91 protein-coding genes and 3 pseudogenes (2 of these 94 running past the window's edge) are annotated in these 115343 nt (G+C 52.3%); 75 read left to right on the plus strand and 19 right to left on the minus strand.

What is annotated here, in order from left to right:
- From U9M73_RS03530 to U9M73_RS03545, 4 genes are all read right to left on the minus strand, one after another.
- Positions 1 to 893: the 5' portion of a hypothetical protein gene (locus U9M73_RS03530; RefSeq protein WP_323076298.1), read on the minus strand. The gene continues 181 nt to the left of window position 1, outside the view; the window shows 893 of its 1074 coding nt (coding positions 1-893); it begins with the start codon at positions 891 to 893; the stop codon falls past the left edge of the window.
- A 165-nt stretch (positions 894 to 1058) separates the two neighbouring features.
- Positions 1059 to 2018, minus strand: coding sequence for a YqhG family protein (locus U9M73_RS03535; RefSeq protein ID WP_009222858.1), 960 nt, complete (start codon positions 2016 to 2018; stop codon positions 1059 to 1061).
- A gap of 9 nt (positions 2019 to 2027) precedes the next feature.
- The gene (locus U9M73_RS03540) at positions 2028 to 3806 is read right to left on the minus strand and encodes a DEAD/DEAH box helicase (RefSeq protein WP_323076300.1); all 1779 of its coding nucleotides are present in this window, start codon (positions 3804 to 3806) and stop codon (positions 2028 to 2030) included.
- 216 nt (positions 3807 to 4022) lie between these two features.
- Complete coding sequence (locus tag U9M73_RS03545) at positions 4023 to 5069, minus strand: 2,3-butanediol dehydrogenase (RefSeq protein ID WP_323076302.1); 1047 nt, start codon at positions 5067 to 5069, stop codon at positions 4023 to 4025.
- A gap of 483 nt (positions 5070 to 5552) precedes the next feature.
- On the opposite strand from U9M73_RS03545, the gene U9M73_RS03550 reads away from it, so the two are divergent.
- Positions 5553 to 8138 carry an adenosylcobalamin-dependent ribonucleoside-diphosphate reductase gene (locus U9M73_RS03550; protein ID WP_036643702.1) on the plus strand — a complete coding sequence of 862 codons (2586 nt, stop codon included), beginning with the start codon at positions 5553 to 5555 and terminating at the stop codon, positions 8136 to 8138.
- A 606-nt stretch (positions 8139 to 8744) separates the two neighbouring features.
- Here U9M73_RS03550 and U9M73_RS03555 read toward each other — a convergent pair.
- The 3 genes from U9M73_RS03555 to U9M73_RS03565 form a co-directional block, all read right to left on the minus strand.
- On the minus strand, positions 8745 to 8888 hold the full coding sequence (locus U9M73_RS03555; RefSeq protein ID WP_323076303.1) for a hypothetical protein: 144 nt from the start codon (positions 8886 to 8888) through the stop codon (positions 8745 to 8747).
- 343 nt (positions 8889 to 9231) lie between these two features.
- A complete protein-coding gene (locus U9M73_RS03560) occupies positions 9232 to 10752 on the minus strand; it encodes a response regulator (RefSeq protein ID WP_323076304.1) in 1521 nt (506 codons plus the stop codon).
- Positions 10753 to 10756: 4 nt separating this feature from the next.
- Positions 10757 to 12532 carry a cache domain-containing sensor histidine kinase gene (locus tag U9M73_RS03565; RefSeq protein WP_323079053.1) on the minus strand — a complete coding sequence of 592 codons (1776 nt, stop codon included), beginning with the start codon at positions 12530 to 12532 and terminating at the stop codon, positions 10757 to 10759.
- Between the two features lie 279 nt (positions 12533 to 12811).
- Between U9M73_RS03565 and U9M73_RS03570 the strand changes: the two genes are divergently transcribed.
- The 12 genes from U9M73_RS03570 to U9M73_RS03620 all read left to right on the plus strand — a co-directional run bounded on the left by U9M73_RS03570 (position 12812) and on the right by U9M73_RS03620 (position 27315).
- A complete protein-coding gene (locus tag U9M73_RS03570; RefSeq protein WP_323076305.1) occupies positions 12812 to 14170 on the plus strand; it encodes an ABC transporter substrate-binding protein in 1359 nt (452 codons plus the stop codon).
- A gap of 82 nt (positions 14171 to 14252) precedes the next feature.
- Positions 14253 to 15164 carry a carbohydrate ABC transporter permease gene (locus U9M73_RS03575; RefSeq protein ID WP_323076306.1) on the plus strand — a complete coding sequence of 304 codons (912 nt, stop codon included), beginning with the start codon at positions 14253 to 14255 and terminating at the stop codon, positions 15162 to 15164.
- A gap of 450 nt (positions 15165 to 15614) precedes the next feature.
- Complete coding sequence (locus U9M73_RS03580; RefSeq protein ID WP_323076307.1) at positions 15615 to 16454, plus strand: carbohydrate ABC transporter permease; 840 nt, start codon at positions 15615 to 15617, stop codon at positions 16452 to 16454.
- A 55-nt stretch (positions 16455 to 16509) separates the two neighbouring features.
- Complete coding sequence (locus U9M73_RS03585; RefSeq protein ID WP_323076308.1) at positions 16510 to 19026, plus strand: glycoside hydrolase family 2 protein; 2517 nt, start codon at positions 16510 to 16512, stop codon at positions 19024 to 19026.
- A 54-nt stretch (positions 19027 to 19080) separates the two neighbouring features.
- Complete coding sequence (locus U9M73_RS03590) at positions 19081 to 19629, plus strand: cupin domain-containing protein (protein WP_323076309.1); 549 nt, start codon at positions 19081 to 19083, stop codon at positions 19627 to 19629.
- A 37-nt stretch (positions 19630 to 19666) separates the two neighbouring features.
- Positions 19667 to 20707, plus strand: a complete 1041-nt coding sequence (locus U9M73_RS03595; RefSeq protein WP_323076310.1) for an NAD(P)-dependent alcohol dehydrogenase — start codon at positions 19667 to 19669, stop codon at positions 20705 to 20707.
- Positions 20708 to 21056: 349 nt separating this feature from the next.
- Positions 21057 to 21359, plus strand: a complete 303-nt coding sequence (locus tag U9M73_RS22140; RefSeq protein WP_407673877.1) for a transposase — start codon at positions 21057 to 21059, stop codon at positions 21357 to 21359.
- Between the two features lie 215 nt (positions 21360 to 21574).
- Entirely contained in the window at positions 21575 to 22483 is a 909-nt protein-coding gene (locus U9M73_RS03600) for an ABC transporter permease (protein WP_323076311.1), read from the plus strand.
- A gap of 33 nt (positions 22484 to 22516) precedes the next feature.
- Positions 22517 to 23437 (plus strand): carbohydrate ABC transporter permease, encoded by a 921-nt coding sequence (locus U9M73_RS03605; RefSeq protein ID WP_260071309.1) that lies wholly within the window; start codon positions 22517 to 22519, stop codon positions 23435 to 23437.
- A 58-nt stretch (positions 23438 to 23495) separates the two neighbouring features.
- Positions 23496 to 25193: an extracellular solute-binding protein gene (locus U9M73_RS03610; RefSeq protein ID WP_323076315.1), complete on the plus strand. Its 1698-nt coding sequence runs from the start codon at positions 23496 to 23498 to the stop codon at positions 25191 to 25193.
- 36 nt (positions 25194 to 25229) lie between these two features.
- On the plus strand, positions 25230 to 26213 hold the full coding sequence (locus tag U9M73_RS03615; protein ID WP_323076316.1) for a Gfo/Idh/MocA family protein: 984 nt from the start codon (positions 25230 to 25232) through the stop codon (positions 26211 to 26213).
- Between the two features lie 19 nt (positions 26214 to 26232).
- Positions 26233 to 27315 (plus strand): Gfo/Idh/MocA family protein, encoded by a 1083-nt coding sequence (locus tag U9M73_RS03620; RefSeq protein ID WP_323076318.1) that lies wholly within the window; start codon positions 26233 to 26235, stop codon positions 27313 to 27315.
- A 100-nt stretch (positions 27316 to 27415) separates the two neighbouring features.
- On the opposite strand, the gene U9M73_RS03625 is transcribed toward U9M73_RS03620, so the two are convergent.
- The 4 genes from U9M73_RS03625 to U9M73_RS03640 all read right to left on the minus strand — a co-directional run bounded on the left by U9M73_RS03625 (position 27416) and on the right by U9M73_RS03640 (position 30084).
- On the minus strand, positions 27416 to 27760 hold the full coding sequence (locus U9M73_RS03625) for a DUF3221 domain-containing protein (protein WP_323076319.1): 345 nt from the start codon (positions 27758 to 27760) through the stop codon (positions 27416 to 27418).
- A gap of 108 nt (positions 27761 to 27868) precedes the next feature.
- The gene (locus tag U9M73_RS03630; protein ID WP_323076321.1) at positions 27869 to 28348 is read right to left on the minus strand and encodes an MFS transporter; all 480 of its coding nucleotides are present in this window, start codon (positions 28346 to 28348) and stop codon (positions 27869 to 27871) included.
- 238 nt (positions 28349 to 28586) lie between these two features.
- Entirely contained in the window at positions 28587 to 28763 is a 177-nt protein-coding gene (locus U9M73_RS03635) for a MerR family transcriptional regulator (protein WP_323076322.1), read from the minus strand.
- Positions 28764 to 28908: 145 nt separating this feature from the next.
- Positions 28909 to 30084, minus strand: coding sequence for an ROK family transcriptional regulator (locus U9M73_RS03640; protein WP_323076324.1), 1176 nt, complete (start codon positions 30082 to 30084; stop codon positions 28909 to 28911).
- 394 nt (positions 30085 to 30478) lie between these two features.
- Here U9M73_RS03640 and U9M73_RS03645 point away from each other — a divergent pair, with 394 nt between their 5' ends.
- The 6 genes from U9M73_RS03645 (at position 30479) to U9M73_RS03670 (ending at position 38821) form a co-directional block, all read left to right on the plus strand.
- Positions 30479 to 31456, plus strand: a complete 978-nt coding sequence (locus U9M73_RS03645; RefSeq protein WP_323076325.1) for an ROK family protein — start codon at positions 30479 to 30481, stop codon at positions 31454 to 31456.
- Between the two features lie 71 nt (positions 31457 to 31527).
- On the plus strand, positions 31528 to 32826 hold the full coding sequence (locus U9M73_RS03650) for an ABC transporter substrate-binding protein (RefSeq protein WP_323076326.1): 1299 nt from the start codon (positions 31528 to 31530) through the stop codon (positions 32824 to 32826).
- Between the two features lie 25 nt (positions 32827 to 32851).
- A complete protein-coding gene (locus tag U9M73_RS03655) occupies positions 32852 to 33724 on the plus strand; it encodes a carbohydrate ABC transporter permease (protein WP_323076327.1) in 873 nt (290 codons plus the stop codon).
- Positions 33725 to 33750: 26 nt separating this feature from the next.
- A complete protein-coding gene (locus tag U9M73_RS03660; protein WP_323076329.1) occupies positions 33751 to 34569 on the plus strand; it encodes a carbohydrate ABC transporter permease in 819 nt (272 codons plus the stop codon).
- A 23-nt stretch (positions 34570 to 34592) separates the two neighbouring features.
- Entirely contained in the window at positions 34593 to 37055 is a 2463-nt protein-coding gene (locus U9M73_RS03665) for a glycoside hydrolase family 38 N-terminal domain-containing protein (RefSeq protein WP_323076330.1), read from the plus strand.
- A 20-nt stretch (positions 37056 to 37075) separates the two neighbouring features.
- The gene (locus U9M73_RS03670; RefSeq protein ID WP_323076332.1) at positions 37076 to 38821 is read left to right on the plus strand and encodes a class I mannose-6-phosphate isomerase; all 1746 of its coding nucleotides are present in this window, start codon (positions 37076 to 37078) and stop codon (positions 38819 to 38821) included.
- Positions 38822 to 38847: 26 nt separating this feature from the next.
- Here the strand turns inward: U9M73_RS03670 and U9M73_RS03675 are convergent, their stop codons facing one another.
- Positions 38848 to 38973 carry a hypothetical protein gene (locus tag U9M73_RS03675; RefSeq protein WP_254899704.1) on the minus strand — a complete coding sequence of 42 codons (126 nt, stop codon included), beginning with the start codon at positions 38971 to 38973 and terminating at the stop codon, positions 38848 to 38850.
- 147 nt (positions 38974 to 39120) lie between these two features.
- On the opposite strand from U9M73_RS03675, the gene U9M73_RS03680 reads away from it, so the two are divergent.
- The 34 genes and pseudogenes from U9M73_RS03680 (at position 39121) to U9M73_RS03845 (ending at position 78258) form a co-directional block, all read left to right on the plus strand.
- Positions 39121 to 41106, plus strand: a complete 1986-nt coding sequence (locus U9M73_RS03680) for a hypothetical protein (protein ID WP_323076334.1) — start codon at positions 39121 to 39123, stop codon at positions 41104 to 41106.
- A 169-nt stretch (positions 41107 to 41275) separates the two neighbouring features.
- Entirely contained in the window at positions 41276 to 42244 is a 969-nt protein-coding gene (locus U9M73_RS03685) for an ABC transporter permease (protein WP_407673878.1), read from the plus strand.
- 18 nt (positions 42245 to 42262) lie between these two features.
- On the plus strand, positions 42263 to 43153 hold the full coding sequence (locus tag U9M73_RS03690; protein WP_323076335.1) for a carbohydrate ABC transporter permease: 891 nt from the start codon (positions 42263 to 42265) through the stop codon (positions 43151 to 43153).
- 118 nt (positions 43154 to 43271) lie between these two features.
- Positions 43272 to 44966, plus strand: coding sequence for a type 2 periplasmic-binding domain-containing protein (locus U9M73_RS03695; RefSeq protein WP_323076336.1), 1695 nt, complete (start codon positions 43272 to 43274; stop codon positions 44964 to 44966).
- Between the two features lie 70 nt (positions 44967 to 45036).
- Positions 45037 to 46956 (plus strand): cache domain-containing sensor histidine kinase, encoded by a 1920-nt coding sequence (locus tag U9M73_RS03700; RefSeq protein WP_323076337.1) that lies wholly within the window; start codon positions 45037 to 45039, stop codon positions 46954 to 46956.
- On the plus strand, positions 46931 to 48544 hold the full coding sequence (locus U9M73_RS03705) for a response regulator (protein ID WP_323076338.1): 1614 nt from the start codon (positions 46931 to 46933) through the stop codon (positions 48542 to 48544). The genes U9M73_RS03700 and U9M73_RS03705 overlap by 26 nt, the downstream gene beginning before the upstream one ends.
- A 200-nt stretch (positions 48545 to 48744) precedes the next feature.
- Complete coding sequence (locus U9M73_RS03710) at positions 48745 to 51024, plus strand: helix-turn-helix domain-containing protein (protein ID WP_260071298.1); 2280 nt, start codon at positions 48745 to 48747, stop codon at positions 51022 to 51024.
- A 267-nt stretch (positions 51025 to 51291) separates the two neighbouring features.
- Complete coding sequence (locus U9M73_RS03715; protein ID WP_323076341.1) at positions 51292 to 52254, plus strand: ABC transporter permease; 963 nt, start codon at positions 51292 to 51294, stop codon at positions 52252 to 52254.
- 15 nt (positions 52255 to 52269) lie between these two features.
- Entirely contained in the window at positions 52270 to 53169 is a 900-nt protein-coding gene (locus U9M73_RS03720) for a carbohydrate ABC transporter permease (RefSeq protein ID WP_323076342.1), read from the plus strand.
- A gap of 26 nt (positions 53170 to 53195) precedes the next feature.
- A complete protein-coding gene (locus U9M73_RS03725; protein WP_323076344.1) occupies positions 53196 to 54836 on the plus strand; it encodes a type 2 periplasmic-binding domain-containing protein in 1641 nt (546 codons plus the stop codon).
- A 25-nt stretch (positions 54837 to 54861) separates the two neighbouring features.
- Positions 54862 to 55917, plus strand: a complete 1056-nt coding sequence (locus U9M73_RS03730) for a glycoside hydrolase family 88/105 protein (RefSeq protein WP_323076346.1) — start codon at positions 54862 to 54864, stop codon at positions 55915 to 55917.
- A 78-nt stretch (positions 55918 to 55995) separates the two neighbouring features.
- A complete protein-coding gene (locus U9M73_RS03735) occupies positions 55996 to 56346 on the plus strand; it encodes a hypothetical protein (protein WP_323076347.1) in 351 nt (116 codons plus the stop codon).
- A gap of 158 nt (positions 56347 to 56504) precedes the next feature.
- Positions 56505 to 56720, plus strand: a pseudogene (locus tag U9M73_RS03740) (SDR family oxidoreductase); the annotation flags it as partial.
- A gap of 94 nt (positions 56721 to 56814) precedes the next feature.
- Positions 56815 to 56991, plus strand: a complete 177-nt coding sequence (locus U9M73_RS03745) for a hypothetical protein (RefSeq protein ID WP_323076348.1) — start codon at positions 56815 to 56817, stop codon at positions 56989 to 56991.
- A 172-nt stretch (positions 56992 to 57163) separates the two neighbouring features.
- Positions 57164 to 57649, plus strand: a complete 486-nt coding sequence (locus U9M73_RS03750) for a nitroreductase family protein (protein ID WP_260071293.1) — start codon at positions 57164 to 57166, stop codon at positions 57647 to 57649.
- A 232-nt stretch (positions 57650 to 57881) separates the two neighbouring features.
- Entirely contained in the window at positions 57882 to 60257 is a 2376-nt protein-coding gene (helD, locus tag U9M73_RS03755) for an RNA polymerase recycling motor HelD (RefSeq protein ID WP_323076351.1), read from the plus strand.
- Positions 60258 to 60438: 181 nt separating this feature from the next.
- Positions 60439 to 61446: a GPP34 family phosphoprotein gene (locus U9M73_RS03760; RefSeq protein ID WP_323076352.1), complete on the plus strand. Its 1008-nt coding sequence runs from the start codon at positions 60439 to 60441 to the stop codon at positions 61444 to 61446.
- Between the two features lie 15 nt (positions 61447 to 61461).
- Positions 61462 to 61725: a helix-turn-helix domain-containing protein gene (locus U9M73_RS03765; protein WP_323076353.1), complete on the plus strand. Its 264-nt coding sequence runs from the start codon at positions 61462 to 61464 to the stop codon at positions 61723 to 61725.
- A gap of 420 nt (positions 61726 to 62145) precedes the next feature.
- The gene (locus U9M73_RS03770; protein WP_260071289.1) at positions 62146 to 62691 is read left to right on the plus strand and encodes a GNAT family N-acetyltransferase; all 546 of its coding nucleotides are present in this window, start codon (positions 62146 to 62148) and stop codon (positions 62689 to 62691) included.
- Between the two features lie 115 nt (positions 62692 to 62806).
- Positions 62807 to 63358 carry a GNAT family N-acetyltransferase gene (locus tag U9M73_RS03775; RefSeq protein WP_323076355.1) on the plus strand — a complete coding sequence of 184 codons (552 nt, stop codon included), beginning with the start codon at positions 62807 to 62809 and terminating at the stop codon, positions 63356 to 63358.
- A complete protein-coding gene (locus tag U9M73_RS03780; RefSeq protein ID WP_260071287.1) occupies positions 63355 to 63897 on the plus strand; it encodes a histidine phosphatase family protein in 543 nt (180 codons plus the stop codon). Before U9M73_RS03775 ends, U9M73_RS03780 begins: the two co-directional genes overlap by 4 nt.
- A 179-nt stretch (positions 63898 to 64076) precedes the next feature.
- A pseudogene (locus tag U9M73_RS03785) lies at positions 64077 to 64244 on the plus strand (GNAT family N-acetyltransferase); the annotation flags it as partial.
- A gap of 162 nt (positions 64245 to 64406) precedes the next feature.
- Complete coding sequence (locus U9M73_RS03790) at positions 64407 to 65072, plus strand: ATP-binding protein (RefSeq protein WP_323079057.1); 666 nt, start codon at positions 64407 to 64409, stop codon at positions 65070 to 65072.
- Between the two features lie 50 nt (positions 65073 to 65122).
- Entirely contained in the window at positions 65123 to 66139 is a 1017-nt protein-coding gene (locus U9M73_RS03795) for an NAD-dependent epimerase/dehydratase family protein (protein WP_260071285.1), read from the plus strand.
- Complete coding sequence (locus U9M73_RS03800) at positions 66139 to 67215, plus strand: dihydrodipicolinate synthase family protein (protein ID WP_323076356.1); 1077 nt, start codon at positions 66139 to 66141, stop codon at positions 67213 to 67215. Before U9M73_RS03795 ends, U9M73_RS03800 begins: the two co-directional genes overlap by 1 nt.
- A gap of 70 nt (positions 67216 to 67285) precedes the next feature.
- Positions 67286 to 69355, plus strand: a complete 2070-nt coding sequence (locus U9M73_RS03805; protein ID WP_323076357.1) for an alginate lyase family protein — start codon at positions 67286 to 67288, stop codon at positions 69353 to 69355.
- A 138-nt stretch (positions 69356 to 69493) separates the two neighbouring features.
- The gene (locus tag U9M73_RS03810) at positions 69494 to 70876 is read left to right on the plus strand and encodes an ABC transporter substrate-binding protein (protein ID WP_260071282.1); all 1383 of its coding nucleotides are present in this window, start codon (positions 69494 to 69496) and stop codon (positions 70874 to 70876) included.
- A gap of 32 nt (positions 70877 to 70908) precedes the next feature.
- Entirely contained in the window at positions 70909 to 71886 is a 978-nt protein-coding gene (locus tag U9M73_RS03815) for a carbohydrate ABC transporter permease (RefSeq protein WP_407673879.1), read from the plus strand.
- Positions 71883 to 72698: a carbohydrate ABC transporter permease gene (locus tag U9M73_RS03820; RefSeq protein WP_260071280.1), complete on the plus strand. Its 816-nt coding sequence runs from the start codon at positions 71883 to 71885 to the stop codon at positions 72696 to 72698. Before U9M73_RS03815 ends, U9M73_RS03820 begins: the two co-directional genes overlap by 4 nt.
- A 49-nt stretch (positions 72699 to 72747) precedes the next feature.
- Complete coding sequence (locus U9M73_RS03825) at positions 72748 to 73740, plus strand: Gfo/Idh/MocA family protein (protein ID WP_260071279.1); 993 nt, start codon at positions 72748 to 72750, stop codon at positions 73738 to 73740.
- Positions 73730 to 74566, plus strand: a complete 837-nt coding sequence (locus tag U9M73_RS03830; RefSeq protein ID WP_323076358.1) for a sugar phosphate isomerase/epimerase family protein — start codon at positions 73730 to 73732, stop codon at positions 74564 to 74566. Before U9M73_RS03825 ends, U9M73_RS03830 begins: the two co-directional genes overlap by 11 nt.
- Complete coding sequence (locus tag U9M73_RS03835) at positions 74563 to 75885, plus strand: helix-turn-helix domain-containing protein (protein WP_323076359.1); 1323 nt, start codon at positions 74563 to 74565, stop codon at positions 75883 to 75885. Before U9M73_RS03830 ends, U9M73_RS03835 begins: the two co-directional genes overlap by 4 nt.
- Before the next feature lie 89 nt (positions 75886 to 75974).
- Positions 75975 to 77285 (plus strand): hypothetical protein, encoded by a 1311-nt coding sequence (locus tag U9M73_RS03840; RefSeq protein ID WP_323076362.1) that lies wholly within the window; start codon positions 75975 to 75977, stop codon positions 77283 to 77285.
- Positions 77269 to 78258, plus strand: coding sequence for a dihydrodipicolinate synthase family protein (locus U9M73_RS03845; RefSeq protein ID WP_323076363.1), 990 nt, complete (start codon positions 77269 to 77271; stop codon positions 78256 to 78258). The genes U9M73_RS03840 and U9M73_RS03845 overlap by 17 nt, the downstream gene beginning before the upstream one ends.
- Before the next feature lie 13 nt (positions 78259 to 78271).
- Here U9M73_RS03845 and U9M73_RS03850 read toward each other — a convergent pair whose 3' ends face one another.
- A complete protein-coding gene (locus tag U9M73_RS03850; protein WP_323076365.1) occupies positions 78272 to 80563 on the minus strand; it encodes an Ig-like domain-containing protein in 2292 nt (763 codons plus the stop codon).
- Between the two features lie 612 nt (positions 80564 to 81175).
- Between U9M73_RS03850 and U9M73_RS22145 the strand changes: the two are divergent.
- The 4 genes and pseudogenes from U9M73_RS22145 (at position 81176) to U9M73_RS03875 (ending at position 86771) form a co-directional block, all read left to right on the plus strand.
- Positions 81176 to 81765: pseudogene (locus U9M73_RS22145) on the plus strand (pyridoxamine 5'-phosphate oxidase family protein).
- A gap of 44 nt (positions 81766 to 81809) precedes the next feature.
- Entirely contained in the window at positions 81810 to 83378 is a 1569-nt protein-coding gene (locus U9M73_RS03865; protein WP_323076368.1) for an extracellular solute-binding protein, read from the plus strand.
- Positions 83379 to 83410: 32 nt separating this feature from the next.
- Positions 83411 to 85231 (plus strand): cache domain-containing sensor histidine kinase, encoded by a 1821-nt coding sequence (locus U9M73_RS03870; protein ID WP_323076369.1) that lies wholly within the window; start codon positions 83411 to 83413, stop codon positions 85229 to 85231.
- Positions 85176 to 86771: a response regulator transcription factor gene (locus tag U9M73_RS03875; RefSeq protein WP_323076370.1), complete on the plus strand. Its 1596-nt coding sequence runs from the start codon at positions 85176 to 85178 to the stop codon at positions 86769 to 86771. Before U9M73_RS03870 ends, U9M73_RS03875 begins: the two co-directional genes overlap by 56 nt.
- 540 nt (positions 86772 to 87311) lie before the next feature.
- Here the strand turns inward: U9M73_RS03875 and U9M73_RS03880 are convergent.
- Positions 87312 to 87641 carry a TIR domain-containing protein gene (locus U9M73_RS03880; RefSeq protein WP_009222869.1) on the minus strand — a complete coding sequence of 110 codons (330 nt, stop codon included), beginning with the start codon at positions 87639 to 87641 and terminating at the stop codon, positions 87312 to 87314.
- 325 nt (positions 87642 to 87966) lie between these two features.
- Between U9M73_RS03880 and U9M73_RS03885 the strand changes: the two genes are divergently transcribed.
- The 4 genes from U9M73_RS03885 (at position 87967) to U9M73_RS03900 (ending at position 96284) form a co-directional block, all read left to right on the plus strand.
- Positions 87967 to 88941 (plus strand): ABC transporter permease, encoded by a 975-nt coding sequence (locus U9M73_RS03885; RefSeq protein WP_323076371.1) that lies wholly within the window; start codon positions 87967 to 87969, stop codon positions 88939 to 88941.
- Between the two features lie 18 nt (positions 88942 to 88959).
- A complete protein-coding gene (locus tag U9M73_RS03890) occupies positions 88960 to 89874 on the plus strand; it encodes a carbohydrate ABC transporter permease (RefSeq protein ID WP_085170409.1) in 915 nt (304 codons plus the stop codon).
- Between the two features lie 107 nt (positions 89875 to 89981).
- Entirely contained in the window at positions 89982 to 91523 is a 1542-nt protein-coding gene (locus U9M73_RS03895; protein WP_009222872.1) for an extracellular solute-binding protein, read from the plus strand.
- Between the two features lie 30 nt (positions 91524 to 91553).
- Entirely contained in the window at positions 91554 to 96284 is a 4731-nt protein-coding gene (locus U9M73_RS03900) for an S-layer homology domain-containing protein (RefSeq protein WP_323076373.1), read from the plus strand.
- A 68-nt stretch (positions 96285 to 96352) separates the two neighbouring features.
- On the opposite strand, the gene U9M73_RS03905 is transcribed toward U9M73_RS03900, so the two are convergent.
- Positions 96353 to 97930, minus strand: coding sequence for an FAD-dependent oxidoreductase (locus tag U9M73_RS03905; RefSeq protein WP_260071409.1), 1578 nt, complete (start codon positions 97928 to 97930; stop codon positions 96353 to 96355).
- Positions 97931 to 98163: 233 nt separating this feature from the next.
- Here U9M73_RS03905 and U9M73_RS03910 point away from each other — a divergent pair, with 233 nt between their 5' ends.
- From U9M73_RS03910 to U9M73_RS03920, 3 genes are all read left to right on the plus strand, one after another.
- On the plus strand, positions 98164 to 99225 hold the full coding sequence (locus tag U9M73_RS03910) for a Gfo/Idh/MocA family protein (RefSeq protein ID WP_260071408.1): 1062 nt from the start codon (positions 98164 to 98166) through the stop codon (positions 99223 to 99225).
- On the plus strand, positions 99222 to 100064 hold the full coding sequence (locus U9M73_RS03915) for a Gfo/Idh/MocA family oxidoreductase (protein ID WP_323076374.1): 843 nt from the start codon (positions 99222 to 99224) through the stop codon (positions 100062 to 100064). Before U9M73_RS03910 ends, U9M73_RS03915 begins: the two co-directional genes overlap by 4 nt.
- 206 nt (positions 100065 to 100270) lie before the next feature.
- Entirely contained in the window at positions 100271 to 100816 is a 546-nt protein-coding gene (locus U9M73_RS03920; protein ID WP_009222878.1) for a GNAT family N-acetyltransferase, read from the plus strand.
- A gap of 84 nt (positions 100817 to 100900) precedes the next feature.
- Here the strand turns inward: U9M73_RS03920 and murI are convergent, their stop codons facing one another.
- Together murI and U9M73_RS03930 are read right to left on the minus strand one after the other, a co-directional pair.
- Positions 100901 to 101683 (minus strand): glutamate racemase, encoded by a 783-nt coding sequence (gene murI, locus U9M73_RS03925; protein ID WP_009222879.1) that lies wholly within the window; start codon positions 101681 to 101683, stop codon positions 100901 to 100903.
- Positions 101664 to 102398 carry an HD domain-containing protein gene (locus U9M73_RS03930; protein ID WP_009222880.1) on the minus strand — a complete coding sequence of 245 codons (735 nt, stop codon included), beginning with the start codon at positions 102396 to 102398 and terminating at the stop codon, positions 101664 to 101666. The genes murI and U9M73_RS03930 overlap by 20 nt, the downstream gene beginning before the upstream one ends.
- 183 nt (positions 102399 to 102581) lie before the next feature.
- On the opposite strand from U9M73_RS03930, the gene U9M73_RS03935 reads away from it, so the two are divergent.
- The gene (locus tag U9M73_RS03935) at positions 102582 to 103400 is read left to right on the plus strand and encodes a VOC family protein (RefSeq protein WP_323076375.1); all 819 of its coding nucleotides are present in this window, start codon (positions 102582 to 102584) and stop codon (positions 103398 to 103400) included.
- Positions 103401 to 103408: 8 nt separating this feature from the next.
- Positions 103409 to 104041, plus strand: coding sequence for a hypothetical protein (locus U9M73_RS03940; protein ID WP_323076376.1), 633 nt, complete (start codon positions 103409 to 103411; stop codon positions 104039 to 104041).
- Positions 104042 to 104051: 10 nt separating this feature from the next.
- Here U9M73_RS03940 and U9M73_RS03945 read toward each other — a convergent pair whose 3' ends face one another.
- Positions 104052 to 104762: a M50 family metallopeptidase gene (locus tag U9M73_RS03945; RefSeq protein WP_009222883.1), complete on the minus strand. Its 711-nt coding sequence runs from the start codon at positions 104760 to 104762 to the stop codon at positions 104052 to 104054.
- A 125-nt stretch (positions 104763 to 104887) separates the two neighbouring features.
- On the opposite strand from U9M73_RS03945, the gene U9M73_RS03950 reads away from it, so the two are divergent.
- From U9M73_RS03950 to U9M73_RS03970, 5 genes are all read left to right on the plus strand, one after another.
- Entirely contained in the window at positions 104888 to 106657 is a 1770-nt protein-coding gene (locus tag U9M73_RS03950) for a TerB N-terminal domain-containing protein (protein ID WP_323076377.1), read from the plus strand.
- 60 nt (positions 106658 to 106717) lie between these two features.
- Positions 106718 to 108064, plus strand: a complete 1347-nt coding sequence (locus tag U9M73_RS03955; protein WP_323076379.1) for an ATP-binding protein — start codon at positions 106718 to 106720, stop codon at positions 108062 to 108064.
- Positions 108061 to 110301 carry a DEAD/DEAH box helicase gene (locus U9M73_RS03960; protein ID WP_323076380.1) on the plus strand — a complete coding sequence of 747 codons (2241 nt, stop codon included), beginning with the start codon at positions 108061 to 108063 and terminating at the stop codon, positions 110299 to 110301. Before U9M73_RS03955 ends, U9M73_RS03960 begins: the two co-directional genes overlap by 4 nt.
- A 48-nt stretch (positions 110302 to 110349) precedes the next feature.
- Entirely contained in the window at positions 110350 to 110994 is a 645-nt protein-coding gene (locus tag U9M73_RS03965) for a pentapeptide repeat-containing protein (protein WP_323076382.1), read from the plus strand.
- Positions 110995 to 111074: 80 nt separating this feature from the next.
- Positions 111075 to 111524 (plus strand): PH domain-containing protein, encoded by a 450-nt coding sequence (locus U9M73_RS03970; RefSeq protein ID WP_009222888.1) that lies wholly within the window; start codon positions 111075 to 111077, stop codon positions 111522 to 111524.
- An 81-nt stretch (positions 111525 to 111605) separates the two neighbouring features.
- Here U9M73_RS03970 and U9M73_RS03975 read toward each other — a convergent pair whose 3' ends face one another.
- On the minus strand, positions 111606 to 112853 hold the full coding sequence (locus tag U9M73_RS03975; RefSeq protein WP_036643901.1) for an RICIN domain-containing protein: 1248 nt from the start codon (positions 112851 to 112853) through the stop codon (positions 111606 to 111608).
- Positions 112854 to 113066: 213 nt separating this feature from the next.
- Between U9M73_RS03975 and U9M73_RS03980 the strand changes: the two genes are divergently transcribed.
- From U9M73_RS03980 to U9M73_RS03995, 4 genes are all read left to right on the plus strand, one after another.
- The gene (locus tag U9M73_RS03980; RefSeq protein ID WP_009222890.1) at positions 113067 to 113573 is read left to right on the plus strand and encodes a GNAT family N-acetyltransferase; all 507 of its coding nucleotides are present in this window, start codon (positions 113067 to 113069) and stop codon (positions 113571 to 113573) included.
- Between the two features lie 77 nt (positions 113574 to 113650).
- Positions 113651 to 114187, plus strand: a complete 537-nt coding sequence (locus tag U9M73_RS03985) for an RDD family protein (protein WP_323076384.1) — start codon at positions 113651 to 113653, stop codon at positions 114185 to 114187.
- Positions 114174 to 114743 carry a GNAT family N-acetyltransferase gene (locus U9M73_RS03990; RefSeq protein WP_009222892.1) on the plus strand — a complete coding sequence of 190 codons (570 nt, stop codon included), beginning with the start codon at positions 114174 to 114176 and terminating at the stop codon, positions 114741 to 114743. The genes U9M73_RS03985 and U9M73_RS03990 overlap by 14 nt, the downstream gene beginning before the upstream one ends.
- 158 nt (positions 114744 to 114901) lie before the next feature.
- Positions 114902 to 115343, plus strand: partial view of an alpha/beta hydrolase gene (locus U9M73_RS03995; RefSeq protein WP_009222893.1) — the 5' portion only. 203 nt of this gene lie beyond the right edge of the window; only the first 442 of its 645 coding nucleotides appear in the window; the start codon lies at positions 114902 to 114904; its stop codon lies beyond the right edge, outside the window.

Raw genomic sequence — 115343 nt, forward strand, 5'->3', positions numbered from 1 at the left:
GGAAAGGAATAAGTGCGTCCGGCTCCGGAAGCCGCATAGACGAGCTTATGGCTCGCTGTTAATTTACCGATGAAGGCGTCAGGCTTCAGCGTCAAAGGCTTGGCCGTCATCCATCGCAGATTGTCGTAAGGATCGAAGCGGGATGACGTATAGACCATAGGGGCGGGCGATATGGAATCGCGGCTGCCGGCGGCCAGCCGCGGCGGCGCATAGCCGCCCGCCTGCTTGTCCCAGCTGCCCGTCGTTTCGGGCAGCCATTCGCCGTCGGCGGCATTGACGTAGCCGGGTTCACCGCCCTCCGGCAGGTGAACCCTCCACGCGGCCAATGCCGGGCCGGCGTAGAGCGGGACGGCGGTCACGCGTCCCGCAGCGGCTGCGCCGAGGCCGCTCTGCCGCAGCGCGGCCTCGAGCAGCGCTGGGTCGAATACGGAATAAGCGCCCATTCCGTATTCGACCAGCTTGTAATCTCCGCTCTCCGTCGCGGAGATGATGAGATAGCCGCGCGGCGCAGGCGCACCGCCGCCGCCGGCTAAGGTGACGAGCCAGCTGTGCGTGCCCGGTCCCAGCGGCTCGATGGTGGCGGCGGCGCCGGCCCAGGCTGTAAACGGCTCGGCCTGGGCCAGCTTGTCGATGGCCTCGGCGGCAAAGCGCCGCAGCGCCTCAGGCGCTGGCGCATCCGCCGTGGCCCGGGGCGCCGCCAGCGCAGCCGGCCCGGTCCACGCGCCGGCTGCGCTGCCTACGCCTTCGGCGGCCGCCGTACTCAGGCCGCCGGGGCCGCCCGCCAGCGGCAAACCTGCGCTGGCTGCGCTATATAAGATGCTGGCGCATAAGAGAATTTTGCAAGTGATCGATCGTTTTTTCAGGTTGGTTCGGAGATAACGCGGTTGTCGCATGACATCGCCTCCCTGGCAATTCGTATGGCACCTTGGCCTGTTGATTTCGATTGCTTGTCCATTGTACCGAAGCCGGTCCAAAAAGGATGTTGCAACCTGTCGCGCGGTTTGGCCGCCATCGGCTTCTATTTTTGCGGTCTTTTAGCGAGATCCGTCTATTTCTCGTCACCTCGGCGAACGCAGATGAAAGATGCCGCAGCCCAAGGCGGATACGACAATTCTCGGCTCGTATTGCCAGCGGATTTCCTCCCGTCTCGCTTCGTATTGCTCGGTTGCGCCTTGCGCCCGCTCGGGTTCGGGATCCTTGATCAGATCCTTGTAATAGGCGTCGATCAGCGCCAGCTCATCGCTCAGCCGTTCGCGGGCTTCCTGCGCCCAGGTGTCATCGTAGGCCTGGATCTGTTCGGTCAGACGCTGCTCGAGTGCCAAGCGACCGGCATCCAAGGACAGCCGGGTAGGCTCGATATGGATATTCTCCGGCAATCGGGGGACCAGCGGCTTGCCCACGATCCGGGACTGAAACGATTCATCGACCTCGCCCGACAGTAAGGATACGCCGTAAAAATGCAGCTCCTCCCGCTTCATATCGCAGCAGAACTCCACCTTAAAGCAGACGCCCAGCCACGGCTCGTAAGCGGCGGGCAGCAAGGCCGTCCGCTGCCGCTGCCCCGGCTCCTCGAACAAGTACACATAGCGGCCGCCTTTCCGCGCCGCCTCAAAGATCTGCTTGAGCCGCGAGCTGCCAAACGCCAGCTCCTCGCGTTGAATCCGGCCGGGGCCAAGCACCGGCAACGGCCGGACCGCCCCAAAATAACGTCCCAGCAAGGTGTCCTCCTGGGCGTTTTCCATCTGCTGCCCGGCGTCCGCCTGCTCCTGAGCGGCTTTCGCCTTCTCGACCGCTTGGTGCGCCTCCGGGTCAAAAATAAACGAAAACGACATCGTTTCTGGCTCCGCCCCGGTCCGATCGATGAACCCCCAATAATAAGGGCGGTTCGTCAAATCGCGGTCGGCGCGGGGAGAGAGCTTCACCGTGACGTGATGGGGCGATTTTTCGAGAAACTGGCATTCCGTCGCTTCCAAATAAGTCATCACAAAATCGCGAATCTGCTCTCGGGTCATGGACATAACCGCAACTCAACCTCCCAAGAGCTGCTGCAGACCGCCGTTGTTCCCACGTTCTTCGGCTTCCGCATCCAGCTCGGATTTAATCGTATCGAATTCGCGTCCCAGCGAGTCGACACGGCTGGCGATTTCCTCGTCGCTGCCGGATTCCAGAATGATTTGGTAGAGGCTTTTTTCCAGGGAATGCTGCTTCTCGAACCGTTCCAAAATCACATCCAGATGGCCGATGACCATTTCGAACATATTGATCTTCTCATGCAGCAAGTGAAGGATATGCTCTTCGATCGTGCCCTTGGTGGACAGGTTATATATATGGACGTCATTGGTTTGCCCCAAGCGGTGGACGCGGCCGATCCGCTGCTCTACGCGCATCGGGTTCCACGGCAAGTCGAAGTTGATCATCTGGTGGCAAAACTGCAGGTTGATCCCTTCGCCGCCGGCTTCGGTGGCGATCATGACCTGGGCGCGGCCGCGGAACAGGTCCATCATCCAGTCTTTCTTGCCGCGATTCATTCCGCCCCGATACGGCACCGCCGTCATACCGCGCTCGCGAAAATATTTCAGCAAATACTCCTGCGTCGCCCGATATTCGGTAAACACGATCACCTTGTCGTTCATTTCGCGGATCAGCTCCATCGCTTTCTCCGCTTTGCTGTTGGCTTTGATCTGGCGGATCAGATCGACGAGATCCCAAATCCGGTCGCGAATCGGGGAGTCCGGAGCCAGCTTCTTCGACAAGTTCACCAGCGTGACAAACACGGCGTCGCGGCTGCTGCACACCTCGCGCTGCAAGGTGACGAGGGACAGCATGCTGTTGAGGTCTCCGCCGTTGGCATGATATTGGTCTTTGACAAAGGAAGTTACCCCGTTGTACAGGTTCTTCTCCTCCGGGGATAACTCCACGTCGATGTTGCGTACGATCCGCTTGGTGAACTCCAGCTCACCGTCGCCGCGCCGGTTGCGGATCATCACCTTGGCCAGCTCATCCTTGAGCTGCTCCTCATTCTTCGGCAGCCGCTTATCGACGACGAAATTCGCAGCAAACTCGCTTTGCCCGCCCAGTTGACCCGGCTTCAGCAGCGTGATCAGGTTAAACAGCTCGCCGAGGTCGTTTTGCACCGGGGTGGCGGTGAGGAGCAGGCAATATTTTTTCCGCAGCTGCAGCATGAACTGATAATTCGACGTTTTCTTATTCTTCAGCTTATGGGCTTCGTCCACGATCACCAGGTCATATTCGTTGTTCAGCAAAATGTTCTTATGCGGGTCGCGCTTTGCCGTGTCCATGGATGCAACCACCACGTCGTTGTGCCAAGAATGCTCCTTCTTCTGGGCTACGGCCGGAATGCCGAACTTTTGGTTCAGCTCCCGTACCCATTGCAGCACCAAGGAGGCCGGCACCAAGATCAACGCTTTTTTCACTAATCCGCGCACGATATATTCCTTTAAAATTAAGCCCGCTTCGATCGTCTTCCCAAGCCCCACCTCGTCGGCTAAAATAGCCCGTCCGCGCATCTCGAACAGGACTTTGCGAGCGGTTTCGGTTTGATGGGGCAGCGGCGTGACGTTGTGCAGATGCTTTAGGCACTGCATCTCCTCAAAGCTTGTGACAAGCGAAGCGGATTCGGCCTCAAGGGCAAGGTTAAACAGCTTCCAATCGTCCCAGGGACCGCCCTTTTGATGCCGGGTCTCCAGTTCGTTGAACCAGCTCCGGTCGAAGTCGATGGGAATCGGGGCGTGCAAGTCTGGCGACGCGGCCGGGTGGGGGGAAAGGCCGGAGGGATGTGGATTCATAGTGTAAAACCTCCCTTTCGGTGCGTATTTGTCGGCTCGATTACGGAGAGAAAAGATCCGAATCTGGCAGATCTTGTGCTTAAATTGCAGACGTAGGTGTAGTATGGACGAAAAGGAAGGAGTTCATAACCTTGTAAGAGCAAGAGGGTGGTTTATCTCATTAAAAAAAAAGCCGGCCGGGGATCATCTCCCTGACCGGCGATTGCTTGATCTATTTTACTCCGCTTTCACCAAGATTTTGATTTGATTCCGCTCTTTGAGGAGTCCTTCAAAGCCTTCATCGATGGCTTGATCCAGCTTAATGCGCTTCGTCACCAGCTTGTCCGCCGAGAAGTAGCCTTGAGCCATCAAGCTGATCACCGCCGGGAAGACGTCGCGGTAGCCGATAATGCCGCTTACGGTACGTTCCTTCATGACGATGTTTTGCGGATGGAGGGAGGCTTCCTTCTCGAAAATGCTGACGATCATCGTTTCACCGCCGATTTTGGTGGATAGGATCGCCTGGGTTAGCACGGGAGAAACCCCTGTCACTTCATAGGCTACGTCCACACCGCCTTGCGTGCGCTTGTGAATTTCTTCGACGGCATCGTATTCTTTCGGATCGATGACGATGGCGCCGAGCTCGGCAGCCTTCTGCTTCCGTTCCTCAGACAGCTCGACCGCATAGATTTCCGAAGCCCCTGAAGCCTTCAGTGCTTCGATCACCAGCAGACCGATCGGTCCGGTGCCAAAGACAGCTGCTTTGTCGCCCACTTTAAATTTACTGGAGCGGACTGCATGAAGTGCTACAGCGGATGGCTCAACCAGGGCGCCTTGCTCGAAGGATACCGAATCCGGGATTTTATGTAGCATTTGTTCCGGTACGTTGGCATATTCGGAGAATCCGCCGCCTCCGCCCGCCAGGCCGAAGAAGCCCATTTTATCGCAAAGATTGTATTTCCCTTGCTTACAAGCCTCGCAGGTTCCGCAGGCATAGATCGGTTCAACCACGACGCGATCGCCGACGGCCACGCGGGTGACGCCTTCGCCAACTTCAACCACTTGTCCGGAAAATTCATGTCCCATGACGATCGGCGCTTTATCTCCGCTTAACGGGTGGGTTTCCAGAGGGATAAAAATCGGGCCGGCTACATATTCGTGCAGATCACTGCCGCAAATCCCGCACCATTCCACCTTGATTTTCGCTTTGCCCGGTTCCGCTTTTGGCTCCTCGATGTTCTCCAGTCTTAGGTCCTTGACGCCATGCCATCTTAAAGCTTTCACTTGAACTCATCTCCTCGTAAGTTATGAACCTCAATTTCTAGTTTACTCCTTTTTGGGGGCAGGATTCCCATTGATTTGTTAAAATTGTGTTAATTCAAATCTAATAAAACTTAGGAGATGCTTCCCTGGTTTCTTGGAAATGGTTACAAAGCGGTTTTATAGTTTTGAGCCTGAAAAATAGAGAGAATTGAAGGAAACAGGGGGTTGGGCGAGATGTATTCGGATTAAAGCCTGAAATTTCACCCTGAACTGCTATGACAACGAGATATTGTATAGTATAATGGTATTCGCACACAATATATTGTGATTCATACATATGATATTACCGTTTACAGGGTGTGTGCCGCGGTGATCAAGCGGGCGATTTCCGGCTTGATACAGCGTTTTTTTTCGTTTTTTTGCCTAATTTCGACTTTAGGAATCGAGGCGAATGACTGATTAATTAAAGGATACTCTGAATCAATTTTTAGGAGGGTGTTTTCTTTGAAAACTGTGCAAAAACAGCGCCTTGAGGGGCTAAGTGAGAAAATCTTCTTGGACCGGTACGCCTGGAAGGACGCGGATCCTAGCCACGCCAAAGTGGGCGATGTCGTACTCGTTCTGACGAAGGACGACCCAAAATTCCCGACGAAGGAAGTAGGGGAGGTTGTTGCCCGTGACGGCCGTAAGGTTACGGTGAAGACCCGCCGGGGCGATCTGGTGGAGACCGACGTCGAGAAGCTGACCCTCAATATCGAGAAAACGCCTGAAGAAATGTGGGACCGTCTGGCCAAAGCGATGGCTTCGGTTGAGGAAACGCCGGAGAAGCAGAAGGAATGGGAAGAGAAATTCCGTTATATTCTGGATGATTGGAAGCTTGTTCCGGGCGGACGGATTGCGGCTGGTGCCGGTGCCAGTGATGAGTTAACTTTGTTCAACTGTTATGTTATTCCTTCGCCGAAGGACAGCCGGGGCGGCATCATGGAGACGCTGTCCGAAATGACCGAGATCATGGCTCGCGGCGGCGGCGTAGGCATTAACTTGAGCTCCCTGCGTCCACGTCGTGCGATCGTTCGTGGCGTTAATGGCTCTTCCAGCGGTGCTGTATCTTGGGGCGGCTTGTTCAGCTACACAACCGGCCTGATCGAGCAAGGCGGCAGCCGTCGCGGTGCGCTGATGCTGATGATCAACGACTGGCATCCGGACGTGCTGGACTTCATCACTGTTAAACAGACGATGGGCCAAGTGACCAACGCGAACTTGTCGGTTTGCGTCAGCAATGCTTTTATGAAAGCTGTAAAAGAAGACCTCGATTGGGATCTGGTATTCCCGGATACAACTTACGAGGATTACAACGAGGTGTGGGACGGCGATCTCGATAAATGGAAAGCCGATGGACGTAAAGTGATCCACTACCGTACCGTCAAAGCGCGTGAGATCTGGCATACGATCATCGAATCGGCTTGGAAATCCGCTGAGCCGGGCGTGGTCTTCATGGAATACTACAACCAAATGTCCAACAGCTGGTACTTTAACCCGATCATCTGTACGAATCCGTGCGGTGAGCAAGGGCTGCCGGGCTGGGGCGTATGTAACCTGTCGGCGATGAACTTGTCCAAGTTCTACGATGAAGAGAAGCACGATGTGGCATGGGATGAACTGGCGACAACTACGCGTTATTCAGTTCGTTTCTTGGACAACGTCATCAACAAGACACCTTATCATTTTGAAGAAAACGAGAAGAACCAGAAGAAAGAGCGCCGCGTTGGCCTTGGAACGATGGGTCTGGCCGAGCTGATGATCAAGCTGAACATCCGTTACGGCAGCCCGGAATCGCTGGAATTCCTCGATAAATTGTATGGCTTTATTGCGAAGGAAGCTTACCTGGCCTCTGCAGATATCGCAGAAGAGAAAGGATCCTTCCCGGCATTTGAAGCAGATAAATTTTTGCAAAGCGGCTTTATGAAGAACATGACGGAAGTGTATCCAGAAGTTGGTGAAGCTGTCCGCACCAAAGGGATTCGCAATGTCACGATCATTACCCAAGCGCCAACTGGCAGCACAGGGACGATGGTTGGCACTTCGACTGGGATCGAACCGTACTTCGCCTTCAAATATTACCGTCAAAGCCGTCTCGGCTTCGACGAGCAATTCGTGCCGATCGCGCAGGAATGGATGGACGCGCATCCAGGCGAACCGCTGCCGGATTACTTCGTAACGGCGATGGATTTGTCGGCGGAAGATCATATCCGCGTACAAGCGGCGATTCAGCGTTGGGTGGACAGCTCGATCTCGAAAACGGCCAACTGCCCGTCCGACTTTACGGTTGAAGATACGAAACGGCTGTATGAGCTGGCCTTCGACCTTGGCTGCAAAGGCGTAACGATCTACCGCGATGGCAGCCGCGATGTGCAAGTTCTGCAAACGGAGAAGAAGGAAGAGAAGAAAGAGGAAGCATCTGCTCAACCTAGCGCAGCGGCAACTCCACAACCGGCAAATGCTTCGGTTCAAGCCAGCAGCCCAAAAACCGGCGAACAATACAAGAGACGCCCGCAAGTGCTGCATGGAGCAACGTATAAAATCAACACGCCGTTTGGCATGGCCTATATCACGATCAATGACATGAACGGGACTCCAGGTGAGATCTTCTTGAACGTAGGTAAAGCTGGTTCTGACGTGTTCGCGATGGCAGAAGCCCTTGGCCGCGTCTGCTCGCTGTTCCTGCGTTACGGCGACCATGGCGAGAAGGTTGAGTTGCTGATTAAGCATCTCAAAGGCATCGGCGGTACGGGAGCGATCGGTTTTGGTCCTAACCGCGTTGAATCGATCGCGGACGCCGTCGCCAAAGCGTTGGAGACGCACGTACAAAACGGACCTTACGGCGACCACGACCCAGCGCCGGTAGCCGCAACGGTTGCACAGGAGACAGCACACGTTCACGGCACGGCAGACGGCTCGCATGGCGGCTACAGCCACGGCAGCGCACCGGCCACCTCGCGCGACCTGTGCCCATCCTGCGGCTCCGCCTCGCTGATCAACATCGAGGGCTGCAAAACTTGCAGCAACTGCGGGTATAGCAAGTGCTCGTAAGAATTGAATAAACCTGCAATAGGGATGCTAGATGTGTGTTGTCAGAATCGTTGAGAACTTTTTTAGAAATGATGAGTGTAAATAATCATAATTAACGAGAAATGCATAAATATGCATTGAAATGAATGTTGGAGATTTCCCTTGTGATCATGGGAAAATAAAAAAGTCCGAAGCAAATACATACTGCTTCGGGCTTTTTGTTTAGCACGCCCAGCATGGGCGTCATCTCTAGGTTGAAAGTCCCGAGCGGGGGCTGGCGAGCGCCTACCGTTAGCCAAGGGCGAGGGTGTCACCGTGAGGTGGAATCTGAAGGAAGCCGGAGGCAAAAGCACGGGCCAAGGTACACGAACTGGATTTGAGGCAGGGTTAGTCGGATGAGTTGCCTAAACACGACGAAACCCAAAACCGCCAAGGGCTGATCCTGTAAACTCCAGTGATCGCGGGCGGAAAGGTGACGTTCTTATCTGGGGAGGCCTGCGGGAGGAAAAAACGCGAAGTCATTTCGTAAAGACGGGCTGCCGGATATCATTCTGGTGAACGATCCGAACATTCAAAAATACGTAACCGCTTATCCGGGAACGTTCCGCTGCGGATCGACGATAAGATTTACGGCGTTCCGTTCGACATCAGCGTAACGGGCGCCGGATCCTGGTACATTACGCCGGATAACAAAGGAAATTTCGTAGACAATCCGGCCATGACCGAGACGCTTCGCGTATACAAAGCGATCGCGGATTCCGGAATCGCCAAGCGGTGACGGCTCGGCCAATAGAGGTCAGGCGATTTACAGCGATTTCACAAGATGGTCTACCGAGGTTCCGGGTATTTCCATGGGAATGTACACGCAAGAGGCAAAGGATGCACTGAAGAACGAGCTGCCTAACATTTTGAACGGTGCGGATTTGACCCAAAGCTTGGCTAACATTCAGAAACACTTTGAACAGCAGGTTCAATAAAAACTAAGTAAGCGGGTGGTAATCTATGGGCAGTAAATGGAATAATATCGACTTTCCCATCCGTCGTGATCGACGGCAGGAAGTCCTTTTTTGCCATTAAAGTGTTCTAACCATCATATAAGAACATGAACATGATGCTAACGATGAAGCATCGGGCTGTTCAGCGCTTTATATTCCTTGGCGCTGACTCCGCATAATTTGCTGAAATAGGCGGAGAAATACTTGTAGTCCTTGTACCCTACCAATTCGGCGATTTCATAGTATTTCAAATCACTGTTTAGAATGAGTTCCTTCGCCTTTTCGATGCGAATGCGATTCACCCACTCTTTAAAGGAATAGCCGGTTTCACTTTTGAAGATTCTGCTCAAATAACCGGTGGAAATGTAAACGGCCTTGGCGACATCAGTCAGCTTGAGATCCTTGTTATAATTCTGGCTGATATAATCCAGTGCGGCTGCAAACAACACATTTTTATAATCCGTCTCCAGGTTTGGCTTGGCCAGGCTCAGCATCAGCTCAATCACTTCCTCGGGCGTTTCCGTTTCAGCAACAATTTCCGCCGTTTTACGGGCGCCGTTTTGCCTTTCCATCACCGCCTCCATCAGCACGATGATCCGGTTCACCGATTCCAGAAAGCACGACCGCGAGACGGCATTTTGACGCATAAACTCAGCGTATTCCTGGATGGCTTGTTCAATATGGGCAGCATTTCTGGACAATACCGCGGAGATGACCTTGCTCTCGCTATCCTGTATCTCACTTGGTCCGATGCTAGGAAATATATCTGTTGGCACAACCTCCGTATATTCCCACTCCGTGTTCCAGAAGCAGGCATCCAGCGCCCTATCCAGAAGCGCATAAGCGAAGGAGAGCTCCTCCAGCGACTCGATGCGGTTCATTAACACCATACTGTTGCCGAAAATATAAGGCTTGAGATTGGCGAGCATCTTGTCTTTAACCTCCTTCGAAATACCCTGCGCACCAACATTCAATACCGTTACGAGCTTGCCGTCTTCCGTGAAAAATACAAAGGGCTCGAGCTCCTGAAAAGCCTGCACAAAATGGTTGTACACCAGCCAATCGTCGTTCGCAACACAGCGGGCGAGCAGCATCGAATAGCAGGGGCCCGGCAGCGGCATATCCAGCTTTTCGGCCTTTTTCTGAAACGTGTTCAACGGAATTTCGTTTTTTAAAAATTTCGCAAACAAGGCAGATTTAATCAAATGCTGGTTTTCCTTATAGATCGTCTGCATCAGCGCCTGACGTCCATAGGCGGCATTTTCTTCCGAAATAGCGTCCTTTGCCCGGAGGGCCGCCTCCAATATTTTGCCGGAATCGGCATTTTTTAGGACGAAGGAGCTGACCTTCACTTCAATTGCGCGAGTAAAGTTCTCGGTATTGCCATACGCGGAGAGAATAATCACCTTCGTGCGCGGCAAATATTCATTTAATTTTCTCGCTAGCTCAATTCCGCTCATGATCGGCATCTGGATGTCTGCAAAAACGATATCAGGGGAGAGCTGAATGGCCAGCTTCAGGCCATCCTCTCCGTTAGCCGCCTCTCCGACAATTTCCATCCCATGCTTTTCCCACGGAATCGTATAGCGAATTCCCTGACGGATAAATGCCTCGTCGTCAACGAGCAGGATTTTTATCATTTCTTCAGCTCCTTTGTATTTCATTGTTGTCGTCCGAAAGCGAAATTTCACGGGCATCGGCCTCTTTATTCCTCAGCTTTTGCGTAATTTGGAAGACGCTGAATCCGTCACGCAAAAAACAACTAAGATGAAAGCCCTTTCCATTCTTCAGAGCAATCCGCTCCTTAATGTTCCGTAGAGCAAAGCCCCGCATGCCGCTGCCCTCTTCCTCCAGCAGGCGGTTAATTTCAGTGACGTCCACCGGTGTACCATTGTTCATGACCTCGTAAACAAGTGAATGTTCATTTTCGTAAATTTGAACCTTTACGATGCCATGGGTGCTGTTCTTCAGACCATGAAGAAGTGCGTTTTCGACCAGCGGCTGTAGCAGAAGGCGCAGGACGTAATAAGACTTCAAATGCTCCGGACAATCGATGTCGAACACGAACTGGTCGCCGTAGCGGATTCGTTGGATATGGATGTAGCAGCTTAGATGCTCCAGCTCTTCCGCCAGCGTCACCATGTCACTGTTGTTGGGGGAGAGCGTCATGCGCATCATTTTCGACATATTTGAAACCATCGAGCTAACATTTTTGGTATCGCCCATCTCCGACATCCAGTAGATCGTATCCAGCGTGTTATATAAAAAATGGGGATTGATCTGTGTTTGCAGGGCACTTAGCTGCGCTTGCTGTAATTTCAAATTCCCCATGTAGACTTCTTTATATAGAAAGTCCAGCCGCCGCGCCATACGGTTGAAATTGTTGGCCAGCACCGCGATTTCATCATTTCTCTTAACGTCGATGCGCACGGAGAAATCCTCATTGGAGATCGACTTCATGCGCTTGCCTAGCTTGACGAGCGGGGCCGTAATAATCTGGGAAAAAGTGAAGGACAATAGCAGCGTAAACAGGAGCACAAGCACCACCGTCAGCGATAAGCCCTTAAGAAGAGTTTCCTTAATAATGGTTAGAATATTCGGTTTTACAATGCTGTATAAAACGAATGGAGTTCGTTCTATTTTATGGGCGGATATGAAGTATTGCCCGTTGATCTGCGTATTGGCCGAGCTGGAAGCCAACTGGAGAAGATGCGGATAGGAAACGTCCCCCTTCAGATTGGCGTAGCTTTGGCCGGAGCTCGTATCCACAAGGAACTTGTTATTCTCATCAATGATAAAATAGGAGACCTCGTGGTTGATCCGGTCCGACATCAGGGTATCCATAAGCTGCTTCCGGCTCATGGCGATTTTGATAAAGCCGAGCTCCTCGGACAAATTGCTCGGATTCCTCAGCAATCGGGTTAGAGTAATATGGCTGTTGTATGCTTCTTCTGGCGTATCCTGCAGCCTGGAAACGTCGCGGTAATCCCAATAGGGTCTCGATTCCCCGGCTCGCGCAGCTTCCAGATCTTCCTTCGATATTTTTAACGAAATGCCTACATTAATAGAGGCTTGATCCCGCGAAAGGAGAGAAATGCCGCGAATTCCGTTGGAGAAACCGTAGGGCATAGACAGCAGGATGCTATTGGCGTTGCTGGTCAGCGCGAAATAGTTCTCATCATCCTTCGGCTTGCTCAAGAAGGCTCTCAGATTCGTTTCCATTAATGGGTAGGTCGTAAGATCCAGCGCATCGGTAAAAAACTGATCTGCGCTTTTGCCAATTCCATGGATATGGTTCGAAAAAAGCGCTTGCAAATCTTTTTTGGTGCTCTCATAAAAAATGCTGATTGCTACGGAATAAATCGTAAGAATCGGGATCATCACGAGGCAGATGAAGAACAGCATAAGCTTTTTACGCATAGTCACAGGGCGCACACTCCCCCTTGATGTTATGAATTTATTCTGTCATTGCGCCGGACAGGTGTCAATTGTCCTTTGCCAATTTAATGAGATGGTCATTTTTTGCGATAAATATCATATTTTAGGGATATCGTTCGCAACAAGGAAAGAGGTCGACCCCATTATTCTTTCGATGACGACAAAATACGAGGATAATGAAGACAAGAAAGCGGATACAAAATGCATCTCACGTCTTCTATAGTTAGGTTGTGAAATCAAATATACATTTGGAGGGGCAACATGAAAAAGAAAAAGATCATTCACATCATCTCATTTCTGGCAGCTCTCTCGCTAATCCTTTCTGCCTGTGGCGGCGGTGGAAGCGGCAATGGTGGAACTTCCTTCGGCAACTCCGGGGCAAGCGGGGCAAAGGGCGAACAGATTCAATTGACCTTCTCGCACTATTATTTGGAGGAGGAGCGTCCCACAAGCGCGGAAATGGACAGCTATATGACTCTGGTTGAAGAGTGGGAAGCAAAGAATCCGAATGTCAATCTGGTACAGTCGGTCATGTCGCAGGCGGATTATTCAACGAAAATCCAGGCGCAGGCCGCCGTCAACGAAATCCCGGACATCTTCTTCTTAAAAGGTTCTTGGGTAAGCAATTTTGCAAACAACGACCTGCTGATGCCGATCAACGACTACCTGGACCAATATGAGCACAAGGACAAGTTCCGCAAAGGTGTGTTTGATGCGGCTACGCGGGACGGCAAGATTTACGGGATTCCGAATCAGCTATCGATTACCTCGGTTGTTTTTTATAACGAACAAATGTGGAAAGAAATCGGCTATGACCGTTTTCCAGATAATTGGGAAGACATTTACAAGGCCGCTGAGAAATTTAATGAAAAGGGAATCTCCGCTATCGCACTGGGCAACAAGGACAAATGGCCGGCCGAATCCAGCATCCTTTCGACCATGGGCGACCGTTTCACAGGCACCGATTGGACGAATTCGATTATAGCCCGCGACGGCAGCGCGAAATTTACCGACTCTGAGTTTGTAAGCGCACTCGATCAGATGCAGAATATTGCCGCCAACAAAGTATTTAACCCTGATTTCAATATCATCTCCAATGCGCAGGCCGAGGAATATTACGCACAGGGCAAGGCGGCGGCTACCATTGACGGCCACTGGGCGGTTAGCTACCTACTGTCCAATGCCTCGGAGGAAGTGCTAAGCCAGACCAAGGTTGCGATCCTGCCGCCAGTGGATGGTGGAAAGGGCGATAACAACACGATCTCCGGCGGTGCTGGCTGGTATGTTGCGCTCAACAAAAATCTAGAAGGCGCGAAGCTCGAAGCAGCTATGGATTTTCTGTTCAGCACGGCGGGTTATGACTTTTCCAGAGTTTATGCCGAAAAATACGGGATGACCGGCCCAAGCCTGATTGAAGGCACCGATTTGACGCAGTTCCCGCAATTGACGCAGGATTTTGCCGCATTGACCGGCTCCCTGACGTTTACGCCGATCTACGACATGCTGATGGAAGGCTCCATTATCGAAAGCATGAATACAGGTCTGCAGGAAGTGCTGAACGGTACGAAAACAGGCCAGGAGCTGGCCGCACAGCTTCAGTCCGGGCAGGACAGCCTGTAACCGCCGCGATGGTTCAAGCTGCTGGCACCAATCGCGTGCCGGCAGCTTGCATCCATTCGTTAATTAAGGAGGAAGCAGCTACATGAACCAGGCAATTCGTCCGTCAAGGAAGGCTTTCATATTGTACATGCTGCCGGGCTTTATCCTGTACACCTTTATCGTATTTGTTCCGATCGTCCTGGCCTTTTATTACGGGTTCTTTGACTGGTCGGGCGGGACGAAGATGAATTACATCGGTTTGGATAATTTTATAGCGCTGGCTAAGGACGACGTTTTCATCCAATCTTTTGTCAACAACATCTATCTTACGGTGCTGTGCATTGTCGGACAAATCGGCTTCGCCTTCTTGTTCGCCATACTGTTGAACACAAGAGGCGTCAGATTCAAGGCCTTTCACAGAACGATGTCTTACTTTCCGTCGGTATTATCGGCGGTCGTGATCGGCTTTATTTGGACAATGCTCTATGACTACAACTATGGCTTGATCAATATTTTTCTTAAGCAAATCGGAAAAGCGGAATGGATTCAGCCCTGGCTGAACAACGAGAGTCTTGCGCTGACATTAGTTGCGATTCCATTGATTTGGCAATACATCGGATATTACATGATCATCATCCTCTCCGCTCTAGCTTCCATTGACCCGCAGGTGCTGGAAATGGCGGAGATCGACGGGGCGAACGGCTGGAAGAAGGCGATCCATATCACATTGCCTCTCGTAAAGAACACGCTGATTGTCTGCGTAACGCTCTGTATCGCGGGGACGATGAAGGTCTTCGACCACATCTATGTGATGACCGGCGGAGGGCCGGGGACTTCAAGCAACGTGATGGCGTTAAACGCCTATAAGACGTCCTTCCTCAGCTATAAGATGGGTTACGGCAGCGCGATGTCGATCGGCATCTTAATTCTGAGCCTGATATTTATCGCCGGAACGAGATGGCTGCTTCTGAGCTTTACGAAGGACAAGTCCAGCGGCAGGATGTCAAGCCGTTAACTCCAAACCCAGCCTAAAATCATGTCACTTACTAGATTTTAACAGGGGGTTCGTGAAGGACTATGGCAAAGGAGGCGTTAATCCTTGGCACTATTCACCTTCCTTCGAGGCGTGTAGAGTTGGCCGCTGTGCCGGGCACCGACAGCAACACTGAGCGCCTTGAATGCCGTCGAGGACCCGCTCGATCGCTTTGTCGAGATTCTTGAGAGATTCTTGAGCTGCTTCTGGATGCTGCGGATGGATTCGACAGAAGGTGCCGAGGAAGGGAACAGCCAGCGGATAAGAAGCTCAGACGCGTACCGGAGAAACAGATTTAAGGGGTAGATGCTACTGGAGGCAGAAGGATTTCCCTGAATGGACCCTACGTTCCATTGTCCAGAGGCATCCCCCGGGGGATGGAAATGAACCTAAAAGAGCTTTCAAAAGATACTATACGAGGAGGTGTGAGTGATGGGGGAGAGCAGTAAACGCCGTTTTTTGTTCGGTCTGGTTCCTAATCTGGTTTTGGCCGTTTTCTCCATGACCTGCATATTTCCGGCGATATGGCTATTCTATTCTTCGCTTAAAGGGAAGGCCGAGTTCTACGCCAATCCGATTTCATTGCCGCACAGCCCGAATTTTCTGCAATATATTGCGATTTTGACCAAAAGTAAAATCCTGCTGTGGATGGGCAACACCATCCGGAATAGCGTGCTGTCGCTGGCGATCATCCTGATTCTTGGCTTTATTATCGGTTACTTTCTTTCCCGCTTCCGGTTTAAAGGGAAAAATGCGCTTTACAACTACTACCTGCTCGGGATGCTAGTTCCGATTCATGCCTTAATGGTTCCGATGTACGTGCTGTTTACGAAAACCGGGATGGGCGATCAATGGTACACGCTGATTCTACCGTATGCGGCCTTCGGTTTGCCGATTTCGATTTTCCTGGTAGAGAGCTATGTGCGAAGCATTCCTATTGAAGTAGAGGAGGCTGCCAATATTGATGGCTGCAGCTTCCATCGCACTCTGTTTAGCATCGTGCTTCCGATGTGCCAGCCGATCCTTGTCACCGTCGGCATCATTCAATTTTTTATCGTATGGAATGAATTTACGTTTGCGTTGATCCTGATCAGCAAGGAAAACCTGATGACCGTGCCTGTCGGCATCACGCTGTTCAAAGGACAGTTCGTAACCGATTATCCGAAAATGATGGCCTCGATGCTAATCGCTATTTTTCCCGCTATGGCACTATATTTCGCGTTCTCCAAGCAGATCATCAAGGGTATGGTCGCCGGTTCGGTCAAGGGTTGATTCGCACCATTGAAACAGGAATGACAACAATTACGCATCAAGGATGGGGAGACTTATGAAAAGATTTGATTTAAACGACGCATGGCTTCTGCATGAGGCGCCGCTGCATTGGGGCAAAGACAGCCTGACGGCTGTAAAAGCTTTGAAGGAAGGCTGGTATCCTTGCTCGCTTCCAACTGATGTTCGCATTCCTCTGATCGAGAATGGCATAATTCAGGAGCCGCTTGAGTCCGATCATGCGCTCGCCAGCGAATGGATCGAACAGCGTTCCTGGTGGTACACCAAGGAATTCGACGGCACGGGTATCGATTTTGACAGTGACATTATTGAGCTTGTCATTGAAACGATCGACACCAACAGCGATATTTTCGTCAACGATCAATATGTTGGCAGCCATCGCAATGTGCATTATCCGTTCGTCCGCAACATCAAGGATGTTCTCACTCCCGGGAAAAACACGCTTACGGTGCGCGTCACTACCGGGCTGGAGGACGTTACCGACAACGATCTGTCGGAGCTCAACTGGGCGACCTGCCGTGAATACGATAACGGCGGCAAAGACCGCGGCGACTATCGCCGTTCCTACGTAAGACGTCCGCAATATACAGTGGGCTGGGACTGGGGGCCGCGCGTTGTCACCTGCGGGCTTGGCGGAAATGCATACCTGCGCTGCGAGAAAGAGATCGCGGTTCGCGAGGTGAAGCTCGTTACGGTCAGCGCTGACCAGACTGCCCGGCTTAAAGCCACGGTCAACATCGAAAACCTGGACATCATCGGGACGATAAACTGCGATCTGCAGATCGACATTTCCTATGACGGGCAATCCTGTGTGACGAAAAAGCTCGAGAACCTGCTTCTGACCTCCGGCACGAACTATTTTGATGTGGATCTAGAGGTGGAGAATGCCCGGCTGTGGTGGCCAGCGGGACATGGCGATCATCCGCTGTACGATGTGCGGGTATCTGCAGCGAGCGCGAACGCGAAGACCGAATATCCTGCATTCCAATTCGGCATCCGGACGGTCGAGCTGGATACGTCCATCCTGCGCGGCAAAGAGCGCAATTTCCGACTGATCGTCAACGGCGTTCCTATTTTCAGCAAAGGGGGCAACTGGGTTCCAGCTGATTTCATCCATGCGCGTGTTACCGACGAGAAGTATGAGACCTTGATCCGCGAGGCGGTGGAAGCGAATTTCAACATGCTGCGCGTCTGGGGCGGCGGGCTGTTCGAGCGGGATATTTTCTACGATTTGTGCGACCAGAACGGTCTGCTGGTGTGGCAGGATTTCATGATGGCCTGCTCCACTTATCCTGACCATAAACGGGAATTCCGCGACGAGATGCGGGCCGAGATGGACTATCAGACCAAGCGCCTGCGCAACCGGGCATCCATTGCCTTGTTCTGCGGAACCAACGAAGTCCACTGGATTTTTAACAAATATGACAATCCACGATGGCAGATCGAGTTCAAGCATGAGAAGCAGTACGGCTTATATATTGCGAATATTCTCGCCAAAGAGATCATGTACAACAACTGCTCCCATATTCCTTACTGGAACAGCTCACCGTACGGCGGGGCGCTTCCGAACGACGATACGGTCGGCGATGTCCATCGCTGGCATAACGCCTTCATGAGCCTTAATATGGACGAGCGCATCGAGCCGAAGGACTTCGATACGGTAAACTCCAAATTCGTGAGTGAATACGGCTTCGTCGGCCCTTGTTCTCTGGAGAGCACGAAGAAGTATTTGGGCGGGGAAGAGATCGACTTCGACAGCGAAGTGTGGCAAATGCATTGCAACGTGTTTGAGAAAGGGACCGTCGTCACGGGCATTGCTAAAAACTACCTTAACCGCACCGACAATTTATCCATCGAGGACTATCTGCTTTACGGCGGTATGGTGCACTCGCTCATGCTTGAGTATTCGCTGGAAGCGATCCGATTCAAGGAAAATTGCGGCGGCGCGCTGTTCTGGATGTACAACGATGCCTGGGGCGAAGTCGGCTGGACGATCATCGATTATTATCTGAGCCGCAAAATCCCGTATTATGGCGTAAAACGCGCTTTGGCCCATACGAAGCTGTCGATGCGCGTGGTGGACGGAAACGTCGTTGTTCAAGGGATGAACGATACGGCAGAGAAGGTGAGTTTCCAGGCGGAATACGGCTATATTTCGTTCGACGGAACAGTTCGGCAGACGAGAACGCTGGAGATTTCCCTTGAGCCGCATAGCCGGGTTTACTTGCTTACGGAGAAGCTGCCGGATCAGGACTACACCAGAGGCAGCATGATGCTGATTCCAGATTCGGATACCGTGAACTCCATATCCCTGCGGACAGGCGATATGAAGACGATGGTATTTGATCCATCGCCGGTTGAAATCGTGAGCGATGAGCAGATCGGACCGGATCGAAAAATTACGCTGACCAGCAAAGGGTATGCGCACGGTGTATATGTTGCGGGCGGTTATGACTGCTCCGACCTCTACTTCGATCTGCTGCCGGGTGAGGTGAAGACGATAACCGTCTATTCCGCAGGCAGCGAATCGCTTAAATTTGCTTCGGTCAGATAAACATTAGTAAATTGCTAATTTCTAAAACACTGAAGATAAGGAGGGGCGCCCGTTATGAAAAAATCAGTGTATCAGCATTTTAAGCCAATCATTCTGGATTATTACGACAAGGCCCATATCGTGCTGACCGAACAGGAGAAGGACAATCTGGAGATCGCCGACTTCGGGCTGGATCAATTCGAGCAGGTGGGGCTTTCCATCGTCACCCTGATCAATACCGACCGCTGCTGTGCAAAGGAAATGGTGCTTCTGCCGGGACAGACCTGTCCCGAGCACAGGCACCCGGCGATTCCCGAGCTGAATTATCCGGGCAAGGAAGAGACCTTCCGCTGCCGCTACGGCACGGTGTACCTGTATGTGGAAGGCGAGCCCAGCTTGAGTAGTCGCGGTATTCTGCCGGAGAGCGGCAAAGAGCATTACTCCGTATTCCATGAAATCGTACTGAACGAGGGCGAGCAATATACGATTTATCCGAATACGAAGCACTGGTTCCAGGCAGGCCCGGCAGGTGCGGTCGTATCTGAATTCAGCACCAGAAGCCTGGACGAATACGACATTTTTGCCGATCCCCGCATTGACCGGATTCCTCGCATCGAGGACTGATGAATTAAAATAATCACGCAAGATGGAGGCGTTTCTGTTGAACAATCGCGCAGCATTTATGACCGACCTGAAGCAAATGGATATCCGTGAAATTCCAGTGCCCGAGCCCAAAGAGAAGGAGGTGCTCGTCAAGCTTGAATACGTCGGCATCTGCGGATCGGACGTGCATTATTACGAGCATGGCAAAATCGGCGACTTTATTGTCAACGGCGATTTTATCCTCGGGCACGAGTGCGCGGGCACGGTCGTCGCTATCGGGAAGGGCGTCAAGCAGCTGCAGGTAGGAGACCGCGTAGCTCTGGAGCCGGGCGTGACCTGCGGACAATGCGAATTTTGCAAAAGCGGACGCTACAATCTGTGTCCCGATGTGGAATTTCTCGCTACCCCGCCTTATCATGGATGCTTTGAAAACTACATTGCATTCCCAGAGAACATGGCGTTCAAGCTTCCTAGTTCTATTACGACCAGAGAGGGCGCGCTCGTCGAGCCGCTTTCGGTTGGCATGCACGCTGCCAAACAGGGCGGCGTCACGCTCGGCAGCTCCGTGGTCATTCTTGGCGCAGGCTGTATCGGCCTGACGACATTGCTGGCCTCCAAAGCGTTTGGCGCTATCGACATTACTGTTGTGGACGTCATTCCAAAGCGGCTGGATAAAGCGCTGGAGCTTGGAGCAACGCGAGTCATCAATGCGGCCGAGATGGACGCGGTCAAGCTGATTTACGAGCTAACGGACGGTGAAGGCGTGGATATTGTCATGGAGACCGCAGGCGCGGTAAAAACGGTACAGCAGACCGCGTACATGGTCAAGCGGGGCGGGACAGTCGTGCTGGTCGGCATGGCGCCGCAGGATATCATTGAATACAACTTCGCCAAGCTGCTGGGCAAGGAGGCGGAGATCAAAACGGTGTTCCGCTACCGGAACATCTACCCCCAGGCGATCAAGGCGATGGACGAAGGGCTCATCGACGTGTCCGGCATTGTGACTCACGAATACAGCTTCGATGAAATTGCCGAGGCATTTGACGTCAACATCAACCGGAAAAACGACGTCGTAAAGATTATCATCAAAATCACTTAATCTAATAAGCTGGATGCAAGGGACTGTTCCAAAAGTAGTTATCCAATGAGAGTTTTCTTTATCAGGAACAGATGAATCGAGCAACACGATTTCAATTGTATGAAAAAAGCGTAAGTTCTAGGGCTAGATCAGCCCCGGAATTTGCGCTTTTTGCTTCATGGTGGCCCACTTGGGCATATTATCAATGGGCAAGTGAAGGCTGCCCGACCTGTAAGTGTACTTTTGGGCAGGTCGCGTAGCAGGGAACGCCGAATTCCTTGATTTTTAGCGGCGAATACAATGCCGAATATAGTAGCGAAGTATAATGCTACATAGAATCTGGACAGCAAAAAAGGAGTTTCTTAGTTGTATGGCAACAAGTAGAAGAAAGTTTACACCGGAGGAGAAAGCGCGAATCGTACTGGAAATTTTAAAGGAAGAAAAGTCGGTTGCGCAGCTCTCATCTGAGCATGGTATTCATGCAAATGTCCTCAACGGGTGGAAATCGGAAACTGTCCAGAATCTATCGCAATTGTTCGTGATTTATCATTACAGGAAAAAACCTAAGCTGACAAGCTTAGGCTTTTTTCTACATTTAAAACTTATTACATATATTGATTATGTCATATTGAATGTTACACAAAAATGGATATATAAACCAATTTATTCCTAGAAATTTACACATATTAAGCCTTAGAGGTGACTTTTACAAAAAATATCTTGGAATTTTTCTTATAGCATATTGAATATATTCATTTATATCGAATATTATTAACACATAGAAAAGAAAACGCTTGCAACTAAGGGGGGAGTCTATCGCAAAGTTAGCAGCTTAGGAGTACAAGTCACTAGAATCCATCCAACGAAGCTTTAGGAGGTGAACACAGCATGGGATCCAGTAAATTACGCAAAATTTGGTATTTCCGGCACATCTACTTGTTTTTACTTCCGGCGATCATTTGGTATCTCATTTTTGCCTATTATCCGATGTACGGCATTTTAATAGCGTTCAAAGATTTCAAATACAATCTGGGCATATTAGGGAGCCCGTGGGCTGGCTTTAAGTATTTCGAACAGTTCTTAAACGATTCCAGCTTTTACGATGTCCTCCGCAATACCTTGTCCATCAGCGCGCTCAAACTGATTTTCGGATTTCCAGCGCCGTTGATCCTGGCCTTGATGCTCAATGCGGTGATGCACCGGAGGCTCAAGAGAGTGTTCCAAACGATTTCTTATTTGCCGCACTTCGTTTCGTGGGTTGTTGTCGTGACTTTGCTGCAAAAAATCCTGTCCCCGAACGTTGGGCTGATTAATGACATCCGGTATCAAATGGGGTTGGAACCGATCTTCTTTATGGGTAAGCCGGAATTGTTCTATCCGTTGGTCGTCATATCCGACATCTGGAAAGGGGTCGGTTGGGGATCGATCATTTACTTGGCTGCGTTAACGAACATCGATCCGCATTTGTATGAGGCTGCGGAAATCGACGGGGCCGGAAGGTGGAGTAAGCTGTTTAAAATTACGCTTCCGAGCCTGACGCCAACGATCGCGATCCTGCTCATCTTCTCGCTCAGCGGCATTCTGAACGCAGGCTTTGACCAGATTTGGCTGATGCAAACCCCGGCTACTTTAAGCGTGTCGGAGATATTGGACACTTATGTACTTAAAACGGGACTCCAGCAAGGGCAATTAGCTTATTCCACTGCCATCGGTTTATTCAAATCAGCGATCTCACTTGGGCTCATTGTGCTTGTCAATTATATCTCCAGAAAAGTGAGCGAGGTATCGCTATGGTAATAAGCCAACGGCAAGCATGAGGAGGTTGTGCGCATGGGGGCAAAAAGGCTGACGTCGGCGGACCGAATCTATATGGTGCTTAACTATTCGGTGTTGTTTATATTTTGCGCCACGGCGCTGTATCCCTTTATCTATTTCCTGGCCCTTTCGTTTAATGACGGCTACGACGCGATGAAGGGCGGAATCTATTTTTTTCCTAGAGTCTTTACGTTAGAGAACTATGCAAAAGCGTTTACCAACCCATTGATCTTAAATTCGTTTTATATTTCGGTGACCCGAACCGTTATCGTTACGGTTGGCTCGGTATTGTTGACGGCTTTGCTGGCTTATGCGCTTTCGCGGAAAGGCTTGCCGGGCCGAAAGTATATCGTCTTCTTCTTTTTCTTTACCACTCTGTTCAGCGGGGGCTTGATCCCAACCTTTATCCTGTTCCGGCAAATCCACATTCTCAACACGTTTTGGGTATTGGTGCTGCCTTCCCTTTACAGCTTCTTTAACGCGATTATTATGAAAACCTTCTTTGACGGAATTCCCGAGGCTTTGTCAGAGTCGGCCCGGATCGATGGTGCCAGCGAGTTATCCGTATTCGCCAGAATCATCCTGCCGCTCTCGATGCCGGTGCTGGCGACCATTGCCTTGTTTGTTGGGGTAGGGGTGTGGAATGACTGGTTCACCGGGCAGTTTTTTATCCAAAATGAGAAATTACACCCTGCCGCGACATTCCTGAACAAAATGATCAGTGAAGCTTCCTTCCAGTCGATGACCTCGTCGTCGGGGAACAGCGGTTCTGCGATTCAGAACATGACCGAATCCCAGCTGGAGCTGCGGGGAGTGACTCCGGAAGCCTTGCGGATGACGTTCGTCATCATTATTACCACACCGATCATTTGTGTGTATCCATTTCTCCAGAAGTATTTCGTGAAAGGCGTATTGGTTGGTTCGCTTAAGGAGTAGTTGGTATAAAAGGCTAAGCCTTTTATATAAAAAATGTTCATTGAAAGGGGAGTAGCGTATGAGCAAAAACGGGTTGAGGAGCGGTTTTATCATCACACTGATCGCCTTACTGCTGACGGCATGCGCAGGGTCAGGCGGGAATAAGGAGGCTAGCACGGTTAACTCGGGTTCGAACGAACCGGGTAGCGTGAATGAGACGGGTGCCGAAGAATTTAAGCCTGTCACCTTAACGTACCTCAGCGCCTGGAATGGCGGCGGAGGCGCCTTCCCGCAAGATCAGGAGAATAATCCCGTAGCTCAAAAAATCCGGGAAAAAACCGGGGTCACTTTAAAACTAGAATCGATCACGACCAGCGAAGTAGAGAAACTGAACACCATCTTCGCTTCCGGCACAGTTCCGGATATCGTGAATGCCCCATTCTGGTCGACGACCGGGGGAGAAGGACAAGTTATCAAGAAGGCGGCCATGGAAGGCCAGATTCTGGACTTAACACCTTATCTGGATAAGTACCCGAATGTAAAAAGACTGGTGACAACCGGGATCGCCAAGGATTTTAACGAGTTCGATCTGAATAGCCCGGATTTTGAAGGAAAAACCTATCTCATTCCTACAGAAACTCCAGACGGAACCCCTGAGAGCATTCATAACTGGAACTATGGCCTTTATGCCCGGGGAGATATTCTGAAGGCGTTAAATGTCAAAGCCGAGGATATCGATACGCAAGAAGAACTGTATGATTTGCTGGTTAAAATCAGAGACGGCGGCTTTAAGGATATTGCCGGCAAACCGGTCATTCCGGCAGGTACGATGTGGAATGGCTGGGATTATGGCCAATTCCTTGCCGGTTGGTCAGACTACAACATTTCGGACTACCGTGAAGAAGGCGGTAAGCTGATCCATTGGACGCAATCCAAGGATCATGAAGAGCGGCTGTTCTACATGAGAAAGTTGTTAAACGAAGGTTTGTTTGACCTTGAAGCCTTCAGTAATACGAGCACAACCGCAAACGAAAAGCTGACGACAGGCAAGCTCGCTGTATTCGGAGCTCAACCGATGTTAGCGGAGTTGTCCAAGACGCTGTATAAGACGAATCCGGAAATGCAATATGAGCTGCTTGGACCGATGAAGAATAAGCGCGGAGAAATTCGGACGCAAGTCGAGAAACCCGGACGTTCCGGCTTCCCCGTCCTGTTCTTAAGCGCGAACATCAAAGATCCTGATGCGGCGTTGCGTTACATTGATTATGTGAACAGTGAGGAAGGACGTTTGCTTGCCTACTACGGCATTGAAGGCACGCACTACACGCTGGAAAACGGGATTCCGCAATGGATTCCGGATGTGAAGAAGCAATTTGATGAGAATCCGGATCTGAAGAGAGACGCAGGGCTGAATTTCCTTCCGGGACGATTCATTGGCGCTTTCTCTGATTCCGTCACTTGGCCAACGCCAGAGGATCAAAAAACGCAGTGGCAAAAGCTGGAGGAGAGCTTCTCGGCCAGAATGCCGATCAAAATCATCGACAAGGTCAGCGCCAGCTACCTCGCGAGAGAATGGCCAAAATATGAGGAATACGTCAATAAGACCAGCAGCTTGAACTTTGATGATGAATTTAAGAAAGCACTGTTTGCCTCGTCGGATGAAGAAGCCTTAAATATGCTGCATAAAGTTCAAGAGAAATTTAGAGATGCGGGCGTAGAGAAAATGGCAGAGTTTGTGGCGCAAAAAGCGGCAGAACGGGATGATGTAGGGTTCTAACCCCTACTCATCCTGAAGATGAAGGAGGGAACGAGGATGTTAAACGTGGCGATGTTAAGCAAATGGCATGTGCATGCAGAGGATTATGCCAGAAAGTTGCAAACCCATGGGAACGTGAAGATCACCGCGGTCTGGGACGAACAACCTGAACGCGGCAGAGAATGGGCGGCCCGATTAGACGCGGACTTTGAGGCGGATTTGGACACTCTTTTGCGGCGGGAAGATGTGGATGGCGTTGTGGTAGATGCTCCTACTAGCATGCACGCCGACGTCATGGTGGCTGCTGCTCAGGCCGGCAAGCATATTTTCACCGAGAAAGCGATGGCGCTGACTACGGAGGAATGCGATCGAATTTCGGCAGCGGTACGTGAGGCTGGCGTTAAGTTCTGCATCTCCTTCCCTGCCCGCACGAGACCGCAAGAATTGTTCGCGAAGCAGCTGATCGATGACCGGATCCTAGGGGATGTTACGCTTCTGCGTATTCGGAACGGCCATGACGGGGCTTTGAACAATTGGCTTCCGGAGTACTGGTATGATGAGAAGCAAGCCGGTGGCGGAGCGATGATGGATTTAGGCTGTCATCCGATGTATCTCGCCAACTGGTACTTAGGGAAGCCGAAACGGATCACCTCCATGTTCCATTACTTCACCCAGCGCGCCGTGGAAGATAATGCGCAATGCTCCATCGAGTTTGCCAACAATGCGGTTGCTCTGGTCGAAACTAGCCTAATCACCTATCGGACTCCTTCTGCGCTTGAAATTTACGGCACGGAAGGCACGTTGATCATCTCGGATTCGAACGTGAAAGTCATCTCGAAGAAGTTCGATTCCCCCTTCTCCGGATGGATTACGCCAACACAGCTCCCTGCAGCGCAGCCGCTTCCGATCATTCAATGGGCGGATGCCTTGCTTGAGGATAAGCCGATGCCGTTCGGACTGGAAGATGGAACGAAATTGACGGAGCTCCTGGAAGCAGCCTATATCGCCCACAGGGAAAACCGAACGGTGGAGTTCAAATAGCGCGGAGGAGGGGAAACGGATGAGAACGGTAAAGGTTGGGATCATCGGTTGCGGATTAATTGCGAATGACAAGCATATGCCGAGTTTAGCGAAGGTGGACAATGTACAGATGGTGGCCTTCTGCGACTTGATCCCGGAAAGAGCTGAGGCCGCCGCGCAAAAATTCGGTACGCCAGATGCCAAGGTGTTCACGAATTACAAGGATCTGCTGGCGATGGAAGAGATCGAGGTTGTACATGTGTTAACCCCCAACAGTTCTCATGCCTCGATCTCCATCGATGCGCTCGAAAGCGGCAAGCATGTCATGTGCGAGAAGCCCATGGCCGTCACCGGTCCCGAGGCGAAAGCGATGTACGAGGCTCACTTGCGAACCGGCAAGAAGCTTACCGTCGGTTACCAGAGCCGATCCAGCGCCAAGAGCCAACTGCTCAAAAAGATGATCCAAAATGGCGAGCTGGGAGACATCTATTTTGCCAAAGCGGTGGCTACCCGCAGAAGAGGCGTGCCGACCTGGGGCGTGTTCTTGGATAAAGAGAAGCAGGGAGGCGGTCCGATGATCGATATCGGAACCCATTCCCTGGATCTGATCCTCTGGTTGATGGATAACTACGAACCGGAAAGCGTCGTCGGCAGTGTGTTCTATAAGCTGAAATACACCGAAAATGCCGCAAACGAATGGGGCTCCTGGGATCCCAATGAGTTCGAAGTCGAAGACTCCGCGTTTGGCTACGTGAAATTTAAAAATGGGGCTACGGTAATTATTGAAACGAGCTGGGCCCTGAATATTGCAGACGGCGGAGGCAACCTGCTGTGCGGCACGAAGGGCGGGGCGGACTTTAATAACCGTAAACTGCGGATCAACGGCGAAAGAGACGGAAGCTTGTTCGTGAATGAAATCGACGTGGACCCAAACGCAAGAGAACTGTTCCGCGGGGAGAAGTTGACCGATTTCGAGTATGAAGCCAAACAATGGATTCACAGCATCGTCAACGACACGGAACCTCTTGTGAAACCAAGGGAAGCGATGATCGTGTCTCAGATCTTGGAGGCGGTCTATCAATCCGCGGAATCGGGGAAAATCGTTTATTTTGATCAGGAATAAGTACGCGAAATAATAAATCTCGTAATCCGTCCGTGAAGCGACAGCTTCGCGGACTTTTTTTGTGATTGTTTGATTCAATGGATGTTGTATCTGCCATTGCCTAATTTTTGTCTTTTGTAATTTTTTTAGCGGTAACTTGTGCTGGAAATGAATCATCACTTACTTCAAAGAACACTGTAACCTCATCACCTTTTTTATATTTTGAAGGTGTAATTTTATTTACCCAGATGGCTTGAGAATACTCATTGGATTCCAATACTTCTTTGTAATTCTTGCTCAGGTCTTCCTTTTTTAAGTGTGAAATTACTAAAATTTTTTTATTCTCTTCATCTACCGTGTGTACAATCCCTTTCAAAACTTCATTGTTCTTGCTACAGGCAATGACTAATAAGAAAAAAACAAAGATAAGTGTCCATTTAACAATAGTTCTAGATTCTTTAAACATGGACTTTCTCCTTTGAAGGGTTGAGAGTTAGTTTAAAATTGGTTGCACAGGTATTGCATTCAGTACATTTCCGATATAGGAGTATACGGCATTTCCATTATAGCGACCTTAGCAGTGGTCAACATTAAAGATTCGTAGCTGCCCTTTTAATGACATGCCTTCTGGTCGGGGCAGAGGCTGAATCTGTTTCATCACGCCGATCCAGGCGATCGCTGTCAGAAGCGTGATGATTAGAAAAGGGAATCTCCAACCCAACAGTTGCCCCAGCAAGGTTCCAAGCGGAGCGCCTAGAATGACGGATACGGTTAACCCTGAGCTAACAAATGCGATACTTCTCCCTTCCCGACCAGGGCGGGCCAGATCTTTCGCAGTAACAACAATTGTGCCGAAGAGAGTGCCGTGAGCGAAGGAACTTAGGATACGCCCTGCCAACAGCGTCCCGTTCATCTCGCGGGGAAAATAGATCTCCCTGCTGGGAAGTTCCGGACTGATTTCGTAGCCATTTTTCTCAATCCAGGAACCCAGATCAACGCTAACCGGCGTATCTGTATCCGGACGGCTCCGATGCTTAACCGAAGCAACGGTCACTTCCGGGAGCACTTTGGTCTTAAAACAATCTCCTCAAACAAACAAGGGATGTTTGCTCTGCTCGTCGTTTCTTTCACGGATACGACCCTTAAAGGCTCCACCTTTTTCACCAAGATCTCATGATGAGGTGTTCCGCCTCGTTCGATCTGTTCCAGTCTGGCCTCGATCCGTCTTAATCGATTGACTTCAGACTCGATCAAGGACTGCACTTCTGCTTGTTTGAGTCGAAACATCCCTCTCATTTCAACGCCAAGATCCGATGCAGGACAAGCAATTGCTCGCTTGTATAATAGCGATAGCCGCTTTGCTGGTCCTTATAAGCAGGCTTCAGCAAATCAAGCTGATCGTAGAAGCGTAACGTTTTGACAGGAACTTGACTCAACTTGGAGAATTCGCTGATCTTGAACATCCTCATATTCCTTTCTCATCTTAACGAAATGATCGTGAACCCATTATAAACTCTCCATCGCAGTGGAAAGTCAAGGGGGGGATATACAAAAAACGCAAAGCCGTCGCTTTGCGTTTTTTTGCGGTATGAGAGAGCAGTAGAGGGTGTAACATCATCCGTTTCTATTGACTCTACGGTACTCGAGGTTATTTTCCATGACAAGGGCGGCGTTACCGATAAAAAACGCATTTCCAGGGAACTTTGAACGTGCGATCTGGACCTTACGGCGGTTGCCTGCAGCGATGATGCGGGCATTAACCTCCTGCTCAAAATGCTGAAACAGTTGGTCTTTAGCAAACCACAGGTCACCTCCGATAAAAATACACTCCGGATCATATAGGTTCACGATGTTGATCAGGCCGCTCAGAAGATAATGATTCATTCGCTCCAATGCGGCGGAACAGATCGCATCGCCAGTTTCTGCCTTGATGAGCAGCTGCATCCAATCTAAGTCGTGCGGCGCGCCATTCTGATGCGCCCAATGGAGGGTAGCGCGGACGCTGCTCATGGCCTCCAGACAACCGCGCTGCCCGCATGCGCATAACTCCCCATCGGTTTGCACAATCATATGACCAATAATCGAAGCCAATCCATTCGTGCCGCTATACAAGCGTTGATTGAGGATCACTCCTCCGCCGATCCCGGCCGTGACCCCCACATACACGAAGTTGTTATACTGCTTCCCGCCTCCATAATACATCTCCGCCAAGGCGGATACGGCCATATCGTTTTCAATATAAACGGGAAGATTCCAACGTTCCTTCAACCGGGGAACGATATGAATGATGTCGATATTAAAATCAGGCGGATCGATGATGACGCCTTCCGTCATATTGATGGGGCCAATACTCGCAATCCCAATGCCCCAAACCTTCTCGATGGGGACATTTTGGAGGATGACCTCGCACATGGCCAGCAAGCCGTTGATAAAGCTGTCCTCGGTCGTAAATTGCCCGATCGGAACCTGATTGTGAAGAACAATCGCGCCGGTCAGATTGATAATTCCCACTTGCAAATAATCCCGGCCTACGCTGATGCCTAGCGTCAGCAAACTGTCGGGGACGACTTCCAACAAGGTTGGGCGCCGTCCCGAGGTTGAAGCGCTAGTCCCGCATTCGCGGACGATTCCCTCCTCCAAAAAATCAGCAATCAGCGAAGTGATGGTCATTTTGCTTAGCTGAGTTTTTTTGCTCAGCTCGATTCTGGATATTGGACCACATGTGGCAATGGTCTTTAAGATGAGAAACTTATTGGTTTCGATCATGTTCTGATGATTTACGCCCCGCATTGATGCCATCTCCATATGTAAGAATAGGTATTCCTTTACAATTTCAAAGTATATTACTCGTATTATATCACAGTTATGTGAGGTTCGTGCTATAGCAGTTTTCTCAACAGTTCTGTAGTTTATATCGCATCCGGAAGGACAAATAGTAAACGTGGATTATTAATTGCGGTTGGTTTTTAAAATATACGCTATATCGAAGAAAATATTATGTTTTAAAATTACTGATTTTGTATTGACATCCCGTTGAAAGCGATTTTATAATCCTATTAGTAAGAGATATTTACTATTTGCTATTCCCGTATGAAATCGCAGCCTCTTTAAGGTTTCGGAACCGAGTTCATCAAGCAATCTGCCTATAACCTGCGGGGATACGAATGGAGTGATGGATTTTGTTATGCGGATAGGAGTGGATATTGGCGGCACGAAGGTCTCATGTGCGCTGGTAGGAGAGGATAAGACCATTCTTTCAAAAGTAAGCTTTGATACAAGGGGGGGACGGCCCTATACGGAGGTGCTGCGTGATATCGCGGATTCCATTTATTCTGTTCTGGACCTAGCTGGAATCCGACTCGATGAGGTTGAGGCGATTGGCCTTGGCTGCCCGGGAATTTTGGATCAGCAAAAGGGAGAAGTGATTTACTCCAACAATATTGCCTGGGAGCATGTACCGCTTGTAAAAACGCTGCAGAACTATGTACCCAAGGAAGTCTATATCGACAACGATGCCAATTGCGCTGCATTGGGCGAGTATCTCTGCGGAGCGTCCCAAGGAACAAGCTCATCGGTTACCGTCACGCTTGGCACCGGGGTTGGCGGGGGGATTATCCTTGGCGGACGAATTCATAGCGGATTTAATTCGGCGGCAAATGCGATCGGGCATATGGTCATCGTGTCCGGGGGGGTGTCGTGCACCTGCGGGCGACGAGGCTGCTGGGAATCCTACGCCTCCATCACGGCACTGGTTCGTATGGCTGAGGAGATGGCAGCGCAATTTCCGCATTCCCTTCTGGCCGAGGTGAAGAGGCGCTCCGGGCAATTTAACGGGAAGAACATTTTTGATACCGCCAGACAAAACGATCCCGCAGCCTTAAAGCTGCTGGACAGATACTACTTTTTTGTGTCAGAGGGGATTATCGACATCATTAATATGTTTCAGCCTGAGATGATTGTAATCGGGGGTGGAATTAGCAGCGAAGGCGACTATCTGTTGCAGCCCATTCTTGCCCATGTAAAAAAGGGGGTGTACTGCAAGCAAGTTCCGCTGCCACAAATTACGATTGCCAAACTAAACAATGATGCCGGACTCATTGGCGCAGCTTACTTGCACGGGTATCAGGCAACGGCAGTAAAGCAAGGAATCAAACGCGTTTAGTCTACAAACCCGCTTGATGCACATCGTGCCGCGGGGTCATTGTACAGATCAAACAAGGGGAGGATAAATCGATGTCTGGCAAAAAAATGATGTCCTTATTTCTTACCATGTTCCTAATGACGGGAATCCTTGCAGCATGTGGTGGAGGGAACGCCTCCGATAACACCTCTGGAAACACCGGAAATACAGCTAAATCCGAGAATACACCTACTCAGACTGGCGGAAAAGTAGAGTTTTGGCTGGATAAACTGGGCGATGCGGAAAAAGCGGCTCGTTTGTCTGAAGCCTGGAAGAAGGATTCGGGGATCGAGATAGAGTTCACCAATTACCCTGATGTAGCCGCCTATCAGACCTCTATCCAACAAACGATCGATGACCCCGGGGCTCCAGGCTTGTTCACCTGGTGGAGCGGTCCGCAATTGGAAACGCTGGCCAAAAACGGCAAGCTGGCAGATCTGTCTGCGGAATGGGATCACTACATCGCTGACGGTGTTTCCGCAGATATCAAGGAAGCTTTCACGGTGGGCGGCAAGGTCTACGCTGCTCCTTACAGTCTCCGCTACATGTCCGTACTCTATAATGTGAAAGTATTTGAGGCTGCCGGCGTGGCAGTTCCTACGACATTCGAAGAGTTTCTAGAGGCTTGCGAGAAGATCAAGGCCAGCGGCGTCACCCCGATTGGCTTGAAGAACGACTCCTGGGCTAGCTTCATCTGGTTCCAGCAATTAATTGCAGCTTACGATCCTCAGCTGTATATCGATATTTGCAATGGCACCAAGCCCTATACGGATGAGGCTGTGAAGGAAGTGATGGCGATCTGGAGAGACATGTTTAATAAAGGTTATTTTGGAGAGCCCATCGTCTACAGCGATCTCCATAAAGAATTTGCGACAGGCGTCGTTGCGATGATGTTGGAGGATAGCCCAACCGTTACTGGTTTACAGAACGATTACGGCATGGAGCCCGGAACCCATATTGATGCCTTTATCCTGCCTAGCATGAGGGGTGGCAAGGGGACGATCTTCTTTGAAGCTTCGCCAATTGTCGTGACCGAGGCTAGCTCCTCCAAAGAACAGGCTCTCGCCGCTCTGCGCAGCTTCTACAAACCGGGTACCCAAATGGTGATGGTCAACGACCACGGCATTGCCAACATTAGTACGATATCCGTGGAAAATCAAACCATTCAGCGCATTTTGGATATGACCGGAGATTCTTCCAAGTACCAGCTCCTGCTTCGCTTCTATGAAAATACTCCCGAGGATCTACGCAATACGGCCATTGATGAGCTCTCTCGCTTTATGTACAGCGGCGCGGATATTGACGATGTGCTGAATACCATCCAGGCTAAGGCGGATGAAGTATTCGGTTAAATTACGAAGGAGTGAGGGGGTTCCTTTGAAGAAAAGCAGCTTCGCTTGGACGAATTATCTTTATCTGCTGCCGGCGGTTTTGCTGGTTGCTGTCTTCTTTGCCACATCCATAGTGTACACAGTTCGTCTTAGCTTCTATGAATATGACGGATTTTCCGCTATGCGGTTTGTGGGCATAGAAAACTATCGCCATCTGTTTCAGGATGTGAACTTCAAAATTTCTTTTATGAACACGGTCATCTGGGTTGTGTTTTCCCTTGTGTTTACCTTAGCGCTGCCGCTGCTGTTGGCCGTTTTTATTAAGAACAGTTCCTGGGTTGGCGGGTTTAAAAATATTTTCTACTATCCCACGGCACTGTCGAGCACCATCGGGGGCATTATCATGGTGGCCATTCTCTCGAAATACGGCATTCCTCAGCTGTTTGGCTTACTGGGATTTAAGAGCTGGGTTCGCGATTGGCTGGCCATCCCTTATGTCAATACCTTCATCATGATTTTGATGGGAACGTGGCAGGGCGTTGGCTTGAACACCATTCTATTCATTACCGGGCTGACCACCATTCCCGCTTCCCCTATTGAGGCTGCCAAGATCGAAGGCGCGCGGACGATTCAGCTTTACACCAAGGTGATTTTCCCGCTTCTCCAGCCTACCACGATGGTGGTGTTGCTGATGTCTTTGGTGAACAGCTTTAAGGTGTTTGACTCGATCTGGGTCATGACAAAAGGCGGGCCTTACCGAACTTCCGAAACCTTGGCGTTGACGATGTATCAGGAGTCCTTTATCCACGGTAAATTCGGTGTCGGTGCGGCAGTGGCTGTGGTGCTCACCATCATGATCTTGATCGTCTCCTATTTTAATATCCGCAACACCTTCGGAGACACCGACCGGACGGCCTGAGGAAGCGTGAAAGGAGAGCCCATCCTATGAAAAAAGTAAGCCAAGGAAGAATCGCCGTAAATTCGGTGCTGATCATTCTATCGATTTTTTGGATATTCCCGGCTTTGTTCGCCATCATCGGGATGTTCAAGAAGAAGCAGGAATATAATCTGGGGAACTTCTGGGATCTGCCGAAGGGAATAAGCCTGGCCGAAAATCTAAAGGGAATTGCCGGCGCCTTCGGCATGGTGAAGGGGATGGTCAACAGTCTCCTATATGCTTCTGTTTCGGCGGGGGCAGCCGTCCTCATCGCCATCCTGGCCGCCTATGCCATTTCCCATCTCAAGATCAAACGGCCGATGTTCTGGTTCCTATTTATCTACAGTGGAACGATCTTCCCGTTCCAGATCTATTTGATTCCGGTTTACAAGGGACTGACGGCCACCAAGCTGTACGATACCCAATTGGGGATGATTTTGTTCTATACGGCAATCTGCGTGCCTTTCTGCATGTTTGTGCTCCGGAATTATTTTCTTGGCATATCGAAGGAAATTTGTGAATCGGCAAAAATCGATGGTTGCAACAGCCTGCAAATTTTAGGGCATATCTTTGTCCCCATGTCTACCGCCCCGTTGGCTGTTATCTTCCTTACCCAGTTCAATTGGGTGTGGAATGAGCTCATGTTTGGTCTGACCTTCACGAAATCCCGGGAGATTCGTCCAGTGATGGCTGCGATTTCATTAATGGACAAAGCGAATGTACCGGTGATTCTTATGGCCTGCGTGGTAGCATCGATTCCTACGCTGCTGTTATTTTTCTTGCTGAACAAACATTTTGAGGCTGGCTATGCTTACCAGAGCAAGTAATCCTAAATGAACGGAGTGGCTTTATGAAACTATCGAAAAAATGGAAAGTCTTCCTCATTCATCACTCACACACCGATATTGGCTACACCGAGCGGCAGGATAAAATTATCCATTATCATTGCGATTTTATTAAACAGGCCGTGGATATTCTGAGAGAGATTGATCGCACCGGCAATGAAGCTCGCCAAGGCTTTGTGTGGCAGTGTGAAAACCATTGGCAGGTCAAAAACTTCTATGACCATGCGCCTTCGGACTATATTACGGACTTTGAAAAATATGTGCGGGAAGGACGGATTGGCCTTTCAGGCAACTATTTAAATTTAACCGAGCTGGTTAGTCGAGATATTCTCTACGATTGTACGATTCAAGCGAAGAAGTATGGCGAGCAGATCGGTTATCCCATCCGCAGCGGAATGAGCGCCGATATCAACGGGTTTGCCTGGGGATATGCGGATGTGCTGCAGGAGTGCGGCGTGGAACGCCTGTTTTCCTGTCTGCATCCCCATCACGGAATGTTCCCTCTTTATAAAAAACAGACCCCGTTCTACTGGCAAGGGCCGTCTGGGAAGAAGGTGCTGGTTTGGAACGGAGAGCATTACCACTTTGGAAATGAGCTTTGCTTTTCGCCGCACGCAGCTTCGACTTATATGATTTTCGATGAAATCAGCAAGAAAATGAGAGGCAATCAGCTCTTTACGACCAGCCCCGAGGATACGGAGCAAACGGAGTTAGCCATTCTCGATGAACGGCTGGAGCGCTATCTGCAAAATCTGGAGGCCGAGGGGTATCCAGGCGATTTTGTGCCCTTCATGGTTTCGGGCGCGATCACGGACAATGCCCCGCCAAACGTCAAGATTGCCGAACGGGTTGACTTGCTGAACCGGAAGTACGCCGGAACCTTGGAAGTACGGATGGTTACTCTGGACCAATTTTTCGATCGTCTGGAAGCAGAATGGAAGGACATTCCGGTGTACCAGGGGGATTGGAACGATTGGTGGGCGGATGGCGTGGGCTCCACACCGGCGGTTGTCAAGGTGTATCGGGAGGGGCAACGCAAGTACGATCTCTGCAAAAAGCTGGATCCCGATTCCACTCTGGGGGATGCGGGGTTGATGCAGAAAGCGGCGGAAAATCTGATCCTCTACAGCGAGCACACCTGGGGTTATTCCTCCTCCGTGTCGGAACCTTGGGAAACTCTGGTTGGGGAACTGGAGCACAAAAAATCTGCTTACGCGATCAATGGCAACACTGAGGTAGCGGATAATCTGGACCGGATTTTAGCGAAAAAAGGGGAGGTGGCCATCCGGCAAGACCGGCCGCAGCACTATCGAATTATCAATCCCCACGACATTCCGCTGGAGACGACCGCCAAAATCTATATCGAGTTTTGGGAGTATGTTGATGGGTTGAACTACAGCCTGGATGTTCCCATCGAAGTGTTTGATTTGGCAACAAATGAGGTGATCCCGCATCAGGTGAAGCGTATCGCCCGGGCCTACGAAATCGAAATCCCTCTTAAGGTGCAGCCCAAGGAGGAACGCAACGTCGGGGTTCGTGCGACTGGTCGCTATCCGAATGGCACCTCCCAGAGCCATGCCCATATTGGCGCGGAGGGGGTTGAAGATGTGCTGCAGCCTGGGGTGTTGCGCGAGGATGTGGCCTGCGTGGAGACGGCGTTCTACCGGGTGGAGTTTGATCAAAAGCGGGGGATTACCTCGATCATCGATCGGAAGACCGGAAAAAATCTGGTCCGGCAGGACGCGATCTACGCCCCGTTTAGCGGAATCTACGAGGTGACCGATATCCGCACCTCCCCGACGGAGGAACGCCGGCGAATGGGACGCAACCGTAAATCCCCGGCAACGAGACGGTATGAAGCTCACCTGACCGATATCCAAATTGTTGAGAGCGGGCCGTTGTTTGTCTCGCTGCAGCTCGACTACAGCCTGGAGGGCACGCGGTTCTACAAGGTGTTCCTGAAGCTGTACCGGGAGATCAATAAAATCGAAGCGATGGTGCGCATCCACAAGGATAGCGTGTGGGAGCCGGAAAACCTTTATGTGTCACTGCCATTTACGGCGGGCGACGATGAGGTGAAGTATGTGGACAAAACCGGCTGCATCCTTCGTCCGGGCATTGATCAGCTGCCCGGCAGTAATATGGAATTCTATCTGATCCAAAACGGATTGGTGATGGAAGCTGGCGAACGGCAGGTTCTGGTCGCTGTCAAAGACACGCCTTTGCTGACGTTTGGCCCCCTGGAAGCAAAACCGATCCAGCTATGCGACGGCAACAATTGGGAGCTGAACCGAGGGGAAACCTTTGCCTGGGTCATGAACAACTACTGGGAGACCAACTTCAAGGTTGACTTGGGCGGCTTTTATGAATTTGCTTTTACACTGTCCAGCCAGGAAAAACAGACAACCGAAGCAGCGATGCGCCTTTGCGAGGCTTATAACGAGGGCTTGCTCGCATTCTACATCTAATCGTTGAGGAGCACTTAGATATGAACAACACGAAATACCGCAATTATGACTTGGAGCCGGTATTGGACATCCCGGGCTGGGATGACCATGCTTTTTCGGGATGGGAAGCCATCCGGGAAGAGCTGAGGCGGCAAATGGATCAATGCCGTATATTCGTTTTTGATTGTTATCCAGGCACGGACAAAGAAGAAGTGGCTAGGGAGCTGGCGCTTTTGTCTCCAGCGCGGATGGTGGACTGCGAAACCTGCCTGTTGCCGCAGGAGCAGCTAGAACAGCTCTTTGCCCCCAGCCTTCCGCCGGATCCGGTTTTTGGTGTGATGTTTTACGGCAAGTTGGATTATTGCTTTGACCCCGCCTCTCTGGATGCATTGCGGACAGAAATTGAACGATCCGATGGGCCAATCTTTCTCTATGGAACCGGCGCGTCGCTCGTCACCAAAGGAGATTTGCTCGTATACCTCGATTTGCCCCGTTGGGAAATCCAGTTGCGCTATCGCCGGGGAATGACGAACTGGCTAGCCGACAATCCCGATGCGCCCATTCTGGAAAAATACAAACGCGGCTTCTTTGTCGAATGGCGCATGGCGGACCGGCATAAAGCCAAGTTGCTGGGAAGTTTGGACTATCTGATAGAAACCACCACGCCGGGGCAGCCCAACATGGTTACCGGGAACGCCTTTCGTGCCGCTCTTCAATCGGCGGCTTCGCGACCGTTCCGTCTAAAGCCATATTTTGATCCGGGGGTATGGGGCGGGCAGTGGATGCGGGAGAATTTTGGCCTCCCCGACGGACCGCCGAACTATGCCTGGAGTTTTGACGGGGTACCCGAAGAGAATAGCCTTCAGTTTCGCTTCGGGCAGGTCACCTTGGAGATTCCGGCGATGGACCTGGTGCTGTTCTGCCCCCGTCCTTTGCTGGGTGAGCGAGTACACGCCCGATTCGGGGCGGAATTCCCGATCCGCTTTGATTTGCTGGACACAATGGGGGGCGGGAACTTGTCTCTTCAGGTACATCCGCTGACCGAATACATCCAACAGACCTTTGGCATGCACTATACCCAAGATGAGAGCTATTATATTTTGGATGCAGCTGAAAACGGAGAGGCTTACGTATATTTGGGACTCAAAGAAAATGTGGACAGCGAACGCATGGCGAGCGATCTGTACCGCGCGAAAAGTGGAGAGGCGCCCTTTCCGGCAGAGGAGTATGTCAACAAAATCCCGGTCAAAAAGCATGATCATTTGCTTATTCCTGCAGGTACGATCCACTGCTCAGGCAAGGACACGATGGTGCTGGAGATTAGCGCGACCCCTTATATTTTTACCTTTAAGCTTTGGGATTGGGGACGTGTAGGCTTGGATGGTCTCCCTCGTCCTACCCATTTGGAGCATGGGTTAAAGAATATCCAATGGGATTGGGACACCGCTTGGGTCAAGGAGAATCTCATTCAACAGGGGAAAGTGCTGGAGGAAAACGAACACCTTAAAGTGGAGCGAACCGGCCTGCATGTGCGGCAATTTATCGAGACCTTCCGTTACACCTTTTCGCAGGAGGTAGAGATCGCCTGCAAGGACAGCGTACAGGTGCTGAACCTAGTTGAAGGAGGGCAAATTACGATCTACAGCAAAACCGATGCTTTTCCTCCTTTCGATGTTCATTATGCCGAAACTGCCATTGTTCCAGCAGCCGTGGGGACATACTCGGTCCGGCCCTCGGGAGTTTCGGAAGGGGAGAAGGTCATGATCATCGTTGCATCGGTCCGCTGAGTTCGCTACCATCGAATGATGGCAGATTACGCCGAGCTGGTGCCGGAGCTTAAATCGACATTCCTTACAAGTACTTTGGAGCCGGATGCTTTGGCCATGTTGATTTCGGCAGCAATCTCTATGCCATTGGCAGGCGAACGATCCCGTTCCATGATGAACTGGATCGTTCACTTGTTTTCTTTATGAAAGAGGTCTCCTAATTTCGGAAGAGGTTACGCAATTTCGGAAAATCGCAGGAAGCGCTTCGGAATGTCGTATAATTTCTAAGAATTGACCATTCCGAAGGAGCGACTGTAGACATGAGACCTACACAGGTGAACGTAAGCGGCGGCATTAAATTGAAATCGCTTCCAGAAGGCGGGCGTGTCATCGAAATCTCCCCCGATGGGGGAAGACTCCATTTTGCCGGCCTGCGGTTCAAGAAAGGCCAGTACCTGGTGATGGAGCTGACGGTTCAATCGATCACGGAGTTTCAAATGGTGCTGGGATTCTCCAAGCGTGACCCCGGTTCGGAGCAGGGTGTGCCGGATTTGTATTGCATGACCGGCTTCTTGCCCCAAATTCGGATTCGTACTTATTTTGATCTCGTACATCTAGATGCCCAAAGCATCTATCTGGAACGAACGCCAGGCAAACTGAAGTCGTTCCTGCAGGGAGCCGCCTTGGAGCCGGAGCAAGCCCAGCATTTCGAGATGATTTTTCTGCCCTTCTATACGAATCGTTCCTTGATCTTGCATGATTTGTATCTGGCGGACGAGAAGCCCGATTGCAGCCTAGGAGCAGAAGTGGAACCGATCGTCGATGAGCTGGGACAGCTGAAGATGAAGGACTGGAGCGGCAAAACGGGTTCGGCGGACGAATTGGTTCAATATTTGCGGAAGGAAGCCGAAGCCGGTCCGGCAGCGGATTTTGGACCGGAATATAGTGTGTACGGAGGGTACAAATCCATTTCCTTTGAACCGACGGGATACTTTCGGGTGGTGCAGCATGACGGCAGATCTTGGCTGGTGGACCCGGACGGGTATGCTTTTTACAGCAAAGGGCTGGATGTAGTCGCTCCCGGGGAAACGGGACGGATCGACGGTATCGAGCCTTGTTTCGAGTGGCTCCCGGATGAGGAGGGGCCTTTCCGCCCTGCGTTCGAAACGAGAGGGGGGCGGAAGGGGGAGCGATATTATAGTTATGCCGTCAGCAATTTGATTCGGGCCTTCGGCGAGAATTATGATGAGGCTTGGAGCCAAATGACCCGCTCCCGGCTAATCGATTGGGGATTTAATACGATCGGAAACTGGTCGGATCTGAACTTTGCCCAATGGGCGAAGCTGCCCTATGTAATCCCGCTGGCCGAGTTTCCGATGACAGAAGTGCCCGTGTACCGGGATTTCCCGGATGTGTTCAGCGAGGAATACCGGGAGGCCTCGGAGCGGTATGCCGCGCAGCTGAAACCGTTTAAGGAAGATCGCTGCCTGATCGGATATTTTATGTCCAACGAACCGCATTGGGCGTTTGGGGACCGGGTGAACCTGGCGCGGGAAATGTTTCGCAGCGCGCATGCTTTTGCCAGCAAGGAGGAGCTGATTCATTACCTTGAGCACAAATATCAAGAAGATCCCCAGGCGCTGAGCGAGGCATGGGCGATGGAGCTCGCCGATTTCGGCGGGGTCCGGCAACTTCATTATGATCAATTTACTGATGCGGCCGATGCGGATCTATTGGAATTTTCCCGCAGGATGGCGCATGAGTTTATTCGAGTTCCGGCTGAAGCTTTAAAGCGGGTAGACCCGAATCATTTGAACCTCGGCATCCGGTACGCCTGGATATCGTCGGAGCTGGTGCTGGAAGGGAGCGAATATTTTGATGTTTATACCTATAACTGCTACAAGTTCAGACCGGATGAGGCGGATATCAGGTACATTTATGAACAGACCGGGAAGCCGGTGATGATCGGGGAGTTCCACTTTGGGGCCCCGGACGTCGGGCTGCTAAGCCCCGGCTTGAAGGGCGTCTATACCCAGGCGGATCGCGGCAAAGCCTACCGGTATTACACGGAGTTTGCGGCGAGTCAGAAGCATTTGGTCGGTACGCATTATTTTATTCTGAATGATCAAGCGACGCTTGGCCGATTCGACGGGGAGAACTACCAAATCGGGATCGTGGATGTCTGCCACCGGCCCTATGAAGCTTTTGTGCAGGAAATCAAGGCCACCCATGAGGGATTGCTGGACGTGCTTCTAGGGAAAAGAGAGCCGTACGATGTTCAGCCAAAAGAGCTGATTATTAAGTAAGCATTGAAAACCCGTACTTTTCGGTACGGGTTTTCATTTTTAGCCGAAAAACGAATACACCGAGACGAAATCTGGAGCATATCCCTACGATCCGATCCCAAGTACAATAGATACAGATAGGTGAAAGTGCTTACATTAATAGACTAGAACAGCTTGGAGGTCAGAGGGGATGGATATGCAGCCGTCGACGCAACCCGCAGCCATGCAAGAGATAGAAACGCCGCCCTCGTCAAGGCGGAAATGGCTGAAGAAACTTTACTCGCAAAGGCATATTCAAATTATGGCTTTGCTCGGCATCGCTTGGATGATCATCTTCAACTATATTCCAATGTACGGTGTCATTATCGCTTTTAAGGACTACGACATTATTCGAACGATTGCAGAAGCTCCATGGGTCGGTTTGGAACATTTCAAAGAGTTTCTGTCCGATGAAAATTTCGGCTATGTGATCAAAAATACGCTGGGGATCAGTTTCCTGAAGCTGCTCACTTTTCCGTTGCCGATTATCTTCGCCTTGTTCCTGAACGAAGTTCGCTCGCTCCGGTACAAGAAAGCGATCCAAACGATCTCCTACCTGCCTCACTTCCTGTCTTGGGTTGTGCTCGGCGGGATCCTGGCAACCTGGTTGTCGGATGTAGGGATTATTAACGAGATCTTTATGGCTTTGCATATTATCGATAAGCCGATCTCCTTCTTGGCGGAGCCGAAGTACTTCTGGACGATCGTCATCACCTCGGATGTCTGGAAGGAGCTGGGATGGTCAGCAATTATCTATTTGGCGGCCATTACGAGCATTTCGCCCGAGATGTACGAAGCGGCAACCATTGACGGAGCTGGGCGTTTTCAGCAAATGTGGTATGTGACGCTTCCAGCTATCAAAGCGACCATCAGTATTTTGTTCATCCTGGCTGTCAGCGGTGTGCTGAACTCCAACTTTGATCAAATCCTGGTGTTGCGTAACTCACTGAACGATAGTGCAAGTAATGTAATCGATTATTATGTCTATTACACGGGGATATCCTCTGGCCGTTATTCGTACTCAACAGCAATCAATTTGTTCAAATCTGTGATTGCACTTGCCCTGCTGCTGATTGCGAACCAAGTAACCAAAAAACTCAACGACACTTCGTTGTTTTAGGCCAAGGGGGACCTGCTTATGTTTTCATTACGCCGCAGAACCAAAGGCGATGTCGTTTTCGATACAGTTAACAATTTGGTCATGCTCGTCGTATGTTTTGTCACGCTATATCCGATTTGGTACGTGTTGGTGAACGCTTTTAACGACGGGAAGGACGCGATGCTTGGCGGCATTTATTGGTGGCCGCGGAAGTTCAGCTTTGAGAACTTCGAAGCGGTCTTTGATAATCCCGGCATCATGACGGCGATGGGACTCACCGTTGCCAAGACCGTCATTGGGGTTGTCGCACACGTGTTCTTTACCGCGATGGTCGCGTACGCTTTCTCTCGCAGAGACCTGATTGCAGGAAAGTTCTATATTTTAATGGGAACGATCACGATGATCTTCTCCGGAGGGCTGATTCCAACCTTCCTGCTCATTCGCGATCTGCATATGCTCGATAAGTTTATCGTTTATATCATTCCCGTGTTGTTCAGCTTCTTCGATTTGATCATCTTCATGACCTTCTTCCGGGAGATTCCCGATGGCCTGGAGGAAGCAGCCCGGATCGACGGAGCGAATGATTGGACCGTCTTCCTGCGGGTCGTGCTGCCGGTATCGCTGCCGGTTCTCGCCACCATCGCCTTGTTTCACGGGGTGTATCAGTGGAATGACTATTTTACAGGGATTATCTATGTCAACAACGAGAACCTGCAGCCGATTCAGACATTCCTGTACCGGGTTGTGGCCCAGTCCAGCTCCAATATCATGACGACAGCGGTGCAGGGCAGTGCGATAACCAAAACGGTCACTTCCCAATCGATCAAGTTGGCGACAATGGTCGTGACAACCTTGCCAATCGTATTTGCTTATCCGTTCCTGCAACGCTACTTCGTTAAAGGGATGATGATTGGTTCGATCAAAGGTTAAGAGACCGTCTTTGGCGAATTCGCCATCTCACAGTTGGTAACTCCTCCGAGCCGCATTACGGCGGCTCTGGAGTTGCACATAAATGGAATCACATCAAATGAGAAAAGGGGTAAAAAGCATGGGCATGAAAAGAAAGTCCAAAAAAGTGATGATGCTGCTGATGGCGGCCATCATGGTCCTGTCCCTGGCTGCTTGCGGAGGCAACAGCAATAACAGCAAAGAAAGCGCTAACAACGCTGCTACTAACAGCAACAATACCAGCACGCAGGACACCACCGATCCGGCTGCAACACCATCGGCAGACGAACCGGGATGGAAATCCGATACGTCCCCCATCACCTTCGATTGGTACCTGAACTTTGCTTGGTTCCCGAATAAATGGGGCGTTGATCCAACCTCCCAATACGTCACGAAGAAAACCGGGGTTAATATCAACTTCATCGTCCCTGCCGGGAATGAGAACGAGAAGCTGAACACGCTGATCGCTTCCGGCAAGCTGCCTGATTTCATTACGCTGGGCTGGTGGGAAGACGGCGTGAAGAAAATGATCGAGGGCGGACTTGTGGAACCGCTGAACAAATTGGCTGAACAATACGATCCTTACTTCTTCAAGGTGGCCGACCCGGATAAACTGGGCTGGTACACGCAGCCAGACGGGAACGTATACGGTTATCCGAACTCTTCCTCGTCTCCGAAAGACTATGAGAAATACGGCGACAAATATGTGTCCAACCAAACGTTTGTCGTACGTAAAGATATCTATGAAGCGATCGGCAGCCCGGACATGCGGACTCCGGAAGGCTTCATCGCCGCTCTGAAAGCGGCTCAAGAGAAATTCCCTGAAGTGAATGGCCAGCCGCTGATTCCGCTTGGCTTGCATGAGTTCACGGCTTCCGGCAACGACTCCCTGGAAGGATATTTGCAGAACTTCCTGGCGATTCCGAGAGAGAAAGACGGCAAGCTGTACAACCGCGAAACGGATCCGGAATATATTACTTGGTTGAAAACGCTGCGTAAAGCCAACGAAGAAGGCTTGTTGGCGAAGGACATCTTCATCGACAAACGCGCTCAAATGGAAGAAAAAATTGCGCAAGGCCGTTACTTCGCAATGCTGTATCAACGCACCGACTTTGCAGCTCAACAAGGTACCTTGTATCAACAAGATCCAAACAAGATTTACATCGCCGTGGACGGTCCGGCTAACTCCAAACTGGATCCGCCTACATTAAACGGCCCTTCGATCTCCGGCTGGACAGTCACCCTGATCTCTAAGGATGTGAAGGATAAAGCTCGCGCGATCAAATTCCTGACGTACCTGATGAGTGAGGAAGGACAGAAAGACCTGTATCTGGGTGAAAAAGGCGTCAGCTACGATACCATTGACGGGAAAGATCAATTCAAACCGGAAGTCTTCGATCTCATGAACAAGGATCGTTCCGCTTTCGATAAGCAATATGGCTCCTCCTTCACGTTCTGGATGATGCAAGATACGAACATTATCCAACAATGGCAGCCTGAATCGGTAGAACCGTACAAACAATTGGAAGACTGGACTCGCGGTAAAACGATAAGCGTATCCGAGTTCGACCTGCTTGATCCGCTGGCAAACTCGGAAGAAGGCATCATCCTCAGCAAAATCAAGGATCTTCGCGGCAAAACATTGCCGAAGCTGTTGATGGCATCGTCCGAGGCTGAATTCGATAAGATCTGGGCGGATTACATCAAGAAGCAAGAAGATCTGGGGCTTGCCAAAGTCCAAGCGTTCCAGCAAACTAAGTATGAAGAGAACAAGAAAAAACTTGGCATGCAATAATCGTTAATGCCCCAAAAATGCCCGCATTTCGCGGGCTTTTGGGCTTTTATTCAAAGGAGTCGCTCGGCATATGGGAAGAAGCAAACCTTGGACAGCATGGTGGGAGTCATTTAAGTATTGGTTTGGGCGCCGCTCACTTCAGAGCCGCCTGCTCGCTTCGTATATCTTTATCATCTTGGGACCCAGCGCGCTGGTGTCCTATTATTCCTATGGATTGATCAACAATATGTATATCCGTGATGCCGAGGACAAGAACAACTCGTTGCTGGAGATGGAAATCCAGCATATCGAGACGCAGATTGAATCGATGGTACGGGCGGTGCAGGTCGCCTATGATGATATCGAAGTTCGAGATTATCTTGCGAATACCACCGAGCCCGGAACCGAGGAACTGGTGAATTTCAGTAACCACAGCTTCAAAAGCCTAACACGCATTCAATATTACAACCCGAATGTGGAGCATTTACGCCTGTTCTCAAGCAGCAACGTAACCGAAATTTGGCCGATCTTTTTCCGGGAGAACCGGGTAGCGGATGAGCCGTGGTATCAAGAAGCGAAGGAATTAAAGGGCATGGAGTCTTGGTCGTTCTTGCACACTGATCCGGACATCATGGAACGGTACCAAGGGCAGACCCCCGCCCCAACGCCCAAAGTGTCGCTGCTGCGGGAAATGAGCATTCCGGCAAATCATCATGTCGGAATGGTGCAGGTGGATATGCTGCTCGAGAAGTTCAGTCCAAGAACTTACGCGGCGGCTCCGAACAGTGAATCGCAAATGGTGCTGATGGACAACAAAGCTCAAATATTTACCCGCGCTCAGAGCTCCTATCTCCAAGCGAATCCGGGGTTGGAGCAGGCGATCCGGGAACGCCTGATGCGCTTTAAGGAGACCGGGGTTTGGGATATTCATTATAAGGAGAACGGAAAATCATTTCTGCTGCTGCACAAGCCCATCGAGCGAATCAACGCGGATTTGGTGAATGTCGTCTCGATGGACGGCGTGTTTAAAGAAATTTCACATATGCGAAATATTTTGATTGGCGCCAATATCGGATTTATTACGTTGGTAACGGTCATTGCTTATATCCTCAATGCGTTTATCCTGAAGAATCTCCGCGTGCTGACCGAAGAGATGAAGAAAGTCCGGCGCGGTGAGGCCTACAGCGGCATCACGATCCGCGGCGGCGGCGAGGTTGGGGAGTTGGCGCATCATTTTTCCAAGCTGATGAACACCATTAATACGCTGGTGGCTCAAGCCGTATACAAAGAAGCGCTCACGAAAGAAGCGGAGCTGCGTACGCTTCACAATCAGATTGATGCCCATTTTTTGTATAATACGTTAGAGAACATTAAAATGCTGGCCGAGATCGAAAATCAAAGACAAATCTCGGATGCGCTGACTTCTCTCGGAGGCATGATGCGGTACAATTTCAAATGGTCCGGGGAGTACGTCAAGCTGCGGGATGAGCTTCGCCACATCGAAAATTATATCGATGTGATGAATATCCGGTTTGATGAACCGATCGAGCTGCGGCTGGATATTCCGAGTGATCTCCTGGATATGGAGATGCTTAAAATGTCGCTTCAACCAATCGTCGAAAATGCGGTGAAGCACGCTTGGGCAGGGGATGAGACGGGGCCGCGGAACATCTCGATTCAGGTGCAGGAATTGCCGCAAAGCGACATCCGAATCGTTGTCACAGACAACGGTAGAGGGGTCGACGAAGCTTCGCTGTCCGAACTGAACCTGGAATTGGATAAGGTGGGGCTTACGGATAAGGTTCCGGGGAATTTTGCGCCGAAGTCGCCAAACCAATACGGGATTGGCCTTCGCAATGTTCAAGAGCGCATTCGGTTATATTATGGTAAACAATACGGCCTGAAGGTTTTCAGCGATCAAGGACAGTACACGGAGGTAGTGATGATTATGCCGAAGGTGCTGTTAACAGGGAGGGGTGGCACAGATGATAAAACTACTGATCGTGGATGACGAGAAAAATATCCGGCTCGGACTAAAAACCATGATTGAACGCGAATTCCCGGACCAATACGAACTGACCACGGCAGCTCAAGGGGCGGAAGCCCTTGAATTGTACCGGGCCCACGGCGCGGACATTATCATAACGGATATTCGGATGCCCGTGATGGATGGGATTGCGCTGATCGAGAATGTGTCAGAAGGACCGCAGCCGGCCGAGCAAGCCGGTCGGCCTCAGATCATTATCCTCAGCGGTTACGAGGACTTTAGATATGCCAAGGCGGCGATCCGGTACCAGGCTGTCGACTATCTGTTGAAGCCGATCCGCCGCGATGAACTGTTTTCCGCGCTGCGCAAATGCCAGGACAATCTGGCGAAGCGCTCCCAATTGGCGGAGCAATTGGCCGCTACGGAGAACTACCGGATGCAGGTTCAGTCCGTTCGCCTGCAGGAGCTTCTGCTGCAACGGGAATTGGCCGCGGAGGATCTTGGCGTCTGGAGTTCCGAAATCGGTTTCGATCAATATACCGTCCCCTTTTCGGTTGCGGCGTTGACGTACAAGAACGTGGACGGAAGCCGGATGAAGAAAGAGGATTTGAAGTCGCTCGCGCAGCATATGTTTGAAAGCGTGGACGGCGTACTTAGCGCTTCCCTGCTGGATCTTGAAGGGCGAATGATCCTTGTCGGGGGGCCGCGCAGCAAGTTTGAGGATTTGTCGCTCCTGGCGGCGGAACGTGAGCTTGACGGGATGTTGATCGGTGTCAGCCAGGAGGGGAGCCGGCTCACGGATCTGCCGTTGTGCTACCACCAGGCGTGCGAATCGCTGAAATACACCTTTATTTATCCGAAGACTCGATTGATCTGGTATGAGGACTTGCAGATGAAGCGGTTGTCTTATCCCGTGCCGAGGGAGGCCATCCGTAAGCTGGGCAATATCCTGGGCACGAACCGGGAGAAGGAGATAGGAGCGCTCCTCCATGAGATTTTTCGGGTTGACCAGTTGCCTGAGATCGATATGTCATACCTGGAAGCGGTCAGCCGGCATATGAATGAGGAGGTGCTGGACGAAGTGTTCCGCGTGTACGGCGAAGCCTCCGTCGACGTGCTGAAGCTGTATCGCAAAGTGGGAGACATGTCGAACTTCTGCCATTTTCACGACTACTTCCGGTCGCTGGAGCAGCTGTTGTCAGACCTCGACGAATACATTAAGGAGATCCGATCCGCTCATAGTGAGCACGGAGATATGAAAGAAGCGGTGGCGTATATCGAGAGCCATTACGACCGGCAACTGAACATGGCGATCGTCAGCAACCATGTATCCCTGAATTACTCCTATTTCAGCGAGGCGTTTAAGGCGTATACTGGCGAAAGCTTTGTGACCTACTTGAAAAAAGTAAGAATCCGCAAAGCGAAGGAACTGCTCGGAAAGGGTTGGCTGAAGCTGTCGGAAATCAGCAATGCCGTCGGGTTCGAGAACACCCGTCATTTCTCCCGCGTCTTCAAAGAACTGGAGGGCGTGTCTCCGCAGGAGTATCGAGACAAGTTAGTGGCCGGCAACGCCCGGTTCGCAGGAGCCGACCTCCCCACGGACGGCGAGTGAAAATCCGATTCATCAGGCTCGTACCTATAGGGTGCGGGCTTTTAATTTTTTTGGAGAATGATTAGATTTTAGATGATAGAAATAGACCCTAAGAGCACCGATGTTGTATAATTTATCCAAGTGTGCGATGAAAGCGCTTTATTTCCTTGGCCCAGAAGTCTGCTGCGGAAAAGACCATTTCGGAGGGGATGAAGGGGAAGATGAAACGGATTCCGATGATGCTTCAGTTGGGAATCATCCTGTTCTGCGTCATGGCGGTTCCTGCGATCATTCTGACGTTGTACAGCGGTACGCAGATTTTGCGGTACTCAGAAAAGGCGATTGCAGAATCTTCCCTGGCGGGGCTGGATGCGAACCGAAGGCTCAATGAAACGGCCTTAAATAATCTGGCGCAAGATACGGTCCGTCTGACTGCGAACCGGGTATTTGACCGCATTCGTTCGTTCGAAACTTATGCTCAGCTGCAGGAGAACTATCAACATGTCAGCCAAGCCCTGGTCGTGCTCCGGGAACTGGTGAATTTGAATCATCGGGTGAACGGGGTGTATTCCTCTTATTTCTACCTGAGTGACGCGAATTATGTGATCTCAACCGACAAGGGCATCACAACACTGGACCGCTATGAATCGATAGACTGGCTGGATGAAGCGTTGGCCGGGCGCCGAGGGATTAGCGGCGTATGGTTCCCGCGCAAGCTGGCCACTGGGGAGACCGTTGTATCTTATGTCTTGCCGCTCAGCCGCTTGTCCACGACAACCCGCGGCACCATCGTAGTCAACTTGCGGGAAAGCCAGATTGGGACGTATTTACAGTCCACTGAACCTGGGGAGCAAGGTTATATGCTGCTGGACGCGGACGGGACGATCCTATCGCATAACGATAAGTCACTGCTGCTTACCGATGGGCGCAATCAACCTTATATTCAGAAGATTCTGGAGAGCAAAGCGGAGGAAGGGTATGCCTTCCATGAGCTGGACGGGGAGCGGCTGTTATATACGTGGTCCCATTCCAAGCTGTTTGACTGGTGGAATGTTAACGTCTATTCCATGGACGCGCTGATGACCAAAACGAATAAGCTGCAGCACAATATCGTTTGGCTGACGGCTGTCGTTATATTTGCCGGCTCAGTGCTGACGGTGTTTCTCGCGACTTGGCTGTCCAAGCCGCTGCGCGAATTGGTGAGGACCGTAAGATCCCGCGGCAGCCGGGGGGTATCGGACAAAAATGAACTGGCCTTCCTCAACTCGGTTTTCAACCGGATGCAAGAGGAAGAGGAGCAGCTCTATAAGCTTCTGCGGGAACGGGAGCAGGATGCCCGCAGTCTGGCGGTTCACCGTTTGCTGCGAGGGGAAGAGGTGCAACACGTCGAAGAGATGTTTCCCGAAGCTTATTACCTGGTGGCCGTTCTCTCGATTGACCGGTACCGAAGCTATGTGGACGCGACGAACCCGGAAACCCGCAGCTATCACCGGTATCTGATCGTCACCCATAGCGAAACTGTGTTTCCACCAGGGATATCGGCGCGGTGCGTTTATCAAGGCGAGGGATGCTTCGCCGTGGTGGTCAATTTCGGAGAAGGAGAAGCGGATGGCGGATACGAAGGGATGAAGGAAGCGCTGGGGACGCTTAGCCAGTATGCAGGCAATTTGCTGGGTCATTCCGTGACCGTAGGCGTTAGCAGCCGGACGGAGAGCTGCTCCGAGCTTCAGGATCGGGCAGCGGAGGCGATGGAAGTCATCAAGCAGCGTATGGTGAGCGGTGGCGGCGGGATCTCCTTCTGGAGCGAGGAGGATGAATGTGGGCGCGGCAAGCATTATCTTTATCCCGCGGATAGCGAGAGGCGGATTCTCAATTACTTGGCTGCGGGTGAGCTTGAGCGCCTGATGGAGGAATTAACGGTGATTCGTCAGGAAATTCAATCGTCCCCGTCGATTTCCTACGACAACATCATGTTTATATATCATCAGTTGGTTGGGGTTACGATTAAGCAGCTCCGGGAAAATCAAATCAATCCGACGCGGATTTTTGCCGGGCGGGGCAACATCTATTCCTCCATCGCGTCCATGGACACTTTGGATGAGTTGGATGCGTATATGCGCGAGTTCTACCGCGATATTCTCCAGTACCTGGCCCGCAAGCCAGAGAGCGATGCGGGGTATGGGGAACGCATTCTTCGTTACTTGGATTCGCATTATTGCGAAGAAATCGTATTTGAGGAGATGGCCAAAGAGATTGGCATCAGTTATTCCTATATGCGCAAGATCGTTTACGAGATGACGGGGACCAGCTTGATCGATTACATTAACCTGCGGCGCATCGAGAAAGCGAAGGAGCTGCTGTTGGAGTCCGGGATGACGGTGAAGCAGATTGCGGCGGAAGTGGGTTACGGGAACGTCCAGAGCTTTAACCGGTTTTTCCGGAAATATGAAGGGATGCCGCCGAGCGGTTACAAGGCAAGCAAGCTGCGGAGCTCGGGATAGATACGGTGGAGCTGTATTGCTTCGGAGAGAGCCGAGGCATATAGCTCCATTTTTGCTACAACCTATCAAATTTGATCTTTTTGCTGCAGGAAACAAGCGATTTGCAGGCTTTAGAATCAAAAATGAAGCTTAGTATCAAAACTCATGATTTACGGCGGCCGGGCGGGGCGGTATGATTTGACACAAACTCACCATCGCTAAACCGCAAGATGAGATGGAACCGAGTCCGAAACGAGCCAGGCCAGAATGTACGAGGAGGTGAATGTTATGAAATTTGTAAGCGCTTCAAATGTGAAGTCCAAGCCAAAGCTGGACCCTTCGTTAGGTCGGGGGGCCGCATTTTATCTTCGGCGGGACTGGGAGCTTTATGTGCTGCTACTGATTCCGTTGTCCTTTGTATTGCTGTTCAAATACGCACCGATGTCCGGGCTTGTGCTTGCCTTTAAAGACTATAAAATCGCTCGGGGGTTCTGGGGCAGCGAATGGGTGGGCTTTGAAGTGTTTGCCGAGATCTTCGGAAAACACGACTTCGGTCGCGCCGTCCGTAATACGTTATTGCTGAATACGCTGGACCTGGTTTTTAGCTTCACGATTCCCGTGCTTCTTGCCATCCTGCTCAATGAAATTAAGAACGTGAAGTTCAAACGGATTAATCAGACGCTGCTCTATCTGCCGCACTTCCTGTCTTGGATCATTATCGGTGCCATCGCATATCAACTGCTCAGCGAAAGTAACGGCGTCATCAATAATCTGATTGCGATGATGGGCGGTACGCGGATTCCCTTCCTGCAAGAAGATTACAACTGGTTAGTCAGTTATCTGGCCATTGGCGTGTGGCAAAGCATGGGCTGGGGAACGATCATCTATCTGGCCTCCATGAGCGGCATCAACCCCGAGCTGTATGAGGCAGCTACCGTGGACGGCGCCGGAAGGTGGCGGAAAGTATGGAATGTAACGCTGCCTTCGATTCGCCCAACGATCGTGACGCTGCTCATTATGAATTTGGGGCGGATCATGGAAGGATCTTTTGAACGGATCTTTGCCTTGCAAAATAAAGCGACCACGGAATTCACGACGACGATCCCGGTTCTGGTGTACCGCTGGGGGATTGAGAGCGGGAACTTCAGCCGCGCCACCGCGCTGGGGCTGTTCCAGTCCGTCATTGGACTCGCGCTCGTGCTGATGGCCGATCGGGTCGCCAAGAAGCTTGGCGAAGACGGGTTGCTCTAAGAAAGGAGGCGAACCATGAAAGCATCCGCAAACACGCTGTCGCTGCGCCGCAGCAAACGCTATGATATCTGGGATGTCCTCATCCATCTCGCTATTGTTCTCGCCTCGCTCGTATGCCTGCTGCCGTTTCTCCACGTCGTCGCCAAATCGTTAAGCGATGATGCGTATGTCATTGCAAACAAGGTGTTCTTATGGCCCGAAGGGTTTACCTTGGAGGCGTACCGTAAAATTTTTGCCGACGCCAGCATCCTGCGCTCCTTGTACGTGTCGGTGGTGGTGACGATGCTGTTTACCCTGCTTGGCATGATCATTACGGTTTGTGCAGCTTATCCCTTATCCCGTAAGCAGCTGAAGGGCCGCACGACGTTGACCTTCCTCTTTATGTTCACCTTGTACTTCAGCGGCGGGATCATTCCCGAATACATGCTGATTAGCAATCTCGGCATGCTGGATACGTGGTCGGCGCTCATTCTGCCGCAGGCGTTCAGCGCCTTTAACCTGCTGATCATGAAGACGGCGATCTCCAGCAGCATTCCGGTCAGTCTGGAGGAATCGGCGCGGATCGACGGTGCGGGGCATTTCCGCATCCTGTGGAGCATCGTGCTCCCGCTCTCCAAGCCGATCCTGGCTACGTTGTCGCTGTTTTACGCGGTTGGCCGCTGGAACGCTTATCAAGACGCTCTTTTTTACATTAAACAACGGGTGGATTTACGGCCATTGCAGCTCAAATTGTATTACCTGGTCATTCAGGCGAGCGAAAGCTTCCAACTGGAAGCCACACAAGTATCGTTAAGCAATCCCGAGGTACTCAAAGCCTCGTGTGTTGTATTCGCTACCCTGCCGATCTTGTTCGTGTATCCATTCATCCAGAAGTATTTCGTCCAGGGGGTCATGCTCGGGGCGGTTAAGGAGTAGCCATCTATTCATTAGGGGGAATCGATATGGGTAAAAGGTTCACTTGGATCTTAAGTTTGGTGATGATCGTTGGTTTATTGTCAGGCTGTATGGGAGGCAGCAGCAAGAGCGCCAATTCGGACAACAACACCACGGAGCCGTCTCCTTCCTCCAACACAAACACCGATGGCAAATATCCCGATTATTCGGCTGGTTTTCCTGAGAGGGTCACGCTTGAGCTTCCTGTTTATGAAAGGGCTTTCGAAGGCTGGAACGTGACCGACAACTACTACACGCGTTGGATTCAACAAGAATTCGGCGATAAGTACAACGTTGACGTGAAATTTATTCCGATCACCCGCAGTAACGAGGTAACGGATTATGAGCAGCTGCTGGCTTCGCATAAGGCGCCGGATATTATTTTCCATTATGATATGCCTCAGGCTTTGGCCTACTACGGGGAAGGCGTGATGCAGGAGCTGGATTGGAACGAAATCGCGCATTATGCGCCGACATATTGGAAAACGATGGGGGACACCATTCAAAAGTACGGGGTAGTCGATAAGAAAAACGTGTTCTTCTTCGGCGAGCGCCCCAGCTTGGACAGCTTCACGACACTGATCCGCAAGGATTGGGTTGAGAAGGTAGGAATGAAGGTCGAAGATCTGACTTCCCTCGAAAAATATAATGAGTTGCTGGGCAAATGGCGTGATGCAGGCCTTGGCGTCGGCGGCGAAACGTTGAAAAAGAACAACTACACGTTTAACTACGCGTTCCGCGATTGGCCGATCGACGAGAAATACCGTGCTCTTTACTCCGACTTGGGCGTTGCCGATCTGACCACCGCCGATACGGAGCGTTACTTGCGCAACCTGAACTATCAATACAATAACGGCCTGATTGATAAAGAATTTTATCTGCGCGACGACGAGAACAAAGCCAAGGCTGAATTTGTAGCAGGGAAAACCGGTACCTTCAGCTTCTATCTCTCCAGCAACACTGACGTAATCACCTCGACCTTAAAAAATAATCCGGATGCCGAGTTCGCGGTACTGGACCCGCAAGCCGGGGTACCGGAGGGACGGAAGCCGCAGGGACGCGCTTACTGGCCGTTTGGGATGATCATGGGCATCAACTATGAATCCTCTGACATGGAACGCGCCGCGGTGTGGATGTATCTGGAATGGATGAGCCAGCCAGAGAACCTGTTCTTCCTGCAAAACGGTGTTGAGGGCCAAAACTATACGTTGGATGCCGATGGAATCGCGGTGAAAAATCCGGATTTTAAAGGGGAATCCGTCCTCTCGCAAAATAACAACAAAGACTACTGGTGCCTTGTGGTTGAAACGGTGAAATACGATGATCCGGTAAAAATGCGTGAAGCGTACCTCCGCAGCATGTCGGCTCCAGGGTATGAAAATTTGGCGAAGGATTCGTTAGCTTTTTACGACAAGTATGCGGAGTACCGCACACCGGACGCCTTGTTCAGCGTGGTGCTTGAGAAAGTGAATGAATATAAGGCAGATCTGAATTCGCTGTTCCAGGAGCTGTATGTCAAGATTGCGATCGCGCCGGAAAGCGAGTTCGACGCCACCTACGAGGCCGCGAAGAAAACGTACCTTAATGCGGGTTACCAGGAGATTTTGGATGAGAAGCAAGCGGCGATTGATGCCGGGAACTTCAAGTAGGAGTTAGCCGTTCACACGAAGGGAGATGGAAAGATTGAAACTAAAGGCAGCCCCTTCCGAGTTGAAGCAAATTGCCGGGCGCATCGTGGAGTACACCTTCGGGATGGACCTGACCTGGGATTGGCCGTGCGGCGTGGCTTATTACGGGATCAGCCGGGCCTTTGAAGCGACAGGGGAGAAGGCCTATGTGGAGCGAATGGCCCAGTGGTGCGACGAGTACATCGACGCCGGACTTCCGGTGTGGACTGTAAATTCCTGCGCGATGGGGCATATGCTGCTGACGTTATATGAACAAACGAAGGAGCAGAAATATCTCGATCTGATCCTGAGCAAAATCGACTATCTGCAGAACCAAGCTCCCCGTTTCGGGGACCGGGTGCTTCAGCATACGGTATCTGCGGGCAATGATTTTCCGGAGCAATGCTGGGCAGATACGTTGTTTATGGCGGCGTATTTTATGCTGCGTACCGGTATCCTGCTGGGCGAGAAGCCGCTCATCGATGATGCGCTGCATCAGTTCTTCTGGCATATCAATTACTTGCAGGACGAGGACACCGGGCTCTGGTATCATGGGTACAATCACATCGGCAAAGATCATATGTCCGGGATCTACTGGGGGCGCGCCAACGCTTGGGCTGCGTACACGATGTCCCGTGCGGCCAAGATTTTGCCGGAAGCTTATTTGTATCCGCCAATGATGCATATATGGAGCTCTTTGCGTGATCAGCTTGCTGCGTTGAAAAAATTACAGCACGAGGACGGTTTATGGGGCACGGTGCTGGATTACCCGGACGCTTACGGTGAAGTGTCCGCTACGGCGGGCATCGCGGCGGCGATGGTCATCCAGGGCAATCCGCTGCATGCCAAATATGTGCAGAAAGCGTTGGAGGGCGTGCTCAAGAACGTCACCGATCGCGGGCGGGTGCTCAACGTTTCCGGCGGGACCGCAGTGATGAAGGACATCGAAGGATATCTGGGCATCGATAAGAAATGGGCCCAGGGCTGGGGGCAAGGGCTGACGCTGGCCTTGCTGGCGGCTGTTCTCGAAGACGACGGCTTGGATGAGCTTGGTAGAAGTTGATTTTTTGCTAGTCTTAGTATACATTTGTATACATAACAAAAATAACGTATACGAATGTATACAATAAGGAGGAGCCACATGCGAGACGGTAGACACGAACCCGGAGGGCGTTATGAACGCGTTCATCATGAGCATCGGGATGGGCGAGGACACGGTAGAGAGGAGAAGCGAAGATTTCATGAGGAAGCCGAGCCGCAGCTGCGCAGCGCCCAAACCTTTAGGCGCGGCAAGGCGATTGCCTTTCTGGAACGGATGCAAATTAAACGCGAAACCTTGCAGAGGCAGCTAAGTCAGGCGGAATTTGAGGCGATTAAGCCGGTGATTAGCGGAGAGCTGAAAGCGGTTGACGAGTTGATTCAGGAGTTTATCCATCTGTTTGGCCTGCACGAAATGAAGGATGGAACGGATGGCTCCGACGAACAAGCGTAGCTGAAAGGATCGGATAGCGAGATGTGGAAGGGGCGTACCAGCTTCGTTATTGCCCATCGGTTAAGCACCATTCAGGATGCGGATCTGATCGTTATCATTAACGGCGGGAACGTGGAAAAGTTGCGGTCGTCACAGGTGCAGCATCCGGAATGGGCAAAGCGATCGCGCCAGGCGCGGTACAAACGAACATTGGTTCAACCCTTACGGCGATCAATCCGTTTGGCATGGAGCGGGCGCAAGTCTGAATCGGTGTAAATCCCGGCGCGGGCCAACCTGAGGAAATTGCCAAGGTAGCCTTGTTCCTCGCTTCCGATGATTCGAGCTTCGTTAACGGTACGACGGTTACGGCGGATGCCGGATGGACGGCGTATTAAGCCATTCGCTTACATAGGAATAAAAAAGGGCTTTAGGCCGCAACCTATCGCACATAAGCAGGCCTAACATGAAAGGCAGAAGGAGTGTGCATAGGTGATGGCGAATCCATCCAAAGATACGTCCAAAGCAGCCCGGGAGCAAACCCCGGAAAAGAAGCGGGCAACCCCCGTAAAACGTGCCGAGGATACGGAATTTGCCGATGAATTGACCCAAAGCGATATTCAATCGGCTTTTAAAAATCCGGTCACCGGTGAGGAACGTTTGTACTAGGCGACAATAGATTCTCGACTCAAGGCAGCCCTGTTTTGTTCGGGGCTGTCTTTTGTTTTGAGGGTGTAGATCTGGGCGAGCTTGACTTTTGCTCAGGATATGTATAAAAACAAGAGGGAGAGTTTAAGGTCATTTATTCCATTTGTTCGTTACTTAAGGAGGTACATACCCAATGTCTACGATCGATTTGATCAAAAGCCGGAGAAATATAAAAGCGTTCAAACCCGACCCGATTGATGAGGAAGCACTCATGGGCTGGCTGGAAGCTGCAAGCTACGCGCCAAACCATCGCTTTAACGAGCCGTGGGAGCTATTGCGCGTTGGACCGGAGACGCGAGCGAAGCTGAAGCATAAGAGTGATTTCTGGGGAGCTCCCGTTGTGATCGCGTTGTTGTCCAAGCCGGGAGCCACTCCGCTCGCGCGGGATGAGAATGTGATGGCTGCCGCTTGTTTTGCACAAAACTTTTTGCTGGCTGCTCATGAAGCAGGTGTCGGTACGTTCTGGTCATCCGTCGGAAGTTCGGCGCAAAACCGGGAAGTGCTTGGTGTACCCGAAGGCTACGAGGTCATTGGCGTATTTGGGATCGGGTATCCGGCCGAAATTCCGGAGGCCAAGCCAAGAACACCCATCGCGGAAAAAATCAAGACGCTGCCGTAACCCTTATAGATGCGTAAATGCCCAAAGCCGCCTTTGCTCCAATTGGAGAGGGGCGGCTTTGGGCATTTTTTCATATTGATAAACGCAAAAAATTGATAAACGCAAAAAAGCGTGCTATATTGGTATAGCATGCGCGCAAATTTAATGTATAAATTTAAATTTTCCCTAATTTTATTCTACAGAAAAAAGAGCGCCGCGTCAACCCCCATTTTTACAAAAAGGAGTGCTGGTTATGGAGAAGGAGCTTCACCAAGAGCTGGAGCGGGAGCAGGAACGGTTGGACCGTGTCATGGAAGTCCTCGCAGAGAGCATTGGCGAACTGGAGGAGGATACCTCACGCCGCAGAAAGGAGGTTGTCGAGTTCCGCAAGCATTTCTGGGAGGACGTCACGGTGAACGTGGATAATTTCGACGATTTTCTGGAAACGGTGATCAGCTTGCGCCAGCAGGCCGAAGTATTGTCATTAAGCCAAAGCAGCCATCGCCAAGCCTCCAAACGCCGGGCGGCGCTGCTGCGGATGCAGGAGAACCCCTACTTCGGACGGATCGATTTTGCGGAGGAAGGGGAGCCGGAGACGGAACGGGTCTATATTGGCGTATCTTCTTTAATGGATCCAAGCGGGGAGAAGTTTCTAATCTACGATTGGCGGGCTCCCATCTCCAGCGTGTATTACGATTACGGGCCGGGTCCAGCCCAGTATAATACGCCCGGCGGGACGATCCGCGGGGAACTGAAGCGGAAATGGCAGTATCTCATTCGCCGCGGACGGATTGAATCGATGTTTGACACCTCGCTGACGATTGGGGACGAGGTGCTGCAGCAGGTGCTCGGGCGTACGGCCAATACGCAGATGCGCAGCATCGTGGCTACGATCCAGCAGGAGCAGAACCGGATCATCCGGCATGATCAAGGCCGGTTGCTGATCGTGCAAGGCGCCGCCGGCAGCGGGAAAACGTCCGCGGCGTTGCAGCGGATCGCGTATTTGCTGTACAAATACCGCGAACGGATGACGGCCGATCAGATCGTGTTATTTTCACCCAATGCGATGTTTCAGACTTACGTATCCGGCGTGCTTCCCGAGCTTGGAGAGGAAAATATGCAGCAGGTGACGTTCCAGGAATACCTGGATCACCGGCTTAGCAAGATGTTCGAGGTCGAGGATGCTTACGCGCAGTTGGAATACGTGCTGACGGCGAAGGAGGATCCGGATTACCAGGCGCGATTGGCCGCAATCCGGTTGAAGGCGTCGGTGTCTTTCTTCGAGGCGATTCAGGCTTACCGGTCGTCCTTGGAGCAAGGCGGCATGAAGTTCCAGCCGATCCAATTCCGCGGGGAGACCTTGGTGTCGGCGGAAGAAATGGCAGAGCGTTTTTACGGCGGGGAGGAGTCCCTGAGAATGTCCGGGCGGATCGAACGGCTGACGACATGGCTGAATGAACGTATAGGCGAGATCGAGAAGCAGGAGCGCCGCAAGCCCTGGGTGCAGGACGCGATTGAGCTGCTCAGTAACGAACAATACGAACGGGCCTATGAGCGGATTCGGAAAAAATACGGCTTAACCGAGGATTCCGACGAGGAGATCGATGGCGAACGCTTGGCGAGGGAGCTTGCACGTATGGTCGTGCGCAGAAAGCTGAAGCCGATCCGAGAACAGATCCGGGAACTGCGGTTTATCGATCTGACCGGGGTGTATAAGCAGCTCTTTGAAGATCCAACTCATTCCGGTGCTTGGCTGGAGACGGAGACGCCGGAGGTTCGAGATGCCTGGTCGGAGATCTGCCGCATCACAGTTCAGAGCCTCGATAAGGGCAAGTTGTTTTATGAGGATACGACACCATTTTTGCTACTGCATGAACTGATTCTTGGGTTCCAGGCGAACGTATCCATCCGCCATGTCTTGATTGATGAGGCCCAGGATTACTCCCTGCTTCAGTTTGAGTTTATCAAAAGACTGTTTCCGGCCGCGAAACTGACGGTACTCGGCGATTTTCATCAGGCGATCTTTGCTCATGCCGCTGAAACGGCGGATTTCCAGGGATTGCTGCGTCTCTATGGACCAGAGCAAACGGAGACGATCCAGTTGCGGCGAAGCTATCGGTCGACCCGGCCGATCGTCGAGTTTACGCGGAGCTTAATCCCCGGCGGCGAACACATTGAACCGTTTGACCGAAACGGAGAGCTGCCGGTGCTGACGCAGGTGGCTGATTCGGATGAGTTGCACCGGCGTATTGAAGCCAGAGTCGCTGAATTGAAAGAGCAAGGGGCAGCTACGATCGCGATCATCTGCCGGTCGGCAGCGGAGAGTGCAGCCGCTTATGAGGACTTGCGGGGAGACCGAATCGCCGAGCTCAAGCTGGTCACCCGTGATTCAGTCGAATACAAGCAAGGCGTGGTGGTCATCCCTGCTTATTTAGCCAAAGGCATCGAGTTCGACGCGGTGATCCTTTACGATGCTTCGGCAAGCTGTTATGGAGAGGAAAACGTGCGGAGATTGTTTTATACGGCGTGCACCCGGGCAATGCATCATTTGCAGTTGTTTAGTGTAGGTGCAGCAAGTCCGTTTATGGAGCCGGCGATTACCCAGGGGCTTGTGTTGGTTGAGCAGTAAGGCGGGAGAAGCCAAGGATGAATTAGGCGTGATCCCATTGACATCTCGTTATAGGAGGAATATATTGGAAGTAGTAAGTAGTAAGTAGTAAGTAGTAAGTGAATGGTCAAATCTCGGAACTTTGAAATGTGGTTCGTGTTGGTGGATCTCATCGATTCCTGAACGAGAGGGGAGTTTAGCGATGGCAGAGTCGAAGGAGCTTACTTTGGTCCAGCGTTTCTCGATGATTGCGCTGAATGCACAGCGAAGCAACATGATGACAACCGTGAAGAAAATCTCGCTCCGTGCGATGGCGGCAGCGGTCATCCTGGAGGTGCACTTGGAAGGCGGCATCGCCGCTGCGAATGGCAACATCGAGGATGCACCCGTGCCGGGGAAGGACAATTTGCACGTAGACTTGGCTTACCGGGAATTGATTTTGCAGTCCGTTCGATCAAAAGCGCGTGGACGTCAACTTTCGCTCACGTGGTGGTTGAAGCGAGCCTCTTCGCTGCCTAAGCGAACATTGACTCGTTTTGAGCGTGTCATGGCTAAGACCCTTTTCGATCTGGGCATGTTGGAGGAGATTCCGAATTTGCTCGGGTGTGATATGTTTTACGAGTCGGCAGGCGTTTCGGTGAAAGAATACCGCTGTCCGATTCATGAATATACGAGGATTACAGAGGAGTTTCGGGCAGAGATTCTGGAGGAGGGGCCCATCAGCGACGATGCGGTTTGCCTGTTGTGGCTGCTGCGCGAAAGCGGCTGTTTGCCGGATCTCTTTTCGCGGAATGAGCTGGATCTTGTGGCGTTAAGAATTAACGAGTTGAACGCAAACTCTTCGCTGGCCCAAACCATCTTACCGCTTCAAATCTACCGGGGATGGGAATTAGGAATAAAACATGCTTTGCGGATAAAAAGAAGCTTTATTCGCACGACGGCCGGCACCGGCTTGCTGTTTCTGTTTCCGTTGCTGGATCGCTCGCAAGCGGTTTTTATTGAGACGGAGGCGTGGTTCTCCGACTCCAAGCAACGCCTGGAAGCCGTCAAGAAGCGGCTTGAGGAACAGGGCCATGTATTTACCGTGCTTAAGGATGGGGAGATCCCGATGATCAAAATTAACAATTTGGTTTATGAAGCAGTCCCTCATTTTGTGAGGGTGCGTGTGCCCATCCAAGGGGTACGACTGCTTCCGAAACGGCCCATCTAAAGGAGTTCTGCTCTCATGTCCAGACAACGATCCATGGAAGCTATTCAAGCTTCGGAGTTCGTCACAATTGGCGAACTGGCCCGATTGACGGCAACCCGTTACAGTACGTTGAAATTCTACACGGAGGAAGGGATGCTGCCCTTCGAGCAGTCCGAGGAAAATCTGACACGTCGGTACCGGCGGGAAGAGACGGTAGAGCGGATCCTTCGGATCAAGCAACTGCGTTCCGAGGGGATGTCCATCCCGGAGGTCAAGGCGAAGCTGATGACGGAATCTTAGAAGCATATGATAAGAATGACCCTGCGAATGGCGGGGTTTTCTTTTTTTAGATATCAGAAAGTATACACTTCGGGGCATTGGCATCCTGATATCGCAAGAAAAACTTCCGATCAACGCGGTCTGTCTACTTTGAATGTACGTCGATAAACGTTTTTCTATAACAGAATCGTTGCTATCGCCCCCTCAGGATCGGTTGTATAATTATGGAAGACTCCAGCCTCTACAGGAATTTCAGAGAATCCTATTATGAGAAAGGGGGATGCTGCGGATGAAGCGCGGTCTTCAGGTGACCAAATCATTAACTTCTTTCCCGCCAGCCCTAGATATGAAATCTAGATCCGAATTAGTGAATGAATTGGGCATTGCGAAATATGACCTGAGTCAATTCATCGTATGATCGATGTTAAGGGGGGAATTTACATGCGAAGAAACGTAGATGAGAAGCTTCGGATTGAACTATTCGAGCTTAGTCATTCCGAAGCTTTGTTTAAGCTCATTCAATCGAACCGGGATCATTTTGGCAAGTGGCTTGAATTCCCTCATCACACCCATACCGTTAACGATACCAGAGCGTTCATTGCTAGAACGATACAGAAACAGGCCTCCGGGAATGGAGGTTGGTGCGGCATCTGGCAGGAGCACCAATTAATCGGAGCCATTGGGTTAGTACAAATCAACCGGAAGGATCAAACAACCGAAATCGGGTATTACCTCGCGCAGGAATATGAAGGGAAAGGAATTATCATCCGATCGTGCCGTGAAGTCATAAAGTATATATTTGAAGAGTTGGCACTTCATCGAATCGAGCTTCGAGTTCACCCCGACAATGCAAGAAGTCGAAAAATCCCGGAAAGACTCGGATTTGTTCAGGAAGGGATTTTGCGTCAAGCGGAATGGTTCATTGACCGTTACATCGATAAAGTGATTTACGGGCTCTTAAAAGAGGAGTGGAATCCAGGCATATGATGATCAGAGCGGAAGAACCTAGAGATGTCCAAACGAATTGAACGGATTCAGGGGGACCTCCACTATCCAAAGGCCTTTTTTGAGAAATGAGCCAGGAGGAAGTGTTGTTCGCAGAATGAATGATTTTGAGCGTGTATATGAGATCATGTCCGCATCCTTTCCGGAGATCGAATATCGAACCAAATCCGGGCAAATGGAGTTGTTGTGGCATCCGGAATATCGGCTGATCACCGAGTCGGATGAGAAGGGACAGATTATCGCTTTTTTGGCGGCTTGGGAATTTCCGACCTTTCGATTTATTGAGCATCTTGCCGTAGATCCCTCTGTGAGAGGAGGGGGAATTGGGAAAAGGTTGGTAGATACATTTTTGAAGTCTTCTGACAAACTGACCATATTAGAGGTGGAACTTCCGGAAAATAACGTCTCCTGCAGACGGATCCGGTTTTACGAACGGCTTGGCTTCCATCTCAACGATTACAGCTATGTCCAGCCGCCGCTGCGGTCCGGTGGAGCCGAGCTTCCTCTGAAAATTATGAGTTACCCGAAACCTCTCACTCAAGAGGAGTTCCTCGCGTGCAGAGCGCTTATTTATAGCAAAGTATATCGCGTGCCTGAGGCTTTAACATGGGCCATCCTGCGAAATAACAACAACGGAGGGATGAGATGAAACGTTTTTATCTAATTAGGCATTGCAAAGCGAATGGGCAGGAGCCCTCGGCGGAACTCACAGAAGAGGGACGTCAGCAAGCGGAGCAACTGGCTGATGTTTTGTATGACAGACCGATTGACCGCATCGTTACCAGCCCTTATCTTCGAGCCGTTTCCACGATCCAACCGTTAGCAGAACGATTGGGCTTACCTATCTATCAGGATGATCGGCTCTGTGAGCGAGTTTTGGCTTCTCATGAATTGCCGGACTGGATGGATCATTTAAGTAAATCGTTTGACGATCTCGATTTGAAGCTGCCCGGAGGGGAATCTTCACGTGAGGCGATGAACCGGGGAGTCTCTGCCATCAAGGACCTGATTCAACGGCCAGAGGAGAATATGGCTGTCGTTACCCACGGGAATTTGATGTCCTTAATCTTGAAACACTATACTGGTTCATTTGGGTTCAAGGCATGGAGCCGGCTGACGAATCCAGATGTGTACCTGCTTGAATTCTCTAGCAGCGGGGGGACGGATATCCAACGTTTCTGGATCTAGACTGACAACGAAGCGAAGGAGGTGTAAGCCTTGTCTGGACACGAAGAAATGTTAAACGGTGGAAACGTCAATCAGGTCGTGAAAGTAGGGGGAACAGTTCGGAAAGCGAATTAAAAGAAGGCCTGATCTATTTTACTTTGAGGAGAAGAACCTTTTAAGCATATACCCGAAACCAAGGCGTCTCTAGAAAACGGGTAGAGGCGGGAGAAGCTTGGGCCAAATCGCTGGGTTGTAAGGAGATCGGCTCGGATACGGAGCAGGACAATCGCGGGAGTCAAGCGTTTCATCAACGCATTGGATTTAGGGAAGCTGGCAGAATCGTGGCGTTTATTAAAGCCATTGATTGACCTCGAAAGGAAAGGATGAATTAATATGTCCCATCTCATCGGAAAGCAAGTGGTTTTTAGACAATATCGTGATTCGGACTTGGACTATAGCATTTTCATGAGTGTATTAAAAAGCGAGTTTGAGCAGCACTCATGAATCGCTTTGTAATTATGACGGTCGGAATGACGCATAGCGGAAAAACGACATTTGCCGCGGAGCTGGAAATCGCCATGGAGCCTGATGCAGTCGTCATTGATCAGGATAATCATGCAGCATTTATTAACGCCCATTATCGGAAGCTGCGACCCTCAGAAGGGCCAAACACGTTAAAATTCTCCATCACTAACACGATTGTGACGTATGCGGTAGATCATAGTTCCATGCACATCATTTTAAGCAATTCGAATCTGCATGAACCCTCGCGAAGGGATGTGCTTCGCTTTTTTCAGGAGAAGGGGTTTAAGCGTATTCTGGTTTACTTTGATCTGCCCTTGAACTTGTTAGAGGAACGAATCAATAGGACGCAGAGAAATAAAACGATCTTTCGCAGTGCATCTAGTTTTCAAGGAAGTCTTAGATCGACAAAGAGGCTTAAAACTGGATCGACCGACTCCAGAAGAAGCGGATTATTTCTTTGTCATCAAGGATCCGTGCGACATCCCTGCAATCATTGCGCAGATCAAGAAACTCATTACATTGAACGAAGTGAGTTTGCCCAAAAAGCTATAGCCCAAAAGTACAGGAGGGGATCGGCAACGGCCGGTTTCCTCCTGTTCCGATTTTTTTGGGGCGATATAAGGTCGTTGTCTGGAATTCCTCCCGCTTCTACCATAAAGGGGAAACAGTAAGGCTTCTTAGTCCGTCTTGCGAATCCCTTGCATAGAAGAGGTGACGAAAAATGAAAACGATATCGGAGTTGGAGCAGCGGTTAAGCGAGCCCTCAGACCGGCTGATTCGGGATCTGGCCCAACTGGACGGCGATGTGCTGATTCTTGGGGTCGGTGGAAAAATGGGCCCCAGCTTGGCGAAGCTGCTCGCCCGGGGCTTGGCCGCCGCAGGGAAGACCACGAAGGTCACCGGCGTGTCGCGGTTTTCTTCAGGAACGCTGCGGGAAGAGCTGGAGGCTGCCGGCATTCGCACCATTTCAGCGGACCTGCTGGATGAAACCGCGATGTCGCACTTGCCGGAGGCGCCAAATGTGATTTACATGGCTGGCCATAAGTTTGGAACGACCGGGCGCGAGTATTATACCTGGGCAATGAACGCTTATTTGCCAGGGCGGGTCGCGGAGAAGTTTAAGGCGTCGCGGATCGTCGCTTTCTCGTCCGGCAATATTTATCCGCTGACGGAGATCACGAAAGGCGGGGCTTCCGAAGAAACCGCGCCTGCGCCGATTGGTGAATACGCGCAATCCTGCTTGGGGCGGGAGCGGGTGTTTGAGTATTTTTCTCGTAAAAACGGTACTCCGCTGGTCAACTTCCGGCTGAATTATGCGATTGATATGCGTTACGGCATCTTGCTGGAGGTCGCCAAAGCGGTGAAGGAGCGGGAGCCCATCGACCTGAATATGGGCATGGTCAACGTCATTTGGCAGGGGGACGCCAATGAAATGGCGATTCGCTCGCTGCTCCATTGTGCTTCACCGCCGAAGACGATCAATGTCACCGGACCGGAGACCGTATCGATCCGTTGGCTGGCCGAACGGTTTGGCGAAGCCTTCGGGATCCAGCCGATATTCACCGGGGAGGAACAGCCGACCGCATTATTGAGCAATGCCTCCACCTCCCATGCTTTATGGGGGTATCCGCTAGTTTCCTTGAGACAAATGATGCATTGGACGGTCGAGTGGATTGAGGCCGGGGGCGCAACTTTAGGCAAACCTACGCATTTTCAGGAAAGGGGAGGGGTGTTCTGATGGGCGAGCAACCGCAGTTGAAACCTGAACTGAACCAGCTGCTGCATCGCGGAACCGTGATCCCCGCGCACCCGCTGGCGCTGGACGCGGCGCGCCGGTTGGATGAGCGGCGGCAACGCGCGTTAACGCGGTATTACATCGCCGCCGGCAGCGGCGGAATCGCGGTCGGTGTCCACTCGACGCAATTCCAGATCCGCGACCCTGAGATCGGCCTGTTTGAACCGGTGCTCCGCCTGGCCGCCGAGGAGGTGGATGCCGCCGGGCTTCAGCGCCCGTTCCTCAAGGTGGCGGGCATTTGCGGCCCAACCGACCAGGCCGTTCGCGAAGCCGAGCTGGCCGCCGGGCTCGGCTACGACCTGGGGCTGGTCAGCAACGGCGGGCTGGCGGACTACAGCGAAGCCGAGCTGCTCCGCCGTACGGAAGCGATCTCGGAGGTGCTTCCCGTCTGCGGCTTCTATTTGCAGCCGGCCGTGGGGGGAAGGCGGCTTAGCTTTGCGTTTTGGCGCGAACTGGCCGAGCTGCCGGGGGTGAAGGCGATCAAAATCGCCCCCTTTAACCGTTACCAAACGCTGGATGTGGTACGGGCGATTTGCGAATCCAGCCGCCGGGACGACATTGCCTTGTATACGGGGAATGACGATAACATCGTTGCCGATTTGCTGACGGTCTACCAATGCCGCACCGCCGCGGGGCAAACGGTGGAGAAGCGAATCGTTGGCGGCCTGCTGGGTCACTGGGCAGTGTGGACGTCCAAAGCGGTGGAGCTGCTAGAGGAAATCCTCGCTCTCCGTGAAAGCGGAGCCCCGATTCCTTCGGAGCTGCTAACCCGCGGCATCCGAATTACCGATGCGAATGCAGCTTTTTTTGATGCGGCGAACGGGTTTAAGGGCTGTCTTCCCGGCATTCATGAAGTGCTGCGGCGCCAAGGCTTGCTGTACGGGAGATGGTGCCTCGATCCGGAGGAAGAGCTGTCGCCGGGACAAATTGAAGAAATTGATCGCGTCTATCGCGCATATCCTGATCTTAATGATGATCAGTTTGTCCAAGCCGGGTTGCAGCAATGGCTGGGTCATTAACGTGTGTGGCTTGAGAGCGGTCAGGAACCCTTGGCCGAATGAGGAGACATGAGGGAGGCAAGCAGAATCCATGGCGCTTAAGAAGCAAGGAAGCTTGGAAACACGGCGTTTTTATTGGAATGAGGAGGATCGAACATTTATCGTGGATGCCTGCCGCAGGCATTGGCCGGAGGAAGTGGAGCAGGTGCTGCACCGGGCCAGGTTGGCTGCGCGGAACACGTTTATTTTCACCCATCGCTGGGATATGGAACGCTGCGAAGAGGAAGTTACCTTCGAGAACGGGATCAATTGGTATTACCGGCATAACGAGGATTTGGAATGGCTGGTGATGCTGAACCGCGCGAGGTACATGGGCGAGCTGGGGCAAGCGTATTGGTTAACCGGCGATGAATCGTACGCTCTGGCGTATATTCGGCTGTTGAAGGATTGGATGACGCAGAACCCGCTAACGGAAGCGGAAGTGCGGGAGAGCGCCGGTCGAAGCTATAACGTCAAGGACACTTGGCGGAAGCTGGACAGCGGCATCCGGATCACGCATTGGCTCAAGGGCTATTATTGTGTGCGCGGTTCGAAGCATTGGGGGGAGGAAGAGGAAGCGTTATTCCTCGAAGCGGTCCGACGTCACGGGATGTATCTGAACATCGCTTATACGCCGCATGACCGGCAAAGCAACTGGGGCTTTCTCGAAACGAATGGCCTATTTCAACTGGCGCTCTTGTTCCCTGAACTGGAGGAAGCAGCAAACTGGCTGCAAACAGCGATTGAACGACTGGCTGAAATGTGTCCGCTCCAAGTCTATGACGACGGCCTGCAAAATGAACAAAGCAGCATGTACCACCATGAGGTGCTGCATTGCTTATTTGAATCGGCGTGGCTTGCGGAGCTTAACGGCATTACGTTACCTTCTGTCCTGCGCGATACCTTAAACCGTATGTACACCGCCTCGCTGACGATCGTTCAGCCGGATGGACGCCAGCCGAATTTTAGCGACAGCGACAGTACGGATATCCGCGATGTACTGGCGCGAGGGGCGGTGCTGTACCGACGGGGGGATTTGAAGTCGCAAGCTTACGCTGTGCTGGATTACGAAGGGATCTGGTATTTCACGCAAAAAGGGTTCGAGCTTTACGAGCAACTTGAAGCTAAAGCGCCGGATTTCGTCTCCAAGGAGCTGGCGCAAAGCGGGTATGCCTTCATGCGCAGCGATTGGCATCGGGCGGCCCGTTACCTTTGGTTTGATAACGGGCATATGGATGTGATTCGGGCCCACGGTCATGACGATGCCCTGCACATCAGCCTATTTGCTTACGGCCGCGAGTTTCTGGTTGATCCGGGGCGTTGCACCTATATGGAGAACCGGGATCGTCAGTATTTTAAGGAATCGCTCCAGCATAATACGGTCTCTGTCGACGGGCAGACGATTTCGGACTATGTGGATTCCTGGAAGTGGAACAACGTCGCCCGTTCGCTGGGCCGCGTATGGCGGACCGCTCCGGAATACGATTATGCCCAAGGGGGCCATGACGGCTATTGGCGCTTGTCCCGTCCGGTTCAAGTGCTGCGGCAAATCCTGTTCGTCAAGCCGGATTATTGGGTTGTCGTCGACACCTGCCGTTCCCATGGAGACGCGGAGCATGCGTATGCGCTACCCTTTCATTTGGCCGAAGGGCTTGAAGTGCGGTTTCAAGCCGATGGCCATCTCGTCATCGGAGACGCTGGCGATGGCGAGGGACCCGTGCTGCGAATTTTACCGGTTCACCCGGTGAAGATCGACGTGGAACCCAGCTGGATTTCCCGTAACTATAACGAAAGAACTCCGTCCTGCAGAGTGATCCTTCGCCAATCTGGCCAAGGGTTGACGCAGTTTGTTACGGTGTTATACCCTGCCCAGCGGCAGAGCGAGGTACCGCCGGTCATCCGTCTGCTGGACGTACGGGACAGCTACGGTAATACCGTTCCAAAGGAGTTGGCAACGGCCCTGTCGATTACGCATGGCGGCGGGGAGGATGCGGTGTTATTTTCGCACCAGGGTCCTCGAAGTTATCAATTTGCCGGCGTTCACCTCAGCGGCGATGTGCTGCTGGTACGCCGATCTAACGCGGCAGCATCCCCCATTGAATCGTATATCGTTAACGTCTAGCGTGCATGCGATTTTGGGGCGATTTAAGGACGTTGAACTCTAATTCGGCGTCCATTACTTTGAAGATAACCACAACACCACTCTCATCGACCTTCTTGAAAAAGCTTACACGGGGTGGAATAAGCAAGGGGGATGGAAATGGGACGTCTGGGTAGAAAGCGGAAAGGCATAGGGGCTATCGTCATATTGACGTTCATGTTGGTCGTATCGGCTTGTTCCGGAGGAGGGAACGGGGCTCCGTCCAGCAATGGCGGCGGTGAGGGACAACCGCAAAATCAACCGCAGGAGGCGGCCGACAAACCGGTGGAGCTGAGACTCGGCTATTATTCCTCGGCGCAAACCGATGCCAAGATGCAGGAGCTGATCGCCAAGTTTCAGGAGAAGCATCCGAATATTAAGATCAAGACGGAGTCTTCACCGTATAATCAGTTCTTCCAGAAGCTCGATACGCAAATCGCTGCCGAAAGCGCGCCCGACCTTTGGTTGTCCGACGGCGTGCTTGTCCCGAAATACGCAGAGCGTGGCGTGTTAAAGGACTTAACCGAATGGATTGAACGGGATTTGCAGAAGGACGACTATTACGGACTTGACTTCAACAAGGACGCGAACGGGAAATATTGGGGCGTCCCGCAGGGCATTCAAATCGCGGTTCTCTACTATAACAAGGACATGTTCGATGAAGCAAAAGTGGAGTACCCAACCGAAGACTGGACCTGGGACGATCTCAAAGCAGCGGCTGAGAAGCTGACCAAGGATTCGAGCGGCGTGTATGCGACCGATCCCGCTTTTGACAAAAACAAAGTGACGCAATACGGCCTAACGTTCTTCAGCATAACAGAAGGCTGGATGACGGTGCTGAAATCGTACGGCGGCGGCGTGTTGGACGAAACGTTGACGAAGTCGATCATCAATACCCCGGAGAACAAGCAAGCGATGGAATGGATCGTAGACGGCATGCAGCGTGAGCTGTTAACAACCCCTTCCGATTTAAAAAGCTTCCAGAGCAACATGGCCCCCTTCCCAAGCAAAGCGGCAGCGATGCGCATCGGGATTTACGCCCGCACGATCGACGCCAACGCGGCAGGGCTTAATTACGACGTGACCTTGCTGCCTAAGGGTCCGGAAGGCAAGCGGTTCTCCCCGGTAATCGCCAACTCCTGGGTCATCAATAAGAAGGCGGAAGGCGCCAAGGGCGAGGCAGCCTGGGAATGGGTGAAATATTGGGCGACCGAAGACGACGTACAAAAAGAATGGGCCAGCTTAGGCGAAGCGGTGCCGGTGAAAAAATCGGTGGCCAACTCTGAGCAATTCTTAAGCGGTAAGCCCGACAACAAGCAGGCGTTCCTGGACAGCTTCGAATTCGCCGGAACGCTGGACGTCAACGCGGTCTGGAGCGAATGGGTCGGCAAGTTTGGAGACAGCATCAACCGGGCTTTCGAAGGCGAGATCAGCGTCGACGAGGCGTTAACTCAGTCGGATAAGGATGTGCAGCAGGTGCTGGACGAATTTTATAAGAAATAAGGCCGGGTTGTACATTTCGATAAGAAAGCGTGATGAACATGGTTGAAAAATCGGTGGAACTTCGGACGGGAGACGTGACTCAGGTCGAGTCTCCTCCGATTCGCCGAAGACGAAGTCGCTTGCATAACGACGGCAAATGGGGGCTCCTGATGGTGACCCCCTATATCATTCATTTTCTCGTGTTTGTACTAGGTTCGCTGCTGGCCTCCTTGTATTTCAGCTTCTCCGAGTATGACATCCTGAATCCGCCGAAATGGACCGGATTGGACAACTACACCAAACTGCTGAACGAGCCGGTTTTCTGGAAAGCGCTGTGGAACACCGTCTATTTCACGATCTTGTTCGTGCCGCTGCAAACCTTTTTCGCCCTCGTCCTGGCGGTGGCGTTAAACCAGAAGCTGCGGGCATTAAAGCTGTTCCGGCTGGCGCATTTTTTGCCGGTCATCTCCTCCTGGACGGTCATTATGTACGTATCGGATGCGGTGTTCAACCCGCGGTTTGGGTTTGCCAATTCACTGCTGCAATCGATCGGCCTAAGTCCGCAAAAATGGCTCCAGGACGAACATCTCGTCATTCCGCTGCTCGTGCTCATCGCGGTGTGGAAGGGCATCGGGTACATTATGGTGATCTATTTGGCCGGACTGCAAAACGTCTCCTCCGAGGTATACGAGGCGGCTGAAATCGACGGTGCGGGGACGATCCAGAAGTTTCGCCGGATTACGGTACCGCTCATTTCGAGCACCACCTTCCTTGTGCTGATCATGAGTACGATCTCAACGTTCCAGGCGTTTGAGCAAATCTACGTCATGACCGGCGGGGCGATGGACGCTTCGTCCGCAGGCGGGCCTAACAAAGCGAGCCTGGTGCTGATGATTTACTTGTATCAGGAGGGCTTCTCGTTCCTGCGCATGGGGTATGCTTCCGCCATCGCCTGGGTGCTGTTCGTGATCCTGTTCTTGCTGACGGTCGTCCAAATGACGCTGCAGAAAAAGTGGGTGCATTACGAATGAAGAAGAAAAAAATCGCCGGTTACATCGTCATCATTTGCAGCTCGCTGATTATGTTTTTGCCTTTTCTCACAACGGTGTTTAACTCCTTGAAAAGCTATGCCCAATACACCAAATTTCCGCCGGAATGGCTGCCTTCGCCGGTGCAGTGGAGCAATTATGCCGAAGTGTGGAAGCTCGGTTCGTTTGGCCAGTATACGATGAACAGTGTCATCATCACGGTGCTGTCGGTGATTGGCGCATTGATTTCCTGCTCCATGGTGGCGTTTGCGTTTGCCCGGCTCAAGTTTCCGTTCAAAAACACCCTGTTCCTCGTCGTTCTCGGTACGATGATGATTCCGCCGGTCGTACTGATCATTCCGCAATTCGTGATCTTCAAGTCGCTGCACTTGCTCGACACGTTGACGCCGCTCTGGCTCATCGAATGGTTGGCTCAGCCGTTTGGTATTTTTCTGATGCGGCAAGCCTTTCTGGGCATCCCCCGGGATTATGAGGAGTCGGCCCGGCTGGACGGCTGCAATCCGATGCAGATTTATTGGCGGATCTTTATACCGATGTGTAAGCCTACCTTCGCGACGCTGGCGGTATTTACATTTATGACAAAATGGAACGAGATTTTGTCCCCCGCCATCTTCTTAACCTCGAAGGAAAACTTTACGCTGCCGATTGGCATCTTGTCTATGGCCGGCCAATGGTCGGGTAATGAACAATATATGGTCGCCGCCGCGTTGATGAGTCTGATTCCGATCCTGCTCGTGTTCTTGTTTGCGGAGAAGTATTTTGTGCAAGGGAGCAATTCCGCGGGTATTAAATAAGGCAGCGGATTTCTGCCAAGGCAGCAATTCACGGAAAAGGAGGGAGCTTATGCGTTACCGGGTTGCATTGATCGGGGCTGGCGGCATTTCGCGCCATCATTTGGACGCGATCCGGCAGTTGGGGCCGGAGCGGCTGACCGCGGTGGCGGTGGCGGAGCCGGATGAGGCGAAGGGGCGGGTGGTGGCTACGGAATATGGCTTGAGATGGTACGACGACTATCGGGAGATGATCATTCAGGAACAGCCGGACATCGCCATTATTGCGTTGCCGCACCATCTGCACGAGGAATGTGCCGTCTTCTGCGCGGCAAACGGCAGCCATCTGCTGCTGGAGAAGCCGATGGCTTTAAGCTCGGCGTCCTGCGACGTCATTCTGAACGCGGTGAGGGAAGCGGGCGTCACATTGATGGTCGGGCACACGCAGCATTATTTGCCGGAGAACCGGCAAGCGAAAGCCTTAATCGGAAGCGGCCGGCTGGGCAAGCTGGTGGCGATTCACGACACCCGGCATAAAGCCTACTTCGAAGAGGACCGGCCGCGTTGGTTCCTGGAGAAGGAGAAGGCGGGCGGCGGCATCCTGATGAATTTGGGCGCCCACTCGATCGACAAAATCCAATGGCTCACCGGCAGCCGGGTGACCAAGGTTAAGGCGGTCCTAAGCTACGAAGCGCCGATCGGTAATGTGGAGGGCAGCGGTGTGGTCCTGGCGGAAACGGAAGGCGGCATCGGTGCAGTGATTGTTCAATCCGGCTATCCCGGTGTGGCGAAAGATGAGACGGAGCTGATTTTTACCGGCGGAATGGCCAGGTTGGTTTCGCACCAGGGACTATGGATCAGCCGTGATGGGCAATACGAGCCGGCAGAGGAATTCCAGGCTCAAGAGGCCGAAGAACCTTTTGCCGCACAGCTTGATGATCTGCTGGATGCGATCGAGCATCACACCGAGCCGGAGTGCTCCGGCGAATACGCCAAGTCCGTGATTTCTGTTCTGGAGGCGGTGTACCGTTCGCAGGAGGAGGGGGCGGAGCAGGTTGTTAAATAACCCAAGAACCCCCGCGATGAAATTCAGTATCTGCTCCACCGGACTCAAAGGGATGATCCTCGAAAAGGTGCTGGAAGCAGCTGCCCAGTTGCAGCTTCACGGCGTTGAGCTGTGGGACGGCCATCTTGAGGCGTATCTGGACAGCGGCGGCTCGCCCGCTGAGCTGCGGCGGCAATTCACAGAGCACCAGCTTGTTGTGCCAGCGATCAGCACGTATGCTACTTTTTCCAAAAGCAAAGAAGATTGGGAGCAGGATCTCCAGCACATCCAAAGGGCAGCCCGCTGGGCGGCAGAGCTGGACTGCCCAAGGGTTCGCACGTTCGCCGGACATCTGCCTTCCCGTGAGGCGAACTCTGCGTTATGGGAGCAAGTTCAATCCGGGTTGTGTGCGGCGTCGGAGGTTTGCGCGCAGTTTGGCATTCGCCTGGCCGTCGAAATGCACAACAATACGCTAGCTGATACGGAGGAGAGCCTCGCAGCACTGCTGGAGCTCGGGGGACCCTCGGTGGAGCTGATTTTCGACGGGTTTAATTTTTTCGTGGATCAGCTGGACCCGTTACCGGCGTTGCTGAAGTTCTATCCCCGAATCACGCACGTTCATGTCAAAAACTACAAATGGAACCACCACGACTGGGCTCAAAGCGTTCCCGTTCCCGTGCTGCAGGGAGACAGCGACCAGCGTACAATTCTGCAAAAGTTGGTGGAGCTGGAGTATGGCGGATTCGTCTCGTTTGAATATTTTGGCGATCAGGTCTTGGAGTTAACGCGGTTGTCCTATCTCGAAGTGGCAAATCAATTCTCCGGCGGAGGTGCAAAACGTCCGTGAATCTGAATGTCGCGGTAATCGGTCCAAGCGACCTGGTGGATAAGGTCGTAGAAGTGGGTAGCTTGTTTCAGGAGCTCACGATGATCCCGACTCCCTATTCGCATGAGCAGGAAACGTTAGGGGTTGTCGCCCGCGTTCGGGAGCAGGCGGACATCTTGTTATTTACGGGACCGATCCCCTATCATCTGGCGCTGGATCGTGAGCCTGGCGTTCCGATGCTGCATGTGCAATATTCCGGGACGGCGTTGTATAAGGTATTGTTTGATTTTTATCGGAGTCGCCTGTTCGATTTGGAGGAGGAAATACGCATCAGTGCGGACGTGCTCTTACTGCATGAACTGGAAGAGCAGCTCGGCGAGCTGGGGCTGATGCATCGGAAAATTTATGTCAAACCCTACAGTACCGGAATCCATCATGAAGATTTGGTCGCCTTTCACTATAATTTGTGGAGCCGCGGACTCGTTCATGCCACCGTCACTTGCCTCACTTCGGTATACCAGCAGCTAGTTGAGCTTGGCGTTCCGGCCTTTCGCGTCGTCCCTACGCAATCCGCGATTCGAGACGCCTTGAACCGGGCGTTACTTGAGGGGAAGAGCCTGCGGTTATCCAGCAACCAAATGGCCATTGGCATTTTGAGTATCGACCACTTTGAGCGGGTGGTGAAGGAGGCGGCTTCCGATTACGAAATTCAACGCAAAAAAATCATCCTCCAGCAAATCCTGATCGACTTTGGCGAAGAGACCCAATCCTTGATTAATTGGACGGACTCCAATGAGGTCTCCTTCATTACAACACGCGGAATCATTGAACAAGTGACCCGCAAATTTGAACAGGCCCCGCTGCTGCTGGAAGTGATGGAACGGCTGCAGTGGAAGGCGAGCATCGGGATCGGGTTAGGTCGAACGGCAAATGAGGCGGAAGGGAAGGCCCGCGAGGCGCTCCTGAAAGCCAAAACGAGCGGAGGCGGTAACTGCTTTCTGATGATGCAGGACGGGCAGGTCTACGGGCCAATGGGGTCGGAGCTGACGCTAAAATATTCGGCGCGCAGCGAAGATCCCGAACTGATCTCGATGGCCAAGAAGGCCGGGTTAAGTGTCGGGACGCTCAACCGCTTGATTTCCCTGTGTCGAAGGTTGGACAGCTCCACCTTAACCGCCGCCCAGCTGGCCGAAGGGTTTGGGATTACGCTGCGCAGTGCCCGGCGGATTATGGCCGCGCTGGAGAAATACGAACTGGCCACGATCGTTGGGGAGGAGCAGCCGGTGGGCCGCGGTCGCCCAAGGCAGATATATGCGCTGCATATCGACGGATTTTTTTGACGGGGCAAAAATAGGTGTTTCGACGGATAAAACGGGCGCTCGGTCGGCATACAATTGGGGATATACACGATGCAAAGGGGATGAAGCCGATGGACCGCCTGATACTGCCCGCCGTGCCCAACATCCGTCTCAGCGATGAGGCGCGAATCCGTCGCGACTACGAACGGTTCCGGCATACCGGTCTTCCGGACCGGGTTGAGGCATACCTGTTGGCGGAATATGGCATCGACGTATCCTCGAATTATGGACCGGCCCCGATCAAGAACCCGTTTGGGAAAGCCGCCGGTCAGCTGTCGCTGAATGATTCCCAAGTCCGTACCGATGCGCAGACGGGCTTGGGGTTTGTCGTCCTTAAGACGGTGATCGCGGAAAACGGACAAGGCCAGCGTTCGATGGAGGCTTGGGCCATCAAGGATACACGGATGAAGGTGGAGCCCATCGTAGGGAAGGAAACGGGCGAAACCGGTTGGAACGTGACCTGGAACGGACGAGGTTGGCATGGGACTTTTGCAGAATACTTGCGCTTTGTCTCCGCCTCCCTGCAAATTGGACGGGAATGGGGAACCGTTGTCGTGCCTTCCTGCAAATATCATTTGCCGGCAGGGGACGACGATTTCGCGTTGGAGGAATATTGCTATACGACGCAGAGCTTGGCTCAGGTATGGCAGCAAGCCGGAGAAGCGGGGCCGCTTCAATTGGAAAAAGATTTTAGCCCAACCCTGGCCGGCTCGGACCGGGCGATGCAGCAGGAGGCAATTCTGCGGTGGTATCGCGAGGTGCCTAAGCTGATCCGATCGGCTTTGCCGCCGGGCGAAATTCTGCTGGGCATCAAGCTGATGAATACGGTGTTTGATGATGACTTCCAGCTTCAAACGATCCGGACGTTGATTGAGGAAGGCGAGGCTCGGCCGGATTACCTGATTTATGCCAACCGATTATATGACCGCACGCGTCTGGATTCCGGGGGAGGCGGGGCTGCCTACGGCGGGCCCGATCTAAGCCGGCGGAATCTGTGCATGCTATCCCGATTACGCAGGCTGGAGCTGCAAGGAAAACTATCAGCTCCGGTTCCCGTCATTTCGGGGACAGGGGATGTTCGCTCCGGGAAGATAGCCTTGGAATACGCGCTGCGCGGTGCGACAAGCTTGCAGATGCACACCTTATTCCAACTCCCCTCCAGCGCGTATGGCATGACCCGCGGCAGCAAGACGCAGCGGGCGTTGCATGAGCTGTATTTTCATCCGGAGAACGGGTTGGTGACTTGGATGCTTCATTTAAGAGAGACCGGGGAGATCGGATATCGGGAAGGAATCGCTGCTTTCCGCGACGTGACCACCTGGTATCAAAAACAGGGACGTGATTTCTTCCTAAGGGGGATGATTCATGAACGCCAATGTTAATGAGGTTAGACAAGCCCTGGAATGGGGGATTATACCCGCCGTTCCGGTGCCGCGAAACCGCGAGGGGCGAATTCACCTGCAGGCGCAGGAAGCTTACGCCGGGTATCTTGCGGAGCAATCGATTGCCGGGGTGGCCGTTTGGGCACATACAGGACGCGGCTTACATATGGAACGTTTCGAGCGAATGGCGGTGTTGAAGCAGTGGAAATCCGCGCTTGGAGCGTCTAAGCTGCTGGTTGCCGGCGTTGGCGCGCTTCCCGATCCCCGGCGGCTGGGCTCTGCGAAGATCAGCCAATGGCAGCAGGACAGCTTGGCCATGGCAGCCGATGCGATCCAGGGGGGAGCGGATGCGCTGCTTGTTTTTCCGCCTTCGCTGTTCCGGGAGCTCCCGGACGCAGAACAGGATGAAGCTATCGTAGAATATCATCGCGAATTATCGAGGTTAGGCGTCCCGCTCATTTTATTTTATTTGTATGACGAGGCCGGGGGGATTGGCTATTCCGCTGAGGTATTGCGGGCCTTGCTGTCTCTGGACATGACGGCAGGAATCAAACTGGCGACGCTCGACAGCGTCATGACGCTGCAGGACGTATCCGCGCTAATGTCTGAAGAGTTCCCGGAGCAGCTGCTGCTCACAGGGGAGGACCGGATGTTTGGCTACTCCTTGATGCGAGGGGCTCGCGGCGCTTTAGTGGGGTTGGGTGCTGCATATCCGAACATCCAGCATGATTTGATGCAGGCGTATGCATCGGGGGACTTCGAGCGGTTTATGGAGTTATCCGCCCGGGTGGACGGCTATGCGGAACGAACGTTTTTCCGCCCGATGGATAAGTATATTTTGCGCATGCTTTGGTGTCTCGTATTGTCCGGTGTGATCCCGGAGGAGGCGGCAAATGACCTCGCCGGATACGAGATGACCCGGCAAGAGATCACCTCTCTTCACCGGGCCATTCAAAGGTATCGGTTGTATTAAACCATGCCTGCGGTTAGTCCTGCGGCCAAACGGCGGTGATGTAGCGGTCTAGGTCATAGGCCGACGCCCAGTAGTAGCCGGGGGCCACGATCCGCTGCGGCAGAAACCCAACTTCCCCGGACGGGAAGGACAGCGCCTCGGACGAACCGCTGGCGATGCCGTCCGCATCGGTCACCATTTCGATGTAGCGGCCTCCGCTCTGCGTAAACCGTCCGTAAACCGTGGCAGGCACGCCTTCGCCGGTTTCCAGATCGACAACTTGCAGTTGGACGACGGCCCGTGTGCCGTCATAGGTCACGTTCATTCCGCCAACGATCATCGGCCGCAGATCGGTATAGGAGGCTGCCGTCGTGGCGGATACCGCCGGCGTGGTGGCCGGCCCGATATTGCCGCTGATGTCCGCGGACGCGACCTTATAGTAATAAGTTGTATTCGGCAGCAACCCCGTGTCCATATACGTCAAATTGCGGGAGCTTCCGGCCACATGGGCCTCATCCGGCGTAAAGTCCGGTTCCGTTCCGCGATAAATCAAATAATGCTCGATGTCGGAATTGTCCGTCGCCCGCCCGTAGCTTAATTGTATCGTGTGGTCGTCAATGCTTGTGACCAGCGGCGGACCCGGCAGGGCAGAAGGCGGCTCCGTATCTGCGGGATCCACGCGCCACAGGTAGCCGCCCGGGCCCCAGATGGATGGCAGCCAGCGGATCGAGTCGTAGTGATGCATGGCGATGCCGGCGAAGGCGGGATCGTCCTGGAACGCCGCATACACCTTATCCAGCTCGGCCTCCATATACGTGCGCCCTTCTTCGCGGAACGTGATCGTTTCCGGATCACCGCTGTTTGCGATATCCAGCGTTTCCACGCCAATGACCACCGAATTGGGCTTGCCGATGGCATTGGCGTAGCTGAGCTCGCCTTGCGCTTGGGCAATGATGCCGACTCCGCCATCCGCTACGTCGCGATAGTCCATAATCGAGATATAATCGCTGAGATCCTGAACATGCTCGGAGAGCCATTTGGTTTGCCCGTTCCATGTAATCTCTTTGGTGCCTTCGCTGCTGTCAAACCAGCGGGGAATCGCCGGGCCAAAGGGCAGGCCAATGCCGGCGGTGTTCCGGCGATCGATCATTTTTTGCAGCACATCCAGGTATTGCAGTTGAACGGAAGGCTTCTCCGCATTAAACTCCGGCAGGATGTACGGTTCGATATCTACGTTAACGCCATCAAAGCGTTCTTCTGGCGCAGCAGCGATATTGTAATTGATGATTTTCTCAATTTCTCGTACGGCATGTTCATGAAACGGCGACAAAGCTCCCATGTAGGGCGGCGTCGTGCCGCCGGCGATGCAGGCGTGCACCTGATAGCCGTTATCATGGGCCCAGCGTACAAAATCGCGTACCTTGTCGGGGGACTCTTCAAGGATATCCACCCCGCCGTAAGGGAACACGCCGATATAGAAGGTTGTGATGGGGTCGGAATCAAACGTCGCCGTGTCGTCGGCAAGGGCTTTGAGCGCGGATCGGGAGCCGGGGTTCAGAAAGAGGTTGTAGGCAGCTTTTTCCCAGATCCACATCGCTCGATCTTGTCTTTCCAACGTGATTGGCTCGTGGGTTCCTTTGCCTGTGGAGGCATAGACGGTCATACTGCGGCCGATATTGCCATATTCGTCGGTAGCTCGGGCTTCCAGACTGGAGGTTTTGTCGCCGAGCCCTTTCGTATTCCAGACATATTTGTAGACGTTTCCGGTCTTTTTCGCGGGTTGCCAGACTCCGCCGTTCATCCTCACTTCAACCGATCGGATGCGGTTTCTGGAATTGACGCTGACTTGAATTGAGGTGGAGTTTCCTTTCAGCTTCGCCCCGTCAAGCGGGTTCGTGATCGTGACGTGAGGTTTTGCGATCTGGGGATTATCGACGTGGACTGTAATGGGCTGACTCGATACCCCGTATCGGGTTGTGCTTTGGGTCCCTCTGGCCAGCAACGTAATCTCGCCATCATACCGGCTGGTATCCAGTTCAGCAACCCATACGCCCGAGGCCTCGCCTTGTTCGCTGTTGATCCGGGTTGGCAGTTGATCGGTGCCATTGACGATCAGGACGATGTTGTACGCCTCCGTGTATTGGCCTGATACGGTGAGCGTTCCTACTTCCACTTCATCTCCGTGGGCAGGGGTGTCAATCGTTACGAGGGAAGCAGCTGAGACCGTTGGTAGGGAGCCAAGCGGATAAAGCGGAAGTAGAGAAGCGATGCAAAGAGCGGCGAACAGCTTAACAAACCTTTTTTGCTTAGCAAATAACGCAAACATCTTGATCTCCTCACTTCCTTCTTTAAAATGATGAGACATTTTTTACCATTGTAAACGCTTTACAAATAAGTGAATAGTTCCGTAAATCGTCCGAAAAAGAAGGCTTGTCCAGTTCACAACAGGGAGGTTACCGCAGAAGAACAGAAAAACGCCTCTATTCACGAGGCGCTTCATGATTAGTAATTTCAATTCGCTTGCTATTCTTTGATTCTCCTAAAAATAAGCAAAAACGAAGAATAGAAAAAAACTCACACAGATTAAGGAGGTGCTATATTTTAGGAGAAGTAAATGATTTAGCAAGTTCCACTCCACGCCCCAACGATCTGCTCCATCACTTGAACGTTTCCGGGACCGAACGATGCGATACCGGGGGAGCTTTTCAACTTTAGACTCCATGATGTTCCCTCCTAATAAAGGATTGATCTATTCCTCCCGAATCTAACATGAACTAAAATGATTTACCTTAAAAAGATTAATTTTCAACATTCGACAATTTCTCCGCACGAGAGTGTGTATAATTTCGTTAAGAGAAAACAAGCCCAGGGTTTGCAGAACAGGGCGGACACCAATGAATCCAACGATACTTCAAGAAACCATCCGCTCCAAACAGGAATCCATGCGCTATGCGGGTACCCTAATGAACTGGTAAACCATAAAGCGGTCCCGCGCTTAGATGATCATATCCGCGATTTTATCTCAAAGTCCCCATTGCTATTTATGGCGACGAGTGATGCTGCGGGCAATTGCGATGTTTCTCCGCGAGGGGATGAGGCTGGCTTCGTATTGGTCTTGGACGACCAGCATTTGGTCATTCCTGAACGGCCGGGTACAAACGGTTTGACTCTTTGGGCAATATTTTGGAAAACCCGCAGATTGGGCTGATCTTTGTCATCCCCGGGTTGAAAGAAACGTTGCGCATTAATGGACGTGCATGCATCGTCAAGGATCCGAAGCTGATGGAGCGAATGAAAGCCAAAAACAAGGTGCCGTTACTTGGAATTGGCGTGCAGGTCGAGGAATGTTACATCCATTGTGCCAAAGCATTCATGAGATCGCAGGTATGGGAGACAAACACCTGGTTATTGAAGGCTGCTTTGCCAAACCCGGCAGCGATTCTGGCTGAACATACGAAGAAGCTGGGCAAATCGCAACAGGAAATTGAACAATCGTTGCAGGACAGCTATAAGAACCGGTTGTATTGATCAAGTCATGCTTTCACGAACCAGATGAAGGGAGCGGTAATGACATGTCGATGAATCAGACCGATACATGGAAAGGGAAATCGAAAACAACAAGATCACGAATCCGTCCCTGCCGTTGGGCCGCTTGCTTGCTTCCTTTATCCATTGTGCTGTCCATTAGTGTAACGGGGTGTAGATTCACCGATCTTTCTGAAAGCCCCTCTCCGTCTGGCGATGGGCGGGATCGTCCTGTGGTTAGCATCGTCATCTCCAACCTCGGCATGACCTTCCCCGAAGGCATGGACGAGAACGATAACCGCTATTTGAACTATATCGAAGAGCAAACCGGCCTGGACGTCCAGGTCAATACGCCCCCCACCGAGGTCTATGATGAGAAATTGGATGTCATCATGTCCTCGGGGAATCTCCCCGACATGCTGCACGCCTATGAGCCTGTATGGTTCGACAATTATGTCAAGCAAGGGGCGCTCCTGCCATTGGATGATCTTATTGATCAGTACGGCCCCCACCTGAAAGCGAAAATCCCCTCTGAAGTATGGGACAGAGTGAAATACGGCGGCAAAATTTATGCCGTTCCCAGCTTAAATGAAGTGACGGGCATCGAATTGATGTACGCGCGAAAAGATTGGTTGGACCGGCTGGGCCTGGATCCGCCGAACTCGCTGGATGAGTATTACGAGGTGATTCGTGCCTTTGCTCAGGACGACCCGGACGGCAACGGTCTGCAGGATACCGTGGGTTTGACGTTCACGGCCAACCTTGGACGGTCCTCACCGTTTTTTGGCGCCTTCGGAACGCAGCTGGATACCTGGTTTGAACGGGACGGACGGTTAGTATATGGCAGTATCCTGCCGGAAACGAAGGAAGCGCTTGGCTTTCTGGCCCGGTTGTATCAAGAAGGATTGCTGGAACGGGAGTTTCCGTTAAACCTTCAGACGAACCTGTCTGAGAAGATCGAGTACGGGAAGGTGGGGCTGTTCTCCGCAACCTGGTACGATACACGCGGCCCGATTGCGGCCAATATGAAACGCGACCCGAACGCCCGCTGGATTCCCTTAGAATATCCGACAGGACCAAAGGGGGACAAAGGGGTATACGGGATCGATGTCATCCGTGGATACAACGTGATCCCTGCCAGTTCGCCGCATGCGGCTGAGGTCATTCAACTGCTGGACTTTATCGCCAGCGATTATAAAACGTTGAAGCTTGGCTTTGAGAATGAAATTTGGCGGCGGGAAGGGGATCGGATTGTGACGGACTTCGCTCTGCATGACGAGAGTCTGTACCGCGGGATCTATCAGTCCTTGGTGGACGTTCCCGATGAGACGTTGTTTAAGCAGCGGCTGGATTCTCTGGGGGATTTTAACTTGTATAACAATATCCAGACCATCCACCGCAATATTATGCCGAACGCGTTTTACGGAATTCCGACCCCAGCCATGGGAAAATACAACGAAAATCTAAATCGATTGGGGGACGTATTTGTCAAAATTATTTTAGGCATCGAACCGTTGGATGCGTTCGACCGGTATGTCGAGCAGTGGAAGGCGGCAGGAGGGAGTGAAATTACGAAAGAAGTGAATCGCTGGTACGAAAGCGAGAACAGGAGATAAGGCAAGCTTCTCGGCTTGGAAGGGGGAATACGGTGATTCGATGGATTGTGAACCGGTTTTCGCACCATATTCAATTCCGGTTGACCGGATATTTTATTCTCATTTTGCTTCCGCTGGTCTTGATCAGTCTGTTTGCGGTGGAGCGGTCGCGGGATATTCTCTATGATCAGGCGGTGCAGCGGACCGAAACGGCCCTCTCCTCGGCAATGAACCATTTCGACTTGGTCTTTCAGAACGTCGAGGAGATTTCGACGCTGATCGCCGGCGACCCGGCAATGAATGCGCTGCTGAACGAAAGCGGCAGCGATTTTTCGCCGCAATCCATCTTGGCGTTCTCTTCCATTTTGGAACAGTTGTCGAATTCGGTCTCAGTGAACCGGTATATCTCACAAATTTCCGTCTATCATCCCGCCTCGGGGATGCTGATCTCCACCCATTACGGAGGCAAGCAACTGGCCGGGGACGCGCAGAAGGAATGGTTTGTGGAAACTGCCCGCCGCAACGGGACAGGGATTTCTTACGTTAAGGCCGATTATGCCGTGACGGACGAAGTGACCTTTGGGCAATTAACGAACTCCGACAGTATCTCGCTGCTAAGAGCGATGGATTTGTATAACAGCAATCGGCAAGCCAATTTATTGGTCGTGTCGTTCAGCAAGAACAAATTATTAAACATTATTAAAACGCTGCTGCCTTCCGAAAACAGCCGGATCGTCCTGTCGAATGAACGGGGGGAAGTGCTGCTGGAAGCGGGCAAGCCTTCGGCGATGCATCTGCCGGATCAGGATATGACCGTCACCATCGATTCCTCCTATTCGCCCTGGCAGCTGACATTGGTTCAGCCAAAAAGCGAGCTGTACCGGGAGACGGATCAACTGCGGCTGTTTACTTTTTCAATTATTGGGCTGAGCTTAATTCTGGCACTGATCGTTTCCTGGGTGGTTTATAGCGGAATTGCCTCCCCCGTACTGAAATTGGCCAAGGGGATGAGGCGCTTAAGTAACGGCGAGCTTAACGCACATGTCCGCACGAACCGGAAGGATGAATTCGGTTTTTTGATTCAATCTTTTAATCGCATGGCCCTGGTACAGAAGCATTTAATCGAGGACCATTACGAGCAGCAACTGCGGCTGAAAACAACCGAACTCCGGTTTCTGCAGTCGCAGATCAACCCGCATTTTTTATATAACACGCTGGATTCGATTTACTGGATGGCTAAGAATTACGATGCGGAGGAAATCAGTGAGATGGTAATGAATCTCTCCAGCTTTTTCCGGCTGAGCCTGAACAAAGGACGGCAGGAGTTTACGGTCGAGGAGAGCATCGCTCACTTGAACTATTATTTACGGATTCAGCAGCTTCGCTTCATGGATAACTTCCAAGTGGAATACCGGATTTCGGAGCAAAGCAAGCGGATTCCGCTGCTCAAGCTGCTGCTGCAGCCGATTGTGGAGAATGCCATCATCCATGGGATGGAGGGAAAGGAAGTGGGCGGTTATTTAGTTATCTCCAGTTGGGTGGAACAGGAGCATACGCTTCACATCCGCGTGGAGGACAATGGGCCGGGGATTGAGGAAGAACGGCTTCACTACATTCAACAGGAGCTTGACCGGATGGATCTCCGCAAGATCGTGGCCTATTCACAGGATGAAGAGCAGGTGAAAGATTTATTTGGCCTGCGGAATGTGCTGAGCCGGATGAAGCTGTACTACGGACCGGAGGCACGGCTGACCGTACAAAGCGCTCCGGGGGAAGGAACGACCGTTACGTTATCGATTCCATTAAAGGAGGGACAGGATGAATCTGATGATCGTGGAGGACGAGCCCCGGCTGCGGCAAGCGCTAGCCTATAATATCATGTGGGAGTCGCACGGGATCGACATGATTGGTACCGCAGCAAACGGTTTGGATGCGCTTAGGCTCATGGAGCGCAAGAAGCCGGATCTCATGCTGATCGACGTGCAAATGCCGGGCATGGACGGATTGGAGTTATTGCGGGAGCTTAAAGGTCGGGGCTTACTCAACCGGTTGATGAAAATCATTATTTTAAGCGGACACGACAATTTTGAATTTGCCCAGATTGCGCTTAAGCATGGGGTTTCACGGTATTTACTGAAGCCGGCAGGCGAGGCGGAGATCTTGGAAGCGGTCTTGGATGCCAGACGCCAGCTGCAACAGGATCTCGAAGAGTGGCGGCGGCAGGCCGCTTTGGAGAAGCAGTGGTGGTCCAACCTGCCGCATTTGCAAAACCTGTTCTTCCTTCAGTGGGCGGGCGGCAAGATGGGACGGGAGGAAATTCTGGCGAAAAGCCATGAACTGCACGTTCCGCTGCATCGGGAGGATCGGATTGCGGTTGCGGCGGTGGAACTGGACCCTTCCCCGAAGGAGGAAGAGACGACGGAAATTCAGAAGTTTACACTCCAGTTGCTGGCCAAGGAGCTGCTAACTCCACCGGATTGGTGGATCGCCGCCAACTCAGACATGAATCTGATGATGGTCTGCGTGATTGGCCCCGAGGCCGATGCGAGCGAAGCGTTGCTGCGCATGAATGCGGACTTGTCCCAGCTGCTCTCGCGAACCAAGGAAGTGCTGCAACGGACTGCCAGTGCGGGCCTTAGTGCGGCGGTTGGTCCGTTGGAGGACCTGTCATCCTTGTACCGGCAGGCTTGTCATGCCCTGCAGGAGCGAGTTGTGTACGGGCATGACTTAGTGATCCCATATCGTGAAACCGCCGGGGAGACCGCTCGGCCTTTTGCGATCGAGCCCCATCTGGAGAAGGAGCTGGAGATCGGGCTGGAGACCGCAGATGAGTCCAAGGCGATGACAGCTTTGCAGGGGATATGGGATGCGCTGGTTTCGAGAATGGCGTCCTCGGACGATTTTCACGAGGCGGTGCTTTTTGTGCTTGGCTTGTTTGCCCGGATGATTCAAAAGCGGGGGTGGACGACCAAGCAGGTGCTTGGCGACGAGGCGAAGTATATCCAGAATGTGAGTCTGCTGAGCACCCAAACGCAAACTTGGGCGCTGCTGACGAGAATCGTGCAACGCATCATAGCCTACGTGAAGGAGCAGCGGAAAGCGAGCAGCCACCAGGTGGTGAAGGAGGTCCTTCGTCTGGTGAACGAGGAAATGGATCAGGAACTGACACTGCACATGGTAGCGGATCGCATATATATCAACTCCTCTTACCTCAGCCGGCTGTTCAAGCAGGAGATGGGAGTAGCCTTTTCAGATTACGTCCTCGAGCGCAAAATGGAGCGAGCCAAGGCGCTGCTGCAGGAAGGGCACAAGGTCTATGATGCCGCGCGTTCAGTGGGTTACCGGGATGTCAGTTACTTCACCAAGGTGTTCCGCAAGTACTGGGGAGTAAACCCCGGGGAGTGTAAGGGTTAGTTTAGGTTAAGCTTCGGCTTGGCCCGACTCCGGGCTGTGCCTGGCTTGGGGCGGGGGGATGTGTGGTGCTGGGTACCAGTTGCTAGAAGTCTGATGCAAGGGCGGTGGCAGGATGTTGGGTACCGACTAGGTGCGTGGAGCTGCTGTTGGGTACGTAAATGTGGTGTGGTGCTGGTGGTTAGGTGCTGGGTGTTTCGGGTTCGCGACAGTAGTTCAGTTCTAACGCTTGTGAGTAACGCTATTTGGGTCTTTTCGACGTGGTTTGAAATCTAACGCTGATCAGAAAGCTTATTTCCCGATTTTCGGCGGAACAGGGGCGGTTTTTCCGTGAATAAGCTCTCTGGCAAGCGTTAGAATCTGAACTCCCCCGATTTTCCCGAAATAAGCACCAGGGCAAGCGTTAGCGAGACATGAACACGCACGGAGCATGCCGACGCTGGGCAGAAACAGCTGACAAGTGTGCTTAACTCTTACGTTACGTCATAGATAATAATTCACCCTAAGTAGACCGATTCAGATTTTGAAGTTCATAGGTTTACTTTATGTAATTGGCTCAAGATAGATTACTTCTTTGCCCTGTTGGGTAGCATAATCAATTTCTCTTCTTGTGCTTTCACCAATGTATCCATTGACATTGATCACGAAGATTTCGTCTGACATATCGATTTTGTGATAGTGAAGATATTCAAAGAGTTTAACTTGTTCTTCGGTTACTTCGATATTATCGCTTTGCTCGAAAAAACCAAGACTAAGTACAATTCTGCCTTTTAGGGTCAAATTAGCTTCTGCCTCACGGAATTGTTTTTTGAACTTTGTTGAACCACATAAAGTCACTACGATTGGTTTATTATGTTGCGAAAAATCGTTCATACAGGTCCCCTTATTCATAATATTCTTTCGGAATTCGAGTTACTGACTTTTATTGCTTTCACTTACAAATCCGATGAGCGAATCAAATACTAGATTTTCTTTACGAGGCTATTATGTATAACCTAGGCCAAACCGTGAAATTAAATATATGCTCCACACTAATGGAAGCCGCAAGGCTTCTTTTTTTTGCCCATGAAAGACTCAGAAGCCATCATTTTACCATAAATAGTAATTGGTCTCTCCTACTCAGCCCGCCGGTCCGATTTTACAATATGTTCACAAGATGGTCACAAGTGGACGATGGAGAGCGAAAGGGGGCAAGCGGATGCAAGTAAAGACCAGAGCCGGGGTGGAATCGACCCAAACCAAAACACCTCAAGTGAAGCGAAGCTATTGGAGGCGGTTAGGACTTGACATCCGGAAGGAATGGGATCTCTATCTCATGCTCGTGCCGGGCATTTTATTCATCTTGCTGTTTAAGTATACGCCAATGTACGGAATTACGATTGCCTTCAAGGATTTTAATATTTTCACCGGATTTGCGGACAGCCCATGGGTGGGGTGGAAGCATTTCGAGCGGCTGTTTACGTCGCCGGACTTTGCCCAAGTGTTTAGAAATACGGTCATCATCAGTTTTCTGAAGATCGTTATTTTGTTTCCGTTACCGATCGTGGTTGCGCTGATGCTCAATGAGATGCGGAATATGATCTTCAAACGGACGGTGCAAACCGTGATCTATCTGCCTCATTTCCTGTCTTGGGTTATCGTTGGCGGATTGTTTATGGATTTACTATCAACAAACGGCGGGATCGTTAACAAAGCGCTCACCGCGATGGGGATGGAGCCGATCGCGTTCTTTCTGGACAACAGCGTGTTTCGCAGCGTCCTGATCACTTCGGCGGGCTGGAAGGAAACCGGCTGGAGTACGATCGTCTACCTGGCGGCGTTCACCACCATCGATCCCATGCTCTATGAAGCGGCAAGGATGGATGGAGCCGGGAGATGGAAGCAGCTGTGGCATATTACTTTGCCGGGGATCGCGCCGGTCATCATCCTGATGTTTATCCTGCGGCTCGGCAGCGTGCTGGAAGCCGGAACGGAACAGATCTTGGTGATGTACAATCCCGTCGTCTATCAGGTGTCAGACGTCATCGGCACGTATGTGTACCGCCGCGGGTTGGGCAGCCAGGATTACAGCTTTTCCACAGCGGTGGGACTGTTTGAGGCCGTAATCTCCTTCACCTTGGTCATTGCAGGGAACGCAGCCAGCCGCAAATATTTACAGCGCGGGATTTGGTAGGAAAGGGGGAGCTCATACATGGATCATAAACAAGCCTTGGAAGGATTGCAGCCGCGCGGAGTGATCAAAACCTCGTTTTCCGAAAAATGCTTTACCGTTTTCAATTACGTCTTCTTTATTCTGCTAGGGCTGACAACATTGCTTCCGTTCGTCAATTTGCTTGCCAAGTCCTTGAGCAGCGAAAGCGCCGTAATCTCAGGAAGGGTGGGGTTGCTTCCGGTAGGACTGCAATTTGAGACATATCACTATGTGCTTCAAGACTCCATGTTCCTCAATTCGCTGAAGGTATCCATCGCCCTGACGGTGATCGGAACGGCATGCAGTTTGTTTCTGACGACGCTCACGGCTTATCCCTTGTCTAAAGTACGGCTGCGTGGACGAAAAGGGATCTTGTTGATTTTCGTTTTTACCATGTTGTTCAGCGGCGGGTTAATTCCCACCTATCTGCTGATGCAGAACCTGAACCTGGTCAACTCCTTCCCGGTCTTGTTCCTCCCGGCGATGGTAAACGTCTACAACATGCTGATCATAAAAAACTACTTTGAAGGCCTCCCGGAAGAATTGGAAGAATCGGCTAAACTGGACGGGGCGGGGAATGTCCGAATCCTCATGTCGGTCATGCTCCCCTTGTCGCTGCCGGTGCTGGCGACGATTGGTTTGTTTTTTGCCGTAGCGTTCTGGAACGACTATTTCACGGCCATGATTTACATCAGTGACCCGGCCATTAAGCCGATGCAGCTGTATTTGAAGGAGCTGCTCGTTTCCTCCAGCGGGGATTTCCTGAAAGATAACATCGATGCGGCCATTAACACTACCCCGCAGTCGATCCAAGCTTCCTCCATTTTGCTGGCGACCATTCCGATTCTGCTCGTGTATCCTTTCTTGCAAAAATACTTCGTAAAAGGCGTGCTGGTGGGTTCAGTGAAAGGTTGAAGCAACATGGCTCGATTAAGGCTAACACCTGAAGGGAGGTGATGAGCTCCGCTTGCAGTAGAACCCCAGTAGAAACCCAAAAACAACCGATTTGAAGGAGGGTATATATGAATTTAAAGATGAAAAAAACGTCAGCGGTACTTACCGCCATCCTTGGCTTTGCCCTAGTGTTGTCCGGTTGCGGCGGCGGAGGAGGCGGAACGTCAGAGCCTGCTGCGACTGAACCATCGGGAGGAAACACCAACACATCAACAACAGAAGGCAGTAACAGCGGGGGAAGCACGGACAAACCAGATTTGCGGATGATCATGCAATACGGGCTGTTTGATCCGAAGACCGAATACGTCGCAAAATACATCGAAGAACGCACCGGGTTTCATGTGGAATATGAATTGCTGCCGGCGGAGAACGCTGATGAGAAGCTGAACTTGATGGTATCCAGCAAAGAAAATTACGACATCGCCAAGCTGAATGCCGCCCAATTCTACAATCTGGCTTCGGCGGGGGCACTCGAACCGATGGATGAACTGCTGGAGGCCCATGGCAACTATATTAAGCAGTCGATCAAGCCGGAGTCCTTCGCCAGTGCTACGATCGACGGCAAGATCTACGGGATTCCCGAAACGGGAGCGGGTGTGAGCATCGGTGAAGAGCTGGTCGTTCGCCAGGATTGGCTGGATGAGCTGGGCTTGTCCATCCCAACGAACCGCGATGAACTCTATACGGTACTTAAGACGATCAAGGAGAAGAAAAATGTCATCCCGCTGACGCTGAGCAAGGACTCCATCTACGGCGACATTGCGGCTACCTTTGGCGTGCTTACCGATTGGAAGGAAGTCGACGGCAAGCTGGTTCACCGGGCGGAGCAGCCGGAGATGAAAGAATACATTACCTTCATGAACAAGCTGTATAAAGAAGGATTACTGGACACCGAAACGCCGCTCAATACCGCTCAAGAATCGATTGAGAAGTTTTCTGGCGGCAAAGCAGCGATGTATAAGCTGGCCTGGTGGAATGCGGGATCTGCGATCGCGGCGTTGCAGAAGAACTTCCCTGAGGCCAAGACGTCGATCATTCCTTATCTGAAAGGACCGGACGGGAAAGCCGTCGTTGGCGCAAAAGCAAATGTGACCTGGTACATCGGCATTTTGAAATCCTCCAAAAATAAAGAAGCGGCCATGGAATTCCTGAATGCGAAGCTGGAGCCTGAGACATTCAAAGGCATCGCGCTGGGTCAAGAAGGGGTTCACTATGAAGTGAAGGACGACAAATATTATCCAATTCTCCCGATCTTTAATGAACAGTTAAACAATGCGAGCAACTTCCTGACTGGCGTGGACGAAGAGAAATATCCGATCTATTGGCAAGCCCGCGTGCGGAAGGATCCGGTGCTTCAGGCGCATTTTGAAGCGTTCCAGAAAAATGCAGAAGGTCTGGTTGTCGTTGATCCGATGTCTACGGCGCCGCCCATTGAAGCTGTGTCCAAAAATCTACTGAAGCTGACAACGATGCTGGATGACAATGTGCTACAGTTTATTTCCGGGGCGAAGCCGATTGAACAATACGATCAATTCTTGGCGCAATGGAGAGCAGAAGGCGGAGCTGACATGGTGGCTGCGGCGAACGAATGGTTCCAGTCTACGAAATAAGCCATCCTCAGATCAAAAGGAGGCATCTGGATGAAACGTATGTTGCAGAGGCGAATGGCCGGAGTGATTTGTCTCACCTTACTGGCGGCGTTGTTCTGGCCGGGGATGCCCATCGCCTCCTCGGCCGCAGATCCGGAGAAACTTCCGAAGGCGGAAGAGACTTCAAGCGAACCGGTTCAGTTTGTAAAAGACGAAGGGAGCATCGCGCTTGAATTCACGGACGTTAACGCTGCGGCTGGCTCATTCGAGGGAAAGGCGGATTACCTTGCCTTGTTCACCAGCGGGGCGACCGTAACCGATGCCGCGTATGAGCCTGTGTCGGAGGTACGGGTTGCGGAAGGGCAAGTGGCCGTCACCGTTGATGCCGAAGGGATCGTGCAGGAAGTCGTTGGTCCCCTAGATGATCCTCCCACAACATGGGATGCGGAGCGAATGCTCCCGATTCCGGAAGGGGGATACCTCGTGCTGGCTGGAGGGAAGAGCTCTTGGGACGAGTCGGCATATCGACCGGCGCTCTTTCAGGAGTATCACCTCGGGGATCAGGTGAAGCTGATGCGTGCGGGGGTGGAAGTGACCGCGGCGGATTTTATTCCGGCAACGCCTGATCCGGACCCGGAACCTGCTCCAGAGCCTCCACCTGCCGCCGAACCGGAACCTGAACCGGATCCCGATCCGGAGCCAGCGCTTCCCGAGCTCATGCTGTTAACGGAAGACCAGACGATCGTGGACATTCCTGTCATCGAAGTTGCCGGGTTTGTGGCGAATTATGATGAGCAGCTGGAGCTTGGCGTTACGGTAAATGGGGACCAGGTCGAGTTATCAGCGGATGGGGTTTTTCGTGAAAATGTGTATTTAAGTGCGGGAGCGAACGCAGTAACGGTCATCTTACTTCAGGCCGGGGAGGAATTGGAAAGGGAGATATTGACGATTATGTATGAGCCGTCGGAGAATCAGGACTATATCGAAGTTGAAGCCGCACCCAAAGATATCTCCATCGACATTGATGGACCGCGGATCAAGATCGATTACGTGGATAAAGACGTGACTGGCGTGCCCAATATCGTTGCGTTGTTTACTAGAGATTACGGCGAATCGATCGAAATTCCACAGTTCAATGTGGCCGTACAGGTCGATGCTAACAACCGGGTTTTGCAGGTGATTAACCCTTCAATTAACGGTCAGCCTCCCGTATGGACCGGGCCGACCCTCCTTGAAATTCCGGAGGAAGGTTATGTGCTGATGGCGCAGGACGACAGTTATGCTGGCAATTACATCAAGCGTTTCCTCGCAGAAAATTTCAAAGCGGGAGACATCATCAAGCTTCGCAAGAACGGAGAAGTCGTATCCGTCCGGGATCTGATGAGCGGGAATGGCCCGATCGCCCGTCTCAAGGTAAACAATCAGCGGATGTATACGGTGACGGAGGACCACACGATCCTGTCGGGGATCATCGAGAATATCGACGATCCGGCGGCCATCCAGCTGCTGGTGAATGGGACTTCCGTTCCTTTTGAGGCGGATGGATCCTTTAGCTATTCTTACCCTTTAACGAAAGGCACCAACTATATCGAAATGAGGGTATTAAAAAACGAGATCGAGCAGGACCGTCGGGATCTGGCGGTGTTTGCCCGGGATCATCTTGCCTCGGACAAAGAAGTCATTTTATGGGTCGATCAGGCCTCCAATGCGAAAAAGTTTCAAACCAGCGAGCAGGTGCGCGCTTTTCTTCAAAAGGCCAAGGATAGCGGAGTCACCTCCATCGCCTTGGATGTGAAGGGCGTAGAAGGCTATGTCTCGTACAAGAAAAATGACTTGACCGGAAGGCCCTACGTCAGCGAACTTCAAGCTCCCGGAAGAGCAGGAGCCAATCCGGACTTGGATCTGCTGCAGGAATTCATCGATCATGGCCATGATTTAGGGTTGGAAATCCATGCGGTGGTTAACGTATTTGCCGAAGGGTCTATCGCCTATAACGAGTACGCCGTGCTGAATGATCACCTGGACTGGGAAGAGCGCGTGCACTACGCGGAAAACAACGGTGAAATCAAACGGCTGCGGGAAAGCGCGAAGCAGGGCTTGGTCGCCTTCGTCAATCCGGCAAACGATGAGGTGCGCGAGTTCGAGCTGAAGACTTTTGAAGAGATTCTCAAAAATTATGACGTGGATGGCGTCGTACATGACCGTGGACGCTACGACAATGAAGGTGCAGATTTCAGCGAGGAAACGCGGGTCAAGTTTGAGCAGTTCTTGCTCCAGCGCGGCAAGCAGCTGAACGACTGGCCCAATGACATTTTTTATTATGAAAATAACGTCAGAGTGGATGGCCCGCTCATCCAAGATTGGTGGGAGTTCCGGTCAGGTGTGATCCAGAGCTTTTTTGGCGAAGTGAAGTCGCTGGTGGATTCCTACGAGGCTGGGTCGGGAAGAACGATCAAGGTGTCTTCCTACGTCGGTTCCTGGTATGAGACGTATTATCTCAACGGGGTGAACTGGGCGAGCAAAAATTTCCGTATCCATCCTTCCCTGGGCTTGCCGGTTGAGTCGATTTATACACCGGAGTATTACGATACCGGGTACATCGAATATCTAGATTTTCTGATGATTGGCGCTTATCAGACGACCAGTCAGGAGATTCAGAAGTACATTACCCTTGGGAACATCGTGACGAATGGCGAGATTCCACTGTATGCAGGGATTGCCCTAAACAATGTACAGCTTCCAGCCGTTCAGCGGGAGGTGTTCCAGGCGGGCCTGAGAACGACAAACGGACTCATGCTGTTCGACGCTTCCCAAATTAACTGGGCGATTGCCAAGGCGTCGCTGGAGGACCGCGAATGGGTGAAGGATTACCAACTGGGCATGAGCTTGCCGGATCGTCCTGATACGTTCCTCGAAGGCCATTATTACAACGTGAACCGGGTGGAAGGTAACATTAATGTGCTGACGGACGCGTTTGGAACGACAACGGGAACAAATCATTTTGGCGTTGAGGTGGTTGTGGATGATACGGGCGTCGTCACCCGCGTGGCCAACCGCAATCAAGCGATCAATTGGAGTTGGGGAGCGCCGGAGGAGAATAACAGCGTCATTCCGCCAGGCGGCTTCGTCATCTCGACCATTGATCCATCGGGAGTTAGAACCAATCGGCAACTTGTGGCCAACGCTTATGAGGTTGGCGATCAGGTTCGTTCCGCCGTCTTAAGCGGCCTGATGGATGATGCGTTGCGAGAAACACGGGACAGCCATTATCCGTTGGAAGGCACGGTTGAGGTGCTTGGCCCAGGAATGCCTTCCGTGAAAGTAAATGGGGAGTCCGCGTCCGTTACCCCGACCGGAACTTTCTCAGCAAACGTCCCGTTATCGCCAGGGATCAATTTCGTCCAAGTGGATGTATATGTGGATGATCTGAAAACGAATAGCCAGACCGTGCAGATCATTCGCACATCCACCGGGGATGGCGGCTCCAATCCTGGCCAGCCGGGATCGTCGGGCGGCAGCAGCAGCGGTACGACGCCAACCCAGCCGGTGAAGCCGGAGCGGCTGGACGTTGTGAAGACTACGGCGGAGAATGGACAGCATCTCGTAGACGCTAAGGCCGAATTGTCGCGGATGCTTGAGGAGGTCAAAAGTCTTCAAACGAAACCGGCCCAATCGCAGCAGCTTCAATACAGCTTCACTGAATCCGCCGACGTCCTCACCCTGCACTTGCCAACCGCGGGATTGGAGGCAGCGGTGAAGGAGTTGCCAAATGGCGTTATCCTGCTGGAGTCGCCGTTAGTAGGCAGGCTGGAGCTGCCGGTTCAGGCGTTAAGCGAGTCTCTGCAACTGCGGGGATCTGCGGACAGCTTGCAAATTCGCCTCAGTCTACCTGCGAAAGCGCAGGAAGAAGAGCTTTACCGCTTGTTGCCGGATCAGGCTGCACCGCTTGGATCGCTGCTGGAGGTGTCCTTCTTCTGGGAGCAAGACGACACCTTAACTGAACTGCCAGCCTTTAAGGGAGCCAATGCCAAGTTTACGGCTGCACCGCTGTCAGGTTCCGTCTCTGCCGGTACGACCACCGTTCTTCTTCTGCAGCCTTCTTTGGGCAGCTACACGTTTGTGCCTGCGGTGATCAAGGAGGAAGGCGGTAAGGCCCAGATCACGTTCCGGTTGAAGGCAAGCGGCATTTATGCGGCGATCGCGCACCGGAAGACCTTTACGGATCTGAACGGCCACTGGGCGGCTGACGAGGTAGGGATGTTAGCCTCCAAAACGGTCATCCAAGGCACCTCCGATACGGAATTCAGTCCCAATGCACCGATTACGAGAGCCCAATTTACGGCGATGCTTGTCCGTGCCCTCGGTTTGACAAGACAGCAGCCGAATCCGAGCGGGGGCTTCACCGATGTAAACCCGGGTGCGTGGTATGCGAGTGCGGTATCGACGGCGTTAGAACACGGGTTAATTGAAGGTTTTGCCGGCGGAGAGTTCCGTCCGAACGAGCAAATTACGCGTCAACAGATGAGTGTGCTGCTGGTTCGTGCGTTGAAGCTGGCAGGAGCCGAGGTTCCTCTTGGAAACCCGAGTTCCACGCTGGCTGGATTCGAGGATCGCAGCCAAATTGGAGCTTGGGCTAAAGAAGCCGCAGCTATCGCCGTGGAATCGGGCTTAATGAAAGGGCGCGGGGATGGCGATTTTGCCCCCGAAGCATCGTCTACCCGTGCAGAAGCAGCGACGGTGCTTGCCCGAATGTTGCGGATGGCGGGGCTGATCAATCCGTAAATGGAACGCAAAATGCCAGCCTGCGGAAGGCTTCATCCGCTGGCTGGCATTCTTTTTTCCTTGAAATATCAAACTGGGCGCAGCTTGGGCCACTGTAATTCAACGCCTTGGCTGAGGAGGCGCTGTTGAAAGTCGGATAAGGTTTCATCATGATTGCGAACGTCCGTTGGGAAGAGGTTGCGATCCAAGCAGAAGCTGGCGCACATTCCTGCAGCTTCGCCGATGTTCCATTCCACGGGATGGAGCCGGTAACAGCCGTTGGTGATATGGGTGACCCCGATGTTTTTACCGGCTGCCAGCACGTTTTTGACCCGTTTCGGGATCAAGCTGCCCAGCGGAATTTGAAAGGGCAAGGAAGAGATATCAATGTACGGCCGGTTGCCCGTGCTCGGATGCAGATCGATGCGGTAACATCCGACCCCAACGGAATCCGGGAACCACTCGGCTGCACCGTCTGGACGGGAGGCCGTGGCGACATGCTGCTCCAGCACCGTAAACTCCGCTTGAATTCGTCTCGACTCGCGGATATACGGAGCCATCGCCAGCCCGTCCTCCGTTCCGACGACGTCGCGGCGCAGGCGCAAACCAGGGTAGCCTTGCCCGCCGTCCGGCCGAGGAGCTTCAGTCTGCAGCCAATACAACAGTGACAGGCTTAGCTGCTTAGCTTGATGGAGATGACGCGCGGCTTCCTCCTCCGGGACGTCGATAATGGAGCCGAGCCAATAGTCGTTCTGCGGCCAGTTGATCAGGGAGATCGGACGAAAGCCGAAGCGGCTGTCGAAATGGGTGGGATCGAGGATTTGCCGGTATTGAAACAGCGGGAACTTGCCTCCATAACCCGGAAAAACCTCATATTCAACCGGCTCGTTTGTGGCTGGCCTCACGCCGGTTAAGCTTAACAGCCGATCCGGCCAGAAGTCGGCTCGGTATTGCCTCCAGAATTCGTACATCTCAGGTTTGTCGATGAGATGTTCTTCCCCTTCTGCATAATCTACGGCAAAGCAATACGTAAAGCTTTGGATGTCCTGCGGTGCGGGATCTCCATCGACCGCATGAGGCTCGCCGGTTTGTGCTTTCGATTCGGCCCCGGTTACATATTCGATCCCTGCGAGCGGAAGCAAATCCCCAAGTTCGGTGGCATCGATAAAAAACGGCGCCTCCAGCACCAGTTCATCCCCGGTGTCAAGATGACGCACCGTCACGCTGCGGACGGCATCTCCATCGGTTTCAGCTTGTTGGACTCGATAGCGGTGCAGAATCGTCAGCCCGCCGCTGTGAATGTACGGAGCCAGCATCTGTTGCAGCACGGCCAGGCCAACGCGGGGATCATGACTAATCCGGCTGACGATACCGCCGCCGGGATTTAATTCGGGTAGGGTTCTGGCAGCCGGCGTTAACGGATAATGCTCTCGATAGTACTGGCGTACGCCTTCGCGGAATCTCCGGTAAGTTCTTGTACAACCAAAATGCTCAATCCAGGGGTGCTCATCCGGCGGTACGGCCTGACTGGTCAGCTGACCGCCGATCCAAAGCGTCTCCTCCGTCATCATGACGGTTTTGCCCGAAGCTGCCGCGGCCAGGGCTGCGGCGGTTCCTCCGGTGCCGCCCCCAAGGATGACGATATCCGCCTTCATTTCGCGTTTCATCGCTTCAATTCTCCTTTTGTTTTGAGATTAAACGTTTGACGACAGGTTGCCCGTGATTGCATTCATTGTAGATGGTTGGGCAGGAGAACGGTACGGGAAGCGGGTGACCTTTTATGGTAATTTGATGTGGTTTCGCCTTCCGGCTTATTCCAATTTGCTTCTGATCTGGTATGCTAGGAATCATCATAGACTTATCTTGATCCGACGATTTCACGTTAGCAGGAGGGAAGCTGATGAACAAAATCACCATTGCCGTGATTGGCTGCGGCACGATTGCAAACCACGCCCACATCCCGTCTTACCTGAATCACAAGCATGTAGAAATCAAGTATTTCTGTGACATCCTGAAGGAACGTGCAGAGGCGGCTGTCACCAAATACGAATGCGGCCAGGCGATCACGGATTACCGGCAGATTGTTGAAGATCCGGAGGTGGATGCCGTATCCATCTGTACGCCAAATGCTTCGCACGCTACGATCGCCATTGATTGCCTGCGTGCGGGCAAGCATGTCCTGTGCGAGAAACCGGCAGCGCGGACTTACGAAGAAGCTCTGGAAATGCAGAAGGTTCAGCATGAGACGGGCAAAGTGTTGAATATCGGGGTGGTTAACCGGTACAACGAAAGCGTCAACCGCATCAAACAAATGATTCAAAACGGCGAGCTTGGCGAGTTGTATCATGTGTACGCCAGCTTCCGCGCACACCGATCGATTCCGGGCTTAGGCGGGGCTTTTACAACGAAGGCGATCGCCGGCGGCGGCGCGCTGATCGACTGGGGCGTTCATTTTATCGACATCGTCATGTACTGTGCGGGCGATCCCAAGCCAAAGACCGTCACCGGTCAAGCCTACTCCAAACTGGGGAAAGATATGGAAAACTATACGTATCTCAAAATGTGGGCAGGACCGCCGGACTATAACGGCACCTATGATGTCGACGACTTCGTAACCGCGCTGATCCGCACCGAAGGCCCGACGATCTCCTTGAACGGAGCTTGGGCGCAGAACATCGGAGTCGAGGAGATGTTTATCGACTTCCTGGGCGACAAGGGTGGCATTCGATTGAACTACGGCGGGGACTTTACCTTCTATACGGCGAAAGACGGTGCTTTGACCGAGACGACGCCAAAATTTATCTCTGGCAATATGTATCAGCAGGAAATCGACGGGTTCCTGGAGTGCATCCAAACGGGGGAGAAGCAGCCTTCGCATATCGACACCGTCATCCTGTCCTCCCGCATCATTCAGGCGATTTATGACTCGTCCGACAAAGGGGAGGAAATCGCGCTCTCATGAAAAAAATCGGGTTTATCGACCTGCACCTCGACCAGTTCCATGCCAACAAATATCCCGGGTGGATCGAGCAGGCTTCCGATGGCGCCATGAAGGTAACGTATGCTTATGGGAAAAGAGACAAGGAGAACGGACTCACAAACGAGGCGTGGTGCAAGGAGCACGGCATCGAATTACTGCCGTCCATTCAAGACGTCGTGGAGCGGAGCGATTACTTGATCGTGTTATCTCCCGACAATCCGGAGTTCCATGAGGAATTGTCGCAGCTTCCGTTGCAGTCGGGCAAGCCGACCTACATCGATAAGACGTTTGCTCCGGACCGGGAGACGGCGGTACGCCTCTTCGACCTGGCCGCGCAGCACGGAACGCCGATGTATTCGACGTCTGCCCTCCGTTTTGCCAGCGAATATGCGGAGATTGACAAGGCAGGGATTCAAACGATTTGCAGCTGGGGGCCCGGCGCATTCGACAACTATTCGATTCATCAAATCGAGCCGATCATCCGTCTGATGGGGGCCGATCCCAAGTGCGTCATGTACACCGGAACGCCGGATTCCCCCGCGCTTCTCATCGACTTCGGGGAAGGCCGCCAAGCATCGATCCACCATTTGGGGGACAATTGTCCTTTTACCCTTGGCATCAAATACGATAATGGAACCTTTAAGCAAGCCACGGCGGCCTCCAATTTCTTTGATCCGTTTATCCGGAACCTGGTGACCTTCTTTGAAACCGGCGAGCCCGCAGTTGACCCGGCCGAAACTGTAGCCGTGATCACCGTAATCGAGTACGGATTGAAGGCGGCGGAAACACCAGGGATATGGTTGGATTTGCCATCCTCCTAATCATAATTGATTGACACGACCCACCTTCGCCTGAAGGTGGGTTTTTAGATGATTGAATCAGAGGCTAGTGATCTTCCGAGATAAGAATGTATAATGATGGAAGCGTTCAATCCCAAAGCTCACTTGCGGGAGGAACTATGAGGAAAACTTGCAGTACCAAGATTTCGGAATCATAGATTGAGGTATAAGAAAAGTGAGGATTATCTATGAAAAATGAAATCACCACGAAACGCATGACGCTTAAAATCATCGATGACACCTATACGGATCAGGTCTTGGCGTTTGTCGTTCGGAATAAAGACTTCCTTAAGGCGTGGGAACCGCTAAGGACGGAAGATTTCTACACTTACTCCGTTCAACAGGAAATCCTGCGGGACGAAGCCGAGAAGATGGAGCAAGGTTTGCTCCGGAAATTCTGGCTATTCCAAGATGGCCGGATTATAGGTTCGGTGGCGCTCAGCAATATTGTCAGAGGGGCGTTCCAGTCCTGCCACATGGGGTATCGAATCGATGAGCAGGAGCAAGGAAAGGGACTGATGACGGAAGCCGTCGAGGCGGTGGTTGGCCATGCGTTCCGCGAGTTGCACTTGCATCGGATTGAGGCAAACATCATGCCAAGAAATCACGCATCGCTTCGCGTGGTGCAGAAGTTAGGTTTTCAAAATGAAGGAATCTCGAAAAAGTACCTGCAAATTAACGGGAAGTGGGAAGATCATATTCATATGGTTCTGCTCAATGAGGAGATGGAGTAATTAAACCCCATGCCCGCGCAGCTAAAAAAGCCCTGTCCTAAGCGATTTCACCGCCGGGACAAGGCTTTTATACGTTACCGCGCATTATTGAGCAGAATATTGCGTCTGCAGGTAATCCAGCGCCCGGGCCATTTTGTCCAGATAAGCCGGGTTTTCGTCGGAGCATTTGAACTCGATATGCCCTTTAAAAGCTTGACCGGGATTGGCCGAGCTGCCAATCAGCGAACACAGCCGCTCTACCGTGCCATGGCTGCCGTCGATCAGCTCAATATGGGGCGGCAGGATTTGCTGCAGGATGCTTTTGTAATAAGGAAAATGCGTGCATCCCAGCACAATCGTGCTGTATTGCGACAAATCGATCCCCGCGAGCTTGCGGCTGAAATAACGCTCGATTTCGTCCCGATCGAACTGCAGTTGTTCGCAATATTGCACCAACTCCGGCAGCGGCATCGAATCCACCACCTTGTGGTCGTCCACCCGGGCCACCAGGTCAGTGTATTTCGAAAGGCTTAACGTCAACGAGGTCGCAAAAACCAAGACCCGTTTGCCGGCGGCTTGGCTTCGTTTCACGGCCGGCTTCACGGCCGGCTCCATGCCGACAATCGGGATGTCGTACGTACGGCGAAGTTCCTCGATGGCGGCGCTCGTTGCGGTATTGCAGGCCACGACCAAGGCTTTAATGTCGCCCTGCATGATAAGACTTACCGATTCCTCGACGTACCGTTTCACTTCGGGCAGCGTTTTGGTCCCGTAAGGCACGTGGAGCGTATCGGCAAAATAAAGAAAATCCTCGTTCGGCAGCTTCCTCATCGCCTCCGTTAACACGGTCAAGCCGCCGATCCCTGAGTCAAAAAATGCGATTCTCACTCATATCACCTGAATTTGTTGTGGTTTGTTCATCCTGATGTTCGTCAGCGGCATCCCATTCCCGGTAAAACTGCTCCAAGAAACGCAGCATAAATTCATGCCGTGATTCGGCCAGCTTCCGGGCATGCCGGGTATTCATCAAATCTTTTAACTTTAATAGCTTTTCGTAGAAATGATAAATCGTCGTTTTCTCATGGCTGCGGTAATCCAAATCGGAGAAATCCTGCCCCGGTTCATGCATGGATCTGCCTCTGGAGCCCCCATAAGCAAATGTTCTGGCAATGCCGATCGCTCCCATGGCATCCAGCCGGTCGGCATCCTGAACGATTTGTCCGTTGAGCGTCGCCATAGGGGGATTTTTGCCGCCATTATATGACATGGTCGAAATAATCTCCATGACTTCGCTGATGACGGATGGATCCTCGATATGTGCTTCCAACCAGTTGCGAACCCGAAGTAATCCCGCTTCCTTGGACGGATTCAGCTTCTCGTCGGCGACGTCGTGCAGCAGGGCCGCCAGCTCGCATACGAACAAATCCGCCTGCTCCTTGCGGGCGATGGCCAAGGCCATGTTCCGCACCCGATGAATATGCCACCAGTCGTGGCCGCTCCCGTCCCCGCTGTGCACGTTTTGCACAAAGTGCTCGGCTTGTTCGATGATGTGCTGCCGATCCATCTGCACCGTTCCTTTCCAATCCCTAGTTCCTAGAAACATCGAATACCATCTTACCGCAAAATCGCCATTCTTTAAACTTGTTTGTGAGTCCCAGTCGCATTATATGAACGAAAGATTCAGAAGGAAGCGGCGCAAAGTGCAAATATTTACCTTTATCCTGCGGACAGGTTCAGCGATAATAGGATTGGAAAGTTCTGTATGAATGGATGAAGGAGGCTCCCTATGGCAGCGGGCAAGGAGATTCCCGAGCTTTATTTTGACGGGCAAACGATCGATGTGTTGTGGGATAATCAGGATCAAGTGGTGAAGTGGTTCGAGAAGTACTTTGGCTGGAAGGTGCTTCGGCAAGAGAACTGGAAGGTGGATCCCCGCTGTTCCCAAGGTAAAATGACTCAGTTACCCTTTGGAACCTGGCTGGTGACTTATCTTACGGATACCCGGCTCCCCCATCACTATGCTGAACGAGGGACCGTGGATGCCGACCTTCGGGTTTGCTTTCGAACCCGGGAATTGGATCGTCTGCGGCGAGCTTTTGTCACCGATGGCGTGCGAGTATCTGCCGTATATGCTGGGCCCCAATCCCGGTATTTCGATGTATGGGCTACCGCCGAAGGCATCCGGTTAACGCTGCAGGAGGATTTGACGTTGCCATCTTCCGACTTAGCGCCCTCTTGGATCAGGGTAGGCGTCAGCCGGTTAAACGAGGCGATTCAATGGTACGGACAACATCTGGGCATGAAATGTACCCAGCATCATCCGACCGACGGCTACGCAGTGATGGAGCTGCCGCTGAATCATTCCGAAGCGAAGTCGCTTTGGGTGCTTGAACAAAAAAGTGATGAGGCATGCGTCGGCAAAGTGGACGGGCAGGTCCAGCCGGTGTGCTGGATTCAGGAGCGTCAAGACTTTTTCAAGTATCATCAATATTTAAAACAACGCGGAATCGAAACCTCCGGGATCGGCGGCTATCTGACCCAGGGATTAGTAAGTTTTCACTTCTATGATCCGGACGGAAATCGATTTAATATCAGTAGTTTGTGAGGTGTAGAATGAGAAAATATTTTTATCCCATCCTGGCTTGTGTTCTAGTTGCTTCCTTGGTCCTCTCGGGTTGCGAAGGGAGTCGTTCGGAGACGGTTGACCTAGAGAACCATTTACCAAAGAAGGTAATCGAGGGCATCAAGATTGAACCCCTGCCGATGGACGACGAAGAGTATGCCATTCTGAAAGCGACAGGATCGGATAGTTCATTGATATTTGACGTGAACTTAGGTGAGGTTCAAGCCAATCGGGTTCATTTTTGGGTTGATCAGTATGTGAATGGGGAGAAAGTGGGATCCTTGCTCGGGCTGGAAACTTCTCTGGAACAGGTCAAAGACACCTTTCGCTTGTATTTAACGACCCTTGGCATGAGGAACGGGGACGAGGTCTGGACGATTGCTTTCCGGCAGAAAGGAAACGTGGTCAGCTCCAAAGCGGAAATGCCCAAGAGCGATTATGATAGTGCCATGACCCATCCCATGACGTCCATTACCGCGAACCCAAATGAAACGGCCGTATTGGGCGTAATTGTGAGAAATAAAGGGAAGGGCCATATGGAGTCCAGCGATGATGTCGATGCATTGATCCGTGACAATCAGGAAGTTCATGTCTTGAGATGTACGATCATTAAGGATCGATGAGGGGAGCCCTCTACGGGCTCACCGAGCTCGAACGGCTCATTCTGCGCTTCTCCCGGTTCCGTCTGCGGTCATTCCAATACAGTTGCAGCGCGGACAAGGCGCATAGCAGTGAAATGGCTAGAAAGATTAGCGACCATACCAGAGGGGAAACTCCTGTAAGCTGGGCCAGATTGGTCGCATCTCCCGCCTGGCTGGGCGAAACGATGGAATTCAGCAGCAGCGTGACCGGCCCCAGCACCGACTCTTCCAAGCATAAGAACGCCAGCAACAGATAATAGAAATTGCGAATTCGTCCTCCCCACAGGAAAAACGCTGCGTTCACCAGCAGAAACAAGATTAACCATCCCCGGCCGTAGCCCGAGCGTACAAACAGCAGCAGCGAGATCAACGCCAGCATACTGATCAAGACGAGGCCGGCGGCTTGTTGTTGTCGGGAATAGCCGAAGAACATGGCGACCGCAAACAGGGAAGCCGAGGTATATCCAGCCAAGGATACGGCGAATTGGCTCCATCCCGATGCCAGTACCGAATAGGTGACGCCGCTGTGATCCGGGTGCAGTTCGATGCGAAGCACCTGTCCGGACGCAAGTAAGGTAACCACGGCATGGCCCAACTCATGCACCATCGTGTCCAGCATGCGGAACCAATCGGAGAACGGGATCAATCGGGTTAAAACGGCCGCTCCGATCAGAAAAACACAAGCTTTCAGCCATTGATTCATCAAACCTTCGCCCTCCCCGGCAACTTGCAGTTGCTTTTCATTATAAGGGAGGGCAAAATAGTATTCAAAAGGCGAACAAATTTTCGGTCGGGTGGTATAATGGACGTGACGGAGGTTTAGGAACGATGAACGACGGAACGGATGAAAAACACAGCTTTTTCAGCCGACATCTACATAATAATCGGGAACAACAGACGAACCCGGAACACCAGCTAACCTTCGCCGAATTGGAAGTGGTGGACGGAAACAAGCCGGAGGAAGGCAGGAAGGAGCCGGTGAGCCGGGTGGTTGCGCCGGATCTTTGGGAGCGTACTACGGATTGGCAACAGGATTTTCGTTATATTTCCCGGGAGCAACGGTTTGTCCAGAAAGCGAAGGAATTGGAGACAGCCTTTGAGGGGGCAGCGGAGTTTGTTCCTTTTCAGACGTATTGGCCGACCTATGATGAGATGCAGCCAAGGCAGTTGAAATGGTATTTGTTCTGGCGCGGGGAGGTCCGTTCCGGACGTTATCCGGATACTGATCTGTCTTACGTATTCGTTTATTTGTACGAGCTGATCCATGGGATCGGCTGGTCGGAGCCGGCCGAAGGATATGCCTTAATGGAGCAGGTTTGGCAGGGATACCGGCAGCGTTATCCTAAGCTGGATCTCTACGTACGGGAGTGGTTATTCGATTTGGCCTTGGTGTTCCAACTGGAGGAACGTCCCACTGAACCGATGGCCAAGCTGCCACGCAATCTGTCCATGGAGCTGAAGGAGCTGGAATGGCGCAGAAGATTCACCGCCGAACCGCTGGACCTGAGCTGGGAGCTGCTGCTCAAGCTGGTGGATTATAATGTGGAAAAGAGCCGCTTTTACCAGGAGCAAGGGCGCAAGGACATGCAAAACTACGTGCCGAGGGTCATTTCGTTGGTCGACGGCTATCTTTCCAGAAGCAAGGGCATTCGGATTCTGGAGCTGTATAAGCCGAAGGAGACTCAAATCGCCCGTTACCTGTTCCGCAGCGCGGTGTATGATCATGAATTGTATGGGCGCACGAAGCCAGTCACCGTCTTGCCTTATAGCGGGCATCCGCCGCTGCGAGCCTTTCTGACCCAGCTCGTACGCCTGACCGAGAACCAATTACGGGAGTTAACCGGGTTTAAGGGAAAGCTGCGGGGGATCGACGTGGGGCCGGAGATCGAGCAGCTGGTCCGCCGTTATTTGAGCAAGGAATTTGAACGACGGAAGGCAGAAGAAGCGAAAGCCCGGGCACCCAAAGTGAAAATTAACACCGCCAAATTGCGCAAGCTGCAGCAGGAGTCCGACGAGGTGCGAGACATGCTGCTTAGCGAGGAGCAGACGCTGGCCTTTGCGCCGGAAGCACCGGGACTGCCGCTGGAGCAGGCTGCAATTTCGTTAGGACGATCGCCTGTCGAAGTGGAACCGTTGCAGCCCGCCTTTGATTTTGAACGGGGATATGAACAGGTGCTGGAAGAGGCAGAGGCGGCGCGATCCGATAGAGCAGATTCGTTTGGGGAGCGTAGGGAAGAGACGGCCATTGATTCGCAGTCCCCGCACCCGGTTGAAGAAGTTCCTCAGCCATTGGCCGAGGAACGAAGCGATGCTGAGCAGTTCCAAAGCGGGGCGATCACGAACCTGCCGGAGGAATGGCAGGAACTGTTCGCTGGCTTGACGGCTCCGCAGGCGCAGATGTTGGCCGCTCTACTCCAGGGCCAAAGTGCTGAGGAACGCCAAGCGATTGCCGAGCAGGCTGGCTCCATGCCTGAGCTGCTGATCGATGAGATCAATGAGCTGGCGATGGAGCAGATCGGGGATCTCTTAATCGACGGAGACGAAGTTGTAGATGACTACCGCGCAGAGCTTGACGAGTGGCTTGCAAGTCAACGCTAAGCGATAAGAGAGATACATTGTAGGATATAGGATAAGTTTGGAACGATGAGGTGAACGAGAATGAAACAGGTGCAAATCCCCAAGCGGCTGACCACCGCGCTCGTCAATTCCTTGACGGCCGGGGTCGTGCCGCGGGTCGGGCTGGAGCATATCGCGGTCGGGCGTAAACCGGAGGTGGCGTCGATCCTGCAGGACATGGACAATATTGCGGAGGGCGGGGCGGCTTTCCGTTTGATCACAGGGCGTTACGGAAGCGGGAAGAGCTTCCTGCTCCAGATGATTCGCAATTATGCGATGGACCGCGATTTCGTGGTGGCTGACGCCGATCTTTCGCCGGAGCGCCGGCTGGTCGGCACAAAAGGGCAGGGGCTGGCAACCTATCGGGAGCTGATGATGCATTTATCCACCCGAACGCGGCCTGACGGCGGCGCGCTGGAGACGATGCTGCAGAAGTGGATCGCCGCTCTCCAGCAGGAGCAAATGCAGGCCACCGGCCTGCGTCCCGGTGATCCGCAGCTGCATGATGCGGTGGAGCTGCGAATTTATGCGGTGACCAACGAGATGCAAAACCTCGTGCACGGTTTTGACTTTGCCAAGGTGCTGGCGGCCTACTGGTCGGGCTATAAGCTTGGCGACGATGACCGGAAAGCCGCGGCTTTACGCTGGCTGCGCGGCGAGGTGCCAACCAAAACGGAGGCGCGCCAGGAGCTGGGCGTCGGCGTGATCATCGACGACGACAACTGGTACGACTACATGAAGCTGTGGGCGGAATTTGCAGTGCGCATCGGGTATTGCGGGCTGCTGCTGTTCATCGATGAGGGCGTCAATCTGTACAAAATCACGAACAGCATCTCCCGCCAAAGCAATTACGAGAAGATCCTGACGATGTTCAACGACACGATGCAGGGGAAAGCCCAGTACCTCGGCATCTTCTTGGGCGGCACGCCGCAGTTCGTGGAAGACGAGCGGCGCGGGCTGTTCAGCTACGATGCCCTGCGCTCGCGGCTGATCGATGGGCGCTACAGCAGTGGGACGCGCCGTTCGTATACGTCGCCGATCCTGAAGCTGGACATGCTGTCGCATGAGGAAATTTTGCTCTTGCTGCAGAAGCTGCGCGAGATTCACGCGATCCATTTCGGTTACACGATGCGCCTGACCGATGAGCAGTTGATCGCCTTTATGCAGGCGGCGGTGAACCGCTTGGGTGCCGAGGAGTTGCTCACGACCCGGGAGGTCGTGCGCGATTTTATGGATGTGCTGCACCTGATGCACCAGCAGCCGGAGCTGTCGTTCGAGGAACTGATGGGCGAACGGGAGCAGGAATATGCGGCGTCTGCGAACCAAGGGGACAAGAACAAGGACGGCACCGACGAACTGGACGACTTTTTGGCGGAGTTTGAGTTATGAGCGGGACGAGCCCTTTTTCCCGGTTGGCGCCGTTTATTCAAGAATACATTTACCGCAAAAGATGGGACTCGCTGCGTGACGCCCAGATCGAAGCCTGCCGCGTGTTATTTGACACGCCGCACCATCTTCTCATCGCATCAGGCACCGCGTCGGGGAAGACGGAAGCGGCCTTTTTCCCTGCGCTTACGGAGCTCTATCATCGGCCTTCGGAGTCGGTTGGCATTCTTTACATCGGACCGTTAAAGGCGTTGATTAACGATCAGTTCGAGCGGATCAAGGAGCTGCTGCGAGACGGGGAAGTGCCGGTCTGGCATTGGCACGGCGACGTCGCCCAAGCGGAGAAAACCAAGCTGATGCAGCGCCCCAGCGGTGTCCTGCAAATTACCCCCGAATCGCTGGAAGGGCTGCTCATGAACCGCCCGAATGCGATCCCGGCGTTGTTCCATGATCTGCGATATATCATGATCGATGAGGTGCACGCGTTTATGGGGGCCGATCGCGGGATTCAGGTTATCAGCCAGCTGACCCGATTAGAGCGTATGGCTTCCTGCAAGCCGAGACGAATCGGCTTATCAGCTACGCTTGGTGATTACGAGATCGCTGCCCGATGGCTTGGGGCGGGGACGCCGCAGCCGGTGGAGGTGGTCTCCCCGCCGGGCGGACGCAAGCTAAAGCTGTCGGTGGAGCATTTCTCCTTCCCGGATGCCCGCGACGAACGGGAAGCAGAGCATTTGGAGCTGGCCAAGCAGAAGTATTATAACTTCATTTACGACAACACCCATCGCAAAAAAGCACTCGTCTTCACCAACAGCCGCACGGACGCCGAGTTGACCACGCTGGAGCTCCGCCGGATTGCGGCAAAGCGGGAGGAGCGTGATGTGTTCCATGTCCATCACGGCAGCATTTCTGCGATGCTGCGTGAAGAGACCGAGGCCGCGTTGCGCTCCGGCCCCGGCCCGGCGGTAGCCGCAGCGACGGTGACGCTGGAGCTCGGCATCGATCTGGGCGAGCTGGAGCGGGTCATCCAGCTCGGTGCACCGTACAGCTGCTCCAGCTTCGTGCAGCGGCTGGGCCGCTCTGGCCGGCGCGGCGATCAGGCGTCGGAGATGATGTTCCTCTGCGCAGAGGAAGAGGATGAGGACGCCCAATTGCCGGCACGCATGCCGTGGACGCTGCTGCGGGCGATCGCCGTCATCGAGCTGTATGTGCGCGAGCGCTGGGTGGAGCCGGTCGAGCTGCGCAAGAAGCCGGTTGGCGTGCTGTACCATCAGACGATGAGCACGCTTAAGAGCATCGGCGAAGCGGAACCGGCGGATTTGGCCCGGGCTGTACTGACGTTGCCGGCGTTTCGCGGCGTTGAGCCCGAGGAGTACAAGGCGTTGTTACAGTACCTGCTGCAAACCGACCATATCCAGCAGACCGAGGAAGGCACGCTGATCATCGGACTCGGCGGAGAGAAGGTCGTAAATAACTTCCGCTTCTACGCTGTCTTTAAAGATGACGAGGAGCATGTCGTCTACAACGGCTCTGAGGAAATTGGCAGCATCACCACTGTGCCGCCGCCTGGCTATTGCTTCTCTTTGGCCGGGAAGCTGTGGAAGGTCGAGGAAGTGGACAGCAAGCATAAAGCGGTGTACGTCAAATCCTCGCGCGGCAAGGTGGATACGCTATGGCTTGGCGCCGGGGGAGATGTCCATACCCGGGTCATGCAGAAGATGCGCCAGGTATTGGAGGAGCATACTTTGTACCCGTATCTTGCTCCGGGCGCGGCCAATCGCTTGGAACGGGCGCGCCGGTTAGCCCGGGAGAGCGGGCTGCTTAACAGTCCTGTGATTCCGGCAGGCGGCGATTCGCTGTTTATTTTGCCGTGGGCGGGAAGCAAGCAATTTCGCACCCTGGAACGATTGCTGAAGCACAACTTGTCGGATCCAATGGGCCTGCGCCAGGTCGTGCCGATGGAACCCTATTATATGGTCGTGTCGGGGAGAGCAGGCGCCAAGGAGCTGCTTGCTGCCATTGAGGCAGAACTCGCCTCGATTCCTCACCCGGAGGCGCTGCTAGCTGCGTCGGAAGCCCCTTATCTGGGCAAATACGACGAGTTTGTGCCGCATGAGCTGGTACGGCGCGCTTTTGCCGTGGACGGGCTGGATGTAAAGGGATTAGCCGAAGCTTTGGAAGCGGCGCAGAAGCCAAGTGATTTACACTCCGCGAAAGCATCCAAGAACTCCGAAGCTTGATCGATGAAGTGAATGAGTTGGCGAAGACGTCATCCGGGAGGAAACTTGATGAGCAAAAAAACGAAAATGAGTCCCCCACAGCTTACGGCTGAATTAATGGAAGCCGATTGGGAGGATGTGCTGGACGATGAGGACCATGAGTTGGTTGGAGCTACGGTGGCGGGCGCATCCTATGAGTACGGGAGTATCGAAAAATGTATTTTATCCAAAGTGATGCTTCGGGGCTGTTCCTTTGTGGGTACCACTTTTGAGCGGATGGACATGACCGACGTCGTGCTGGAAAATTGCGATTTATCCAACGCGGTGCTGGAGAATGCCATTATCCACCGGGTGCATTTTAAAGACTGCAAGTTGACGGGGCTGAATCTGTCCAAAGTGAATGCCGGCTCCGTGATGTTTGAGCGTTGCATCATGAATTTAAGCGACTTCGTGGAAGCCTCCTTGAAGCAGGTGAGATTTCATGACTGTTCTCTGCAGAACGCGAATTTTTACAGCGCCAAATTTAAAGAGGTTGAGCTGCTGAACTCGGATCTGAATGAGGCGGATTTTAACGATACCTCACTGAAGGGAATGGATATCAGCACCTGCACGTTTGAACGCGTAGATATCCCGGCCTATGCCTTGGCAGGCTGCACGGTTTCCCCGGAGCAAGCGATCGGCTTTGCCAAACTGCTTGGCCTGATCGTAAAATAATACAAAAACGCACGTAACACCCGGATACATCCGGCGATATCTCGACGTTACTCGTAAACGTGAATTGCAGGAGGGTTGCTATGCGATTCAAAACGAAACGGGATCCGTTGTTTGTATGCCTTTGGCTATTCTTTCTCTTGGTTGCTAATCTAGTGCTGCTTTGGCCGCTGCTTCTTGATCCGCAAGCGTTAACGCGAACGGAGCTTGTAGGGATCATCGTGCCCGATGCGCTCGTCACCCTATTGCTGGCTTGGTTAGCGCTTGATATCTCTTATGTGATCAGGGAGGATCTGCTGTTTGTCAAAGGCGGGATGTTTCATTCAAAAATTCGTTATGAGGATATCACTCGAATAACGCGGCAACCGAATATCTGGTTGGGATATCGGCTCTTATTCTCGCGGGATGCGATCGAAATCCATTACCGGAACGGTGTCCTGGGCAGCGTCGTCATTTCGCCGGTGGATCAGGAGCGGTTTATTCAAGAGCTGATTCGCCGGAACCCCTCCATCCAAATCGCCGATCAATCCTGAGCAGGGGGAAAAGGGCTATCCTGCCAGCTTACCTAGAACCAAAGGGGCGGAAATTGATATCCGCCCCTTTGAAGCTCAAGCTTAATTTACCTTCGTAAACATCCACTTCTGCGCATCCGTGCCGTTATCGGTCCACTGTTGGACCGCCGCCCCGTCCGCTGTTGAAGCGCCAGACACATCCATGACCAATCCGCTGGCTTTGGAGATCAGCTTGAAATATCCGCCGCCTGCATCTACGATTCGCCATCGCTGTGCATCGGTGCCGTTATCCGTCCATTGTTGCAGCTGCACGCCTGCGGCTGTGCTTGCACTAGGGACGTCCAGCACCTTGCCGCTATGGATGGCGGTCAGCTTATAATAGCCATCGCCCGTGGATTCCAGCCGGAAGCGTTGGTTGCTGGCGGAATAGTTGGTCCACTGTTGAATTTTAGCCCCGTCCGCAGTGGAGACATCCACGACATCCAGTACCTTGCCGCTGACTTTGGAGGCGATGGTGTATACGGCACCGTTCTCAAGGACGGGCGAGGAACCCCCTTGATCCTGATAGACGCGAACATAATCCACAAGCATTTGTGCAGGAAAAGGTGTCGACCCGTTCGGGCTGCCCGGCCAGTTGCCGCCGACGGCGAGATTCAGCAGAATGAAGAACGGCTTCTGGAATTCTTCTGTATTCCCGGTTCCGTTGGCGATATAGATCTCATTGTACTGAACGCCGTCAACGAACCAGCGGATATAGCTCGGGTCCCACTCAATGGAGTACGTATGGAATTGAGAGAAATCCAAATTGCCCGAGGCCCGGCCATAAGAGGCATATCCATTGGCGTCCCAATGGACGGTACCATGGACAACCGATTCATTGTTGACATGTTCCATAATGTCGATTTCACCACAGTAAGGCCAACCGACATCTCTGAAGTTTTCGCCCAGCATCCAGAACGCCGGCCAAATGCCTTGTCCGGTTGGAAGCTTAATGCGGGCTTCGATTTTGCCGTATTGGAAGCTCTTTAAGCCTTGGGTTTTGATTCGTGCAGAGGTGTAGTTTCTTCCTTCATAATTTTCCCGTTGGGCAGTGATGACCAGATTGCCTCCCGTCACCTGTACGTTTTGCGGCCTGTCGGTATAATATTGAAGTTCGTTGTTCCCCCATCCGTTCTGGCCGGTGCCAATTTCGGGCGTCCAAACGCCGCGATTCAACGAGGAACCGTTAAATTCATCGCTCCATACCAACTGCCAGTTGGGAGCCGCGCTTGTCGTGTTGGGGACGGGGACAAAGACGACCAGGAGGGTGAGCACCAGAAAGAGGAGAATCGGTTTACCGCGTTTTAGCATCATGAAAAATCGCTCCTTTCAAGAATGAATGGATTGGGCTAACTTACCACAGGCGAAATTCATACTAAACCGGTTTCGATTTTGATATGATAGCGCTATCATTACATAGATTACCATTTAGAGGTTTGTTTTACAACAACTTTTTTACAGGTTTTTCAAATTGATGGGGTTCTGGTATTCTGGTATCAATCCAAGACGGAACGGGGGAAAGCTATGAATCTGCGAATATTAGAGGAGAGCGACGCGTCGATCTACCAAAGCCTTCGCTTGCAAGGATTGCAGGTAAATCCGGAAGCCTTCGGCTCTACCTTCGAGCGGGAGGCGGACTTTACAATGGACATGGTGACGGAGCGCATCAAACCAACCGAAGACCGCTTTGTGCTAGGCGCGTTCGACGAGCACGGGACCTTAGCCGGCATCGTTACGTTTATTCGAGAAAGTTCCCCAAAAACCCGGCATAAAGGAAACGTGTTTGGTTTATTAGTAACCCCCGGGATGCGTGGGAAGGGGATAGGTCAGGCGCTGATGGAAGAACTCCTTGCGAGAGCCAAGCGGATGGAAGGGCTGGAACAGCTGAATTTAACGGTGGTCTCTACAAATGATTCGGCACGAAGGCTTTACGAATCTCTCGGGTTTCAGAGGTATGGAACCGAGCGAAGAGCCTTGAAATGGGATGGAGCCTATTTTGATGAGGATTATATGGCGTTAAGGCTGGAGTGAGCATGAACACCGCCATCGAGGTCAGATGGAGTCGCGAAAAGCGTATCTTGTATAAAAAAAGAATCGGCAGGTGAGACATGATACTCGCCCTGAAGAGGTTATTTGCCTATTGGATCGATTTCACAATGCTGGCAGTCATTTTGGTGTCTTTGCAATGGCTGATAAATGCCGCCGCTTCCGGCTTTCCCTTCGACGATTTCGACAAGGGGATTGAAATTGAGCTTTGGGTGCTGGCCACGATGTCGTTGCCCGTATGGAGTTATTTTACTGTGATGGAGCTGCGCGATGGACAGACGTTTGGGAAAAAGTGGCTTAATCTACGCGTTACGAACCGCCGGGGGGAGCCGATCCGGTTATGGCAAGCTTTGGCTAGAACGGCGGTGCGCCTGCTTCCCTGGGAGATGACCCACGCCATCATTTTGGTGCCCGAACCTTGGTGGAGCGTGGAAACGCCGGCTCATCCAGGCTGGATTTACTTGCCGAACGGTTTAATGATCGTTTATCTTGTGATATTATTTTCCACTAAGGGAAGCCGGACCTGCCACGATCTGGTTGCTGGCACGAAGGTGAATCCAAGCGCACGAGAGAGGGAGATAACCGATGAAGTATTTTAAGAAGCTGGTGGGGTCCAGACTGTACCTGTCCCCGGTGAATCCGGAGGATGCGGAGACTTACGCTCGGTGGATCAACGATCTAACCGTTTCCATCCGGCTCGGTACTTCCCGTGAAGTGATCGGGTTGCAACGGGAGAAGAGCTTTTTGGAAGACATGGCCAAGGAAGGCCAAAATTACGCGATCGTTCAGCTGGATGGAGACCAACTGCTAGGCAACTGTTCGTTATTTGCCATCGATCATGTCCGCAGAGTGGCTGAGGCTGGGATCTTCTTGGGAGATGAGGGACAGCGGGGGCAAGGGTACGGTACCGAGGCGCTTCAGCTCCTATGCGAATACGGATTCAAGATCCTGAACCTCAACAACATCATGCTGCGCGTCTTTGAGTTCAATCAACCGGCCATCCGATGCTATGAAAAAGCGGGCTTCCGCGTGTTTGGCCGCAGATCGCAAAGCTACTACGTGAACAATACCTACTTCGATGAAATCTACATGGAACTGCTGCGGGACGATTGCCAGACGAATTTTCTGGATGCTAAGCTGCCCCGCCGTGAATAGAACGTGATATGCTGCATGACCCGGCTAAACGTATACGAGAGCCGGGTTGTATTATATGCGGAAGGGAGACGGCAGACGAGGTGGCTCAAATCATTCAGGAGCGGTTTCAGCTATAGGTACTCTGGAGTTACTCTAATATTGAGAGGAGAGGGACAAGGATGAAAGCATCCACTCTGAAGTTTCCTTCCCATTGGAAGACCGAGATGAGCGTAAGATATATCCAAGTCACGGATTCCAATCGAAAGCTGGTGGTTTTGTTTCCCGGCAAAAATTACTCTTGCGATAAACCCACGCTGCATTATGCCGCGCTTGCAGCCAGGGAGTGCGGATATGATATTCTGGCGCTGGAGTACGGTTATCAGGCCGCCCGTAAGGAGCTCGAGTATCGGGAGATCCCGCAGGTTATTGAGGATTGCGAACACGCGATACGGCAGGTCATCGGCAGCTATGAAGAAATTGTGTTTATCAGCAAAAGCTTGGGGACGGTGGTGGCTGGCGAAGTTCATCGCAGATTGGGGGTCAGAGCAGAGGAAATCCGGCATATTTATCTGACGCCAATTTCTGATACCCTCCCGTACATCCATGAAACTCAAGCGGTTG

It is taken from the genome of Paenibacillus phoenicis, assembly GCF_034718895.1.
Lineage (GTDB): Bacteria > Bacillota > Bacilli > Paenibacillales > Paenibacillaceae > Fontibacillus > Fontibacillus phoenicis.

What these genes read in the sequence shown, in the direction of transcription:
- U9M73_RS03895 (WP_009222872.1), top strand. Translation starts at nt 89,982, where the DNA reads ATGAATTTAAAGATGAAAAAAACGTCAGCGGTACTTACCGCCATCCTT.
- U9M73_RS03645 (WP_323076325.1), top strand. Translation starts at nt 30,479, where the DNA reads ATGCGGATAGGAGTGGATATTGGCGGCACGAAGGTCTCATGTGCGCTG.
- U9M73_RS03750 (WP_260071293.1), top strand. Translation starts at nt 57,164, where the DNA reads ATGTCTACGATCGATTTGATCAAAAGCCGGAGAAATATAAAAGCGTTC.
- U9M73_RS03765 (WP_323076353.1), top strand. Translation starts at nt 61,462, where the DNA reads ATGTCCAGACAACGATCCATGGAAGCTATTCAAGCTTCGGAGTTCGTC.
- U9M73_RS03905 (WP_260071409.1), bottom strand. Translation starts at nt 97,930, where the DNA reads ATGAAACGCGAAATGAAGGCGGATATCGTCATCCTTGGGGGCGGCACC.
- U9M73_RS03850 (WP_323076365.1), bottom strand. Translation starts at nt 80,563, where the DNA reads ATGTTTGCGTTATTTGCTAAGCAAAAAAGGTTTGTTAAGCTGTTCGCC.
- U9M73_RS03805 (WP_323076357.1), top strand. Translation starts at nt 67,286, where the DNA reads ATGGCGCTTAAGAAGCAAGGAAGCTTGGAAACACGGCGTTTTTATTGG.
- U9M73_RS03695 (WP_323076336.1), top strand. Translation starts at nt 43,272, where the DNA reads ATGGGCATGAAAAGAAAGTCCAAAAAAGTGATGATGCTGCTGATGGCG.
- U9M73_RS03680 (WP_323076334.1), top strand. Translation starts at nt 39,121, where the DNA reads ATGAGACCTACACAGGTGAACGTAAGCGGCGGCATTAAATTGAAATCG.
- U9M73_RS03710 (WP_260071298.1), top strand. Translation starts at nt 48,745, where the DNA reads ATGAAACGGATTCCGATGATGCTTCAGTTGGGAATCATCCTGTTCTGC.
- U9M73_RS03840 (WP_323076362.1), top strand. Translation starts at nt 75,975, where the DNA reads ATGGACCGCCTGATACTGCCCGCCGTGCCCAACATCCGTCTCAGCGAT.
- U9M73_RS03760 (WP_323076352.1), top strand. Translation starts at nt 60,439, where the DNA reads ATGGCAGAGTCGAAGGAGCTTACTTTGGTCCAGCGTTTCTCGATGATT.
- U9M73_RS03970 (WP_009222888.1), top strand. Translation starts at nt 111,075, where the DNA reads ATGCGATTCAAAACGAAACGGGATCCGTTGTTTGTATGCCTTTGGCTA.
- U9M73_RS03705 (WP_323076338.1), top strand. Translation starts at nt 46,931, where the DNA reads ATGATAAAACTACTGATCGTGGATGACGAGAAAAATATCCGGCTCGGA.
- U9M73_RS03660 (WP_323076329.1), top strand. Translation starts at nt 33,751, where the DNA reads ATGAAAAAAGTAAGCCAAGGAAGAATCGCCGTAAATTCGGTGCTGATC.
- U9M73_RS03940 (WP_323076376.1), top strand. Translation starts at nt 103,409, where the DNA reads ATGAGAAAATATTTTTATCCCATCCTGGCTTGTGTTCTAGTTGCTTCC.
- U9M73_RS03580 (WP_323076307.1), top strand. Translation starts at nt 15,615, where the DNA reads ATGGGGGAGAGCAGTAAACGCCGTTTTTTGTTCGGTCTGGTTCCTAAT.
- U9M73_RS22140 (WP_407673877.1), top strand. Translation starts at nt 21,057, where the DNA reads ATGGCAACAAGTAGAAGAAAGTTTACACCGGAGGAGAAAGCGCGAATC.
- U9M73_RS03985 (WP_323076384.1), top strand. Translation starts at nt 113,651, where the DNA reads ATGATACTCGCCCTGAAGAGGTTATTTGCCTATTGGATCGATTTCACA.
- U9M73_RS03615 (WP_323076316.1), top strand. Translation starts at nt 25,230, where the DNA reads ATGTTAAACGTGGCGATGTTAAGCAAATGGCATGTGCATGCAGAGGAT.
- U9M73_RS03540 (WP_323076300.1), bottom strand. Translation starts at nt 3,806, where the DNA reads ATGAATCCACATCCCTCCGGCCTTTCCCCCCACCCGGCCGCGTCGCCA.
- U9M73_RS03715 (WP_323076341.1), top strand. Translation starts at nt 51,292, where the DNA reads ATGAAATTTGTAAGCGCTTCAAATGTGAAGTCCAAGCCAAAGCTGGAC.
- U9M73_RS03625 (WP_323076319.1), bottom strand. Translation starts at nt 27,760, where the DNA reads ATGTTTAAAGAATCTAGAACTATTGTTAAATGGACACTTATCTTTGTT.
- U9M73_RS03865 (WP_323076368.1), top strand. Translation starts at nt 81,810, where the DNA reads ATGTCGATGAATCAGACCGATACATGGAAAGGGAAATCGAAAACAACA.
- U9M73_RS03885 (WP_323076371.1), top strand. Translation starts at nt 87,967, where the DNA reads ATGCAAGTAAAGACCAGAGCCGGGGTGGAATCGACCCAAACCAAAACA.
- U9M73_RS03665 (WP_323076330.1), top strand. Translation starts at nt 34,593, where the DNA reads ATGAAACTATCGAAAAAATGGAAAGTCTTCCTCATTCATCACTCACAC.
- U9M73_RS03590 (WP_323076309.1), top strand. Translation starts at nt 19,081, where the DNA reads ATGAAAAAATCAGTGTATCAGCATTTTAAGCCAATCATTCTGGATTAT.
- U9M73_RS03955 (WP_323076379.1), top strand. Translation starts at nt 106,718, where the DNA reads ATGAAACAGGTGCAAATCCCCAAGCGGCTGACCACCGCGCTCGTCAAT.
- U9M73_RS03790 (WP_323079057.1), top strand. Translation starts at nt 64,407, where the DNA reads ATGACGCATAGCGGAAAAACGACATTTGCCGCGGAGCTGGAAATCGCC.
- U9M73_RS03565 (WP_323079053.1), bottom strand. Translation starts at nt 12,532, where the DNA reads ATGCGTAAAAAGCTTATGCTGTTCTTCATCTGCCTCGTGATGATCCCG.
- U9M73_RS03535 (WP_009222858.1), bottom strand. Translation starts at nt 2,018, where the DNA reads ATGTCCATGACCCGAGAGCAGATTCGCGATTTTGTGATGACTTATTTG.
- U9M73_RS03910 (WP_260071408.1), top strand. Translation starts at nt 98,164, where the DNA reads ATGAACAAAATCACCATTGCCGTGATTGGCTGCGGCACGATTGCAAAC.
- U9M73_RS03610 (WP_323076315.1), top strand. Translation starts at nt 23,496, where the DNA reads ATGAGCAAAAACGGGTTGAGGAGCGGTTTTATCATCACACTGATCGCC.
- U9M73_RS03880 (WP_009222869.1), bottom strand. Translation starts at nt 87,641, where the DNA reads ATGAACGATTTTTCGCAACATAATAAACCAATCGTAGTGACTTTATGT.
- U9M73_RS03890 (WP_085170409.1), top strand. Translation starts at nt 88,960, where the DNA reads ATGGATCATAAACAAGCCTTGGAAGGATTGCAGCCGCGCGGAGTGATC.
- U9M73_RS03780 (WP_260071287.1), top strand. Translation starts at nt 63,355, where the DNA reads ATGAAACGTTTTTATCTAATTAGGCATTGCAAAGCGAATGGGCAGGAG.
- U9M73_RS03605 (WP_260071309.1), top strand. Translation starts at nt 22,517, where the DNA reads ATGGGGGCAAAAAGGCTGACGTCGGCGGACCGAATCTATATGGTGCTT.
- U9M73_RS03810 (WP_260071282.1), top strand. Translation starts at nt 69,494, where the DNA reads ATGGGACGTCTGGGTAGAAAGCGGAAAGGCATAGGGGCTATCGTCATA.
- U9M73_RS03575 (WP_323076306.1), top strand. Translation starts at nt 14,253, where the DNA reads ATGAACCAGGCAATTCGTCCGTCAAGGAAGGCTTTCATATTGTACATG.
- U9M73_RS03670 (WP_323076332.1), top strand. Translation starts at nt 37,076, where the DNA reads ATGAACAACACGAAATACCGCAATTATGACTTGGAGCCGGTATTGGAC.
- U9M73_RS03930 (WP_009222880.1), bottom strand. Translation starts at nt 102,398, where the DNA reads ATGTTTCTAGGAACTAGGGATTGGAAAGGAACGGTGCAGATGGATCGG.
- U9M73_RS03640 (WP_323076324.1), bottom strand. Translation starts at nt 30,084, where the DNA reads ATGCGGGGCGTAAATCATCAGAACATGATCGAAACCAATAAGTTTCTC.
- U9M73_RS03585 (WP_323076308.1), top strand. Translation starts at nt 16,510, where the DNA reads ATGAAAAGATTTGATTTAAACGACGCATGGCTTCTGCATGAGGCGCCG.
- U9M73_RS03980 (WP_009222890.1), top strand. Translation starts at nt 113,067, where the DNA reads ATGAATCTGCGAATATTAGAGGAGAGCGACGCGTCGATCTACCAAAGC.
- U9M73_RS03920 (WP_009222878.1), top strand. Translation starts at nt 100,271, where the DNA reads ATGAAAAATGAAATCACCACGAAACGCATGACGCTTAAAATCATCGAT.
- U9M73_RS03700 (WP_323076337.1), top strand. Translation starts at nt 45,037, where the DNA reads ATGGGAAGAAGCAAACCTTGGACAGCATGGTGGGAGTCATTTAAGTAT.
- U9M73_RS03990 (WP_009222892.1), top strand. Translation starts at nt 114,174, where the DNA reads ATGAAGTATTTTAAGAAGCTGGTGGGGTCCAGACTGTACCTGTCCCCG.
- U9M73_RS03620 (WP_323076318.1), top strand. Translation starts at nt 26,233, where the DNA reads ATGAGAACGGTAAAGGTTGGGATCATCGGTTGCGGATTAATTGCGAAT.
- U9M73_RS03875 (WP_323076370.1), top strand. Translation starts at nt 85,176, where the DNA reads ATGAATCTGATGATCGTGGAGGACGAGCCCCGGCTGCGGCAAGCGCTA.
- U9M73_RS03770 (WP_260071289.1), top strand. Translation starts at nt 62,146, where the DNA reads ATGCGAAGAAACGTAGATGAGAAGCTTCGGATTGAACTATTCGAGCTT.
- U9M73_RS03935 (WP_323076375.1), top strand. Translation starts at nt 102,582, where the DNA reads ATGGCAGCGGGCAAGGAGATTCCCGAGCTTTATTTTGACGGGCAAACG.
- U9M73_RS03945 (WP_009222883.1), bottom strand. Translation starts at nt 104,762, where the DNA reads ATGAATCAATGGCTGAAAGCTTGTGTTTTTCTGATCGGAGCGGCCGTT.
- U9M73_RS03725 (WP_323076344.1), top strand. Translation starts at nt 53,196, where the DNA reads ATGGGTAAAAGGTTCACTTGGATCTTAAGTTTGGTGATGATCGTTGGT.
- U9M73_RS03845 (WP_323076363.1), top strand. Translation starts at nt 77,269, where the DNA reads ATGAACGCCAATGTTAATGAGGTTAGACAAGCCCTGGAATGGGGGATT.
- U9M73_RS03635 (WP_323076322.1), bottom strand. Translation starts at nt 28,763, where the DNA reads ATGAGGATGTTCAAGATCAGCGAATTCTCCAAGTTGAGTCAAGTTCCT.
- U9M73_RS03915 (WP_323076374.1), top strand. Translation starts at nt 99,222, where the DNA reads ATGAAAAAAATCGGGTTTATCGACCTGCACCTCGACCAGTTCCATGCC.
- U9M73_RS03800 (WP_323076356.1), top strand. Translation starts at nt 66,139, where the DNA reads ATGGGCGAGCAACCGCAGTTGAAACCTGAACTGAACCAGCTGCTGCAT.
- U9M73_RS03775 (WP_323076355.1), top strand. Translation starts at nt 62,807, where the DNA reads ATGAATGATTTTGAGCGTGTATATGAGATCATGTCCGCATCCTTTCCG.
- U9M73_RS03650 (WP_323076326.1), top strand. Translation starts at nt 31,528, where the DNA reads ATGTCTGGCAAAAAAATGATGTCCTTATTTCTTACCATGTTCCTAATG.
- U9M73_RS03820 (WP_260071280.1), top strand. Translation starts at nt 71,883, where the DNA reads ATGAAGAAGAAAAAAATCGCCGGTTACATCGTCATCATTTGCAGCTCG.
- U9M73_RS03685 (WP_407673878.1), top strand. Translation starts at nt 41,276, where the DNA reads ATGGATATGCAGCCGTCGACGCAACCCGCAGCCATGCAAGAGATAGAA.
- U9M73_RS03795 (WP_260071285.1), top strand. Translation starts at nt 65,123, where the DNA reads ATGAAAACGATATCGGAGTTGGAGCAGCGGTTAAGCGAGCCCTCAGAC.
- U9M73_RS03570 (WP_323076305.1), top strand. Translation starts at nt 12,812, where the DNA reads ATGAAAAAGAAAAAGATCATTCACATCATCTCATTTCTGGCAGCTCTC.
- U9M73_RS03600 (WP_323076311.1), top strand. Translation starts at nt 21,575, where the DNA reads ATGGGATCCAGTAAATTACGCAAAATTTGGTATTTCCGGCACATCTAC.
- U9M73_RS03675 (WP_254899704.1), bottom strand. Translation starts at nt 38,973, where the DNA reads ATGGAACGGGATCGTTCGCCTGCCAATGGCATAGAGATTGCTGCCGAA.
- U9M73_RS03730 (WP_323076346.1), top strand. Translation starts at nt 54,862, where the DNA reads ATGGAAAGATTGAAACTAAAGGCAGCCCCTTCCGAGTTGAAGCAAATT.
- U9M73_RS03950 (WP_323076377.1), top strand. Translation starts at nt 104,888, where the DNA reads ATGAACGACGGAACGGATGAAAAACACAGCTTTTTCAGCCGACATCTA.
- U9M73_RS03560 (WP_323076304.1), bottom strand. Translation starts at nt 10,752, where the DNA reads ATGATAAAAATCCTGCTCGTTGACGACGAGGCATTTATCCGTCAGGGA.
- U9M73_RS03960 (WP_323076380.1), top strand. Translation starts at nt 108,061, where the DNA reads ATGAGCGGGACGAGCCCTTTTTCCCGGTTGGCGCCGTTTATTCAAGAA.
- helD (WP_323076351.1), top strand. Translation starts at nt 57,882, where the DNA reads ATGGAGAAGGAGCTTCACCAAGAGCTGGAGCGGGAGCAGGAACGGTTG.
- U9M73_RS03900 (WP_323076373.1), top strand. Translation starts at nt 91,554, where the DNA reads ATGAAACGTATGTTGCAGAGGCGAATGGCCGGAGTGATTTGTCTCACC.
- U9M73_RS03735 (WP_323076347.1), top strand. Translation starts at nt 55,996, where the DNA reads ATGCGAGACGGTAGACACGAACCCGGAGGGCGTTATGAACGCGTTCAT.
- U9M73_RS03975 (WP_036643901.1), bottom strand. Translation starts at nt 112,853, where the DNA reads ATGCTAAAACGCGGTAAACCGATTCTCCTCTTTCTGGTGCTCACCCTC.
- U9M73_RS03965 (WP_323076382.1), top strand. Translation starts at nt 110,350, where the DNA reads ATGAGCAAAAAAACGAAAATGAGTCCCCCACAGCTTACGGCTGAATTA.
- U9M73_RS03815 (WP_407673879.1), top strand. Translation starts at nt 70,909, where the DNA reads ATGAACATGGTTGAAAAATCGGTGGAACTTCGGACGGGAGACGTGACT.
- U9M73_RS03690 (WP_323076335.1), top strand. Translation starts at nt 42,263, where the DNA reads ATGTTTTCATTACGCCGCAGAACCAAAGGCGATGTCGTTTTCGATACA.
- U9M73_RS03720 (WP_323076342.1), top strand. Translation starts at nt 52,270, where the DNA reads ATGAAAGCATCCGCAAACACGCTGTCGCTGCGCCGCAGCAAACGCTAT.
- U9M73_RS03825 (WP_260071279.1), top strand. Translation starts at nt 72,748, where the DNA reads ATGCGTTACCGGGTTGCATTGATCGGGGCTGGCGGCATTTCGCGCCAT.